Here is a 114,053-nt window from a genome sequence, read left to right as displayed (position 1 = left end):
GCCTCAAAGGGATCCGCCAAGTACCCACTCATGAGGGTGAACCGGTAACGTTTTTGCCTGGCACGGGTTTTGTGTACCCCCGAACCGATGGAATGGCTGGGCGTCAAGCCCAAACCAAACGGCGTAAAAAGCCCGTGCTTATGCGGTTTTTACATTGCTGTAACGCTTTTCACGAAAAAATGACATTCGGTTACCGGTTTGTGCACGCTTGTTGCATTCACCCACACATCGTCGGCAACGACACGCGCCAGGAGGCCGGTGTTTCGCGATAAAAAACAGTAGCGTTTCAATGCGTATCAAGGACGGAATCAAACTTCCAAAGGGTTTGAAAACAGCATTGAAGTTGTCAGTCCGGGAACATTCGGACTGTGAATTTGCGACATGGAGCTAGCAATTTACGACAGCCTCGTAAAGAAGCTGAAAGGATAGATGGGTAAGTATCGTCAATAGAGTCTGCGTGATATAACTTTGCGCCGACACAAAAAAGAAAGAGCCGCCCAGATAAAAATACAGGTGGGACGGCAGTACTCTTCCTAAAACCAAAGGAGCAAATCACGATGCGCGTGATGAAGTGGAGCATGATCGCCCTGGCTGTTTCAGCAGGCACCTCGCAGTTCGCAATGGCGTCCGCCCAGGACGATTCCAAGGGCTTTGTTGAAGACAGCACTTTCAGCATCAACACTCGCCTCCTGAACTTTGGTCGCGACTTCCGTAACAACGACACCGGCAAAAGCCGCGTCAACGAAACCGGCCTGGGCTTCAACGGCCTGTTCCAGTCGGGCTACACCCAAGGCACCATCGGTGTCGGTGTTGACGTCATCGGCCTGCTGGGCGTGAAACTGGACAGCGGCAAGGGTCGTTCGGGCACTGGCCTGTTCCCAACCGGTTCGGACGGTCGTGCACAAGACGATTACTCCAAAGGCGGCGGCGCTGTTAAGTTCCGCATCTCCGACACCGTGCTGAAAGTCGGCGACCAATACACCACCGCTCCTGTCTTCGCTTCCGATGACAGCCGTTTGCTGCCAGAGCTGCCACAAGGTATCTCGATCACCAGCAACGAAATCAAAGGCCTGAAACTCGAAGGCGGTCACTTCACTTCCAGCGTGGCACAAGCACAGACTTACCGTGACAGCCTGGGCCTGACCAAAACCGACTTCATCGGTGGTGTCTATGCCCTGACTCCAGAAGTCAGCGCCAGCCTGTACTACGCGAAGACTGAAGACTACTGGAAGAAAACCTACGCCAACCTGAACTGGACTCACGCGCTGAGCAACGACCAGTCCCTGGCCGTTGACTTCAACATCTACAGCACCAAGAGCGATGGCGCCGGCCTGCAACGCGCAGAAAAAGACGGCACCACCAAACTGGATAACCGTGCGTACAGCCTGCAAGGCGCGTACACCATCCAGGCTCACACTTTCACCCTGGCCTACCAGAAAGTCAGCGGCGACGGTGACTACGGCTACGGCGTAGACGGCGGCGGCACGATCTTCCTGGCCAACTCCATCGCCCGTTCCGACTTCAACGCTGAAGACGAGAAATCGTTCCAGGCTCGTTACGACCTGAACATGGCCACCTTCGGCGTGCCAGGCCTGAGCTTCATGACTCGTTACGTGAAAGGTACCGGCGCGAACACCGCCGACACCTCGAACGGCAAAGAGTGGGAACGCGACATCGAAGCCAAATACGTGATCCAGAGCGGCCCGGCAAAAGACCTGAGCCTGCGCGTACGTCAAGCGACCTATCGTTCGTCTGACGGCGTGTACTACGGTTCGGCGTCCATCGACGAACTGCGTCTGATCGCGCAATACCCGCTGAACATCTTGTAATAGCTCGTTTGATTACAACGATGGCTTAAGGCTTCGGCCTTAAATAAAAAGCCGCCCCCTTGCAAACAAGGGGGCGGCTTTTTTATTGCTGTTTTATTTCAATCGAAAAATAACTAGCAAGCTAACTAACGAGATTAACCCGTCGACCTCGAACCTGACCTTTTGGCCAAGTTCGATGCCCTTGCACTTAGTTACTTCGTAACACTTTCCTGCATCACTCGAATAACTCGCTGTGGAAATGGAATATCAATCCCGGCAGCCTTCAAGCGGTCACGTGCAAGTTCATTGAGCATGAACACTACATCCCAGTAATCCGCCGTTTTGGTCCAGCAACGCAGGGAAACCGTGATCGAGCTGTCCCCCAGGGTCGACACCACCGCCACCGCAGCCGGATCGGCCAATACCCGTGGGTCCTTGGCCAGTTCCAGCAGGACTTCACGCGCCTTCTGCAAGTCGGCTTCATAGTCCACGCCCACGTCGAATACCACTTTGCGCGTCGGCTGACGGTTGGTGTTGGTGATCAGGCCGTTGGACAGGCTGCCGTTGGGGATGATCACGGTCTTGTTGTCGCCGGTGCGCAACACGGTGTGGAAGATCTGGATGCTGTCGACCGTGCCCGACGTGCCCTGTGCTTCGATCCAGTCACCAATGCGGAACGGGCGGAACAGCAGGATCAGCACGCCGCCGGCAAAGTTCGCCAGGCTGCCTTGCAGCGCCAAGCCGATGGCCAGGGTGGCGGCACCGATCGCGGCAACGAACGAGGTGGTCGCCACGCCGATCATCGACGCCACGTTGACCACCAGCATGACCTTGAGCGCAATGTTCGCCAGGCTGGTGATGAAGTGTTGCAGCGCCAGGTCTGCGTTACGCAGGGCCAGCAAACGCCCCACTCGATGAGTCAATACGTTGATCAACCACCAGCCGATGGCCAGGGTGATCACTGCCAGCAAAAACCGGCTGCCGTATTCCATGATCATCGGGATCCACGATTCCGAGGTCTTGATCAGGTGATCCACTTCAGCGTTCAAATCCATCTACATTCTCCTGTCTAGCGGATGTTCGGTGTTTTCAGGTGCCCAAAAATGCAATTGAGCCCCGCAGGGCTCAATAGTAGGCAATGGCTCTGGGGCGTGGGACGCCAAAAACGCCCTCAGGTTCCCCAAAGTGCCATCAGTCGCGAAAGTTATTGAACTGCAGCGGCATGTCGAAGGTCTTGGCGCGCAGGGCCGCGATGGCCTCTTGCAGATCGTCACGCTTCTTGCCGGTAACGCGCACCTGCTCACCCTGGATGGCGGCCTGGACCTTGAGCTTGGCGTCCTTGATATGGGCCACGATCTTTTTCGCCAGCTCCTTGTCGATGCCTTCCTTGAGCGTCGCTTCCTGCTTCATCAGCTTGCCGGAAGCGTAGGCGTCCTTGACTTCAAGGCATTGCACGTCGATCTTGCGCTTGACCAGGGACAGCTTGAGGATTTCGATCATCGCTTCCAGCTGGAAATCGGCTTCAGCGGTCAGGTTGACAGTCAGTTCCTTTTCCTTGAACTCGAAGCTGCCCTTGCCTTTCAAGTCATAGCGACGGTCCAGTTCCTTGACGGCGTTCTCGACGGCGTTGGTGACTTCGTGTTTGTCCAGTTCGGATACCACGTCGAACGAAGGCATGTCATTTCTCCAATATAAGGGGCGGGCTCAGTAGAGATGGAGCGCGCCCGAGCTAAAATGCCGGGGCATTATAGCGGTTCTTTCGCCCCGTTCATCGTGGGCGCCCCAACGGAGCACAAACAGATGTCGGCCACCTGGCACATTCTCGGCGCGGGCAGCCTGGGCACTCTCTGGGCCACACGCCTGGCCCGTGCAGGCGTGCCCGTCCGGTTGATACTGCGCGATGAAGCGCGCTTGGCCAGCTACCAGGCGGCAGAAGGCCTGACCCTTGTAGAACAGGGTGTCTCGAATACCTACCCGGTAATCGGCGAAACGCCCGACAGCCCGGGGCCGATTCATCGCCTGCTGGTAGCGTGCAAAGCCTACGACGCCCAAAGCGCCGTCGCACAGTTGCAGCACCGGCTTGTACCGGACGCCGAACTGGTCCTGCTGCAAAACGGCCTCGGCAGCCAGGACGCGGTGGCGGCCCAGTTACCCCAGGCCCGCTGCATGTTCGCCTCCAGCACCGAAGGTGCGTTTCGCGACGGCGACTGGCGCGTGGTGTTTGCCGGTCATGGCTATACGTGGCTGGGGGACGCTGCCCATCCAATACCCCCGCTGCTGCTCGAAGACCTGAGCGCTGCCGGCATCCCCCACGAATGGAGCACCGACATCCTCACCCGCCTGTGGCGCAAGCTGGCCCTCAATTGCGCGATCAACCCGCTGACCGTGCTGTATCAATGCCGTAACGGCGGCTTGCAGGCCCATCAGTGCGAAGTGGCGACCCTGTGTGCGGAGCTGGCCGAACTGCTGGAGTGCTGCGGCCAACCCGCAGCCGCCCACGACCTGCACAGCGAAGTGGAACGGGTGATCCAGGCCACCGCTGCCAACTACTCCTCGATGTATCAGGACGTGGCCAACGCCCGACGCACCGAAATCAGCTACCTGCTCGGGTACGCTTGCCTCGCGGCGGCTCGCCATCAATTGACCCTGCCACACCTGCAACAAGTGCAAGCGCGCCTGGTCGAGCAGTTGCGCGCACGCGGATTGCCCAGCGACTGAACCACGCGCTACCCTGACTACTTGTCTATTGCCTGCGAAAAACCTGATGCCACTGCGCCAGCGTCTAGAAAACCTACCGGTCGGGCAGAAACTGCTGGCCGCCTTGCTGGTGCTGCTCACCACCGTGTTGCTGGTGGCCAACCTGACTTTTATCAGTGCGGCCTACTGGATCTCCCAGGAAAGCATGGCGCCCCAGGCCCTCCAGGCCATTGGTCGGCTGGTGTCCAACCCGGCGCTCGCCGCCGAAGCCCTCGAATCCCCCTCCAAGGCCGACGCGCTCCTTAACGAACTGACCAGCTATTCACCGCTGCGCGCGGCGGCGCTGTACGACGGCGAAGGCAACCGCCTGGCGCAGATGCAACACGGCGATCGCCTGCACTTGCCGGACAACTACCGGCACATCGAAGCCTGGCGCGTCACCGAGTTTCGCAGTAACCAGGTCATCACCCTGCCCCGGGCTGGCCAGCCTTCCGGGCACCTGCTGCTGGTGGCCAGCAGTGAGCTGCCGGTGGCCTTCTACACCGGCACATTGACCGCCAGCCTGGGCATCCTGATTTTCAGCGTGCTGTTGTGGCTGATCATCGCCCGTCAGATCAAGCGCCTGATCACCCGGCCGATCCACGAACTGGAAGAACTGTCGCGCCAGGTCACCCGCGAAGAGAACTACGCCCTGCGCGCCAGTCGCGGCAACCACGACGAAATCGGCAGCCTGGCCGAAGCCTTCAACACCATGCTGTCACGCATCGAAGCCCGTGAGCAGCAGCTCAAGCGCGCCCGTGACGACTCCCAGGCCGCCTACGACCAGGCCCAGGGCCTGGCCGAGGAAACCCGCCACACCAACCGCAAGCTGGAACTGGAAGTCCAGGTGCGCAGCAAGATCGAGAAAAAACTCACCGGTTTCCAGAACTACCTCAATAGCATCATCGACTCGATGCCCTCGGCGCTGATCGCCCTGGACGAACAGCTCTACGTGACCCAGTGGAACCAGGAAGCCAGCGCGCTTTCCGGCACGCGCCTGGATGAAGCGCTGAACCAGCCGATTTTCCTCGCCTTCCAGCCGCTCAAGCCCTACCTGCCCCAGATCAAGGCCACGGTCGAACAACACACGGTGGAACGCATCGAGCGGGTCACCTGGGTCAAGGACGATGAGCCCAAGCATTACGCCCTGACCTTCTACCCGCTGATGGGCGGTGCCGGGCGCGGCGTGGTGATCCGCATCGACGACATTACCCAGCGCCTGTCCCTGGAAGAAATGATGGTGCAGTCGGAAAAAATGCTCTCGGTGGGCGGCCTCGCCGCTGGCATGGCCCACGAGATCAACAACCCCCTGGGCGCGATCCTGCACAACGTACAGAACATCCGCCGGCGCTTGTCCCCCGACCTGCCCAAGAACCTGGAGCAGGCCGAACAGGCCGGCATCGAGCTGGACACCGTCAACCGCTACCTGCAAAGCCGCGAAGTGCCGCAACTGCTCGACGGCATCCAGCAAGCCGGTGCACGGGCGGCGAAGATCGTCACCCACATGCTCAGTTTCAGCCGGCGCAGCAACCGGCAGATGGCGCCTTGCGACCTGCCCGCGCTGATTGACCAGGCGGTGGAGATCGCCGGTAACGACTTCGACTTGACCATCGGCTTCGACTTCAAGGGCCAGGCGATCATCCGCCAGTTCGACCCGCAACTGGGCCCCGTGCCCGGCACCGCCAACGAACTGGAGCAGGTACTGCTCAACCTGTTGAAAAACGCCGCCCAGGCGATCCACCTGCGCGAAGACGACAGCGAGCCTGGGCGCATCATCCTGCGCACCCGGCTCAACCCGCCGTGGGCGGAAATCCAGGTGGAAGACAACGGCATCGGCATGAGCGAAAACGTGCGCAAGCGCACCTTCGAGCCCTTCTTCACCACCAAGGAAATCGGCCAGGGCACCGGGCTTGGGCTGTCGGTGTCGTACTTCATCATCACCAACAACCACAAAGGCCAGATGGAAGTGCACTCTACGCCGGGCCAAGGTACGTGCTTTACCTTGCGCCTGCCGCTGGCCGGCAGCCAACTGCCCCCCTACGAACTTACCCAACTGGAGCACTGACCATGGGCTTTCGCCTGTCGAAGATCTACACCCGTACCGGCGACACGGGCGAAACCGGCCTGGGCGATGGCCGCCGTGTGCCCAAGGACCACCCACGGGTGGAGGCCATTGGCGAAGTCGATACGCTGAACAGTCAGTTGGGGTTGCTGTTGGCCAACCTGGAAGAACAGAGTGGCAAGCACCCTGAACTCAAGGACGTGATCGAAGTGCTTACGCCTTGCCAGCATCGTTTGTTCGATCTGGGCGGCGAGCTGGCGATGCCGGTGTACAAGGCGTTGAATGCCGCTGAAGTGGACCGATTGGAAGCGGCGATTGACCGCTGGAACGAGGAAGTGGGGCCGCTGGAGAACTTCATCCTGCCCGGGGGTTCGGCGCTGATTGCCCAGGCCCATGTATGCCGCAGCCTGGCGCGCAGTGCAGAGCGGCGGTGTCAGCAGTTGAACGCGGTGGAACCGTTGGACGGCGTGGGGTTGGCGTATATCAATCGGCTGTCGGACTTGCTGTTTGTGGCAGCGCGGGTGATTGCCAGGCGCCAGGGTGTGGCGGAGGTGTTGTGGCAGGCGGCTGCCAAACCCCATTAGTTTTTCAGTGCCTGATCTGACGCCTTCGCGAGCAAGCCCGCTCCCACATTCGACCGCATTCCAAAGGTAGAACTCGGTCAAGTGTGGGAGCGGGCTTGCTCGCGAAGAGGCCCGTCAGAACACCATCAAACCTCAGGCCAGAACGCCCGGATGCCAGCAACACCCTGGGCACCGGCTTCCCAAGCCTGCTCCCGCTCAGCCGGCCCAACGCCACCCAGCAGAAACACCGGCTTGCTGAACCCACTGATCAAAAGCGCCGCCTGCTCCCACCCCAACGGCTGCGCGTCAGGATGAGTCTGGGTCGGTTGCACCGGCGACAGCGTGACAAAATCCACGTCCATCAACTCGGCCAGCGCCAGTTCCTCGGCATTGTGGCAAGAAGCCGCCAACCAGCGGTCCTTGGGCAGCGGCCGGCCTTTGCTCGCGTATTTGCGCAGTTGCGCCGAGGTCATGTGCCAGCCCGCCGAGGGGAAATCCCCCAACCACTCAAAGGGCCCCTTGAGCATCAGTTGCGCCTTGCCCGCACACAGGCCCACGGCGTCCACCGCCAAGTCCCGGTATTTAGGGTCGTAGCCGTTGGGCGCACGCAGTTGAACCAGCTTGATGCCACCGGCAATGGCTTTCTGGATACCGCGCAACAATGCGGGGGTTTCCAGCTCGCCAGGCGTGATCAAGTACTCGGCAGGCAAACGCGCTGCGGCAACGATGGGCGCATTGGCTGCCGGGAACTCGTAGTTGATCAGGTCCCGCTGGGCCACCCATTCCAACGGCTGCCCTTCGGCACCATGGGGTTCGCCGGTAAAGGCCGAGACTTCCCAGACATCCAGTAATACCTGTTTGTCCGGGTAGTCATGCTGCACCTTGATCAACGGGCGTGCCGCCGTGACCTGAATGCCCAGCTCTTCCTGCAGTTCGCGGGACAGGGCGGTTTCAACCGACTCATCGGCTTCCACCTTACCCCCGGGAAACTCCCAGAGGCCGCCCTGATGCTGGGTATCGGCGCGGCGCGCCAGCAGGATCCTGCCGTCGACACCGCGGATCACCGCTGCTGCTACATGCACTCGTTTCACCGCGCTTATCCTCTTAGGTACGGTATTCCGCGTTGATCTTCACGTACTCGTGGGACAGGTCAGTGGTCCAGATGGTTTCGCTGCACTCACCGCGGCCCAGCTCGATGCGGATGGTGATTTCTTCCTGCTGCATCACCGCCGAGCCCTGGGCTTCGGTGTAGGTCTCGGCACGTGCGCCACGGCTGGCGATGCACACGCCGCTCAGGAACACGTCGATCTTGCTCACGTCCAGGTCTGGCACGCCGGCACGGCCGACGGCAGCCAGGATACGGCCCCAGTTCGGGTCGGAGGCGAACAGCGCGGTCTTGATCAGTGGCGAATGCGCCACGGTGTAACCCACGTCCAGGCATTCCTGGTGGTTGCCGCCGCCATTGACTTCAACTGTGACGAATTTGGTGGCGCCTTCGCCGTCACGCACGATGGCCTGGGCCACGTCCATGCACACTTCGAACACCGCCTGCTTCAACGCCGCGAACAGCGGGCCGCTGGCTTCGGTGATTTCCGGCAGGTTGGCCTGGCCGGTGGCGATCAGCATGCAGCAGTCGTTGGTGGAGGTGTCGCCATCGATGGTGATGCGGTTGAACGACTTGTTGGCGCCGTCCAGGATCAGGCTGTGCAGCACGTCACGGGAGACTTTGGCGTCAGTGGCGATGTAACCGAGCATGGTGGCCATGTTCGGACGGATCATGCCTGCGCCCTTGCTGATGCCAGTTACAGTGACGGTGACGCCGTCGTGTACGAACTGGCGGCTCGCGCCTTTTGGCAGGGTGTCGGTGGTCATGATGCCGGTGGCGGCGGCAGCCCAGTTATCCACAGACAGGTCGTCCAGCGCGGCTTGCAGGGCACCTTCGATCTTCTCGACCGGCAGCGGCTCGCCGATCACGCCGGTGGAGTACGGCAACACTTGGCTGGCATCAACCCCAGCAAGCTGGGCCAGCTTGGCGCAGGTGCGCGCAGCGGCCACCAGGCCTGGCTCGCCGGTCCCGGCGTTGGCATTACCGGTGTTGGTCAGCAGGTAACGAATGTTACCGGCTACGCGCTGCTTGGCCAGGATCACCGGTGCTGCGCAGAACGCATTGAGGGTGAACACGCCAGCGACGGTTGAACCTTCGGCACAGCGCATCACCACCACATCCTTGCGCCCCGGGCGCTTGATGCCGGCCGAAGCGATACCGAGTTCAAAACCGGCGACCGGGTGCAAAGTGGGCAAAGGACCAAGACCAACAGCCATGAATGCGCTCCTTAAAAATGAGGTGATATCTGTGCCGTCGTAAGCGACGGTGAAATTAATGGCAAAACGCCGCGACGGCAAAGGCCGGTCGCGGCGCGGGGTGTTGCAGCGTCAGGCAAAAATCTTAGTTGATTTCGCCGTGGCAGTGTTTGAACTTCTTGCCCGAACCGCACCAGCACAGTTCGTTGCGGCCCAGCTTCTGGTCGTTGCGAACCGGCGTCTGGGCCAGGGCCACATCGACCTCTTCGCCCAAGACTTCAGGTTGCTCAAGACCCGGGGCTTCGTCGTGCTGGAACTGCATGCGCGCAGCCAGCGCCTCGGCTTCCTGACGCAGGCGTGCCTCTTCCTCGATCGGGTCTTCACGACGCACCTGAACGTGGGACAGCACGCGGATCGAATCGCGCTTGATCGAGTCCAGCAGCTCGGAGAACAGCGTGAACGACTCGCGCTTGTACTCCTGCTTCGGGTTCTTCTGGGCGTAGCCACGCAGGTGGATACCGTGACGCAGGTGATCCATGGTCGACAGGTGGTCTTTCCACAGGTCGTCCAGCACGCGCAGGACAATCTGCTTCTCGAAGGTGCGCAGTGCTTCGGCACTCGCCTGCTCTTCTTTCTCGTTGTATGCGGCCAGCAGCTCGGTCATGAGCTTCTCGCGCAGGGTCTCTTCGTACAGGTGGTCGTCTTCGTCCAGCCATTGCTGAACCGGCAAGTCCACACCGAAGTCGCTCTTGAGTGCCGCTTCCAGGCCGGCAACATCCCACTGCTCTGGCAGGGACTGTGGCGGAATGTGTGCGCTGACGGTGGCGCTGAGCACGTCCTGACGGAAGTCAGCGATGGTCTCGCCAATGTTGTCGGCAGCCAGCAACGTGTTACGCATGTGATAGATCACTTTACGCTGTTCGTTGTTGACGTCGTCGAACTCGAGCAGTTGCTTACGAATGTCGAAGTTGCGGCCTTCAACCTTGCGCTGCGCTTTCTCGATGGCGTTGGTCACCATGCGGTGCTCGATCGCTTCACCGGACTGCATGCCCAGAGCCTTCATGAAGTTCTTCACGCGGTCCGAGGCGAAGATGCGCATCAGGCTGTCTTCCAGCGACAGGTAGAAGCGGCTGGAACCGGCGTCACCCTGACGACCGGCACGACCACGCAGCTGGTTGTCGATACGGCGCGATTCGTGACGCTCGGAAGCGATCACCTGCAGGCCGCCGGATTCCAGCACGGCCTGGTGGCGTTTCTGCCAGTCGGCCTTGATCTGGGCGATCTGCTCGGGGCTCGGGTTTTCCAGGGCCGCGACTTCCACTTCCCAGTTGCCGCCCAACAGGATGTCGGTACCACGACCGGCCATGTTGGTGGCGATGGTCAGTGCGCCTGGGCGACCGGCCTGGGCGATGATCTCGGCTTCTTTTTCGTGGAACTTGGCGTTGAGGACCTTGTGCTCGATGCCTTCCTTGTTGAGCAGGTTGGACACGTGCTCGGAAGTCTCGATGGTGGCAGTACCGACCAGAATCGGGCGACCCTGGGCCATGCCGTCCTTGATGTCATTGATGATTGCCGCGTATTTCTCTTCAGCCGTCAGGAACACCAGGTCGTTGAAGTCTTTACGCGCCAACGGCTTGTTCGGCGGGATGACCATCACGGCCAGGTTGTAGATCTGGTGGAATTCGAACGCTTCGGTGTCGGCCGTACCGGTCATGCCGGACAGTTTGTTGTACAGACGGAAGTAGTTCTGGAAGGTGGTGGACGCCAACGTCTGGCTTTCGGCCTGGATGTTGAGGTTTTCCTTGGCTTCGATGGCCTGGTGCAGGCCTTCGGACAGACGACGCCCCGGCATGGTACGGCCGGTGTGTTCGTCGACCAGGACCACCTGGCCGTCCTGCACGATGTATTCGACGTTGCGGTGGAACAGCTTATGGGCGCGCAGGCCGGCGTAAACGTGGGTCAACAGGCCCAGGTTGTGCGCCGAGTAAAGGCTCTCGCCTTCAGCCAGCAGGCCGATCTGGGTCAGCATGTCTTCGACGAACTGGTGACCGGCTTCGTTGAGTTCGACCTGGCGGGTCTTCTCGTCGATGGTGAAGTGACCTTCTTTGGTCACCACGCCTTCAACTTCTTCAACGTGCTGGGTCAGGCGCGGAATCAACTTGTTGATTTCGGTGTACAGGCGCGAGCTGTCTTCGGCCTGGCCGGAGATGATCAGCGGGGTACGGGCTTCGTCGATGAGGATGGAGTCGACTTCGTCGATCACGGCAAAGTTGAGTTCGCGCTGGAATTTTTCTTCCATGCTGAACGCCATGTTGTCGCGCAGGTAGTCGAAACCGAATTCGTTGTTGGTGCCGTAGGTGATGTCGGCAGCGTAAGCGGCGCGTTTCTCTTCCGGCGGCTGGAACGGCGTTACCACGCCGACGGTCAGGCCGAGGAATTCATACAGCGGGCGCATCCAGTTGGCGTCCCGGCGAGCCAGGTAGTCGTTCACCGTCACAACGTGCACGCCCTTGCCGGACAGTGCGTTGAGGTAAACGCCCAGGGTTGCCACCAGGGTCTTGCCTTCACCGGTACGCATTTCGGCAATCATGCCTTCATGCAAGGTCATGCCGCCGATCAACTGGACGTCGAAGTGGCGCATGCCCATGACACGCTTGCCGGCTTCACGGGCGACCGCAAAGGCTTCGGGAAGCAGCTTGTCGAGGGTTTCACCTTTGGCTATGCGGGCCTTGAACTCTTGGGTCTTGGCGCGCAATTGGTCGTCCGACAGGGCAACCATCTGCTCTTCGAAAGCATTGACCAGTTGCACCGTCTTGAGCATGCGTTTGACTTCGCGCTCATTCTTGCTTCCAAAAAGTTTCTTTAACAAAGGCGCAAACATATCGGCAGGTTCTTCCACACATAGGGATGGAGGGCGCACCGTGAGTGGCCCGAGCAGCCCTCACGGCCGCATGCGAACGCGCATTCTACCCGGAATCGTGGGTGAGGAAAGTGGCGTTGTTCCCCGATGCTGGCATGGTGCTGTGAGAGGGCCTGTTTAAAATAAGGGCTTTTACCGGAACTTCAACCCATGGAGCGCAGAAGTTACCTATTGATTTGGCAAGCGTTGACCTGCAGTTGCATTGCCCGGGGGCCTGCGGGCGCTTTCTGTTAAGATGGCGGCTCTGTTACTTAAGGTGTCTAAACATGGCATTTCGCCCTCATACAGCTCGCATCCCCAGCGTGTTGCTCCGCGAAGCCAAGCCGTTGAAAGCCATCTTTGGCCACGCGCAACGCCTGGGCCATCTGCAACGCCTGCTCGAAAGCCAATTGCAACCGGCCGCACGTGAACATTGTCATGTGGCGTCCTGGCGTGAAGGCAATTTGCTGTTAATTGTCACCGACGGTCATTGGGCCACGCGTTTGCGTTACCAGCAAAAACGCCTGCAACGTCAATTGATGGCCTTCGATGAGTTCGCCAACTTGACGCGTATCCAGTTCAAGGTGCAGCCGCCTACCGTGCAACAAGGCGCAGTGGGCCACACGATGGACCTGTCGGTAAATGCCGCCGAAACCATCCAGGCGACGGCCGACGGCATCAGCGACCCCGGCCTGCGCGCCGCCCTGGAGCGGCTCGCCGCCCACGCCAAGCCCAAGGCCTGAACCGCTACTTGCGCTTGCTGCCACCCAGCAACGATCCCAACAACCCCCGCACCAACTGGCGTCCCATCTGATTGGCCGCCTGCTGCATCGCGGATTTCAGCGCCTTGCCCGCCGTAGTGCCCAGAAAGGCCCCCGCCTTGTCCGTGAAACTTGGCTCTTCGGTAGCCGGCTTGGCCTCTTCCGTCGTCCCCAGGTCTTTGCGTGCCATCAGCACTTCATAGGCCGACTCCCGGTCAATCGGTTTGTCATAGCGCCCCAGCAACGGTGAACTGGCAATCAGCGCCGCGCGTTCGGCCTCGCTGAGCGGCCCGATACGCGACTGCGGCGGCGCCACCAGTACGCGCTGGACGACTTCCGGCGTGCCTTTTTCCTGCAGCGTGCCCACCAACGCCTCACCTGTGCCCAGCTCGGTCAGCACCGCCAGGGTATCGAAGGTGGGGTTCGGCCGAAAACCGTCTGCCACTGCCCGCAGGGACTTCTGCTCCTTGGTGGTGAACGCCCGCAGGCCGTGCTGGATGCGCAGGCCCAATTGCGCCAAGACCGTGTCAGGCAAATCCCCCGGAGACTGTGTGACAAAGTAAACGCCGACACCTTTGGAGCGAATCAAGCGCACCACTTGCTCCAACCGCTCCTGCAACGCCTTGGGCGTATCGGCAAACAGCAAGTGGGCCTCATCAAAAAACAGCGCCAGCAACGGCTTGTCGGCATCGCCGCGTTCGGGCAATTGCTCGAACAACTCCGCCAACAGCCACAGCAGGAAGGTCGCGTACACCTTGGGCGCCTCATGCACCAGGCGGCTGGCGTCGAGCAGGTGGATACGCCCTCGCCCATCACTGGCGGGTTGCAGGATGTCTTCAAGCTGCAGGGCCGGCTCGCCAAACAAGGCCTCGGCGCCCTGTTGCTCCAGGACCGCCAGGCGCCGCAGCAGGGCCTGGCTGGAGCCGGTGGTCATCAGCGCCGCGTCCTCGCCCAGCAATTCCGGGTGGTAGCGCAGGTGGTTGAGCAGCGCCTTGAGGTCCTTGAGGTCCAGCAGCAGCAAACCTTCGCGGTCGGCCACCTTGAAGGTCGCGTAGAGCGCCGACTGTTGGCTGTCGGTGAGTTCCAGCAGTGCGCCGAGCAACAATGGGCCCATTTCGCTGATGGTGGTGCGCAATGGATGACCGGACTGCCCATGGATGTCCCACAACGTCACAGGGTAGGCCTTGGCGGTGTACCCCAGGAAAGGCATGCCGGCGATGCGCTCGGCCACCTTGCCCTGCGGGTTGGCTGCGGCCCCGAGGCCACACAGGTCGCCCTTGATATCAGCCGCGAACACCGCGACGCCCGCGTCGCTGAAGGCTTCCGTCAGGCGTTGCAAGGTGACGGTCTTGCCCGTGCCGGTCGCACCGGCAATCAGCCCATGGCGGTTGGCCAAGCGCATGGCCTGGGCGATGGGTTGGCCGTCCAGGCCCGCGCCGATAAGGAGTTGCGTGGTATCAGGCATTTCGTCACCTCTGGTTAATCTTTAGTGCCGCCAGGTCGATATAGAGAGGTGTGAGACCCACAAAGTCTAAAAATAGGTCGGATAGTTCCTACAGGGACCAACGGAGCTATCGCAAGAAATATCACACCTTTTTTGACGCTGCCATTTTGCGCATCCCATAAGGACGCGCTTCGGATAATAAGACCTTAGCGGACCCTACAAGCCATGAATAAAAATCTGCGCTTCAGCCACAAAATCCTGCTTGCAGCCTCCCTTATCGTCATCGCCGCATTTGCGCTGTTTACCCTCTACAACGACTACCTGCAACGCAACGCCATTCGCGACGACCTCAACAACTACTTGCATGAAATGGGTGATGTCACCGCCAGCAACATCCAAACCTGGCTCACCGGGCGCATTGCCCTGGTTGAAAACGCCGCACAGAACATCGCCATCAACCCGGAACCCTCCGCCGTTGCCAAGATGCTCGAACAGAAAGCCCTGACGTCATCCTTCATGGCGACCTACGTGGGTGACAGTAAAGGCGCGTTCACCATCCGCCCTGACACCAAGATGCCGGACGGCTTCGACCCGCGTGTTCGCCCCTGGTACAAAGGCGCCCAGGCCAGCAACGGCTCGACGCTCACCGAGCCCTACATCGATGCCGCGACCGGCAAACTGATCATTTCCATCGCCACGCCCAGCACCCAGGGCGCCCAGAGCATTGGCGTCGTGGGCGGCGACCTGAGCTTGCAAACCCTGGTGGATAACATTGGCGCGCTGAACTTCGGCGGCATGGGTTATGCCTTCCTGGTCAGCGCCGATGGCAAGGTCTTGGTACACCCGGACAAAAACCTGGTGATGAAGACGCTGGCCGACGTGTACCCAAAAAACACGCCGACCATCAGCACCGGCTTCAGCGAAGTCGAGGCCAACGGCAAGGACAACATCGTGACCTTTACACCGATCAAGGGTCTACCCTCGGTGAACTGGTACCTCGGCATTTCGGTGGATAAAGACAAATCCTTCGCCATGCTCAGCGAATTCCGCACCTCGGCGGTGATTGCCACGTTCATTGCTGTGGTGATCATCATCGCCCTGCTCGGCATGTTGATCCGCATCCTGCTGCAACCGCTGCACGTGATGACCCGCGCCATGCAAGACATCGCTGACGGTGAAGGTGACCTGACACGCCGCCTGGCCATTCAGAACCACGACGAATTCGGCACCCTAGGGAACGCGTTCAACCGCTTCGTGGAGCGCATTCATACGTCGATCCGCGAAGTGTCCTCAGCGACCGAGCAGGTCAATGAAGTGGCACTGCGGGTGGTGAGCGCTTCCAACTCATCGATGATCAATTCCGACGAGCAGGCCAACCGCACCAACAGCGTGGCGGCGGCCATCAATGAACTGGGCGCCGCTGCCCAGGAAATCGCGCGCAATGCGGCGCAAGCCTCGCACCAGGCCAGCGATGCGCGGCACCTGGCCGAAGATGGCCAGCAGGTGGTGGAGCGCAATATCAAGGCCATGAACCAGTTGTCCGAAATGATCAGTGCTTCGAGCAGCAATATCGAAGCGCTCAACAGCAAGACGGTCAATATCGGGCAGATTCTCGAGGTGATTACCAGCATCTCCCAGCAAACCAACTTGCTGGCACTCAACGCCGCCATCGAAGCGGCCCGTGCCGGGGAAGCGGGTCGCGGGTTCGCCGTGGTGGCCGATGAAGTGCGCAACCTGGCCCATCGCACCCAGGAATCGGCGCAACAGGTGCAGAAGATGATCGAAGAGTTGCAGGTCGGTGCCCGGGATTCGGTCAGCACCATGGGCGAAAGCCAGCGCCATAGCCAAGACAGCGTAGAGATCGCCAACCTGGCCGGTGAGCGCCTGAACAGCGTGACCCTGCGCATTGGCGAGATCGACGGCATGAACCAATCGGTGGCCACCGCCACTGAAGAACAGACCTCGGTGGTCGAGTCGATCAACATGGACATCACCGAGATCAACACCCTCAATCAGGAAGGCGTCGAAAACCTGCAATCCACCCTGCGGGCCTGTGCCGACCTGGAACAACAGGCGGCGCGCCTGAAACAACTGGTGGGCAGTTTCCGGATCTGACCCGCGCGGGGCGTTACTTACCCTCCGGTTCGGCCTTGCCCTTCTCTTGCTCCCACAGCTCGGCGGCACCCGGAAATTCGGTGCCGTCGTCGCTGCTCAGTTCTTCCGGGTCAAACCGGCTCAAACAGCCCTCTCCCAGGGTGGCCGGGGCCTTGGAAGTGGCCTTATCCAGTGGATCGCTCATGCTCTAAACCTCTGCGCCCAACAAAGAAAAAGGGCCTGGGACGATTTAACGCCCAGGCCCTTCATTCTTCAATCAAAACCCTTGGATCAGAACACGACGGTCTTGTTGCCGTGCACCAGCACGCGGTCTTCCAGGTGGTAACGCAAGCCACGGGCCAGGACCATCTTCTCGACGTCACGGCCGAAACGCACCATGTCTTCGATGCTGTCACTGTGGCTCACACGTACCACGTCCTGCTCGATGATCGGGCCGGCGTCCAGTTCCTCGGTGACGTAGTGGCACGTCGCGCCAATCAGCTTCACGCCACGCAGGGAGGCCTGATGGTAAGGCTTGGCACCAATGAACGACGGCAGGAAGCTGTGGTGAATGTTGATCACCTTGCCGGCGTATTCACGGCACAACTCCGGTGGCAGGATCTGCATGTAGCGCGCCAGCACCACCACATCCGCCTCATGCTGCTTGACCAGGCGGGAGACCTCGGCGAACGCCGGCTCCTTGTCCTGCGGGTTTACCGGGACGTGGTAGTACGGGATGCCGTGCCATTCGACCATGCTGCGCAGGTCGTCGTGGTTGGAGATCACACAGGCGATCTCACAGTCCAGCTCGTCGCTGTGCCAGCGGTGCAGCAGATCGGCCAGGCAGTGGGACTCACGACTGGCCATCAGCACCACGCGTTTTTTCTGCTCGGTGTCGGTGATCTGCCAGGTCATCGAGAACTCTTCGGCGATGGGCGCAAAGGCCTCGCGAAACGCTTCAAGACCAAACGGCAACGTATCGGCACGAATCTCGTGACGCATGAAGAACCAACCGCTGAGATTGTCCGAGTGATGGCTCGCCTCGGTGATCCAACCGTTGTGGGAAGCCAGAAAGTTACTGACCTTGGCAACGATGCCAACCCGGTCCGGGCAAGCAATCACCAGCCGAAAAGTGCGCATTAGGGGGAAACTCCAGAACTTCGCAAAGGCCGCCATTCTAGCGATTGCGCAGAAAATCTGCAGTATTCCTTGTGGCTTATTCTGATCCCCCGTGCCAGCCACACCCCTTAATAGCGTAAGGTTTTACCCTTGCTACATGGCGGTACAACGGCAAGATCAGGGAAATATCAAAAAACAACGGCGATTATCTTTAGGCCTACGACCTACTAATTAACTCGATTGCATAGCTTCGCCACAAACATTCAAAGTAATTCACATAAATGCCTTGTTAAATGTTTACTTGACGAAATTGCCTGACTATTATTGCCCCACTCCCCTTGTTCAACCCGCGCTCTACATAAGGTAGTCCCCATGTCTCTGATCAACGAATACCGTGCCACCGAAGAAGCTATCAAAGAGCTGCAAGCCCGTTTGAAGAACCTGTCCCAAGACGACAAGCTGCAAACCGAGCTGGAATTCGAAGGTAAACTGCGCGCCCTGATGGGTGAATACTCCAAATCCCTTCGCGACATCATCGCGCTGCTGGATCCAGAGTCAAAAGTTAAAGCGCCACGCGGTGCTGTGAAAACTACTGGCACCAAGCGCGCTCGCAAGGTCAAGCAATACAAGAACCCACACAACGGCGAAGTGATTGAAACCAAAGGCGGCAATCACAAGACCCTGAAAGAGTGGAAATCCAAGTGGGGCGGTGACGTGGTTGAAGGCTGGGCAACCCTGCTGGGCTAAGCCTCATCGCGTGTTAACCTGATACGCAACACATTAAAAACGCCAGCTTGCTGGCGTTTTTTATTGCCTGGGTATTTTGTTGTTACCCGATTACAGATTCAGGCGAGCCGCTAAAGAGTCGGCATACACCTGCCATTGGTCGAGTACCTGACGCTGAAACGGCGTAGCACTAACAACCAACTCCTCAGCGGCCTGTTTAAATGCCTCAAGGGTATTGGGCGCTCCCCATTCCGCGCTCGACAAACGCTGCTGACAAAAAAGTTTCCAGCGCTGTTGCTCCTCGCTGTTCAAGGTTTCAGGAAAGTTACGCGCACGGTAGCGAAACAATAATTCCGGCAAACGATGATCATCGAAAGGCCACTGCTCACGCGCGAGTTGCAGTGGTTCAGCTGCTCGCACTTGTTCACATAAACGACGATCACGATCACCGATAAATCCATCGTAGAGCTGCTGCTCCGGGTCCGCACTCGGTTCGAAATCTTCCTCGGCGTAAATGGCTGCCAACTTGTCCCGCCACACTTCCTGTGCGTCAGTTAGTCGCAGCGCCCTTGCCAGGCAAGTCTCCTTATCCAGCTCAAGCCGCTGGAGGTCCGGCCCACGCAGCACATTCAATGGGGCGACCACCGGGCAACGGTTGATATGCACCAACTTGAGCGGCACCGGCAATTCGCCGTCGGCCAATTCATCACGACGCGTGTAAAGGCGTCGGCGCAACGTATCGGCATCAAGGTCCAGCAAGCCTTGTGGATCCAGCCCCAGATCACACACGATCAGCGCATTGCGATTGCGTGGGTGCCAGGCCAGCGGCAGCACGATACCCAGGTAATGACGCTCGGCAGAAAATCTCCCCGAAATGTGCACCATCGGTTGCAGCAGGCGCACCTGATCCATCACCCGTTGCTTGCTGCGCAGTTGAAACAGCCACTCATACAACTTGGGCTGTTTCTCTCGGACCAGACGCGCCAGGGCGATGGTGGCACGCACATCGGACAGCGCATCGTGAGCCTGCCCATGGTCGATGCCGTTGGCCTCGGTCAGTCGCTCCAGTTTCAGGGTGACGCGCCCATCCTGTTCGGGCCAGACGATCCCTTCAGGTCGCAGCGCGTAGGCGGTGCGAACCACATCGATCAGGTCCCAACGGCTATTGCCACCCTGCCATTCACGGGCGTAAGGATCGAAAAAGTTGCGGTACAAGCTGTAGCGCGTCATCTCATCGTCAAACCGCAGGGTGTTATAGCCGGCACCGCAGGTTCCCGGAGCAGCCAGTTCGGCGTGCACCCGGGTCATGAAGTCGGCTTCCGCCAACCCCTTCTGCGCCAGGACGCCAGGCGTGATACCGGTGATCGCGCACGCGGCCGGGTGCGGCAGGATGTCATCGCTGAGCTGGCAATGAAGATTGACCGGTGGGCCGACCTCGTTGAGTTCGAGATCGGTACGAATCCCGGCAACCTGCAGCGGGCGATCGCTGCGCGGGTTGATGCCGGTGGTTTCGTAGTCGTACCAGAAAATGGTGGTCACGGGCTGTTCCTGTACTGAAGATCGGCAAAGTCTAGGCGCTGCAAGGCGTCAGAGGCCAGCGATAGATTACTGTACAAATACCCAGTAAAAACTTGAATGGTTGCTTCCACCGTCGACACTGCTAGCATCCGTGTCACTCAGCCGCTCTGCACTGCCAAGGATCGCAATGCCATCAGTTCCGTTGGATACCCGCTACCAGATCGAGACCCCGGAGGGTATCGATCTGCCCTTGCGCCCTGCCGGCCTGCTGCCACGTGCAGTGGCCTTTGCCTTTGACCTGGGGGTGCGCGGGCTGATCATGGGTATCCTGCTCATACCTCTGGCCCTCCTGGGCAACATCGGTATCGGCCTGGGCTCGTTGCTGCTGTTCCTGGTCAGTTGGTGGTACATGGTGCTGTTCGAGGTGCTGAACCAGGGCTGCTCCCCCGGCAAGCAGGTCATGGGCCTGCGGGTGGTGCAAGACGACGGTACGCCAGTGGGCTGGTCCGCGTCACTTATCCGTAACCTGCTGCGTTTTGTCGACATGCTGCCCTTCGGCTACTTCCTGGGCGCCATCAGTTGCCTGCAACACCCCCATTTCAAACGCCTTGGCGACCTGGCTGCGGGCACGCTGGTGGTCTACCGCGAACGGCCACTGGCTCGCCCTCAGGTGCCCCAGGCCCAAGCCTTGCGCCTGCCGTTCCCACTGGAGTTGAGCGAGCAGCGGGCGATCCTTGGCTTTGCCGAACGCCAGGGTGAGCTGTCTGCCGAACGAGTGCATGAACTGGCCTCCATCCTCGCCACGCCCCTGCAGGTGTCTCCGGCCCGTGCCGTCGAGCAACTCAATGGTGTGGCGCGCGGACTGTTGGGGCCAGCATGAAGCAGAGCCTGTTCGAAAGCCGTCACCAACCCCAATGGCAGGCCTTTGCCGAACAACTGAATCAGTTGGAGCAAGGCAAGGCCAAGGCGAGTGACATGGCCGAGTTCCCCCACCACTATCGAAGGCTGTGCCAGCATCTAGCACTCGCCCAGGAGCGAGGCTATAGCAGCTACCTGGTCGATCCACTGCAGCAACTCGCCCTGCGAGGCCATCAACAGCTGTATCGCCATCGTAGCCAACTGACCGCTAATGTCCTGGGTTTCATCCTGGCAGGCTTTCCGCGGCTGGTACGGGAGCAATGGCGTTTCGTATTGATCGCCAGCCTGCTGTTCTTTGCCAGCCTGGTGGGCATCGCCTTGCTGGTCTACCTGTTTCCCGACCTGATCTACAGCATCGTCAGCCCCCAGCAGGTCGCCGAGATGCAGGCCATGTACAACCCCAACGCCAGCCGCCTCGGCCGTGCCGCCGAGCGTGCATCCAGTGAAGACTGGATGATGTTCGGCTACTACGTGATGCACAACATCGGCATCGCCTTCCAGACGTTCGCGGCCGGCTTGCTGTTTGGCCTGGGCAGCGTGTTCTTCCTCATATTCAACGGCTTGATCATCGGCGCAATCTCCGGGCACCTGACCGATATCGGCTACGGCCAGACCTTCTGGTCGTTTGTCATCGGGCACGGCGCCTTCGAACTGACGGCCATTGCCCTCGCGGGCGCGGCGGGCTTGCAACTGGGCTGGGCACTGATTGCCCCGGGACGACTGACCCGAGGTGAATCCCTGCGCCTGGCAGCCCGCAAAAGCGTACAGATGCTCTGCGGCGTCATGATATTCCTGCTGATCGCAGCCTTCATCGAGGCCTACTGGTCTTCCACCACAACGATCGCGCCCTGGGTCAAGTACCTGGCAGGCGCCGCACTCTGGCTGCTGGTGGCAGCCTACCTGACGTTTGCCGGGCGGGTATCCCATGCGCCTGAGTGATGCCAGCGTAGTGATCCGCCCGCGCACCACCTGGGAAGCCATGGACCTTGGCGTGCTCATGGCGCGTCAGCACCGTGGGCTGTTGATGGGCAGTTGGGCGCTGATTACCTTGCCGGTATTTGCACTGCTTACCGTCTTGCTCTGGGACTTCCCCACCCTCGCCATGATCCTGTTCTGGTGGCTCAAGCCCGCCTTCGACCGCCTCCCCCTGTACATCCTGTCCACGGCATTGTTTGGTGACGCCCCAAGCCTGAGGCAAGCGGTGCGCCACTGGCCAAAGTTGCTCAAGGGCCAGTTGCTGGTCAGCCTGACCTGGCGTCGGTTCAGCCTCAGTCGCAGCTTCCTGTTGCCAGTCAGCCAACTCGAAGGACTGGACGGCCAGGCACGCCAGCGACGCCTAGGCGTGTTGCTGCAACACAACGCCGGGGCTGCACGCTGGCTCACCCTCCTTGGAATGCATCTGGAAATCGGCCTGTGGTTCGGCTGCATGGCCCTGTTCTACTTCTTCATTCCTCAAGAAGTCGAACTGGACTGGGACTGGCAACGGCTGGCACTTGCAACCGCCTCCGAAGGCCTGTGGCTGGAGCATCTGGGTAACGCGTTCTATGCGTTGGTGTTGATATTCTGGGAGCCCATCTACGTCGCCTGCGGCTTCAGCCTCTACCTCAACCGCCGCACCGTGCTGGAAGCCTGGGACTTGGAGCTGGTGTTTCGCCGTCTGCGCCAACGCCTGGGCAGCGTTGCGATGTTGATGTTGCTGGTGGTCGGGCTGCTGCTCGTACAGGCCAGCCCTCCGGCCTGGGCCGAGGAGCCCAATAGCCACACGCAACTGAGTACCCAAGCTGCGAGCCAGGCCATCAAGGCGCAAATGGAAAAGCCGCCCTTCAAGAACCCGGAAACCGTCACGCGGTATCGTTTCGGTGAGGAAAAAACCGCCGTCAAAAACCGCGCGCACGGTGAAGGTCAATTACCCGCCTGGCTGCAGGCCCTGCTGGACAGTTTCAACAGCAATACCTTCAAGCACGCTGCCCAGGGCTTGGAGGTCATCCTGTGGAGCGTGCTGATCGGCGGTCTGGCGCTGCTGGTCTGGCGCTATAGGGACTGGCTTCGCGCCTTCGTCAGCCGACGCCCCACACTCCCGCACAAAATGCCCAAGCCGGCCCCCGCCCAATTGTTCGGCCTCGACCTGGGCCTCGAAACCTTGCCCGAGGACATCGCAGGTACCGCCGAAGCACTCTGGGCCACGCGTCCCAGGGAAGCCCTTGGCTTGCTGTATCGCGGCTTGCTCAGTCGCCTGCTGCACGACTTCCACCTGCCACTCAAAGACGCCGACACCGAAGGCCAGGTCCTGGAACGCGTTCACCACCTGCAACAACCGCAGTTGCTGGCCTTCAGTGATGAACTGACGCGCCACTGGCAGAACCTCGCCTACGGTCACCGCCTGCCCCCGGTCACAACCCAGCAAAAACTGTGCAGCGACTGGCGCGCATTGTTCAGCTCGGGAGCCGTACGATGAATCGGTTTTTACTGTGGATCGGTCTGCTGCTGACATGCCTGCTGGGTGCCGGCGCGTTTTACGCCTGGCACAAGGCAATCCCCTATGAAGAAGTCGTCGACCGTGGACCATCGCCGGAGGCCCGGGCGAACCCTTATCTTGCAGCCGAGCACTTCCTGCGCCAGCAAGGCCTGACCGTAACCCATGCCAATAGCCTTGAACCGCTCGCCGCCCTGCCCCCCAAGGGCAACAGCCTTTTGCTACTGGGTGAACGCAGCAATATGACACCTGGCCAGGTGAGCCAACTGCTCGCCTGGGCAAAGTCCGGCGGCCATCTGCTGGTGGTCGCCGAAGCGTTGTGGGATGAAGAGGCAGGTAGCAGCGGTGACCTGCTGCTTGATCGCCTGAATATTCATCAGGCATTGAGCGAGGCATTCGACGAACCGGCCTCCCCGAGAAAGAAGAAAGCGCCGGACCTGACCAAGCTGTATGTCGACAATGAAACCGCGCCGGCCTATTTCAACTTCGACACCGACTTCAACCTCACCGACCCCAAGCACCTGGCGCAGTTTTCCGCCAACAGCGCCAAATCCAGCCACTTGATGCAACTGGATTTCGGGGACGGCCGCGTGACGGTGGTAACCGACAGCGACCTGTGGAAAAACCCGAGTATCGGCCAGTATGACAATGCCTGGCTGCTCTGGTATCTGAACCAGGGGACTGACGTGACGCTGCTGTTCCATACCGACGTGGACAGCCTGCTCACGCTGTTGATGCGTTACTTCCCCCAGGCGCTGGTGGCCCTTGTCGCGCTGATTGCCCTGGGGCTCTGGCAGGCCGGCGTGCATCAAGGCCCTATCACGGCGCCGGCGCCCAAGGCCCGTCGCCAGTTGCAGGAACACCTGCAGGCCAGTGCCGATTTCTTGCTGCGTCGCGGTGGCCAAGGCGCCTTGCTACGCGCTTTGCAACAAGACATTCAACGCGCCGCTCGCCGACGCCACCCAGGCTTCGAGCACCTTGAAACGGCAGAACAGTGGCAGGTGCTTGAACGCCTGACGCACCAACCCTCACACGTCATCAGCCAGGCCCTTGGTCCACTTGGCGAAAAACGGCTCAACAGCGCCGATTTCAGTCGTCAGGTGGCGTGCCTGCAAACTCTCAGGAATGCCTTATGAGCGATTTTCCAACGGCTATGACCTCCGAACACCTGCTACACGCCAGCCAGCAAGCACAGGCCCTGCGCATCGAATTGCGCAAGGCGGTGATCGGCCAGGACCCGGTGATTGACGATGTGCTGACCGCCTTGATCGCCGGTGGCCACGTGCTGCTCGAAGGCGTACCCGGCCTCGGCAAGACGTTGCTGGTGCGTGCGTTGGCGCGGTGTTTTGGTGGTGATTTCGCGCGTATTCAGTTCACCCCCGACCTGATGCCCAGCGACGTCACCGGCCATGCCGTGTACGACTTGCACAGCGAGCAGTTCAAGTTGCGCAAAGGCCCACTGTTCACTCACCTGTTGTTGGCCGACGAAATCAACCGTGCACCTGCCAAGACCCAGGCCGCGTTGCTTGAAGCGATGCAGGAGCGCCAGGTCACCCTTGAAGGTGAAGCACTGCCCATCGGGCAACCGTTCATGGTGCTGGCCACTCAGAACCCCATCGAACAGGAAGGCACCTACCCCTTGCCTGAGGCCGAGCTGGACCGGTTCATGCTCAAGGTGCGCATGGACTACCCCGATGCCAGCCAGGAACTGGACATGGTGCGCGAGGTCACCCGCTCCTCCAGGGCCGACATGCTCGACGTGCAGCCGCTGCGCACTGTGCTTCAGGCTCAAGACGTGCTGCGTCTTCAGGAGATCGCCAGTGAGCTGGCCCTGGACGAACAGGTGCTCGACTACGCCGTGCGCCTGGCCCGTGCCACGCGCAGTTGGCCAGGCTTGACCCTGGGCGCCGGCCCGCGGGCCTCCATTGCCCTGGTGCGCGGCGCCCGGGCCCGGGCCTTGTTGCGTGGCGGGGAATTCGTCACCCCGGATGACATCAAGGGCTGCGCATTGGCTGTACTGCGCCATCGGGTACGTATTGCACCGGAGCTGGACATCGATGGGCTGGAAGTAGACCAGGTGCTCAAACAGATGCTGGACCAGATTCCGGCACCTCGACAGTGACGCCCTCATGAAGCCGACCCGACTGTTGTTAAGCTGGCTGGGTGTGCTGCTAGGCCTGAACATCCTGCTCGGCGCGGCTGAAGCCTTGCAGCTCAAGGTACCCGGCACCCTGCACTCGATTGCCTGGGGCCTGTTGCTCGCGCTGTTATTGCTGTCACTTCTGGATGCTGTGCGGTTGCGTCGCAGGCCCCCCGTTCAGATCGAACGGCAGATGCCTGGCAGCCTGGCACTCGGACGTTGGGGTGAAGTACGCCTGAGCCTGGCACACGGCTTCTCACAGCCCCTGACGGTGCACGTGTTCGACCACACGCCCGATGGCCTGAGCGTGGAGAACCTGCCCCAATCCATAATAGTGCGCCCCGGCGAACGCAGCGAGCTGGGCTACCGCTTGCGCCCTCTGCGTCGTGGGCATTTCAGTTTCAGCCGCTGTGAGGTCCACCTGCCCAGCCCGCTTGGGCTATGGTCGGCACGACGGTTTGTCGAGGTGAATGACACCACCCGCGTCTACCCCGACTTTGCCCGTTTGTACGGTGCACAGCTGTTGGGTGTGGATAACTGGCTGAGCCAACTCGGCGTGCGACAACGCCAACGCAGGGGCCTGGGGCTGGAGTTTCATCAACTGCGCGAATTTCGTGAAGGCGACAGCCTGCGTCAGATCGATTGGAAAGCCACTGCCCGGCAACGCACCCCCATCGCACGCGAGTACCAGGATGAGCGTGACCAGCAAATCGTGTTCATGCTCGATTGCGGCAGACGCATGCGCAGCCAGGACGGCGAGTTATCGCATTTCGACCACGCGCTCAACGCCTGCCTGCTGCTCAGCTACGTAGCGTTACGCCAGGGTGATGCCGTGGGGTTGTGCACCTTTGCCAGCGATCCGCCACGCTACCTGGCCCCGGTCAAGGGAAGCAGCCAGTTGAACCTGCTGCTCAACGCGGTTTACGACCTGGACACCACCCGACGCACAGCCGACTACGAGGCTGCCGCCAGCCAATTGCTGGCTCGGCAAAAACGCAGGGCGCTAGTGATTGTCGTGACCAACTTGCGGGATGAGGATGATGAAGCCCTGATGGCTGCGGTCAAGCGCATCAGCCGACAACACCGGGTGCTGGTAGCCAGCCTGCGCGAGGAAGTCCTCGACCAACTGCGTCAGGCACCCGTGCAAACCTTGCCCGAAGCGCTCGCCTACAGCGGTACGATCGACTACCTCAACACTCGAAACGAGCTGCATGACCGCTTGGCCGCACAGGGTTTGTCGCTGCTGGACACCTTGCCTTCGGAACTGGGGGCCGCCTTGGTGACACGCTATCTGGGCTGGAAAAAAGCCGGAGCATTCTGAAACATGCGTCGACCGCAGCCTGGGCTGGCCCAAAACCGGGTCGACAGGGCTTGATGACTAGGCAGACGCCTGCAAAGGATCGAAGCTGAAATAGTCCTGCAAAGCGCCGATCACGCGCGCGTACTCATCGGACGCCTGCGTCACACTGAACCCCGAGTCGTAGTGCTGAGGGTTGATATCTTCATGACTCCACAGGCACGTCGCCGTGATGTCGACTGCGTGGAAGTCGCCCTCAGGCCCCGGGATCTTAAAGCGCAACTCGAAGTCAACGTCGACCATCATGGGCAATTGGCTGATCAACATCAGGCCGTCTTCGGAAACATTGCCCAAATAACCAATAGGTTTATCCGTACGGCGATTAAACACCTGCAGGAAATAAGGAAGTTGGTGTCGCTCGATCCGTCGCTCGGTAAACATGGTCGTCATCCAGTGGCCATGAGTCAGGCCATGTCAGTGATTCGGAACGGGCCAAGAGCCCACTCTCCCCCGGATCTCGGTGTGGCAACAGGTCTCCCTGTGTCACTGGACTGCTGCCGAATCAGGGCCCTGCATTCGCTCAAAAAAACTTGTACAAACGAACAATCGAAGGATAGCCCAAGACTGGCAACGGGCCAGCTATAGGATGACAAATATCATTACAAAGACGCCGGACGCGGTTGTGCAACGCTGGCCCCCGGGTAATGCCCCAACTGCTGCAAGGTGTCGAGCCGGGCACGGGCACGGTACGCGTACTCACTCGAGGGGTACTGGGTAATGATGAACTGGTAGGTCTGGACCGCATCGACGAACAGCTTCTGCCGTTCCAGGCATTGCCCGCGCAACATCGACACTTCCGGCTGCACATAACGACGGGTGCGGCTCTCGCGATCAACCTGGGACAACTCCAGGGTGACGCGCTCGCAATCACCCACCCCGTAGGCACGGTAGGCGTTGTTCAAATGGTGGTCCATCGACCAGCGGGTGCAGCCGACAACACTGACGGCCAGGGCAGCAACGAGCAAAATTCGCATGAGGGTTCTCCTGTCTTGTGCAGTGTATCGACCCCTCGTCGAAAATCTTCAAGGGTGTTCGTATTCACTCGCAGCAAAAACAAGTCAATCGTCGATAAGTAGTGCAAACGAACAATGACTACAACGAAAGAGCATAGTAGCCTTCCTCAGCGCTTGAACTCAGGAGTCTGTGCATGTCCGTCCGTCGTACCAAAATCGTCGCCACCCTTGGCCCGGCCAGCAACTCGCCGGAAGTCCTCGAACAGCTGATTCTGGCTGGTTTGGACGTTGCCCGTCTGAACTTCTCCCACGGCACCCCGGACGAGCACAAGGCTCGCGCCAAGCTGGTGCGTGACCTGGCTGCCAAGCATGGCCGCTTCGTGGCGCTGCTGGGTGACCTGCAAGGCCCGAAAATCCGTATCGCCAAATTCGCCAACAAGCGGATCGAGCTGAAGATCGGTGACAAATTCACCTTCTCCACCAGCCACCCGCTGACCGAAGGCAACCAGCAAGTCGTGGGTATCGACTACCCGGACCTGGTCAAGGACTGCGGCGTCGGCGACGAGCTGCTGCTCGATGACGGCCGTGTGGTAATGCGCGTCGACACCGCCACCCCGACCGAACTGCATTGCACCGTGATCATTGGTGGCCCGCTGTCCGACCACAAAGGCATCAACCGTCGTGGTGGCGGCCTGACCGCACCGGCCCTGACTGAAAAAGACAAGGCTGACATCATTCTCGCCGCCGAAATGGAAGTGGACTACCTCGCCGTGTCCTTCCCGCGCGACGCCGCCGACATGGAATACGCCCGTAAACTGCGCGACGAAGCCGGCGGCACTGCCTGGCTGGTGGCAAAGATCGAACGCGCCGAAGCCGTGGCAGACGATGAAACCCTCGACGGCCTGATCAACGCGTCCGACGCCGTGATGGTTGCCCGTGGTGACCTGGGCGTGGAAATCGGCGATGCCGAGCTGATCGGTATCCAGAAGAAAATCATCCTGCACGCTCGCCGCCACAACAAGGCGGTGATCGTGGCGACCCAGATGATGGAGTCGATGATCCAGAACCCGATGCCGACCCGCGCCGAAGTGTCCGACGTGGCCAACGCCGTGCTCGACTACACCGACGCCGTGATGCTCTCGGCTGAAAGTGCTGCCGGCCCCTACCCGCTGGAAGCGGTGCAAGCCATGGCGCGCATTTGCCTTGGCGCTGAAAAGCACCCGACCAGCAAGACCTCCAGCCACCGCATCGGCAAAGAGTTCGAAAGCTGTGACCAGAGTATTGCCCTGGCCGCCATGTACACCGCCAACCACTTCCCGGGTGTGAAGGCGATCATCGCCCTGACCGAAAGTGGCTACACGCCGTTGATCATGTCGCGTATCCGCTCTTCGGTACCGATCTACGCGTTCACCCCACACCGTGAAGCTCAGGCCCGCACGGCGATGTTCCGTGGTGTGTACACCGTTCCGTTCGACCCAGCTTCGCTGGCACCGAACGAAGTCAGCCAGAAGGCAATCGACGAGCTGGTCAAGCGCGGCGTTGTGGAGAAAGGCGACTGGGTCATCCTGACCAAGGGCGACAGCTACCACACCACCGGTGGCACCAACGGCATGAAGATCCTGCACGTGGGCGACCCGCAGGTTTGATGTGACACGCTGAAAAACAAAAGCCCCGCCATGTAGATGGCGGGGCTTTTTGCATTTCATGGGTTCGTGTCGAACTCGGTCAAATGTGGGAGCGGGCTTGCTCGCGAATGCAGTGTTTCAGTCGACGGATTCATTCGCTGATCCACCGCATTCGCGAGCAAGCCCGCTCCCACATTTTGATCAGCGCTTGGTAATAAACGCCGACAACGCCTCAATCGCCTCCGGCGACTTCAAGCGCTGGGTAAACAGGGCGCCCTCCTCCTCGATCACCTGCCGCAGCAGTTCGCGGTCGACGCTCTTCATCAGCTGTTTGGTCACTTGCACCGCTCCCGGTGCCAGGGTTTCAAACCGCTCGGCCATTTCCCGCGCCTTGACCAACGCCGCGTCACCGCTACCCAACGCCTCGGTGGCAATGCCCCACGCAGCCGCCTGTTCGCCTGTAAACCCCTCGCCCAACAGCAACAATTCAGCCGCCTTCGCGTGCCCCAACAAGCGCGGCAGGATCAGGCTCGAACCAAACTCCGGGCACAGGCCCAGGTTGACGAACGGCATGCGCAGGCGCGCATCGCGACTGATATAGACCAGGTCGCAATGCAGCAACAGCGTCGTGCCGATTCCCACCGCCACGCCTGCCACCGCAGCGATCACCGGCTTTCGGCAGTTGAGCAGGCTCTTCATGAAGTGAAACGGCGGGCTGTCGAGGTCGCTGGGCGGCTGCTCGAGGAAATCGCCGACGTCATTGCCGGCGGTAAAGCACTCACTGCTGCCCTGGATCAGCACGCAGCGGATGTCGGCATCCGCGTCAGCGCCTTCGAGGGCTTCGGCCAGTTGCGTGTACATGGCGCGGGTCAGGGCGTTTTTCTTGTCGGGGCGATTGAGCTGCAAGGTCAGCAGCCCGCGCTCGCGTTGTTGCAGGATGGCGTCGGTCATGGTGAGTCTCGCGACGGTGGAATTCAGCGCTCAACCACGGGGCAGGAACACGTCGGCCAGCAGTTGATTACGCGGCAGCCCCGCCAGGAACAGGCGCTTGGAGAACGCCTCGACATTGCCAGGGTGCCCGCAGAGTAAAGCCAGAGTTTGCCGCGAAACAAGCCGCAGTTGCGCCAATGCCTGGGTCGCCTCGGCCGCGGTCCACAGCTCCACTGTCAGGTTCGGGTGCTGCGCGGCCAGCTGCGCCAGGGCTTCGGCAAGGTAATGTCCGTTGACATCATGGGCCAGGTGAATCAGGCGAATCGCGCCCTGGTGATCCTGGCGCAACGCCTCACGCAACACGCCCCACAAAGGCCCCAGGCCGGTACCAGAAGCCAGCAGCCACAGCGGCCGCGTATGCCAGTCCGGGTCGTAGTGCAATGCACCGCCGCGCAGTTCGCCCAGGCGCAGAGGGTCTCCCACCTGCAGTTGACGGGCCAGGTCGCTGAATTCGCCGGGTTGGCGGCAATCCAGATGAAACTCCAGGAACGCCTCTTCCTGGGGCAGGCTCGCCAGAGAATATGGCCGCGCCACCTGCCCGGCCCACAACACCAAGTGCTGGCCGGCGCGATACCGCAGGCCGCGCTCCGGCTGCAGGCGCAGGCGCAGCACCGTCGGGTTCAGCCAGTCGGCACCCACCACGTGCGCGGGCAGGCCATCGCGCTGGGGGTCAAAGGTTTCGACGTGCACATCCCCCAGGACCTGGCACTGGCACGCCAGGCGCCAGTCGTCCTGGCGCTGCGTGGGGCTCAAGGCCTCGGGTTGCTTGTCCTCGACCTCGCCCCGGCAACGCACCAGGCAAGTGTGGCAACTGCCGGCGCGGCAACTGTAGGGCACGGCCACACCCGCCTGGTTCAGCGCATCCAGCAGGTTGCTGCCGGGGGCGACCGACCAGTGGCGTTCGCCGACGTGCAGTTCAGGCATATAAAGGTCTCAGACACAGGGGACGCGCACAGGGAATCATGCCTGCGACAGTTTGACCATAGTCGGGTGTATCGGCCACCGAGCCGGGTTATACTGCCGCGCCTTTTTAGCGTCGCGCCTGCATCATTTTGGCGTGCCTTGGAAAGGTGGCTTCAGCCGACCGATGCAACACTGAAGCCACCTTTATTGAATGTTCCCTTATAGAGGAGCGCGACTCATGACCGTGATCAAGCAAGACGACCTGATTCAGAGCGTTGCCGACGCCCTGCAATTCATTTCCTACTACCACCCCGTTGATTTCATCCAGGCCATGCACGAAGCCTACCTGCGCGAAGAATCGCCAGCGGCCCGTGACTCCATCGCCCAGATCCTGATCAACTCGCGCATGTGCGCCACCGGCCATCGCCCGATCTGCCAGGACACCGGTATCGTCACCGTGTTCGTGCGCGTGGGCATGGACGTGCGCTGGGACGGCGCCACCATGGGCCTGGACGACATGATCAACGAAGGCGTGCGTCGCGCCTACAATCTGCCGGAAAACGTCCTGCGTGCATCCATCCTGGCCGACCCGGCAGGCGCGCGTAAGAACACCAAGGACAACACCCCGGCGGTGATCCATTACTCCATCGTCCCGGGTAACACCGTGGAAGTGGACGTGGCAGCCAAGGGCGGCGGTTCCGAGAACAAGTCGAAAATGGCCATGCTCAACCCGTCCGACTCGATCGTCGACTGGGTATTGAAGACCGTTCCGACCATGGGCGCTGGCTGGTGCCCACCGGGCATGCTGGGCATCGGCATCGGCGGCACCGCCGAGAAAGCCGCGGTGATGGCCAAGGAAGTGTTGATGGAGTCCATCGACATCCACGAGCTGAAAGCCCGTGGCCCGCAGAACCGTATCGAAGAGATGCGCCTGGAGCTGTTCGAGAAGGTCAACCAACTGGGCATCGGCGCCCAGGGCCTGGGTGGCCTGACCACCGTGCTCGACGTGAAGATCATGGACTACCCGACCCACGCCGCCTCCCTGCCGGTGTGCATGATCCCCAACTGCGCCGCCACCCGTCACGCACACTTCGTGCTCGACGGTTCGGGCCCGGCGTCGCTGGAAGCACCACCGCTGGACGCCTACCCGGAAATCGTCTGGGAAGCCGGCCCATCGGCCCGCCGTGTCAACCTCGACACCCTGACCCCAGAAGAAGTGCAGAGCTGGCAGCCAGGTGAAACCGTATTGCTCAACGGCAAAATGCTCACCGGTCGCGACGCTGCGCACAAGCGCATGGTCGAGATGCTGAACAAGGGCGAAACCCTGCCGGTGGACCTCAAAGGTCGCTTCATCTACTACGTCGGCCCGGTTGATCCAGTGCGCGAAGAAGTGGTGGGCCCGGCGGGTCCGACCACCGCAACGCGGATGGACAAGTTCACCCGTCAGATCCTTGAGCAAACCGGCCTGCTGGGCATGATCGGCAAGTCCGAGCGCGGCCCCACCGCAATCGAAGCGATCAAGGACCACAAGGCCGTGTACCTGATGGCCGTGGGCGGCGCTGCTTACCTGGTGGCGCAAGCCATCAAGAAGTCGCGCGTTGTCGCCTTCGCCGAACTGGGTATGGAAGCGATCTACGAGTTCGACGTGAAAGACATGCCGGTGACCGTTGCAGTTGATAGCAAGGGTGAGTCGGTGCACATCACCGGTCCTGCGATCTGGCAGAAAAAGATCAGTGAAAGCCTGGCGGTAGAAGTGCAGTAAGCACCTGACCGTTTGAATGAAGGCGACTGCGGCTCCACGGCCCAGTCGCCTTTTTTATGGCTGACACTTTTGTCAGGCCGAGTGCGACCAACTGTGGGAGCGGGCTTGCTCGCGAATGCGGTGTGTCAGTCACTGAATGAGTCTGCTGATATACCGTTTTCGCGAGCAAGCCCGCTCCCACAACAGCCCGCTCACTACAGACCTCGTGGCGCATGGTATGGTGCTCACCCCTTACTGTGCCTGCCCCTCACCGTATGATCGTGATCCCTCGCCCGCTGCGCCTGACCTTCTATTCGCTGCTGATCATTGCCGGCGCGGTGCTGGCCGCTGCCCTGGCCACACGCCACGCCGAACGCCAGGCCCTGGTGGACGATGCCGCCCGCGCCAATCAGCAGCTGGCGCTGTACGCCAATTCCCTGCACACCCTGATCGAACGCTACCGCGCCCTGCCCGCCGTGCTGGCGCTGGACTCGGAAATGATCCGCGCCTTGAAAGGCCCGCTGGATGCCAGCACCCAGGACCTGCTCAACCGCAAACTGGAGCGCATCAACGGCGCCGCCCAATCCTCCACCCTGGAGTTGATGGACCGCACCGGCCTGGCCGTGGCCGCCAGCAACTGGAACCTGCCGAGCAGTTACGTCGGGCACAACTATGCGTTTCGGCCCTACTTCAGCCAGACACTGAGTCAGGGCACCGGGCGCTTTTATGCCGTGGGCGTGACCACGGGCATACCCGGCTATTTCCTCTCCAGTGCGGTGGTGGATGAGCACGAGCAGTTCCTCGGTGCGATGGTGGTGAAGCTGGAGTTTCCCGAGCTGGAACGCGAATGGGCACAAGGCAATGACCTGCTGCTGGTCAGCGACGCGCGGGGCATTGTGTTCATCGCCAACCAACCGGGCTGGCGCTACCGCAACCTGCGCCCGCTGTCGGAGCAGGACCTGGCGGAGCTCAAGGCCACCCGTCAGTACGATAAAAAACACCTGCAGCCGCTGGAAAGCCAGCCTCTGCAACGCTTCGACGACAACAGCCACCTGATGCGCGTCAACGGCCCCGACGGCAGCGCCAATTACATCTGGGAATCCCTGCCGTTGAAGGCCGAGGGCTGGACGTTGCACCTGCTGCGTAAACCGCAGTTTGCCTTTGAAGACCAGCGCAACGCCGGCCTCGCCGCCGCCGGTTCCTGGCTGGCCCTGGTGTTCCTCGTGCTGTTCCTTACCCAGCGCTGGCGCCTGGCCCGTTTGCGCCAGCGCAGCCGTGAAGAGCTGGAACGATTGGTGGAAGAGCGCACCCAAGCCTTGCGCACCGCCCAGGACGGCCTCGTGCAATCGGCCAAGCTGGCGGCACTGGGGCAGATGTCCGCCGCCCTTGCCCATGAAATCAATCAACCGCTGACGGCCCAGCGCATGCAGCTGGCCACCTTGCGTCTGTTGCTGGACCACGGCCGCGTGGACGACGCCTACACGGCGCTGACCCCACTGGATGAAATGCTCACCCGCATGGCCGCCCTCACCGGCCACCTCAAGACGTTTGCCCGTAAAAGCCCGAGCGGCCTGCGCGAACGACTGGATTTGGCGTTGGTGGTCGACCAGTCCCTGCATCTGCTCGATGCACGCCTGCGTGATGAAGGCATCGGCGTGGTGCTCGACCTGACCCGCCCAGCCTGGGTCCGTGGTGATGCAATCCGCCTGGAGCAGGTGCTGATCAACCTGTTGCGCAACGCCCTTGATGCGATGGCCGACAAACCGCGTAAGCGCCTGGAAATCCGCCTGCAGGCTGACCAGCAACTGTGGCAACTGACCGTCAGCGACAGCGGCGGCGGGATAGCCGAGGAACACCTCAACAGCGTGTTCGACCCCTTCTTCACCACCAAGCCGGTGGGCGACGGACTGGGCCTTGGGTTGGCCGTGTCGTACGCTATCGTGCATGAATTGGGTGGACGCCTGATCGCCGGCAACCGAGGGGATGGCGCCGTGTTCACCCTGACCTTGCCCATCGCGCTGGAGACCCCCGACCTATGTTGAACGCGGTGATTGTGGTCGATGACGAAGCCAGCATCCGCACGGCCGTCGAGCAATGGTTGAGCCTGTCCGGTTTTGAAGTGCAGTTGTTCAGCCGCGCCGAGGAGTGCCTGGCGCAACTGCCCAAGGACTTTGCCGGCGTGATCCTGAGCGACGTGCGCATGCCGGGTCTGAGCGGCCTGGAACTGCTGGCCGAAGTGCAGCGCCGCGACGCCGACCTGCCGGTGATCCTGCTCACCGGCCATGGCGACGTGCCAATGGCGGTCGAAGCCATGCGCGAGGGTGCCTATGACTTCCTGGAAAAGCCCTTCAGTCCGGACGCGTTGCTCAATAGCCTGCGCCGGGCATTGGACAAGCGCGGGCTGATCCTGGAAAACCGGCGCCTGCATCAGCAGGCCGATGCCAAGGCGCAACTGGAATCCAGCCTGCTCGGCGTGTCCCGTGGGTTGCAGAACCTGCGGCGCCAGGTGCTCGACCTGGCGAGTTTGCCGGTCAACGTGCTGATCCGTGGCGAGACCGGCAGCGGCAAGGAACTGGTCGCCCGTTGCCTGCATGATTTCGGGCCTCGGGCGAAGAAGCCGTTCGTGGCACTCAACTGCGCCGCGATCCCTGAGCAACTGTTTGAAGCCGAACTGTTCGGCCACGAAAGCGGCGCATTCACCGGCGCCCAGGGCAAGCGCATCGGCAAGCTGGAATATGCCCATGGCGGCACGCTGTTCCTGGACGAAATCGAAAGCATGCCCCTGGCCCAGCAGGTCAAGCTGCTGCGGGTGCTGCAGGAACAGAAGCTGGAACGGCTGGGCTCCAACCAGAGTATCCCTGTGGACCTGCGCATCATCGCCGCCACCAAGCCGGACCTGCTGGAAGAGGCCCGCGCCGGACGTTTCCGCGAAGACTTGGCCTACCGGCTGAACGTCGCGCAACTGCGTTTGCCGCCCTTGCGTGAGCGTCGTGAAGATATCCCGCTGTTGTTCGACCACTTCGCCCGAAGTGCTGCCGAGCGCCTGGGGCGCAGCGTTGAGCCGTTGAGCGGCGCACAGCTGGGACGCCTGCTCAGCCATGACTGGCCGGGTAATGTGCGTGAGCTGGCCAACGTCGCCGAGCGCCAGGTGCTGGGCCTGGGTGATCCGGAACCGGAGGGCATCGAGGCCGGGCAGTCCCTGGCGGCGCAGCAGGAGGCCTTTGAAGCACACTGCCTGAAGGCGGCGCTGATGCGACACAAAGGTGATATCAAGGCGGTGTTGGCGGAGCTGCAACTGCCGCGGCGGACCTTCAATGAGAAAATGCAGCGGCATGGGTTGGTGCGGGAGATGTTTCTCTAGCGATCTTCAGGCCGCCATCGCGGGCAAGCCCGCTCCCACAGTTTGATCTGTGAACACATTCCCATGTGGGAGCTGGCTTGCCTGCGATGAGGCCGGCAGCCATAAGCGGATTTCCGCTCATCACCCAAAATTTATCAGCGACTTTCCGCTCAAAAAATCCCGCCAACCCTTCTAGGCCGGGCCTTCATCTACCTGGCACAGCTCCTGCTATAGCCCGAACCAGGCTGTGCCCAGGCACGCTCCATAAAAACAACTAGATGAAGGATCCTTCAATGGATAACTCCAACGCCCTGCCTCTGGGGTCGGCGGCCGCGCCGACGAAAGAGCGCACTACCTCAAGCCGCATCAAATCGATCTTCAGTGGTTCCGTCGGCAACATGGTCGAGTGGTACGACTGGTACGTGTACGCCGCGTTCTCGCTGTACTTCGCCAAGACCTTCTTCCCCAAGGGCGACACCACCGCCCAACTGCTCAACACCGCCGCGATCTTCGCCGTCGGCTTCCTGATGCGCCCGATCGGTGGCTGGCTGATGGGCCTTTACGCTGACAAAGTCGGGCGTAAAAAAGCCTTGATGGCCTCGGTCTACCTGATGTGCTTCGGCTCGCTGCTGATCGCCCTGAGCCCGGGCTATGAAATCATCGGCATCGGTGCTCCGATCCTGCTGGTGTTTGCCCGTTTGCTGCAGGGCCTGTCGGTGGGTGGCGAATACGGCACCTCCGCCACTTACCTCAGCGAGATGGCGACCAAGGAACGCCGTGGTTTCTACTCCAGCTTCCAGTACGTGACCCTGATCTCCGGCCAGCTCATCGCGCTGGGCGTGCTGATCGTGCTGCAGCAGTTCCTCACCACCGAACAGCTGTACGCCTGGGGCTGGCGTATCCCGTTCGCCATCGGCGCCCTGTGCGCGGTAGTCGCGTTGTACCTGCGTCGCGGCATGGAAGAAACCGAGTCGTTCACCAAGAAGGAAAAAGCCAAGGAAAGCGCCATGCGCACCTTGATGCGTCACCCCAAGGAACTGATGACCGTGGTCGGCCTGACCATGGGCGGCACCCTGGCTTTCTACACCTACACCACCTACATGCAGAAATACCTGGTGAACACGGTCGGCATGAGCATCTCCGACTCCACCACCATCTCGGCCGCCACGCTGTTCCTGTTCATGTGCCTGCAACCGATCATCGGCGGGCTGTCGGACAAGGTTGGTCGTCGCCCGATCCTGATCGCCTTCGGCGTCCTCGGCACCCTGTTCACCGTGCCGATCCTCACCACCCTGCACACCATCCAGACCTGGTGGGGCGCGTTCTTCCTGATCATGGCGGCGCTGATCATCGTCAGCGGCTACACCTCGATCAACGCGGTGGTGAAGGCCGAGCTGTTCCCTACTGAAATCCGCGCCCTGGGCGTGGGCCTGCCGTATGCACTGACCGTGTCGATCTTCGGCGGTACGGCTGAATACATCGCGCTGTGGTTCAAGAGCATCGGCATGGAGACTGGGTACTACTGGTATGTCACGGCGTGTATTGCCATCTCGCTGGCGGTTTACGCGACCATGAAAGACACCCGTAAACACTCACGCATCACCACTGACTAAAGGTTTAACTCGGTAAAAAATGTGGGAGCTGGCTTGCCTGCGATAGCGGTGAGCCAGTCAACGAATTTAGAGACTGATCCACCGCAATCGCGGGCAAGCCCGCTCCCACATTTTAGTTTTGTGTCGCCTGGCTAATGCGGTCACGCCCATACCGCCGCTGCGCATACGACGCCCCCGCAATCATCACCACCAGCACCGCCGCCAACACCGCCGACGAACCAATCGTGCCGAAATCCAGCCCGCCCTTTTCATGGGGTTTGGTGAGGAAGTCACCCAAGGTCGCGCCAAACGGTCGGGTCAGTACAAACGCCACCCAGAACAACAGCACCGACGAGATCCGGGTGAAGTACTTGAGTGCCACCACCGCCGCAATGGCGGAACCAATCAGCAAGGCGCCACCGGCGAAACCAAGCCCCGAGTCGTCAGCCAGGAAGTCGCCCAATGCGGTACCCAGGGTGTTGGAAAACAGAATCGCCATCCAGTAGAACAGCTCCCCGCTAAAGCTCTGCACCTTGTTCACGTTCAGCGAGTCGCCGCTGACATGCCACAAGGCGAAGATGATCATCAGGATCACAATCAGGATCATCGAGCCCGTGGCATAGCCCAGGCCGAGGGTGCGGTCCATGAAGTCCGACATCGTGGTGCCCGCCGTGCTGGTGGACAAAATCACGACCCAGTACAGCACCGGGTTGTAGGCCTTGGACCAGAGTTGCGTCACCAGGGTGACCAGAAACACGCTGATCAAGATCATCGAACTGATGGCGTACCCCACATTCAGGGTCATCGACAGCAAGTCCCCGGCCGTTTCGCCGAGGGTGGTCGCGCAGATTTTCATGACCCAGAACGCCAGTGTGATCTGAGGAAGTTTGTTCATCGGGTAGAAGGCTCCAAAGCTCAGTCTTTCAATGGGCCGACTTATAGAGGGGGTGTCGACCTGGGCGCAGACTGAACGTGGCGCTGTGAAAAATAGGTGGCCGAGGAATGAAAATTCCATAGGGCCGGTGGAAATTCATCGCCACGGCTTGCAGTATGGCCACCTCACCGATCCCATTAGCAGGAACCCCGGCCATGCCTGACGATATCCACTTCTACGAACCTGCCAACGGCCATGGCCTGCCCCATGACCCGTTCAATGCCATCGTCGGCCCACGGCCCATTGGCTGGATTTCATCACAAGACAGCGAGGGCCGCCTGAACCTGGCGCCCTACAGTTTCTTCAATGCGTTCAACTACATTCCGCCGATCATCGGGTTTTCCAGTGTCGGGCGCAAAGACAGCCTGAACAACATCGAACAGACCGGCGAGTTTGTGTGGAACCTGGCCACGCGCCCGTTGGCCGAGCAGATGAACCAGAGTTGTGCGGCAGTTTCGCCAGAGGTGAACGAGTTCGAATTGTCCGGGCTGACGCCAGTCGCCTCGAAAATCATCAAGGTGCCACGGGTGGGCGAAAGCCCGGTGTCGTTCGAATGCAAGGTGACGCAGATCATCCAGCTGCAACGCGCGGACAAAGCGCCGGTGCCGAGCTGGCTGGTGCTGGGTGAAGTAGTTGCCGTGCACATTGCCAAGTGGTTGCTCAAGGACGGCATCTACGACACCGCCGCCGCCGAGCCGATCTTGCGCGGCGGCGGGCCGGCGGATTACTTCCAGTTGGGGCCGGAGGCCCTGTTCAAAATGCACCGCCCGCGCTGATTGATCACTTTCTAACAAACACAACTGAACAGTGTGGGGACGGCGGTGCGACGATTCGACTTGCCCGCGATGGCGGAGTGTCAGCCACCCGATGAGTCGGCTGACCTGCCCTCATCGCGGGCAAGCCCGGCTCCCACATTTGCTCTTTGTTGGGCAGTAAAAAGTGTTCGGCTTCAGTTAGTGGAAGTTGCCCAGGTCAACTGACCTTCTTCATCCACATCAACCAGCCGCTCAAGCTGCACCGTCGCCGCATCATCGGCATCGGAAGCGGTCTTGAACTTCTGTCCATCAAGGATCTTGTGAAACTGCGGTGCGCCCATGCCATCCAGTGCCTTGACGGCGACGGCGGCGCTGTAGCCACCTTCTCCCGGCACTACGGCGGAGACGGCTTCGTGATGGGCAAATTGTTTACGTGCCATGTTGCAGGTCCTGGCCAATGGAAAGTCGGCCATTCTAGACCTTCAGCCGGCGAGTTGCAGGTACTCGCCGTAGGCGTGTGCAGCGGATGCATCGGTGAAGGTCTGGAAGTCCATGCTGCGGACCACCATGTCGTTCAACAGCTCGGTAAAGATCATCAGGGCTGGCGAGTTGAAGTAGGCGCTCATGGCCTGCTCGCTGCTCCAGAACCCCGAGACCAGCCAGACATCGGGGTCGACCTGGGAATGCTGCAACGAAAATTGCAGGCAACCCTGAGCCTGACGGCCCGGTTCGATCAAACTGCTCAAGCGTGCACCGAGTTCGGTGCTGCACCCGGTACGGGCACGGATAAAGGCCATATGGCTCGCGGGAATGGGGGTGGACATGTTCGACTCTCCCGTTGAGAAGTGATGCTCGGCAAACACTGTGAGGGCGTGTTGCCACAGGATCAAAGATAACGGCGCGGGTGTCGGCGCAGTTAGTCAATTCCTGCAGGCTTATTGCACAATCCTGCGAGAAGCGTAGGGAGGACGTTTGCCACCCGGGGTTTATTCCAGGCCTATGTTCAGTGTTTCAAGGAGATGACAGGCCCTGTGCTTGCCTGATTCACGACCTGTCGCAGGATCAGGCAAGGATTGTGCAGAATCGACCTAACACTTTTTGAAAAGCCGCCGCTAAGCTGACCCCATCAAAGCAGCCTGTAGAGGACGCCCCATGTCGTCGCCGGAACATAAGCCCATGCCCCTCGATGCCGAGATGGAAAAACAGCGCGCCGAGCTGGCCGCCATCGTGCACCGGCACACCTGGGAAGATGGCTCCTACGGGACAGCGATCACCTCGCTGTACCTGAACCGCCACAACACACCGCGCGACTTCATGCCGGTGCTGGTGGAACCGGCCTTGTGCATCCTGGCCAGCGGCAGCAAGGAAGTGCGACTGGCCGACGAAATCTTTGCCTACGACCCACTCAACTACCTGGTGTTTTCTGTCGCGATGCCGGTGGCCGGGCGGATCATCGACGCCACACCGGAAGACCCCAATCTGTCGGTGCGTATCAACATCGACCCGGCGCAGCTCACCGCGCTGATTGCCGAAGCCGGGCCGATGGGCGTGCCTTCGCGCCCGACTTCCCGTGGCATGTACGTCGACCGCATCGATACCCAGTTGCTCGACGCCGTGTTGCGCCTGGCGCGACTGCTGGATACCCCCAAAGACATCGCCATGCTGGCGCCGCTGATCAACCGCGAAATCCTCTACCGTTTATTGCGGGGCCCGCAGGGCTATCGGCTGTATGAGATCGCCGTGACCAACAGCCAGAGCCATCGCGTCAGCCAGGCGATCACCTGGCTGAACGGCAACTACGAACAACCGCTGCGCATCGACGACCTGGCCAAGGAAGTGAACCTCAGCGTCTCGACCTTGCACCACCGCTTCAAGGCGATCACCGCCATGAGCCCGCTGCAATACCAGAAGCAACTGCGCTTGCAGGAGGCTCGGCGGTTGATGATTGCCGAAGGGCTAGAGGCGTCGGCAGCGGGGTATCGGGTAGGTTATGAAAGCCCGTCGCAGTTCAGCCGGGAGTACAGCCGGTTGTTCGGTGCGCCACCCTTGCGCGACCTGGCCCGGATGCGCCAAAGCGTCTGACACCCCACCAATCAAAATGTGGGAGCTGGCTTGCCTGCGATGGGGCCCTTGAGAACGCCATCGCCGGCAAGCCGGGCTCCTACAAGGGATGCGGTGTATTCAGTCGAGGGTACGGGGGAGCTGCAAGGTGACGCGCAATCCACCCTCACGCAAATTCTGCAAACTCACTTCCCCCCCGTGGCTATGGGCAATGTTGCGCGCAATCCCAAGGCCCAGGCCGTAGCCCTGCTGCTGGCCGGCGAGGCGGAAGTGCGGTTCGAAGACTTGCTCCAGGCGCTGCTCCGGCACACCCGGGCCTTCGTCATCGACGTGCAGGATAAATTCCGCACCATCGTCCTCGATGTGCAGGTGCGCGTTCTGCCCGTACTTCAAGGCGTTGTCGATCAGGTTGCCGATACAGCGTTTGAGCGCCAGCGGCTTGCCCGGGTACGGCGCCAGTGCGCGACCGTCCTGGGTGATCCGGCCGTTGCCGTTGGGGGCGAGGTAGGGTTCCACCAGGCAATCGAGGACGTGGTTGAGGTCCACGGGCTCGATGTTCTCGTGGATGTCGGTGTCTTTCACGCATTGCAGGGCGCCCTTCACCAGCAGCTCCAGCTCATCCAGGTCGCGACCGAACTTGGTTTGCAGGTTCTCGTCTTCCAGCAGTTCTACACGCAAGCGGAGGCGAGTAATCGGTGTGCGCAAGTCGTGGGAAATGGCGCTGAACAACTGGCTGCGCTCGGTGAGGTAACGGCTGATCCGCTCGCGCATGGCATTGAAAGCCCGCCCCACTTCCACCACTTCACTGCCGCCGCCTTCGGCCACCGGTTCTACATCGGCGCCCAGGGACATGTCCCGCGCGGCCCGCGCCAGACGCTTGAGGGGCCGGCTCTGCCAATGCACCAGCAGGCCGATGAACAGCAGCAGAAAACCGCTGGTGAGCACGATGAACCACACTTGCTGGGACGGCAGGCCTTGCTCTTCAAGGCTGGTGTAGGGCTCGGGCAGCAGCGAGGCGATATACAGCCATTCGCCAGGAGCGAGTTGGATCTGGGTGACCAGCACCGGCGGGTTGACCGGTTCGAGGGTCAGCGCGTAATGCGCCCACGAGCGTGGCAACTCATCGAGCTTCAAGCCGGCGTTGAAGATACGCAGGTCTTCGGCACTGACGAATTCCACCGAGATATGCACGTCGGCGCCCAGGGTCTGGCGCAGCACTTCATCCACCGTCTGCAGCACCGCTTGCTTGCGCGGGGTCTGGGGCAGGATGGCCATGTCCAGGGGGCGATCGTTGAGGGTCACCACAAAACGGGTGCCGCCCATGCTACGCAATTGGTCCAGGACCAACGGACGATAGGCCACCGGCAACGAACGGAAGTAACTTACGCTGGCCGTCATCGAATGCGCCAGGCTACGGGCGCTGGTGACCAGGCCTTCGAGCTGGGTAGCGCGCAATTGTGAGACCCAGATCACGCTCGACAGCGCTTGGGCAAACAACACCGCCAGCAACGTCAGCAGCAGCATCCGCCCCAGCAGCGAACGCGGCACCGGGAAGCGACGGCGGCGTTCGGTCAAATGTTCAGTGGGCATTGCCGGCAACCACGCTGGCTGCCAGTTGGTAACCGCTGCCGCGCACGGTACGGATCAGTCGCGGAGGTTTTTCGGTATCGCGCAGGCGCTGGCGCAAGCGGCTGACGGCCATGTCGACGATACGGTCCAGCGGCATCAGGTCGCGGCCCCGGGTGGCGTTGCCGATGGTGTCGCGGTCGAGAATCTGTTGGGGGTGGTCGAGAAACAATTTGAGCAGGGCAAAGTCGGCGCCCGAGAGAATCACCTCTTCGCCATCCACGTGGAACAGGCGATGGCTGATCATGTCCAGGCGCCATTCGTCAAAGACCAATACATCGCCCGCGCCACTACGCTCCTGGCCAAACTGGGCACGGCGCAGCAACGCCTTGATGCGTGCCTGCAATTCACGGGGGCTGAACGGCTTGCCGATGTAGTCGTCGGCGCCCAGCTCCAGGCCGATCACGCGGTCGGTTTCGTCGGAACTGGCGGTGAGCATGATGATCGGCACCTGCGCCTGGCGCGGGTGCTGGCGGATCCAGCGGCAAAGGCTGAAACCGTCTTCGTCCGGCAACATCACATCAAGGATGACCAGGTCGCAGGGCGCCTCGTTCATCGCCTGACGGAACCCCGCACCGTCCGGCACCCCACGCACCTGGAAACCGGCGCGACTGAGGTAGGTTTGCAGCAATTCGCGGATTTCCTGGTCGTCGTCGACGAGGAGAATCGATTTACTGATTACGCTCACGGGGTCCTCCTTGTTGTTATGGCCAAGCTTAAGTCATTTGTTGCCCTTGAGGCCCCCTTCGCGAGCAAGCCCGCTCCCACATTTGCCTGCATTCCCAAGTTGGAACGCGATCGAATGTGGGAGCGGGCTTGCTCGCGAAGAGGCCATAACCAACTATGCAAATGCCTGTTCGAGCGCCACGCCAGCCCCGGTCAACCCGGAATACGGCGCGGTCACCAACCACACCGGAATGCCTTTGAAGTAGTCACTCATGCAGCCCTTGTCGCCGAAACTCTTGGCAAAACCGCTGTTGATAAAGAAGTCGGCAAACCTGGGTATCACCCCGCCCACGATATACACACCACCGCGTCCACCGGTGGTCAGCACGTTGTTACCGGCCACCCGGCCCAGCCAGATGCTGAACTGGTTCAACACTTCCATCGCCACCGGGTCGCCCGCCAGGCCCGCTGCAGTAATGGCTTCAGGCGTATCGAGCACCGGCGTATGGCCGTCGACCGCGCAAATCGCACGGTACACACGCGGCAACCCGCCACCACTCAAGGCGGTCTCGGCGCTGACGTGGCCGATTTCAGTGTAGATGTGTTGCCACAGCTGGGTTTCACGCGGGCTGCTCAAGGGCAGGTCGACATGGCCGCCCTCCCCCGGCAACGCTGCCCAACGGCCGCCACCCAAATCCAGCAGGGTGCCGACGCCCAGGCCGGTGCCCGGGCCGATCACCACCGCTGGGCGCAACGGTTCCGGCGTGCCTTCGCAGACCACGCGGAATTCGTCCGGCTTGAGGCGGGTCATGCCCAGGGCCATGGCCGAGAAGTCGTTGACCAGCAGCAGCTCATCCACCTGCAGGGTTTTGCAAAACGCAGTCTTGCTCAGGCGCCAGTGATTGTTGGTGAATTTAAATTCATCCCCGCTCACCGGCCCGGCGACTGACAGGCACACCGCACCGATGTCCCCGATTTCCAGGCCTTCTTCCTTGAGGTAGACCTTGATGGCCTCCTCAGGGCTTTGGTGATCCGCCGTGGCATGCACGCGGATCGAATGCAGTTCCTGGTCCCGCCACAACGCAAAACGGGCGTTGGTGCCCCCGATATCACCGACCAGCGCAAGCTTCACTTAAGCGTCTCCAAGGCAGCGGTAAAGGCGCTGGCGCCCTGCTCTGCGGAGCTTGCGGCCAAGCGCATAAATGCAAACAGCTCGCGACCGGCCCCCACGTTATTGCCCAACAGGCCCGTGGCAGGCGTGCGCGCTGCAAATTCTTCGGCGTCCACCTTAAGCTCCAAGGTGCCGGTAACGCCATCGACGCGAATGATATCGCCATCTTGCACTCGCGCCAGCGGCCCGCCGCTCTGGGCTTCGGGATTGACGTGAATCGCGGCGGGGATCTTACCCGAGGCGCCGGACATACGCCCGTCAGTTACGAGGGCCACTTTGAAACCACGGTCCTGCAACACGCCGAGGAACGGGGTCATCTTGTGCAGTTCAGGCATGCCGTTGGAGCGCGGGCCCTGGAAGCGCATCACCGCGACGAAATCTTTTTCCAGCTGGCCAGCCTTGAACGCATCGGCCAGGTCCTGCTGGTCCTGGAACACTACCGCAGGCGCTTCGACGACTTGGTGTTCAAGGGCTACTGCCGAGACTTTCATCACGCCACGGCCGAGGTTGCCTTCCATCACACGCAAGCCGCCTTCTGGCGAGAACGCACGGGCCACGGGGCGCAGGATGGTTTCGTCGAGGCTTTCGATAGGGCCGTCGCGCCAGATCAGTTCGCCGTCCACCAGGAACGGCTCCTGGGTGTAGCGGCTCAAACCCTTGCCGGCCACGGTGTTGACGTCTTCGTGGAGCAGGCCGGCTTCGAGCAGTTCGCGGATCAGGAACGACATGCCGCCCGCTGCCTGGAAGTGGTTGATGTCGGCCTTGCCGTTTGGATACACGTGGGACAGGGTCGGCACCACCTCGGAGAGGTCGGCCATGTCCTGCCAGGTGAGGATGATGCCCGCCGACATGGCGATGGCCGGCATATGCAGGGTGTGGTTGGTGGAACCGCCGGTGGCGTTGAGGGCGACGATGGAGTTGACGATGGACTTCTCGTCGACGATCTCGCCGATCGGCGTGAAGTTGCCATTGGCCTTGGTCAGTCGCGTGACCTGGTGCGCGGCTTCACGGGTCAGCGCGTCACGCAGCGGCGTGTAGGGGTTGACGAACGAGGCGCCCGGCAAGTGCAGGCCCATCACTTCCATCAGCAACTGGTTGGTGTTGGCGGTGCCGTAGAAGGTGCAGGTGCCCGGGCTGTGGTAGGACTTCATCTCCGATTCCAGCAGTTCTTCGCGGGTGGCCTTGCCTTCGGCGTAGCGCTGGCGCACGTCGGCTTTCTGCTTGTTGGAGATACCCGACGGCATCGGGCCGCCCGGTACGAAGATCATCGGCAGGTGACCGTAACGCAGCGCGCCCATCATCAGGCCCGGCACGATCTTGTCGCAGATGCCCAGCATCAGCGCCGCGTCGAACATGTTGTGGGACAGCGCTACCGCCGTGGACATGGCGATGACCTCACGGCTGAGCAGGCTCAGCTCCATACCGGGCTCGCCCTGGGTCACGCCGTCGCACATGGCGGGGGTGCCGCCGGCGAACTGGCCGACCGAGCCGACTTCGCGCAGGGCTTTCTTGATCTGTTCAGGGAAATGTTCGTAGGGCTGGTGCGCCGAGAGCATGTCGTTATATGACGAAACAATTGCCACGTTGGCGGCATTCATCATGCGCAGGCTATTTTTATCTTCAGTGCCGCAACCGGCCACGCCGTGGGCAAAGTTGGCGCATTGCAGCTTACCGCGCATCGGACCGTCGCTGGCGGCGCCGCGAATGAGCGCAAGGTAGGCCTCGCGGGTGGCGCGGCTGCGGGCGATGAGCCGTTCGGTGACCTCAAGGACGCGGGGATGCATGTGTAGAACTCCAGGCTAACGGATGTGGCGACCTGAGTGTCTATGCTGGTCAAACGCCCGCCGTGAAGAGGTTGGCAGGGTGTTACTTGACCAATCGGACCAGTTGATTCAGGTCACTCGTTGTAGATTGAACAAAATATTGCCACTAAAAAGGCTTGTTTTCTATTTTTATGCGAATAATCTTGTAATTCTTACAACAAATCGACGACAGGCACTTTCCAATGACTCTTCGTATCGCAATCAATGGTTTTGGCCGTATCGGCCGTAATGTCCTGCGCGCACTGTATACCCAAGGCTACCGTCAGGATTTGCAGATCGTCGCCATCAATGATTTGGGTGACAGCGCAATCAATGCCCACCTGCTCAAGTACGACACCGTGCATGGCACTTTCGAAGCAGAGGTCGCCCACGATCAGGAAAGCCTGACCGTCAACGGTGACCGGATCGCCGTCAGCGCCATTCGTAACCCCGCCGAACTGCCCTGGGCGGCGCACAAGATCGACGTGGTGTTCGAATGCACCGGCCTGTTCACCGACCGTGACAAAGCTGCCGCCCATATTACCGCTGGTGCGCGCAAGGTGATCATCTCCGCACCTGCCAAGGGCGCTGATGCCACCGTGGTTTATGGGGTTAACCATGACATTCTGCGTCAATCCCACCAGATCATCTCCAACGCGTCGTGCACCACCAACTGCCTGGCGCCTGTGGCGCAGGTGCTGCACCGTGAGCTGGGCATCGAAAGCGGCCTGATGACCACCATTCACGCCTACACCAACGACCAGAACCTGACCGACGTCTACCACACCGACCCGTACCGTGCGCGTTCGGCCACCCAGAACATGATCCCGAGCAAGACCGGCGCCGCCGAAGCCGTGGGCCTGGTGCTGCCGGAACTGGCCGGCAAGCTGACCGGCATGGCCGTGCGTGTACCGGTGATCAACGTGTCGCTGGTGGACCTCACCGTCACCCTGAAAAAAGACGCCACGGCCGAAGAAGTCAACGCACTGCTCAAGGAAGCCAGCCAGCATTCGAAGATCCTCGGCTACAACACCCTGCCGCTGGTTTCGAGCGACTTCAACCACAACCCGCTGTCGTCGATTTTCGATGCCAATCACACCAAGGTCAGCGGTAAGTTGCTGAAAGTGCTCGCCTGGTACGACAACGAGTGGGGCTTCTCCAACCGCATGCTGGATAACTGCCTGGCGCTGTGCAACGCAGAATAATCCCGTAGGGCAGGCTTGTGTGGGAGCGGGCTTGCTCGCGAATACAGGCACCTCGGTTCGTCTGAATACCGAGGTGATGCATTCGCGAGCAAGCCCGCTCCCACCTTTGTCCTGCGCAAATCCGTTCAAAGTGCCACTTGCCATTTGAGTTGATGATAAGCATTATCATTCACTGCAAATCGGTCTGGTATCACTGTGAGCCAATCTCGCTTCAACCAAGTCTTTCTCACCCAACGGGTGATTCTGCTACGCACCTTGCAGCGGATGGTGAACAACCACAGCACCGCCGAGGACCTGTTGCAGGAAACCTACCTGCGCGTCACCCGGGCCCTGAGCGAGCGGCCCATCGATCACCTTGAACCTTTCGTCTATCAAACCGCGCGCAACCTGGCGCTGGATCACCTGCGTTCGCGCAGAATCCAGGCTCGCACCCTGCAGGAAGATGTGCCGCTGGACATCCTGCAAAGCGTCGCCGCCCCCACCAGCACCCCGGAAGACGCCACCCAGGCCGAGCAATTGCTTGAGCACCTGAGCGTCAGCCTCGGCCAGTTGAGCGCCCGCCAGCAGCAGATCTTTATCCTCAGTCGCCTGCACGGCTGCTGCTATCAGGAGATTGCCGATCAGCTCGACGTGTCCTTGAGCACGGTGCAAAAGGAACTGAAATTGATCATGGCCATCTGTGTAGGTGTGGCCGAACGGCTGGATCAGCCTTAAGCTTCACCCGACAGATAGGTCGATCCAGGCTGTAGGAAAGATGAATAAAACGTGGCGAAGACCCGAGGAACACCGTGACGGACCCGAATAAACTGCGCCCCCATGAGCTGGCTCATGAGGTGCTGCAAGACGTGGCTATGGACCAGGCCCTCGACTGGCTGATCGCCTTGCAATGCCCGCAACCCGGGCAACAGGCCGAGTTCGAGGCCTGGCTGGCCAAAGACCCTGCACACGTTCACGCTTTCGCCAAGGCCCAGGCCGCCTGGGGTGGCGCGCCGGTATACAGCGCCGCCGTGGCCCTGGCAGTACCGCGCAAGCCGTCGGCCTGGCGCCGGATCAAACCGCACTGGAAACCCCTGGCCACCGCCGCCGTGCTGCTGATCGGCCTGTTCAGCTTTAGCAACCTGCCCGTGCGCCTGCAGGCTGATCACCTCACCGTGGTGGGTGAGCGCCAGCGCCTGCAACTGGACGATGGCTCCAAAGTACTGCTGAACACCAACTCGGCCTTTTCCAGCAGCATCAAGGATCACCAGCGCATCGCGCGCCTGTATCAGGGCGAGGCGTTTTTCGAGGTGGTGCCCAACCGTGGCCTGCCGCTGGAAATCGACGCCGGCCCGGTGCGTGCGAGCGTGCGCGACACCTCCTTCGCCGTGCGCTACCTCAATGGCGAAGCCCAGGTGCAGGTACAGCGCGGCGATGTCGACCTGAGCAACACCTTCGACGATGCCCGTGTACGCCTGAGCGCTGGTGAAAGCATCCGTATCGGCCCCAAAGGCTTCGGCCAACCGGCCAAGCTCGACCTCAACAAAGACCTGGCCTGGGTGCAGGGCCGGCTGATTTTCGAAAACTGCCCGATGAGCGAAGTGCTCGCAGAACTGCGCCGCTACTACCCGGGCTGGATCGTCAATAACAACGACAAGCTCGCCAGTGTCGCGGTCACCGGCAACTACCGCCTCGACCAGCCGCTGGACGTGGTGCGCTCCTTGGCCCACATCACCTCGGCCAAGCTCTCGGAATACCCCGCGCTGGTCATCCTGAACTAAATGAGAATTATTTTTACTCGATAGCTGTCGGTGGTACGTCTCGTCTTAGCCAATGCAACTGATTCCTATTTGGTTCGGTTCGCAACTATAAGATTCGTACCCCGGAGCGCTCTCGATGTCCTCTTGTTTCAATCGCCGGTCTTCTTCGCCCGTCCTGTCCTTGCTGACCGCCGCCATCCTGCTGGCCGCAACGCCCGTGATGGCCGCCACGGCCACCGAACCGGCCGCGCGCAGCCACGGCAACTACAACTTCAGTATCGAACAACAGCCGCTGGTCTCGGCATTGAACGCATTCACCGCGGTGACCGGCTGGCAAGTCGGCCTGCCCGCCGAGCTGGGCCAGGGTGTGTCGTCCCCTGGCGTGCGCGGCCCGCTGTCGCCGGAAAAGGCCCTGGATCGCTTGTTGGTGGGGACCAACCTGAGCTATCGCAAACTGGGCAACAACAACATCGTGCTGGAAAAGCGTGCCGCCGGCAGCGCCCTCAACCTGCAGCAGGTGACCATCAGTGCCACCCGTACCGAGCAGGACGTGAGCAGCGTGCCCAGCACCGTCACCGTGCATGATCGCCAGGACCTGGACCGCGACAACGTGAACACCATTCGCGAACTGGTGCGCTACGAGCCCAACATCTCGGTCGGCGGTGCCGGTACCCGCGCCAGCAATGCGGGCTACAACATTCGCGGCATCGACGGCGACCGCATTCTCACCCAGGTCGACGGCGTCGAAGTACCGGACAACTTCTTCAACGGCCCCTACGCCAAGACCCGTCGCAACTATGTCGACCCGGAAATCGTCAAGCGCGTGGAAATCCTGCGCGGCCCGGCCTCGGCCCTGTACGGCAGCAGCGCCATCGGCGGCGCCGTCAGCTATTTCACCCTCGACCCGGATGACATCATCAAGCCCGGCCAGGACTACGGCGCCCGCCTGAAAACCGGCTACAGCTCGGCCGACGACAGCTGGCTGACCTCCGGCACCGTCGCCGGTCGCGTGCAGGACTTCGACGGCTTGCTGCACCTGAGCCAGCGCAACGGTCATGAAATGGAATCCTATGACGGCAACAACGCCACTGGCCTGGCCCGCACTGGCGCCAACCCGGAGGATGCGCGCACCACCAACGTGCTGGCCAAACTGGGTTGGAACTACGGGGACGACAACCGCCTGGGCCTGACCTACGAGAAGTTCAAGGATGACCGCGACGTCAACCTGAAAAACGCCGTGGGCGGTCCGTTCACCGGCGGTCGCGGCTTCAACTTCTATCGTGCGCGTTCAGGTAACGACACGATCACCCGCGAACGTTTCGCCATTGAAAACCGCTTTGCCCTCGACTCGCCGATTGCCGATCACATCAAGACCAGCCTCAACTACCAGATCGCCAAGACCGACCAGACCACCGCCGAGATCTACCAACCCTCGCGCCGCGTATTGCGCACCCGCGAAACCCTGTATGAAGAAAAACAGTGGGTGTTCGACGCGCAGTTGGACAAGGCCTTCAGCATTGGCGAAACCGATCACCAGGTGACCTACGGCACCACCCTGAAACAACAAAAAGTCACCGGTTCCCGCGAAGGCGGCGCGACCTGCCTGGCCGTCGGCGGCGGTTGCACGGCTATTGGCGCACCGAGCCCACAGGCCAGCGACAGCGTGAAAAAGGCCAGCGACTTCCCGGACCCGACCATCAACACCTATTCGCTGTTCGCCCAGGACCAGATCACCTGGAACAAATGGACCTTCCTGCCGGCCGTACGCTACGACTACACCCAGCTCAAGCCCAAGCTGACCGAAGAGTTCCTCAACACCGTTGACCCAACGCGGATCTACGACCACAGCGATGCCGACAAAACCTGGCACCGGGTCACACCCAAGTTCGGCCTGACCTACGCGCTGACCGACCATTACACCTGGTTCGGCCAATACGCCGAAGGGTTCCGCACACCCTCGGCGAAAGCGCTGTACGGCCGTTTCGAAAACCTGAACCAGGGCTACACCGTCGAGCCCAACCCGAACCTCAAGCCGGAAACCAGCAAAGGCATTGAAACCGGGATTCGCGGCAACTTCGACGAAGGTTCGTTCGACATCGCCGTGTTCTACAACAAATACCGCGACTTCATTGACGAAGACGCCTCGGTCGCCGGCGGTACCGTGCAGCAGTTCGAAGCCAACAACATCAAGCACGCCACCATCAAGGGCATCGAAGCCAAGGGCCGCCTGAACCTCGATGCGTTCGGCGCACCACAAGGCCTCTACACCCAGGGTTCGGTCGGCTACACCTATGGCCGCAACGACGACAACGGCGAGCCGCTCAACAGCGTCAACCCGCTCAAAGGCGTGTTTGGCCTGGGCTACGACCAGGACAACTACGGCGGTCTGCTGAGCTGGACCCTGGTGAAAAAGCAGAACCGTGTGGACAGCACTACCTTCCACGCCCCCGATGGCAGCACCAGCGCGCCCTTCAAGACTCCGGGCTTCGGCGTCCTCGACCTGACCGCCTTCTACAAAGTCACAGACGACGTGACCATCAACGGTGGCGTCTACAACCTGACCGACAAGAAGTACTGGAACTGGGATGACGTGCGCAGCTACGACAGTGTCGGTGAAGCTGGCGTGACCGCACCCGCCAACCTTGACCGCCTGACCCAGCCGGGCCGCAACTTCGCGATCAATCTGATCTGGGACATCTGATAACACCCGCCTCACCCCGCCGGAATTTCACCGGCGGGGTGAGGATTTTTTACTGTGCCGCGTCTTCTTGTTCGTCTAGTTGATAACAGCTCTCTTTAGAGCCACAAGGCGCTACCCTTCTCAAGGACTTTCCCAATGACCGCTTCCCCTACCGCAGAACGCCCAAGCCTGCGCTCCCAGCGCCTGAACCAGATCACCAACGAGCCACACACCAAGCTCGACGCCCTGGTCAAGGCTCACGCGCCATTTGAAACCCAGGCCAACTTCGCCCGCTTCGTGGTGGCGCAGTACCTGTTCCAATCGGAACTCGTAGCCCTGTACAACGATGCCGAACTGATAGAGATCGTCCCGGACTTGGCCGCACGCTGCCGCGCAGAAGCCGCCAAGCTGGACCTGGGCGATCTGGACACCGACGTACCGGCCCCTGTTGCCGGCGCGGTTAAAAACCCGAGCAAAGCCGAAGCCCTGGGCTGGTTGTTTGTGTCCGAAGGCTCCAAGCTGGGCGCTGCGTTCCTGATCAAGCGCGCCGTGGGTCTGGGCCTGAGCGAAACCTTCGGCGCCCGCCACCTTGGCGAACCGGCCGGTGGCCGTGCTGAAGGCTGGAAGCGCTTCACCCGCACCCTCGATGGCCTGGAGTTCAGTGCCGAAGAAGAAGCGGCCGTGGAAAAAGGTGCAATCGACGCCTTCGTGCGCTTCACCGTGCTGCTCGAACAGGCGTACGCTAGCGCCCCTGAACTCGCCTGATCTTTGGCTGAAATGCGATAACCCGGTGGGAGCGGGCTTGCTCGCGAATGCGGTGGATCAGACAAAAATGCATTGGCTGACACACCGCATTCGCGAGCAAGCCCGCTCCCACATTTAGATCTCATTTCAAATAGATTTTCTGTGATACCCCCACATATGACCGGCAAAACCCAATCCACCTCGAAAATCGCGCAGATCCTCTTCGGCCTGCTGGCCTACGTCAGCCTGGGCATCGGGTTGGTGGCGATTGTCATCCCGGGTTTGCCCACCACCGAATTCATCCTGCTCGCTGCCTGGGCCGCTACCAAAAGTTCGCCGCGCCTGAGCGCCTGGCTGGAAAACCACCGGCTGTTCGGGCCGATCCTGTTCAACTGGCGCAACGGCAAGATCATCGCGCGCCGCGCCAAGATCAGCGCCACCATCAGCATGTTGGTCTGCGCCGTCTTGATGCTGGTGATGCTCGAACACGGCTGGCCGGTGTACCTGGCCATTGCCGGGATGAGCCTGGGCAACCTGTGGATCTGGTCCCGTCCGGAACGGCTTGCAGCCCCCGTATAATGCTGCGTGTAGGGTTTCTCCTACCGCTCATCGCCTCTCTCTCATGAATTGAATCATGACGCCGATGTTTCAGACATAGCGCTGAATGGACTTGGCCTGCACTGCGTGCCTTCCAACAAGTCCATTCGTGAGTGAACCTATGTTCGACACCCTCTCCATTCGCTTGAAAATAGTGCTGCTGTCAGGCCTTTGCCTGTTGGGTGTGATCGCGCTGATCATCAGCATCAACCTCTACGAAACCGACCAGAACGATCACCTGATCAGCGACTCAAGCTCGCGAATGCTCACCAACAGCGTGCAGAGCCTGCTGCAATCCAAAGCCGCCGAACAGGCCATGCTGTTGCAGAAAACCTTTGGCGAAAACCTGCTGGTGGTGACCGCCCTCGCCGACCAGGTCAAGGATTTGCGCGCCCTGGCGGCCAAGCGTTCGCTGGAGCCTGGCGCTTTGCGAGAAGAACTCAACCAGAGCCTCAAGACCACATTTGAGCGCAATAGCAAAGTGCTGGGTATCTGGCTCTCATTCGAACCCAATGGACTGGATGGCAAGGACAGCGAATTCGTCGACGACAAGGCCCGCGTGTCCAACGAAAAAGGCCGTTTCTCCAGCTACTGGAGCCGCGCCGGCGGTGAAGGCCTGAACACCATCATGGTCGAAGAGGACCTGACCAAGACCACCCCCAACCTCAGCGGCACGCCCTACAACATCTGGTACACCTGCCCACGGGACACGCGCAAGGTTTGCTTGCTGGACCCCTACGCCGATGAAGTGGCCGGCAAGCAAATGCTGATGACCACCATTGCCTTACCGCTGATCGTGGACGGCAAAGTCATCGGCGTGGTCGGTATCGACATCGCCCTCAACACCCTGCAAGCAGTGACGGATGCGGCACAAAAAGAACTGTTTGATGGCGCGGCGCACCTGGAGATCCTGTCCAGCACCGGCCTGATCGCGGCGTATAGCGGCCAGCCGGACAAGGTCGGCAAAAACCTGATCGACACTATCGGCGCCGAAGGCAAGGAAATCGTGCAGTTGCTAGCCAGTGACAGCCACGTCAACCGTGAACAAGGCGATACAATTCGTGCGGTTTACTCAGTCAGGCCCATTGCCGATGCAAAAGCCTGGGGCGTAGTGATCAAACTGCCAAAACAGGTAATGTTGGCCGACTCCGTGAAACTCCAACACGTGCTTGATCAAGCCCAGGCCAGCGGTACCCTCAAAGCCTTGCTGGTGGGCGCTGCTGCCGGTCTGCTCGGCCTGCTGCTGATCTGGCTGACCGCAACCGGCGTCACCCGCCCGATCAACAACGTGGCGGCCATGCTCAAGAACATCGCCAGCGGCGAAGGCGACCTCACCCAGCGCCTGGCCTACGCCAAGAAGGATGAACTGGGCGAACTGGCCAACTGGTTCAACCGTTTCCTCGACAAGCTGCAACCGACCATCGCGCAGATCAAGCAAAGCATCACCGAGGCGCGCGGTACCGCCGACCAGTCTTCGGCCATCGCACGCCAGACCAGCGAAGGCATGCAGGTGCAGTTCCGCGAAATCGACCAAGTGGCCACCGCGTCCAACGAGATGAGCGCCACCGCCCACGACGTGGCCAACAGCGCATCCAATGCCGCCAGTGCGGCGCGAGGGGCTGACCAGTCGGCACGTGAAGGCATGTCGATCATTGAGCAGAGCACACGTGACATCACCACCCTGGCCGAAGAAGTCAGCAAGGCGGTGAGCGAAGTTGAAGCCCTGGCCGTGAACAGCGAGCAGATCGGTTCGGTGCTGGAAGTGATCCGCAGCATCGCCGAGCAGACCAACCTGTTGGCGCTGAATGCCGCCATCGAAGCCGCACGCGCCGGGGAAAGCGGCCGGGGGTTTGCAGTGGTGGCCGACGAAGTGCGCAACCTGGCCAAGCGTACCCAGGACTCCGTGGAGGAAATCCGCCTGGTGATCGAACGCATCCAGACCGGCACCCGAGGGGTGGTGGCAACCATGCACTCCAGCCAGAGCCAGGCGCAAAGTAATGCCGGGCAGATCCATCAAGCGGTGCAAGCCCTGGGCAAGATCAGCGATGCGGTGACGGTGATCAGCGACATGAACCTGCAGATCGCCAGCGCCGCCGAGCAACAGAGCGCCGTGGCCGAAGAGGTCAACCGCAACGTCTCGGCGATCCGCACCGTCACCGAAACCCTCACCGGCCAGGCCACCGAGTCGGCGGCCATCAGCAGCCAGCTCAATGCCCTGGCGACTCAGCAGATGGCGCTGATGGACCAGTTCAAGGTCTGACCGCTTACGCCAACCCCACGCTAAACCCTGTGGGAGCCGGGCTTGCCCGCGATGACGGTGGGTCAGCAATGACTCTATTGGCTGACACACCGCTATCGCCAGCAAGCCGGCTCCTACGGATTAACGCCCAGGCCAGGCCTGGACGAACGCTGCTACGTCTTCTTTGGCCGCCGTACGTGGCGGGTTCTGCGGCGTGCCCAGGTACAGGAAGCCAATCACTTCCTCATCCGCCGTCAGCCCCAAGCCTTTGGCGACGTGGGCCGAGTAGGACAATTCACCGGTGCGCCACACCGCACCGATGCCCTGGGCGTAGGCCGCCAGCAGGATGCCGTGGGCTGCACAGGCGGCGGCCAGCAGTTGCTCGGATTTGGGCACCTTGAAGTGCTCCTGCAACCGGGCAATCACCACCACTACCAGCGGCGCACGCAACGGGCCGTTCTGGGCCTTGTCGATCACCGCCTGCGGTGCGTCGGCGTCTTGCAGACGGGCGGCCTCGGCCAGCAACGTCCCCATCTGCTCGCGGGCGGCGCCTTCTACCGTAAGGAAACGCCAAGGGCGCAGTTGGCCGTGGTCAGGCGCGCGCATGGCGGCGGCGAACAGCACGTCGCGCTGCTCCTGGGTCGGCGCCGGCTCCAGCAAACGCGGCACGGAAACACGGTTGAGCAAAGCGTCGAGAGCCTGCATTGGCCACCTCCAGAGAAAAATGTGCGGCCATTCTAGCGGGATTGAATCGGATTGGACCAAACGATAATTGCTCTTATTCAATCCGCCCCGCCCTGTTAGACTTTGCGACCTTATTTTCAGCCGCCGTTCAGGAAACTCGATGTTCCGTTCGCTTTTTCGCCTGTCCGCAGCATTGATGGCCTTGAGCCTCACGGCCTGCGATGACGCCCCTCGCTTCACCAAGGCCGAGCCGGGTGAATCGCGCAGCGGTGGCGCCACGACGGTGAACAAGCGCGACCAGAACGCGTTTTCCCTGCCCTCGGCCAACCTGCCCCCTACCCGCCGCCTCGACTTCAGCGTCGGCAATAGCTTCTTTCGCAGCCCGTGGGTGATCGCGCCGTCCACCACCACTGCGCGGGACGGCCTGGGCCCGCTGTTCAACACCAATGCCTGCCAGAACTGCCATATCAAGGACGGCCGTGGCCATCCGCCGCTGCCCGACGCGCCCAACGCGGTGTCGATGCTGGTGCGCCTGTCGATCCCGGGCACGCCGGCCTATGCCAAGGTCATCGAACAGATCGGCGTGGTCCCCGAGCCGGTCTACGGCGGGCAACTGCAGGACATGGCCGTACCCGGCGTGGCACCGGAAGGCAAAGTGCGGGTGGACTACACACCGGTCAACGTCAGGTTCAAGGACGGTACGGTGGTCGAGTTGCGCAAGCCGAACCTGCAAATCACCGGGCTCGGCTACGGCCCGATGCATCCAGACACACTTTTTTCCGCGCGGATCGCGCCGCCCATGATCGGCCTGGGGCTGCTGGAAGCCATCAGCGACGCCGACATCCTGCGCAATACCGACCCGAAAACCGCCGACAAGGAAGCCCTCGTCGGCCGCGCCAACTGGGTGTGGGACGACGCCCAGCACACCACCGTCCTCGGGCGTTTTGGCTGGAAAGCCGGGCAGCCAAACCTCAATCAACAAAATGTTCACGCGTTCTCTGGTGATATGGGCCTCACCACGTCCCTGAGACCCTTTGATGACTGCACCGATGCACAAGTCGCCTGCAAACAGGCGCCCAACGGCAATGGCCCGGATGGCGAACCGGAAGTCAGCGACAACATCCTGCGCCTGGTGCTGTTCTACACGCGCAACCTCGCCGTACCCGCACGCCGAGGCGTCAACACGCCACAGGTGCTGGCCGGCAAGAACCTGTTTTACCAGGCAGGCTGCCAGGGTTGTCACACGCCGACATTCACCACGGCCGCGACTGCCGCCGAGCCCGAGCTGGCCAATCAGGTGATCCACCCCTACAGCGACCTGTTGTTGCACGACATGGGCGAAGGCCTGGCCGACAACCGCAGCGAATTCAAGGCCGGTGGCCGCGATTGGCGCACCGCGCCGCTGTGGGGCATTGGCCTGACGCAAACCGTGAGTGGCCACACCCAGTTTTTGCATGACGGTCGCGCGCGCAACCTGCTCGAAGCCGTGCTGTGGCATGGCGGTGAAGCCCACGCGGCACAGCAGCATGTGCTGACGTTTAATGCCGAGCAGCGCGCTGCGTTGCTGGCGTTCTTGAATTCCTTATAAGCGTTGCCCCAATTACAGAAGGGAGCTCTACATGTTCCGTCCCAAGTTGTTGTTCACCAGCCTGGCCGCCCTCGCACTGGGCGCCTGCTCGCCACAAGACCCGCAGGCCGTGACCTCGGCGGCCATCGCCAAGCAAGTGATCCTGCCGACCTACAGCCGCTGGGTCGAAGCCGACCGTCAACTGGCCGTCAGCGCCCTCGCCTACTGCCAGGGCAAGGAAAGCCTGGAAACCGCCCGTGCCGACTTCCTGCATGCACAAAAGGCCTGGGCCGAGCTGCAACCGCTGTTGATCGGCCCGCTGGCCGAAGGCAACCGTTCGTGGCAGGTGCAGTTCTGGCCGGACAAGAAAAACCTGGTCGGTCGCCAGGTTGAACAGCTGGTCACTGCCCAGCCACAGATCGATGGCGCTGCGCTGGCCAAATCCAGCGTCGTGGTACAAGGCCTGTCGGCCTACGAATACATCCTCTACGACGCCAAGACCGACGTCGCCGACGAAGCCCAGAAGGCCCGTTACTGCCCGCTGCTGGTGGCCATTGGCGAGCGCCAGAAAGCCCTGGCCGAGGAGATTTTGGCCAGCTGGAACAGCACCGACGGCATGCTGGCGCAGATGTCCAAGTTTCCGAACCAGCGCTACGCCGATTCCCACGAAGCCATTGCCGATCTGCTGCGTGTCCAGGTAACCGCGCTGGACACCCTGAAGAAAAAACTCGGCACGCCGATGGGCCGCCAGACCAAGGGCATCCCGCAGCCGTTCCAGGCCGATGCCTGGCGCAGCGAGTCGTCCCTGCAAAGCCTCGAAGCCAGCCTGGCCGCCGCCCAGACCGTGTGGGTCGGTGTCGACAACAAGGGCCTGCGTGGCCTGTTGCCGTCGGACCAGAAGCCGTTGGCCGACAAGATCGACGCCGCTTACGCCGCGTCCCTCAAGCTGTTCGCCAGCAACCAGCGCACCCTCAACGAATTGCTGGCCGACGATGCCGGGCGCCAGCAACTCAACGACCTCTACGACAGCCTCAACGTCGTCCACCGCCTGCACGAAGGCGAGCTGGCCAAGGCGCTGGGCATTCAACTGGGCTTTAACGCCAACGACGGTGACTGATGATGCTCAGGCGACAGGCTTTGGCCGTTGGCAGCGTGCTGCTCAGTGCAATCACATTGGGTGGCTGGACGCTGTTTAAAAGCAAAGACAAGGGCCCGCTGCTGTTGTCGGCGCGCGATGATGCGGACGGCAAGCACTATGCCGTGGGTTACCGCCTGGACGGCAAGCCAGTGTTTGCCACCCAGGTCGGCCAGCGCTGCCACGACATCATCAACCATCCGACGCTGCCGATTGCGCTGTTTGTCGCCCGTCGCCCGGGCACCGAGAGTTACTTGATCGACCTGCGTGATGGCACGCTGCTGCAAACCATCACCTCCAAGGCCAACCGCCACTTCTATGGCCACGCGGTCATCCACAAAAGCGGCGACTGGCTGTACGCCACTGAAAACGACACGTCCGACCCCGGCCGTGGCCTACTCGGTGTGTACAGGTTCGAAGGTGAGCGCCTGGTGCACACGGGTGAGCTCTCCACCCATGGCATAGGCCCGCACCAAGTGTCCTGGATGCCCGACGGCGAAACCCTGGTGGTAGCCAACGGCGGTATTCGCACCGAAGCCGAAAGCCGGGTGGAGATGAACCTCAACGCCATGGAGCCGAGCCTGGTGCTGACGCACCGCGACGGGACGCTGATCAGCAAGGAAACCCTCGGCCAGCAGATGAACAGCGTGCGGCATATGGGGATCGCCAGCGATGGCACCATCCTCACTGGGCAGCAGTTCATGGGGCCGTCCCAGGAGCGTTCCGAGCTGCTGGCGATCAAGCGTCCAGGGCAACCGTTCGTGGCGTTCCCGGTGGCTGATGAGCAATTGCAGGCCATGGGGCACTACACCGCAAGCGTCGCGGTACACAGTGAGCTGCGCCTGGTAGCGCTGACCGCACCGCGAGGCAATCGCTTCTTTATCTGGGACATGGACAGCGGCGAATTGCGTCTGGATGGGCCGCTGCCTGATTGTGCCGGCGTGGGTGCGGTGGCCGATGGGTTTGTCGTCACCTCAGGCCAGGGGCGCTGCCGTTTCTACGACTGCCGCCAGAAACAGCTGGTGGCCAAACCACTGGAGCTGCCGGCCGGGCTTTGGGACAACCACCTGCACCTGGTCTGACGCCCGGTTATTCAAGGCAAAAAAAAGGGCCTCGCATCGCAAGGCCCTTCTCCGGGGGTTTGAATGGTTTCAACTCTGCGGCCTCATACCTTGTGACATCCCGAACATGAACAGCAACAGCTCATGATCGGGCTTGACCGCCACACTGGCCTTGGCGACGCGTGGCAACAGGCATTGCCCGCCACCTTGCACCGCATGCAACACCTGTGTGCGAGGCTGCTCCCACGCCGCCAGGGCGAGGGCTGCAACGCCCAACGCCCCGACCAGGAACAAACCTCGTGCTATTTCTAGCTTCATCTGGTTAAACCCTTGATAGCGCTGCCAAACGCCGTCTCGTAAAAGTAGCTGAGTTTTTCCCAGTCGGTACTGCTCCACGACGAATGGCGGCGCAGTTGCAGCATGTCATGGGAAGCCGCCCGATAAGCGGTCAAGCGCTGGCGGCATTTCTCGAAGTCCAGCAGCGCCACTTCCACATTGGCCGAGTCACCCTCGCCCGTTACCCGCACAAAGATATGCTTGATGTAGAGGCAACCGTGCTGCCAACGGCCCTTGTGCATGCGCGCCAGGGTGCCCGCCAACTCCTTGAGCATCCGTTCATGCACCTGTTCGCCGTACTGTTCACGGCCACCGGCGGCATACCAGTTTTCGATTTCGTCGAAGCCGTCCAGGGACGCGGTCACCAACAGGGCCTTCCATTGATGCTCAGGGTCGCGACGCGCCTCACAGAACACCAGCTCCGGCACCCGCACATCCAGCAAACGCAGCCCCTTGAGGGCATCACGTTCGCGCAGGACGGTCGGGCGTCCAAACGGATGCAACAAGCTGCGGTAGATATGCCCGGTCTGGCGCTTGCTGTAGAGCAAGCGGCCATTGGGGCTGATCACCCGCTGTACACCACTTTCACCGCCGCGCCGACGGTTGGGCTCTTCAACCCACTCGCCTTGCTGGCGCCAGAAAAAATCGAATCGTTCTTCGGGAGCTACATGACTGCCTACTGCGCACTCAACTGCCATCCTGTTACCTCTTACGCAAGACATACACTCGCCACATGGCATAGAGCGGTATGAAGTCCAGAGACTCCTGAACACGGAAACCGGCTTGCTCAAACTCTGCCTCAACAGTAGCAGCCGGTAACACAAACCGATTTTGGTAACCTTCCTGCTCACCTTTCTTACGACGTTTGACTTCGGCGCGCTTGCGTTTCCAAGCCTTGAAGTTGCCATCCACCCACAGCGAAATGATCACGCTGTCGCGGGTGACCCGCTGAAACTCCCGCAGTATCGACAGCCGGTGCGCCGGATCACCAATGTGGTGCATCAAGCGCATGCAGAAAATGCTGTCGACCGAGTTATCGGGCAGATCGATATCAAAGGCAGATGTCTGCAAGGGCCGTACCCGTTTCACCACATCGGCGGGTTGGGCCGCGGTCGCCACCTTCAGCATCGACGCCGAATTGTCGGCCCCGATGATCACACGGTTGGGCTTCTCGGCCAGCAGCGGCCAGAAACGCCCCGCTCCGCACGGCAGGTCCAGCACCAGGCCGGGCTCACCGGCCATGGCCAGTGCACCGCGCGCCAATTGCTCGTCGCGTTTGTGGGACAACCGGCGAGCCAGATTGTCCTGATGCTTGAGCAAATATTTCTGGGCGTGCTGATCGTCGTACTTTTCAGAAAATTCAAGCTTGGTCGGGGTAGACATCAACGGATCTCCAGTTGCTGATGCCTACAACCTTAAGCAGCGAACTGTGATCAACAGGTCAACCCGTTGTGAAAAACTTGTCCTGTCCAATCCCATACATTTCAAGACTTTACAGATACAAGCAGTGGCATGGGGCCATCTTCGCCGAAAAGGAGGGGATCTGCCGCAGGATAGCGGCAGGGAGGGGGCTCAGGGTTTGACCTGGCTCAACTGGACGTGAAAGCGGCAGCCGTTGGGCTCCATGGTACTGAGGCTGACGCTCCAGCCCTGGTTCTCACAGATGCGTTGCACCAGGGAAAGCCCGAGGCCCAGGCCGTCACCGCGCTTCTCATTGCCCCGTACAAACGGCTCGAACATCGCTTCGCGCTTGTCTTCGGGGATGCCCACGCCAGAGTCTTCCACCACAAAACCACTGGGTTCCAGGGTCAAGCGGATAAACCCTTGTTCGGTGTAGTGCAAGGCATTGCGCAGCAGGTTGCCCATGACCGCATGCAGGAACGTCGTGTTATAGCGTGTATCCAGCGGCTGGCCAGGCTGGTAGATCAGCTCCAGGCCCTTGCGCTCGATGGGTTCACGCCAGATGCCAAGCAGGTCGTCGGCCACCTGGGAGAGGCTGACCTGAGGCGACATGGCGCCGTTATCGTGCTGGGCACGGGCGAGCATCAGGAAGGTCTGCACCAGTTCGCGCATTTCCTCACACGCCCGGGCAATCCGCTCGACCTGGTTGCGACCGCGCTGGTCGATGGCAGGGTTTTCCAGCAGCAATTCGCAGGAGCTGGCCAGCACCATCAAGGGCGTGCGCAACTCGTGGCTCACATCGCTGGTAAACATCTGCTCGCGGTTCAGCGCCTGGCGCAACCGGCCCAGGGTGGCGTCGAAGGCCACGGCCAACTCGCCCACTTCGTCAGCCGCATAGTCAGGCGCCAAGGGCGGTGCCAGGCCCAGCAGTTGGTCACGATGGCGAACCTGGCGGGCCAGGCGTACCACCGGCGCCATCACCTTGCGGGCCAGCACCCAGCCGAGGAACACCGCCAGTGCCAGGCTGAGCACAAAACCTACCAGCACCACGGCGAACAGCACGCGCTCACGTTCTTCAAAATCACTCTGATCCTGCAGCAGCACGTAGCGCCGGCCGTCGACCACTTCCACCATGGCGTGGTACGACAGCGCCTCGCGAAACACTTCGTGAAAACCCGGCTCCAGATGTCGCAGGTCCTTGGGCAACTCGAAATCACCGCGCCCACCGCTGAAGTAAAACAGTTGGTCCGGCTCGGGCCGGTGGCTCCAGTCTTCGACGCTGTCCATCAGCAGCAGGCGTTGCAAATCACCGCCCAAACCGGCTGAGATGAGTTTTTCTTCCACCAAGTGCACGGTGGCGACAATGCCCATGGCGAAGGCTCCCGCCACCAGTGCGCTCATCAACGCAAAGGCGATGATGATCCGCTGGGCAAGGCTTTGCTTAAACTCCATCACGACCCTCGGCCAGGCGATAACCCACGCCGTGCACCGTTTGCAGCAACGGCTTGGCGAACGGCTTATCGATCACTTGGCGCAATTGGTGAACGTGGCTGCGCAAGCTGTCGCTGTCCGGGCAGTCATCACCCCACAACGCTTCTTCGAGAATTTCCCGGCGCAGCACATGCGGGCTCTTTTGCATCAACACCGCCAGCAACTTCAGGCCGACCGGGTTGAGCTTGAGCAGGCGCCCTTCGCGGGTGACTTCCAACGTATCAAGGTCGTAGCTCAGGTCGCCGACTTGCAGGGCACGTCGCCCGCCACCCTGGGCACGGCGCAAGACGGCTTCGATGCGGGCGGCGAGCTCCGACAGGGCGAACGGTTTGAGCAGGTAGTCATCGGCGCCGGACTTGAAGCCCTGCAGCCGGTCATCCAGTTGGTCGCGAGCGGTGAGCATGATCACCGGGGTGTCGCGGCGTGCGTCTTCGCGCAGGCGTTTGCACAGGGTGTAGCCATCAATACCTGGCAACATGATGTCGAGCACGATCAAGTCGTAGTGTTCGGTGGCAGCCAGGTGCAAGCCCGACAAACCGTCCTGCGCGCAGTCCACGGTATAGCCTTTTAGCCCCAGGTAATCCGCCAGATTGGCCAGAATATCGCGGTTGTCTTCAACCAATAAAATTCGCATGGGCAGTGTCTCCGTACGCGGTAACGGCCGTGTTGGCTCGCGCAGCTTAAGGCCAAGTGTGGCTCAGGGATAGACCTGGAAGGCCCGTCGATTAAGGTTTTCAACCGATATTTCAGTTGAACGAGATTTTCACTATAGCTTCACAGTTTAACGACAGCGCTGAAGCGAAAATTTTGGATCGATGGAACATTTTTATCGACAGGCAGACCGCTTTCGCGGGCAAGCCCGCTCCCACCTGTGGAGGGTGGGCACCTTCAGAACCGTTTACGTACGCCCAATAAAAAGCCCCGCCTGCATCACTGCAGGCGGGGCTTTTTCAGTACGGGGGTAAGGCTGGCTTACATCATGCCGCCCATGCCACCCATGCCGCCCATGTCTGGCATGCCGCCGCCAGCTGCGCCTTCAGCCTTCGGCTTGTCAGCGATTGCAGCTTCGGTGGTCAGAACCAGGCCACCAATGGAGGATGCGGCTTGCAGCGCGGAACGAGTCACCTTGGTAGGGTCCAGGATGCCCATTTCGATCATGTCGCCGTAGACGCCAGTTGCAGCGTTGTAACCGTAGTTACCTTTGCCGTTCTTGACTTCGTTGACCACCACGCTTGGCTCGTCGCCGGAGTTGGCAGCGATCTGGCGCAGTGGAGCTTCAACGGCACGACGCAGAACAGCGATACCCACGTCCTGATCGGCGTTGTCGCCTTTCAGACCAGTCAGGGCTTCCAGAGCACGGATCAGCGCTACGCCACCGCCAGGTACCACGCCTTCTTCAACGGCAGCACGGGTTGCGTGCAGGGCGTCTTCAACGCGGGCTTTCTTCTCTTTCATTTCAACTTCGGAACCCGCGCCCACCTTGATCACTGCAACGCCGCCGGACAGCTTGGCCAGACGCTCTTGCAGTTTTTCACGGTCGTAGTCGGACGAAGTCTCGGCAACCTGGGCACGGATCTGAGTGATGCGAGCCTGGATGTCCTGCTCAACGCCAGCACCGTCAACGATGATGGTGTTTTCTTTGGAGATGGTCACGCGCTTGGCGCTGCCCAGGTTTTCCAGGGTGGCGCTTTCCAGGCTCAGGCCGATCTCTTCGGAGATAACGGTACCGCCGGTCAGAACGGCGATGTCCTGCAGCATGGCCTTGCGACGGTCGCCGAAGCCTGGAGCCTTGACGGCTGCGACTTTAACGATGCCACGCATGTTGTTCACAACCAGGGTCGCCAGGGCTTCGCCTTCAACGTCTTCGGAAACGATCAGCAGCGGACGGCCGGCTTTGGCAACGGCTTCCAGCACTGGCAGCATTTCGCGGATGTTGGAGATCTTTTTGTCGACCAGCAGGATCAGCGGGCTGTCCAGCTCGGCAACCATGGTGTCTGGCTTGTTGACGAAGTACGGGGACAGGTAGCCACGGTCGAACTGCATGCCTTCTACAACCGACAGTTCGTTTTCCAGGCCAGTGCCTTCTTCAACAGTGATCACGCCTTCTTTGCCGACTTTTTCCATGGCTTCGGCAATGATGTCGCCGATGGAGCCGTCGGAGTTGGCGGAGATGGTGCCTACCTGAGCGATAGCCTTGGTGTCAGCGCATGGCTTGGACAGGTTTTTCAGCTCGGCAACAATGGCGATGGTCGCCTTGTCGATGCCGCGCTTCAGGTCCATCGGGTTCATGCCGGCAGCGACGGCTTTGTAGCCTTCGTTAACGATAGCCTGAGCCAGAACGGTAGCGGTGGTAGTACCGTCACCAGCGTCATCGTTGGCACGGGAGGCAACGTCTTTGACCAGCTGCGCGCCCATGTTTTCGAAACGGTCTTCCAGTTCGATTTCTTTGGCTACGGAAACGCCGTCCTTGGTGATGGTCGGAGCGCCGAAGCTCTTCTCGATGATCACGTTACGGCCTTTCGGGCCCAGGGTCGCTTTTACAGCGTCAGCCAGGACGTTGACACCAACGAGCATTTTCTTGCGGGCGGAATCGCCGAATTTAACTTCTTTAGCAGCCATGATCGATAATCCTTAAATTCTTTGGAGTAACGGGAAAGTGAGCGGAAAAATCACGCTTCCAGAACGGCGAGAATCTCGTTCTCGGCCATGACCAGCAGGTCTTCGCCGTCGACTTTCACAGTGTTGCTGCCGGAGTAAGGGCCGAATACAACCTTGTCACCGACTTTAACGGCCAGAGCACGCACTTCACCGTTTTCCAGGGTTTTGCCTGGACCAGCAGCGACGATCACACCGTGGTTGGCTTTTTCAGCAGCCGAACCTGGCAGAACGATACCGCCAGCGGTTTTCTTTTCTTCTTCGCTGCGACGGATTACGACGCGGTCGTGCAGAGGACGAAGCTTGCTCATTGTCGATCTCTCCTAATTGTGTTTTTCATCGGCCGGTGTCAGTACCGGCGGGTTGTAATCCGGCTGTGCCGGTCGCGGTTCGCCAAGCGAAACGCGGAAGTCTGTCTGGCGTTGCCACCAGAAACCTTGCGGTGACCGATACATAAGGGCGCATAAGCTTATTACAAGGGGCCTCGGCGGATTTTTTTTGCACTCGCCGGGCGGTAAAAGCAACACGGCACCCGAAGGTGCCGTGCTGGTTAAGCGGTTACTTGGTGTCGCGGTGTTCGAATTCGCCCTCAATCACGTCGCCTTCACGCTCCAAAGGCTGGCGCGGGGCTGGGCCGCCACGGGATTGCAGGTCGTCGGCGAACGCTCGCTGACGGATCGCAGCCTCTTCGGCACGCTGGCGCATCTTGCCCGCCAGCAGCTTGCGGGTGAACGGCAGCAACATGACCAGGCCGACCACATCGCTGATAAAGCCCGGCAGGATCAGCAAGCCACCGGCCAGGGCCATCATCAGGCCTTCAAGCATGGTCTGGGCGGGCAGTTCGCCACGGTTCAGGCTTTCACGGGCACGAAGAGCCGTGGCCAGGCCGGCGACGCGCAGCACCAGAACGCCGAGCATCGAGCCGAGAATGATCAGCAACAGGGCGGGGAAAAACCCGATCGCGCTGCTGACTTGAACGAAGACGAACAGCTCCAACACCGGGAACAGCAGAAAGAGCAACAAAAAAGGGCGCATCAAATGGTTCCTCAACGCAAGAATGCCTTGCCAGTCCACCTTAGATGACGTCGCCGTTTCGTGAATTCAAGCACTGGCCGCTGCTTTTTTCGGCCAGACCTCGGCGTGAGCCAAGGAAACCAAGGCTTCGCGCACTTGTGTCGGGGTGTTGCAAGACTCCGCAAAGGGCAACCAATATAAGGATTGGCCTATACGCAGGTGCATGCCTTCACTGTCGATGCCCGCCAATTGAGCTGGCTCGGAGGTCGGCAAACCGGTGAGGTCGACGTAATGGGCGATGGCCTTGGTGTGATCGCTGTTCATGTGCTCGATCATGCTGCGCTCGGCCTTGCCGGCGAACGGGTTGGCGAGCGTCAGTTCATCGACCCAGTGAATCGCGCCAAACCCGCCGATATAACGGTGACGCACCGGCTTGAGCACCCAGAAGTCGAAGTCATGGGCCTTGTGGTAATTGGCGGAATCGGGGAAGTAGCGGTAATAACGCTCGGCTGCCGCCTCGATGGCTGCGGCGTCTTCCAGCTTCTCGGCTTCGGCCAGGTAGGTCAGGCGCCCTACCGCTTGCACATCATCGGCCTCGCGCTCACCCACCAGCAACGAGCACTTGGGGTCTTTCTGCAGGTTATGGGTGTGCTGGGCGATGCGGCTGATCAGGATCAGCGGGCGGCCTTGATCGTCGAGGCAATACGGCACTACCGAGCCGAAGGGAAAGCCAGGCATGGCTTTGGACAGTGTGGCGAGCGCCCCACGGTATTCCTTGAGCAACAGCTCTCGGGCGTTCTTGGCAACCTGTGTGCTCAACGTATGACTCCTCGGGGTATTCAGCCGCCCATGGCATATGGGAATGGATCTCAACCACAAGGTAATCAATATCGGCAAAGGTTGCCAAGCAGGTTTTGTAAGGCTGTTTACCAGGCCACGCCGAACCCTGCGGTGTAGCGCGTCTTGCTCAGGCTGCTGTCCGAATCGCCGCTGATGATGTCGCGCTCGGCCTTGAGGTTGAGCGAGGCCCACTCGGTGACTTTGTAGCGCAGGCCCATTTCCGCATCCAGGGAGTAATCCACCGGTCCGTCGATCGGCCGGCCCAATTCACCGTTGGTAAAGAACTCGACCGTCTTGCCCACCAGGTAGCGGTTGTAGTTCCACTTCATGGCCACGGAGTAGAAGTTGTCCTTACCGCCGTCGGAATATTCGTAATCGGTGCGGTTGACCAGCGAACCCAACGAGAACGCGCCCAGCTCATCGTCCCAGAACTGGTAGCCCGGGCCGGTGCCGACGGTGCGCTGGCGGGACAGGTCTTCCACCTTGTCACGCTTGTAGGTCAGGCGGCCCTGCCAGAACCAGTGCTCAGTCAGGAAGCGGTCCAGGTCGTACTCCAGGGCCCAGTTGTCGGTGGTGGTGACGTCGTCCTGGAACTCGCGGTTGTACTCGCCCTGCCCGGTGTGGCGCCATTGGCCGTGGCGGGCGGTGGTCTTGAAGTCGATGTCGTAGTCGTTGGTGTCTTTTTCTGCGCGCTTGTAGTCCAGCGCCAGGTCGACGTTGCCTTTCCACACCAGGTCTTCGATCACAGGCTTGGGCTTGATGATCTGCTGGATGCTTGCCAATTCGACGGTCTTGGGCGCTTCGCCATTGGCCAAGACTACTTTACCGTCGTCCGCGGCTTTGAGCGACTTGGCCTTCTCGCCCGTGTAGGCATCCTGCTTGACCAGCAATTCCTGATCGCTCTCCAGGGTTTTCACCTGCTTCCAATCCACCGGGATAGCCCCTGCGTAATCGGTCTGGATCAGCAGCTTGCCACCGTCGAAGACCTTGATCTTGCCGGTCAGGCGGTCACCGTTCTTCAACCAGACGGTGTCGGCCAACAAAGGCGTGGAGGCGCTGAAAACAGCGAGGCACAGCAGGGTTCTGGACAACATAAGCAGGTTCGGGGCTCAAGTTTGACAAAAAAGGCGGCATTATCGTGTTAGATAACGCCTTAGCAAGGACTGACTCAGGGATTTGGGTTGAGTTCATTGTTCATCGCGATATTTACAGACGTTTCTGACAAAGATGCCGACGATCTCAACGGATATGCCCACAGTGAATGAACCTGCCGAAACCCCGCAAAGCCCCGCCGAGATGCGCCGCACGGCGCTGTACCTGACCCTGGCGCAGGTCCCGCCAGGCTGCGTGGTGAGCTACGGCGAGTTGGCCCAACTGGCGGGCCTTGGGCGTGCGGCGCGCTGGGTCGGGCGTACCTTGAGCCAGCTTCCGGAAGACACCCGGCTGCCCTGGCACCGGGTGCTGGGTGCCGGCGGTCGGATAAGCCTTCCCGTGGGCAGTGCCTCAGGTGACGAGCAACGCGCGCGATTGCGCAGCGAAGGCGTCACGATCCGCAACAATCGCGTGGATATTCAGCGCCATGGCTGGCGCCCGGTAGAGCACAGCGGTTAGAGTGCGCGCTTTGTTTCCGCAAATCTGAGGCAGACTCCAGCCCATGCCCCGTAAAACCTGGCGCGCCGCGCTCGCCGCCTATGCCAGCCCCTCGACGTTAGTGCTGTTGTTGCTCGGCTTCGCCGCCGGCTTGCCTTACATGTTGGTGTTCTCGACGCTTTCCGTGTGGTTGCGCGAGGCCGGTGTGGCCCGCGAGACCATCGGCTATGCGAGCCTGATCGGTCTGGCCTACGCCTTTAAATGGGTCTGGTCACCGCTGCTCGACCAATGGCGCCTGCCGCTGCTGGGTAAACTCGGGCGTCGTCGTTCCTGGCTGGTGCTTGCCCAGTCACTGGTGATCCTCGGATTAATCGGCATGGGCTTCTGCGATCCGCAGAAACATCTGTCCTGGCTGATCGCCATCGCTGTCATCGTCGCCTTCGCGTCGGCCACCCAAGATATTGCGGTGGACGCCTATCGCCTGGAAATCGCCGACGACAGCCGCCAAGCCGCCCTGGCGGCCAGCTACATGTCTGGCTACCGCATTGCCGCCCTACTGGCGACGGCCGGCGCGCTGTTCTTCGCCGAAGGCTTCGGCTCGACCGGCTTCAACTATAAGCACTCGGCCTGGACCGGTACCTACGTGTTGTTCGGCGTGCTGATGATCCCGGCGTTGCTGACCACCCTGTTCATGCGCGAGCCGAACGTACCGCTGCGCACCCAGTTGCAGGCCGGTCGCTACAGCTTCGTGCACCAGTTGGTGTCGGTGTTCGTCCTGATTGTGCTACTGGTCTCGGTGCCGGCGATGTTCACCCAGCTGTACAACACGGATTTCGCCAGCGTGCTGTTCCATGGCGTCAGCCTGTGGGAACTGCTGATGGAAGACCGCGCCTTCCTGCGCGCCATTCTCTACATCACCCTCACCTGCCTGTGCCTTTCGGCGATGGGTCGCCGTGGCCTGGCGCCGGTGCTGACGCCGGTCAACGACTTCATCGTGCGCTACCGCTGGCAGGCACTGCTGCTGCTCGGGCTGATTGCGACCTACCGCATGTCCGACACCGTGATGGGCGTGATGGCGAACGTGTTCTACATCGACCAGGGCTTTACCAAGGATCAGATCGCCGGCGTCAGCAAGATCTTCGGCCTGATCATGACCCTGCTCGGCGCGGGCATGGGCGGCCTGTTGATTGTGCGGTTCGGCATCCTGCCGATCCTGTTCATCGGCGGCGTGGCTTCGGCAGGGACCAACCTGCTGTTCGTGATGCTCGCCGACATGGGCCCGGACCTGCAGATGCTGATTTTCACGATTTCCCTGGATAACTTCAGCTCCGGCCTGGCCACCTCGGCCTTCGTGGCCTACCTGTCGAGCCTGACCAACCTCAAGTTCTCCGCGACCCAATATGCGCTGCTGAGCTCGATCATGCTGTTGCTGCCGCGCCTGATCGGCGGCTATTCAGGGGTGATGGTGGAGAAGTTCGGTTATCACAACTTCTTCCTGATCACCTGCCTGCTGGGCGTGCCGACGCTGTTCCTGATTGCCTTGCATTGGTTCCAGGAGAATCGGCGGGCTCGGTTGAATCCGCCAGCTGACGAAGTATCCCCCCTGTAGGAGCCGGCTTGCCGGCGATGAGGCCCGCAAGCCTCGCGTCAATCTCAAAGACGCCATCGCCGGCAAGCCGGCTCCTACATACCCCTCTGTATTCTGATGCCTGTACTCCGGCAGTTTGCGCCCGTACAATCCAGAGTCATTTCAAGTCCAAGCAACCGACAACGGCCTACCATGCGTACCAGTCAATATTTGCTCGCCACACAGAAAGAAACGCCTTCCGACGCGGTTGTGATCAGCCATCAGCTGATGCTGCGCGCCGGCATGATCCGCAAACTGGCCTCCGGCCTGTACACCTGGCTGCCCATGGGTTTGAAGGTGATGCGCAAGGTCGAAGCCATCGTTCGTGAAGAAATGAACGCCGCCGGCTCTCTGGAAGTGTTGATGCCGAGCACTCAACCGGCTGAACTGTGGCAGGAATCCGGGCGCTGGGAAGAGTACGGCCCTGAGTTGCTGCGCTTCAAGGACCGTCATGGCCGCGATTTCTGCGCCGGCCCGACCCACGAAGAAGTGATCACCGACCTGATGCGCAACGAGCTGAGCAGCTACAAGCAGCTGCCGCTGAACCTGTATCAGATCCAGACCAAGTTCCGTGACGAAATCCGCCCACGCTTCGGCTTGATGCGCGGCCGCGAATTCATCATGAAGGATGCGTATTCGTTCCACGCCGACCAGGCGTCCCTGCAGGTCACCTACGACCGCATGCACACCGCCTACTGCAACGTGTTCACGCGCCTGGGCCTGAAATTCCGTCCGGTTGAAGCGGACAACGGCTCCATCGGTGGTGCCGGTTCCCACGAATTCCACGTACTGGCCGAGTCCGGCGAAGACGATATCGTGTTCAGCAACGGTTCCGACTACGCGGCGAACATCGAGAAAGCCGAAGCCGTACCACGGGAAACCTCCCGCCCAGCACCGGCTGAAGAGCTGCGTCTGGTGGACACCCCAGAGACCAAGACCATCGCGGCCCTGGTGGAAAAATTCAATCTGCCGATTGAAAAGACCATCAAGACCCTGATCGTGCGCGCTGAAGAAGAAGGCAAGCTGATCGCCCTGGTCATCCGTGGCGACCACGAGCTCAACGAAATCAAGGCGGCCCAGCAACCTGGCGTGGCCAGCCCGCTGGTCATGGCCACCGATGCCGAACTGCGCGACGCCATTGGCGCCGGTGCGGGTTCCCTCGGCCCGCTGAACCTGCCGCTGCCGATCATCATCGACCGCTCGGTCGAGCTGATGAGCGACTTCGGTATCGGCGCGAACATCGACGACAAGCACTACTTCGGCGTGAACTGGGAGCGTGACCTGCCGGTGCCGACCGTGGCCGACCTGCGTAACGTGGTGGCCGGCGACCCAAGCCCGGACGGCAAGGGCACCCTGGAGATCAAGCGCGGCATCGAAGTCGGGCACATCTTCCAGCTGGGCAACAAGTACAGCAAGGCGATGAAGTGCGAAGTGCTGGGCGAGAACGGCAAGCCGATCACCCTGGAAATGGGTTGCTACGGCATTGGCGTGTCCCGCGTGGTGGCGGCTGCCATCGAGCAGAACAACGACGAGAAAGGCATCATCTGGAGCGACGCCCTGGCCCCGTTCCAAATCGCCCTGGTACCGCTGCGCTACGACAACGAGCAAGTACGCGAAGCCACCGACAACCTGTATGCCGAACTGACGGCTGCCGGTTTTGAAGTGTTGCTCGATGACCGGGACAAGAAAACCAGCCCGGGCATCAAGTTCGCCGACATGGAACTGATTGGCATCCCGCACCGTATCGTGGTCAGTGACCGCGGCCTGGCCGATGGCAATCTGGAATACAAGAGCCGGACCGAAGCCGAAGCCCAACCGTTGCCGGTGGCTGACGTGCTGTCTTTCCTTCAGGCGCGTATTCGTCGCTGAAAACCAGATCAAGAGAAGTCATGTTCAAGCGAAACACCAGAGCCTTGGGGGGCGCCGCCTTGTGCGGCGCCCTGCTGGTCAGCGGCTGCGCCAACCAGATGTCGCAACGCAGTGAGCACGAGGAACGGGTCGAGCGTAAGTTGCTCGACCACAGCCTGCAGATCGATGTAGGCGAGCCCAAAGTGCTGGAGCTGCCGCAACGCCGGGTTCGGATTCACGAGCAAAAGACCTTTGAGGTCACCGAGTTCGAAGTCACCCGTCGTTACGATCGCTACACCCCCTACCAACCCTGGCGCAAACTCTACGAGATGCCTCTGGGTGCGGTGGCCCTGGTGGCTGGCGCGGGTGCCAACGTGGCGAACATCTTCGCCCTCGGCAACCTGCCCACCAGCATGACCCGCGACTGGCTGAGCTACGGCGTGGACGGCATCAACCCGTTCATGAACGTGCAATCCCATGGCCGTGCGCAACAGAACCTGGCGGGTATCGACGAAGTCCAGCGCGACAAGCGCGTGGAGTATTCGAGCCTGCCCTGGAGCGAACGCCCGGTGCAGGTCACTGCCGGCAAGCAGACCCATGAGCTGACCACCGACCGCAATGGCGTCCTGCGCCTGAACCTGTTGGACAGCCCATTTGCCGAACAGGATCTGAACCGCGTCAGCACCTTGAAGATCAGCGTGGAAGATGGCCAGGACGATGTGCATTCGGACTCGACCCTGGCGATCAGCAGCACCCTGCGCAGCAAGTTGCTGGAGGCCCACGGCCTGATCTACGACGACCTGGAAGACGACGAGGTCAACCAGTGGGTGCATCGCGTCAAGCGCCTGTCGGAGTTGGGCCTGGAAGAAGAAGCCAGTGAACTGGAACAAAGCCTGATCGAACTGACCCGCAATGATCCGGAGTTGCAGCAGGAATTCCTGCAGGCATTGACCAAGGATGCGGGGCGTTTGGTGGCAGACCCTGGCGCACGCTAATATTTTTTGACCGCTGAAAATCTAAATGTGGGAGCGGGCTTGCTCGCGAAGGCGGAGTGTCAGTCAATGCTGCTGTAACTGATTCACCGCTGTCGCGAGCAAGCCCGCTCCCACATTTGGTTTCCGGTTTCTACCAAGAGAACTCCAGTTGTTCGTTACCACCACTCAAATCCAATAACCGCACGCCAATCCCCAGCAACCGCACCGGCTTGCCACCGCGATTAAACGCCTGCGTCAGCAGCTGTTGATAACTCTCAAGATCCCGCCCTGCCCCCGCCTGCTCCAAGGTGGTCTGGGTAAAGTCATGAAACTTCACTTTCACGAACGGCTTACCCGCGCGGTAACTGCTGTCGATGCGCGCCATGCGCCCGGCCAGTGTTTCCATTAATTCAGGCAGTTTCGCCAGGCAGCTTGAAAGGTCCGGCAGGTCGACATCGTAGGTGTTTTCCACACTGATCGATTGGCGGCGGCTGTCGTTCTGCACGGCGCGATCATCAATCCCACGAGCCAGACTCCACAGTCTTTCACCGAAACTGCCGAACTCACGCACCAGCGCCAATTTGTTCCACTCGCGCAATTGCAGGCAGTCTTCGATACCCAGGCGTGCCAGCTTGTCCGCCGTGACCTTGCCCACCCCGTGCAACTTGCTGACGCGCAGCTGGGACACAAAATCCTCGACCTGATCCGGCGTGATCACATACAGCCCGTTGGGCTTCTTCCAGTCGCTGGCGATCTTGGCCAAAAACTTGTTCGGCGCGACCCCGGCAGACACCGTGATATGCAGCTGGTTGGAGACCCGACGGCGGATGTCCTGGGCGATACGCGTGGCGCTGCCGCCAAAGTGCGAGCTGTCGGAGACGTCCAGGTAGGCTTCATCCAGGGATAAGGGCTCGATCAAGTCGGTGTAATCGCGAAAGATCGTCTGGATTTCCTTGGACGCTTCTTTATAGGCGTCCATGCGCGGCTTGACGATGGTCAGGTCCGGGCACAGCTTCAGGGCGTGGCGTGAAGACATGGCCGAGCGCACGCCGTAGGCCCGCGCCTCGTAGTTGCAGGTGGCGATCACCCCACGCCGGTCCGCCGAGCCGCCCACGGCCAGGGGCTTTTGCGCCAGGCTCGGGTCATCGCGCATCTCGATGGCGGCGTAGAAGCAATCACAGTCGACGTGGATGATTTTGCGCTGCGTCATATAAAGGGGTGTGGTCCAACGGGTGGCCAGTATCGCATTCACCCCTGTATATAGCACCAGTAGTTTGATTCTTCCGCCCGAGCGGTAGGAAATTTCGCCAATGAATTTATTTTCTCAATCGAATTCGACAATCCGATAGAGCTGAAAGCCACGGCCTGACTGGCCCCAAGCCCTTTCGTCAACCCACTACGAAGCGCTAACCGATTGAAGCAGAAGCGCTTTTCCTGGAATCTGCGGTTGACACACCGAAGTTCCTCTGTAGAATGCCGACACACAGACGCGGGATGGAGCAGTCTGGTAGCTCGTCGGGCTCATAACCCGAAGGTCGTCGGTTCAAATCCGGCTCCCGCAACCAAACATCAAAAAAGGCTACTCGAAAGAGTGGCCTTTTTTGTGCGCGCTCGTTTTGTAGTGAGCGGGCTTGCCCCGCGCCGGCGGTATACCTGACACACCGCAGCGCGGGGCAAGCCCGCTCACTACAAAAGTGTTTTCAATCACGAACTTAAGCTGCCTGATGGGTTAATTCACACTTATTTGACTCATATGGCCATTAACGGTTGACACCCCGCCGTTGGACTGTAGAATGCCGCCCACAGACGCGGGATGGAGCAGTCTGGTAGCTCGTCGGGCTCATAACCCGAAGGTCGTCGGTTCAAATCCGGCTCCCGCAACCAAACATCAAAAAAGGCTACTCGAAAGAGTGGCCTTTTTTGTATCCGGTGAAAAAGCTCTTCTGAAACAATGACATGGCATATTTCATGAAACCCTATACGGTTTGTTGAGTCCATGTCTTTGCAAGCTATGCTCAATGCTCAAGCGCTACCCTCTACGACCAATGGCCGCTGTCGCCGCCCCCGGCGATACGCGTTAATATTTGTAATTATTTTGTCCATAGGGATTGGTAACTTGGCTGGATACCTCCATCCTGTCGCGCACAATCCACGAGGTGATTGATGCGCGCCAACTCGTCTGAACCACAAGACACTGTTACAGCAGAACAACCGATCACTCCCACTCGTTTGCGTTGGCTGGATCTGTTGAGCAAATACCGTCAGCCCATCGGGTTGGCCGTTACCCTGTTGCTGTTCGCAATCGCCCTGATCGCCTGCCGACACCTGCTGCTGGAACTGGATCTCTACGCCCTCCACGATTCGATCCTGGAAGTGCCCAAGCCCGCCCTGCTCGGTGCATTTGCCGCCGCCGTGGCCGGTTTCATCATTTTGTTGGGCTATGAATTTTCCGGTGCGCGTTATGCCGGCGTGAAGTTGCCGGCCAAGACCCTGGCCCTCGGCGGCTTTACCGCCTTCGCCATCGGCAATGCCATTGGCTTGTCGATGCTCTCGGGCGGTTCGGTGCGCTACCGTTTATATGCACGTCATGGCATCGGCGCTTCGGAAGTGGCCCACATGACCGTGTTTGCCAGCCTGGCCCTCGGCACCGCCCTGCCGCCGCTGGCCGCCCTGGCGACCTTGAGCAACCTGCCCGCTGCCGCAACCTACTTGCATCTGCCGCAGATGGTGCTCGGCGGCATTGCCGGCGCGGTGCTGCTGCTGTCGACCGTGCTGTGCATCGGCATTTATCGTCGCCGTCTGCCCGAACAACCCTACCCTGACAACCTGCTGGTCAAGGCTGGCCGTCGTACCCTGCGCCTGCCGGGCCGCCGCCTGACGTTCCTGCAACTGATCATCACCGCACTGGACGTCGCCGCCGCTGCGACCGTCCTTTATATGCTGCTGCCGGAAGCGCCACCGTTCGGCCCGTTCCTGCTGGTGTACCTGCTGGCCCTGGCGGCCGGTGTACTCAGCCACGTACCGGGCGGCGTGGGTGTATTTGAAGCCATCCTGCTGGCCGCCTTTGCCGACAAGCTTGGCGCCGCGCCGCTGGCCGCAGCCCTGTTGCTGTACCGGATGATCTACGTGGTACTGCCGCTGTTGATCGCCTGTGTGTTCCTGCTGGTCAACGAAGCCCAGCGCCTGTTCCAGACCCAGCAGAGCCTGCGGGTCGCTTCTGGGCTGGCGGCGCCGGTACTGGCCGTACTGGTTTTTTTGTCAGGCGTGGTCCTGCTGTTTTCCGGCGCCACGCCGGAAATCGACTCACGCCTGGAAAACATCGGCTTCCTGATTCCCCACCGCCTGATTGACGCCTCCCACTTTGGTGCCAGCCTGATCGGTGTGCTCTGCCTGCTGCTCGCCCAGGGCCTGCGCCGACGCTTGTCGGCAGCCTGGATGCTGACGATGGTGCTGCTGCTGACCGGCGCCCTGCTCTCGCTGCTCAAGGGTTTCGACTGGGAAGAAGCCAGCCTGATGATCATGACCGCGGTGCTGCTGGCGATCTTCCGTCGCTCGTTCTACCGCGCCAGCCGCCTGACTGAACTGCCGTTCTCACCGCTGTACCTGGTGGCCAGTGTCTGCGTGCTGGGCGCCTCGATCTGGCTACTGCTGTTTGCCTATCAGGATGTCCCGTACAGCCATCAACTGTGGTGGCAGTTCACCCTCGACGCCAACGCTCCCCGTGGCTTGCGTTCGCTGCTGGGTGCCGCCGTGCTGCTGGTGATCGTGTCGCTGACCTGGCTGCTGCGCACCGCACGCCCGGTCATCCACCTGCCGACTCCGGATGAGCTGGAGCGCGCCACCAAGATCCTGATGGCCTCGTCCCAGCCTGACGGTGGCCTCGCGCTGACCGGCGACAAGGCGCTGCTGTTCCACCCCAACGATGAAGCCTTCTTGATGTACGCCCGTCGCGGGCGCAGCCTGGTGGCCTTGTATGACCCGATCGGCCCGACCCAACCCCGGGCCGAAATGATCTGGCAGTTCCGTGACCTGTGTGACATCCACCACGCCCGCCCGGTGTTCTATCAGGTGCGCGCCGAGAACCTGCCGTACTACATGGACATCGGCCTCACCGCGATCAAACTGGGTGAAGAAGCCCGCGTCGACCTGAAACGCTTTGACCTGGAAGCCAAGGGCAAAGAGATGAAGGATTTGCGCTACACCTGGAACCGTGGCACCCGGGACGGCCTGTCCCTGGAGATCTTCGATCCGGGCCATGCACCGATGGATGAACTCAAGGTCATCTCCGATGCCTGGCTGACCGGCAAGAACGTGCGGGAAAAGGGCTTTTCCCTGGGACGCTTCAGCGACGACTACCTCAAGCACTTTCGCATCGCGATCATTCGCTTCGAAGGGCGCCCGGTGGCCTTCGCCAACCTGCTCGAGACTTACAACCACGACCTGGCCAGCCTCGACCTGATGCGCGCCCACCCGGACGCGCCCAAGCTGACCATGGAGTTCATGATGGTCGGCCTGATCCAACATTATAAGAACCATGACTACGCCCGCTTCAGCCTCGGCATGGTGCCGTTGTCGGGCCTGCAACCGCGTCGTGGTGCCCCGCTGACCCAACGCCTGGGTTCGATGGTGTTCCGCCGTGGCGAGCAGCTGTATAACTTCCAAGGTTTGCGCCGCTTCAAAGACAAGTTCCAGCCTGACTGGGAACCCCGTTACATGGCCGTGCCCGCAGGACTTGATCCGCTGGTGGCACTGGCCGATACCGCCGCCCTGATCGCGGGCGGCTTGACTGGATTGGTGAAACGCTGATGATTCGACGCTCCTGGCGGTATGTATTGGCCTTTGTAGTGCTGCTCGCCCTGATCCTGGGTGGCGGCTATTGGTACTGGAACCGCCCTGCCCCGCAACCGACCCTGGAGCAACTGCCCCAGGCCGACGGTTCTGTCATGACCCGCGTCACCCCGGCCGGCACGGCCAAAGCCCGCGTCGCCGTGGCGGTGCTGGCCGCTGACACCCTGAGCGACAGCCAGTTGATTGCCCTGAGCCAAGGCGGCAAGGCACAGATTGTCCAAGTGATCCTGCCAAAGGATGACTGCACGCTGCAGGAACAAGCCCTGCAAGGCGCCCTGAGCCAACTCAAGGGCCCGGCAACCCTCGCCAGCGGCATCGGCCCTGGCGCAGCGCTGGCATGGCGCTGGCTGGCGGCACAGAGCGACGACAAGGCCAACGCCATCTCTGTCGGCTTCGCCATGACGCAGGAAGGCTGCAAGGACCCATTGCCAAAAACCTCTGCCCACGGCAGCTGGCTGGTGGCCTGGAACGATAACCCTGACGACGATGCCGCCAGTTTCGTACGCGATACGCCGCGCGCCACCACCAGCATCAGCGACTACGACATTCACTACCCGCAAGTGCTGAACAACGAACTGCGCAAGCAATTGGTCGGTTCGGACAACGGCGGCCTGGCCATTCCCGTGGTGGAAGTGCCCGCCGGCCAAGCCAAGGACACCGTGACCCTGTTCCTCTCCGGTGACGGCGGCTGGCGTGACCTGGACCGCGACGTGGCCGGCGAAATGGCCAAGATCGGCTACCCAGTGGTCGGCATCGACACCCTGCGCTACTACTGGCAGCACAAGACCCCGGAACAAAGCGCCAAGGACCTCACCGAGCTGATGCAGCACTATCGGCAGAAATGGGGCACCAAGCGCTTCGTGCTGACCGGCTATTCGTTCGGCGCCGACGTACTGCCGGCCATCTACAACCGCCTGCCGGAAAACGAGCAACAGCGCGTGGATGCGATCATCCTGCTGGCGTTCGCCCGCACCGGCAGCTTCGAGATTGAAGTGGAAGGCTGGCTGGGCAACGCCGGCAAAGAAGCCGCCACCGGCCCGGAAATGGCCAAGCTGCCAGCGGACAAAGTGGTGTGCATCTACGGTGCCGAAGAAGTCGACGAGAGTGGCTGCACCGACAAGACTGCCGTGGGCGAAGCCGTGAAGCTGCCGGGTGGGCATCACTTCGATGAGAACTACCCGGCGCTGGCACAGCGCTTGGTCGACATCATCGTGAAGCACCAGGCCAAGGACAAAGCCGAGTAAGTCCCGGCTGTACACAAACCAAAATGTGGGAGCTGGCTTGCCAGCTCCCACATTTGTTTTGTGGTGTTGCTGAGATCTAGCGCGGTTCGATGTGGGCAATCATCAACTGCACGGTTTCATTCCCGCGAAACTCGTTCACATCCAGCTTATAGGCCAACTCTACCCACTTCACCGTCGGGTTCGGCCAGACCTCCCGGTCCACCCCAAACGCAATCCCGTCCAGCTTCACCGACCCGCACTCGGTCTTGAGCACCACTTTGAGGTGCCGCTCTCCCACCACACGTTGCTCCACCAACTGGAACACCCCGTGAAACACCGGCTCGGGAAAGTGCTGGCCCCATGGGCCGGCGTGGCGCAGTGCACGGGCCAGTTCCAGGTGAAACTCTTCCACGGCCAGGGTGCCGTCAGACAGCAGGCGCCCAGTCAGGTCTTCTTCACGCAGTTGCCGACGCACTTCCGCATCAAAGGCCTCGGCAAACAGTGGGAAGTTTTCCTCAGCCAGCGTCAGCCCCGCCGCCATGGCGTGGCCGCCGTATTTGGCGATCAGGTTGGGATGCTGGCTCGCCACCACCGCCAGCGCATCACGGATGTGAAAACCCTGCACCGAGCGCCCAGAGCCCTTGAGCAGGCCGTCACCGGCGTCGGCGAAGGCGATGGTCGGGCGGAAGTAACGCTCTTTCATGCGCGACGCCAAAATCCCGATCACGCCCTGGTGCCATTCCGGATCGAACAGGCATAAGCCGTAAGGCATCGACTCCACCGGCAAGTCCTTGAGCTGGGCCAGGGCCTCGCGTTGCATGCCTTGCTCGATGGATTTGCGGTCCTGGTTCATGCCATCCAGTTGCGCGGCCATTTCCCGTGCAGCGGCAAAGTCCGTGGTGAGCAGGCATTCAATGCCCAGGCTCATATCATCCAGGCGCCCGGCAGCGTTCAGGCGCGGCCCGAGGATAAAACCCAGGTCAGTGGAGGTGATGCGCGCCGCATCGCGCTTGGCCACTTCCAGGATCGCCTTGATCCCCGGCCGAGCGCGCCCGGCGCGAATGCGCTCCAGGCCCTGGTGCACGAGGATGCGGTTGTTCGCGTCCAGAGGTACAACGTCGGCCACGCTGCCCAAGGCGACCAGATCGAGCAGTTCGCCAATGTTGGGCTGCGGCTTGTTTTCGTACCAACCGAGGCTGCGCAGGCGCGCACGCAGGGCCATCAGCACGTAGAAAATCACGCCCACGCCGGCCAGGGCCTTGCTGGGGAACTCACAGCCGGGCTGGTTCGGGTTGACGATAGCGTCGGCCAGCGGCAGTTCGTCGCCGGGCAAGTGGTGGTCTGTCACCAAAACTTTCAGCCCCGCCGCTTTCGCCGCCGCCACGCCTTCGACGCTGGAGATGCCGTTGTCCACGGTGATCAGCAACTGCGGCTTGCGCTGCAGGGCCACGGCGACGATTTCCGGAGTGAGGCCGTAGCCGTATTCGAAGCGGTTCGGCACCAGGTAATCGACATGCGCCGCGCCGAGCAGACGCAAGCCCAGGGTGCCCACGGTGCTGGCCGTGGCGCCGTCGGCATCGAAGTCTCCGACGATCAGGATGCGCTGGCGCTGCTCCAAGGCTGTCACCAGCAGGTCCACGGCGGCATCGATGCCCTTGAGTTGCTGGTAGGGAATCAACCGCGCCAGGCTTTTATCCAGCTCGGCTTCCGACTGCACCCCGCGTGCGGCATAGAGACGGGTCAACAGCGGCGGCAATTCACCGAGAAACGGCAGGACAGCAGGCAACGGGCGGGGATCGATACGCATGGGGTGACAGGTGCTTCTCTTCTAATACAGCGGTTAAACAGCAATTCTGAATACAACACAAATCAACTGTGGGAGCTGGCTTGCCTGCTCCCACACAAAAGAGTTCCTGCCCGTTCAGCCGCGTTCGCCGGCCAGCCATTGCAATTGCACTTCATGCTGGCCACGGTCGTCGGTGACGAAGATCGTGCCTTCACTGATCATCACGTCCCACTTGATCACGCGGGGCATGTCCTTGGCCAACGTCTCCAGGACTTCCTGCGGTACCGCGGCGATGTGTACATTTTTCAGGTTGTTCGCCACCGGCACGACCTTGCCTTCCCACACGCGCAGGCTGCCGTAGGCCAGCAGGCTGGTGCGCTCGGTGCGGCGCGAGCACCAGGTCAGGCGGTCGGCGTCGGGCTGGCCGACTTCGATCCAGTGCAGGACCCGGTCATCCAGGCTTTTTTCCCACAGGGCAGGTTCGTCTACATCCGACAGGCCACGCCCGAACGACAGCTGCTCGTTGTACCAGAGGGCGTAGGCCAGCAGGCGCACGGTCATGCGTTCTTCGGTTTCCGAAGGATGGCGGGCGATGGTCTGTTTGACACTCTCGTACACCGAGCGATCGAGGTCGGTGAGGTTGAGTTCGAATTTATAGGTCGTGGACGGCTGGGCCATGAACGGGCTTCTAGAGACAGGGAAAGGCGGCCAGTCTAACCGATGGCGAGGTCATTCAACGAATACTGAGCTGCATCATCCTTATCACTGGGCCCCTCGCCTATGTTAAAAGGCATTCCACCACCGCCCTGCACAGACAAGGATCCTCATGTCGTTTAACGCCAAACCGCTTGCCGGCCTGAAAGTCATCGAACTGGGCACCCTGATTGCCGGCCCGTTCGCCTCGCGTATCTGCGCCGAATTCGGTGCCGAGGTGATCAAGGTCGAATCACCGGATGGCGGCGACCCGCTGCGCAAATGGCGCAAGCTGTATGAAGGCACTTCGCTGTGGTGGTTTGTGCAGGCCCGTAATAAAAAATCGCTGACGCTGAACCTCAAGCACCCGGACGGCCTGGCGATTCTCAAGCAACTGCTGGCAGACGCCGACATCCTGATCGAGAACTTCCGCCCCGGCGTGTTGGAAAAACTCGGCCTGAGCTGGGAAACCCTGCATGCACTGAACTCGAAATTGGTGATGGTGCGCCTGTCGGGCTTTGGCCAGACCGGGCCGATGAAGGACCAGCCTGGTTTCGGTGCCGTGGGCGAGTCCATGGGTGGGCTGCGCTACATCACCGGGTTCGAGGATCGCCCGCCCGTGCGCACCGGCATCTCCATCGGCGACTCGATTGCGGCCTTGTGGGCTGTGATCGGCGCACTGATGGCCTTGCGTCACCGCGAGGTGAACGGCGGGCTCGGCCAGGTGGTGGATGTGGCGCTGTACGAAGCGATTTTCGCCATGATGGAAAGCATGATTCCGGAGTTCGACGTGTTCGGCTTCATTCGCGAGCGCACCGGCAACATCATGCCCGGCATCACGCCCTCCTCGATCCACACCAGTGCCGACGGCAAGCACGTGCAGATCGGCGCCAATGGCGATGCGATCTTCAAACGGTTCATGAGCGCCATCGGCCGTGACGACCTGGCCAATGACCCGGCGCTGTCCAGCAATGACGGGCGTGACAGCCGCCGTGACGAGCTGTACGGCGTGATCGATCGCTGGGTCAATTCGCTGCCACTGGCGCAGGTGGTCGACCAACTCAACAAGGCCGAAGTGCCCGCCAGCCGTATCTACAGCGCCGAGGACATGCTGGGTGACCCGCAGTTTCTCGCCCGGGAAATGTTCCTCAAGGCGCAGTTGCCGGGAGGCAAGGACTTCAAGATGCCGGGCATCGTGCCCAAGCTTTCGGACACGCCAGGTAGCTGTGAATGGGTGGGTCCGCAATTGGGTGAACACAACAGCGTGGTGCTCAATGAGCTGGGCTACGACGCCTTGGCCATCACCCGCTTGCGTGAGGCTGGCGCGATCTGATGGCTCGCCGCGCCAGGCGCTTGTCCAGGCAACTCTGTCTCGCCATGATGATGGTCAGCTGTGGCTGGCCACTTTTGGCCAACGCCGAGGACACCTTGATCTGGCTGCTGCGCGACTTGCCGCCACTGACCATTTTCGAAGGACCACAGAAAGGCCAGGGCGCGCTGGACGAGTTGTTGCCGATGCTCAAGGAGCGGCTGCCGGAATATCGGCACCAGATCCTGCACGTCAATCGCGCCCGTGGCACGCAAATGCTGCGCGAGCCCTCGTTCACCTGCGACCCGTCTCTGCTGTGGACGCCTGAGCGGGCCAGCTACGTGGTGTTTTCGGCCCAGGCCTTTGTGGTGGTCAGCAACGGGGTGATGATCCGTCGCAGCAAAGAGGCCGCGATGGCGGCCTATATCGTCGACGGCCAGTTCGACTTGCAGGCCTTTCTCGAAGCGCACAATGCACGCCTGGGGGCCATTGCCGAGCGCAGCTATGGCCCGGCCATCGACGAGCGGCTCAAGCACGCCGCGCCTCATCGGCTGGCGCTGCATTACGGTAACGACGCCCTCGGTAGCCTGTTGCAGATGCAGCGTCTTGGCCGTCTGGAAGCGGTACTGGGCTATTGGACGGAAATCCGCTATCACGCACAGCAGCAAGGTATCGACCCACAAGACCTGGTGTTTTTCCCGATCAAAGGCTCCGCGCCTTACCAGCGCACCTACATCGGTTGTTCGGACACAGCCCAAGGAAGGCAGGCCATCGAACGCATCAACGCGGTACTGCGAGACATCCCACAAGGGCAAGTACAGCAGTCCTACGCCTCGTGGCTGGACCCTGTCATGCGCGAGCGCTACCTGTCGGACAACCCGAGTTTTTTCCAGGAAGCCCCTGCGCCCTGACAAATCCCGGGCAAAAAGAAACCCCGAAGAGTGGGGAGACACTTCGGGGTTAAACGTGGCCTACAAAGACCAGTACGACAAGCCACAAACACCGGAGCACAATGCTTGCTCTTGCCGTTATAAAGTCTGACCGGCCATGCTGTAGGAAGTTTCCTCAGATAAACTTTTCTTCATGCCACGGCAGCGTTGCGTGTCTGGGCAGCGTTTCTCAGGGCAGCGATGACGGAAGGTTCCAGGCGACCTTCGGCGATTTTCAGGTCTCGCAACAAACAGTCCACCACATCCACCAGCACACGCTTGTCCATCAATTGCGCTCGGTCGACTTCACGCTCGACGACAATAGCGCCAGCAGGGTTCTTCACGGTCACCAGGCACTCGGCCTGCACACCAGAGGTGGTCAGCGTAACCTGATAAGGGCTCAGTGCTTCTTCGAGCAATAGGCTGATACTTTCCATCTCGATCACCACTCAATAGTTCGGGAACAATCGGTTCAACGGGAGCTGCATCTATCCTAAGTGACTGTTTGTGACGTAGGAAAGTTCGCTTTATCGTCTTTATGGGGTCGTCAGGGGTGACGGATTCCAGCATGCGCTTGCAACATGACAACGAAAAAACGGCGCACATACCTGCTTACGCAATGGGCAGCTGTTTTAGGGTTTGCCGAGGGCTGCTGTCCGAGGTGAATCCTAAACTCGGTGAGCGCTGAACAGGCTGTTATGCCGTTAAAAGCGCATGTCAAAAGGCCCTTATTGCGAAGGATGAAGACAATGCTGGAACACGACAAACAGCAAGCGGCGTTAGAGAAGATTCACGCCGACATATCACGCATCTATGCGGAGCAACGCAAACTCACGGCTGAAACACACAAGATAACCCGTGAAAATTTCTGGTACCCCCTGGGGGTTGTAATGGCCATGTTTACGGCGTTCAGCACCGTATCGGCCATCGCGCAGAAACTTCTAACGTAATCGCTCACGCCAAGCCGGGCCTGCCAGAAACAAAAAAACGCCGCTGTCCCAAGGAAGGGACAGCGGCGTTCTTGTCTACGCGGCTTGCCTTACAGCGGCTTGCCCCGGTTGCCATGCTGGCTCACAAATGCCTGCACCGCCTTCAGGTCATTGGCCAGCACTGTGCAGCGCTCTTCGCGCTCGAACAGGTCAGCCAGGTGCACCGGCAATTCCAGTGCCTTGCCAACGCCGGCTTTCTCCACGGCCTCCGGGAATTTCACCGGGTGCGCAGTGCCCAGGATCACCATCGGGATATCCAGGCTGCGACGGCATTCGCGCGCGGCCTTCACACCGATGGCGGTGTGCGGGTCGAGCAGCTCGCCGGTCTGGGCATAGACTTCTGCGATGGTTTCGCAGGTCTGTGCATCGTCGACGGCCAGGGAGTCGAACAGCTTGCGGGTTTCGGTCCAGCGTTCTTCGTCCACGCTGAAGCCGCCGCCGCTCTTGAAGGTGTCCATCAAGCCGGCAATGGCCGCACCGTTGCGACCGTGCATGTCGAACAGCAGGCGTTCGAAGTTCGACGAGACCATGATGTCCATGGACGGCGACAGCGTGGCGTGCAGGGTTTCCTTGACGTACTGGTTGCCGCTCATGAAGCGGTGCAGGATGTCATTGCGGTTGGTGGCGACGATCAACTGGTTGATCGGCAGGCCCATGTTGCGCGCCAGGTAGCCGGCGAAGATGTCACCGAAGTTGCCGGTTGGCACCGAGAACGACACCGAACGCGCCGGGCCGCCCAACTGCAGGGAGGCGTGGAAGTAGTAGACAATCTGGGCCATGATCCGCGCCCAGTTGATCGAGTTCACCGCTACCAGTCGCGTGCCCTTCAGGAAGCTCTGGTCAGCGAAGCTGTTCTTGACCATTTCCTGGCAGTCATCGAAGTTGCCTTCGATGGCGATGTTGTGGATGTTCTCACCAAAGATGGTGGTCATCTGGCGACGCTGTACTTCCGACACGCGCTGGTGCGGGTGCAGGATGAAGATGTCGACGTTTTCGCAGTGCTTACAGCCTTCGATGGCGGCCGAGCCGGTATCACCGGAGGTAGCACCGATGATCACCACGCGCTCGCCACGTTTTTGCAGCACGTAGTCCAGCAGGCGACCCAGCAGTTGCAGGGCGAAGTCCTTGAACGCCAGGGTCGGGCCGTGGAACAGTTCCAGCACCCACTCGTTGCCGTTCAGCTGGCGCAGAGGCGCGATGGCGTTGTGGGAGAACACGCCGTAGGTCTCTTCCAGGATCTTCTTGAAGTCTGCATCCGGAATGCTGCCGGTGACGAACGGGCGCATCACCCGGAACGCCAGCTCGTGGTACGGCAGGCCGGCCCAGGAGGCGATTTCTTCCTGGGTGAAGCGTGGCAGGTTTTCCGGCACGTACAGGCCGCCATCAGTGGCAAGACCTGCCAGCAGGACGTCTTCGAAATTCAGGGCCGGTGCCTGGCCGCGGGTGCTGATATAACGCATGACTGGCTCCTCTAGAGCATTCTTGAACAAGGGCCGCCGAACCTGCGGGGCCCTTGCAGCAAAACCATTAGTTCAGGTGTTCGACGCGGATCCGCACCACCGGGCCGACCACGCCTTGAAGGGCTTCCAGGGCGGCGATGGCATCGTTGATGTGCTGCTCGAGCACGCGGTGGGTCAGCAGGATCATCGGCACCTGGCCGTTTTGCTCCTCGACTTCCTTCTGCATGATCGATTCGATGTTGATACCACGCTCCGACAGAATGCTGGCCACCTGGGCCAACACGCCCGGGTGATCCTGGGCCTGGATGCGCAGGTAGTAGGCGCTCTCGCAAGCTTCGATCGGCAGGATCGGATGGGCCGACAGCGAGTCCGGCTGGAAGGCCAGGTGCGGCACGCGGTTTTCCGGGTCGCTGGTCATGGCGCGGACCACGTCCACCAGGTCAGCGATGACCGAGGAAGCCGTTGGCTCCATGCCGGCGCCGGCGCCGTAGAACAGGGTCGAACCTGCCGCATCACCGTTGACCATCACCGCGTTCATCACGCCATTGACGTTGGCGATCAGGCGGTCGGCCGGGATCAGCGTCGGGTGCACACGCAGTTCGATACCCGCCGGTGTGCTGCGCGCCACGCCCAGGTGCTTGATCCGGTAGCCCAGCGCTTCGGCGTAGTTCACATCGGCAGTGGTCAGTTTGGTGATGCCTTCGGTGTAGGCCTTGTCGAACTGCAGCGGAATACCAAAGGCGATGGAGGCCAGGATGGTCAGCTTGTGCGCAGCGTCGATGCCTTCCACGTCGAAGGTCGGGTCGGCTTCGGCGTAACCCAGGGCCTGGGCTTCGGCCAGCACGTCTTCGAAGGTACGGCCCTTCTCGCGCATTTCGGTGAGGATGAAGTTGCCGGTGCCGTTGATGATCCCGGCCACCCAGTTGATACGGTTGGCGGACAGGCCTTCACGGATCGCCTTGATCACCGGGATGCCACCGGCCACGGCGGCTTCGAACGCCACGATCACGCCCTTCTCGCGGGCCTTGGCGAAGATCTCGTTGCCGTGCACGGCGATCAGCGCCTTGTTGGCGGTGACCACGTGCTTGCCGTTCTCGATGGCCTTGAGCACCAACTCACGGGCCACGGTATAACCGCCGACCAGTTCGATGACGATATCGATCTCAGGGTTGGTGGCAACGGCGAACACATCGTTGGTAATCGCAATACCGGTCGTTTCGAACTGAGGTTTTGGCGAACGTGTGGCAATTTGTGCCACTTCAATCCCGCGACCTGCACGGCGGGAAATTTCCTCAGCGTTACGCTGAAGTACGTTAAAGGTGCCGCCACCGACGGTCCCCAACCCACAGATGCCTACTTTGACCGGTTTCACTGAAGAACTCCCCATGAAACGGCCGACGCTAGGTCGGCCGTGGAAAACAGCCGCACGACTGCGGCTTTCAATTAGTGGCCCGCCGACTCATCAGCGGGCCATGATCGTCAAAGGTTCGACGATGCTGGTTTATTTGGCACTCAGCGCCAGTTTGGCAACTTGTGGTGCCGGCTGGTAGCCCGGAATCACCTGGCCGTCCGCCAAAACGATGGCCGGTGTACCGTTCACACCAATGGACTGGCCCAGGGCGAACTGCTTGGAAACCGGGTTGGCGCATTTGGCTGCCTTGATTTCCTTGCCATCGACCATCTTGTCCATGGCGGCCTTTTTGTCGGCCGAGCACCACACGGCTTGCAGCTGCTCATCACCCGGCGAGCCCAGGCCCTGGCGCGGGAATGCTACGTAGCGCACTTCCACGCCCAGCTTGTTCAGCGCAGGCACTTCGGCGTGCAGCTTGTGGCAGTACGGGCAGGTGGTGTCGGTGAACACGGTGATGTGGGTCTTGGTCTCGCCAATGGCCGGGTAAACCACGGTTTCAGCCACCGGAATGCCGTTGATCAGCTTGGACACGCCCAGGCGCTCGGCTTTCTCGGTCAGGTTGACCGGCTTGCCGTCCTTCAACTGGAACAGGTAGCCCTGGACGATGTACTGGCCGTCGGCACTGGCGTACAGCACACGGCTGCCCTTGAGCTTGACTTCATACAGGCCGGCCATGGGGCTGGCGCTGATGCTTTCGATCGGGGTGTCGAGCTGCAGGTTGGCCAGGCTCTTGCGAATGGTCTGCTCGGCGGCGTCATCGGCGAACGCAAAGGTGGAAACCAACGCAATGGCTGCGGCGGCAATAATCTGGGTCAAGCGCATGGGAACTCCTGAAGGCAGATGCAGGGACGGAAGCAGTCGCGCCGATGTGGAAACCCGGGCATGGGCCGTCCCCTTTGCTAACCGGCAAAGCCTACCACAGTTGGGCCGCAGGGCAGCCCGTGACGGGATAAATTGGCGGTTTTCAGCCTCGCGGGTGATGTTTGGCGTGCATATCCTGCAAACGTGCACGCGCCACGTGGGTATAGATCTGGGTTGTGGATAAATCGCTGTGGCCCAGCAGCATCTGGACTACACGTAAATCCGCACCGTGGTTGAGCAAATGCGTGGCAAAGGCATGGCGCAACGTGTGGGGCGACAGTGCCTTGCCGATCCCGGCGACCTTGGCCTGGTGCTTGATGCGGTGCCAGAAGGTCTGGCGCGTCATCTGCTCGCCGCGCAGGCTTGGAAACAGTACATCACTGGGGCGTCCTCCCAGCAGTTCGCTACGTGCCTCCCGCATATAGCGCTCCACCCACACAATCGCCTCCTCGCCCATCGGCACCAAACGCTCCTTGCTGCCCTTGCCCATCACCCGCAATACGCCCTGGCGCAAGTTGACTTGCTCCAGAGTCAGGCTGATCAGCTCGGTGACGCGCAGGCCGCAGGCGTAGAGCACTTCGAGCATGGCGCGATCACGTTGGCCGATGGCTTCGCTCAGGTCGGGGGCAGCGAGCAAAGCGTCCACATCGGCTTCCGACAGGGATTTGGGCAGCGGCCTGCCGAGCTGCGGCATATCGACTTGCAGGGTGGGGTCGAGGGCGATCAGCTTTTCTCGCAACAAATAGCGAAAGAAGCCACGCACACCAGAGAGGAATCGCGCAGTGGAGCGGGGTTTGTAGTTCTGCTCCAGGCGCCAGGCCAGGTGATCGAGGATCAGCTCGCGGCCTGCGTTGACCAGTTCGAGGTTCTTTTCCTGCAGCCAGCCGTTGAACAAGGCCAGGTCGCTGCGGTAGGCCTGGCGGGTGTTGTCGGACAGGCCTTTTTCCAGCCAGAGGGCGTCTAGGAAGCGGTCGATCAAAGGGTGGTCAATGGCGGGCATGGGAGCTCAGGCAGTTTTCTGTAGTGTCTGTTAGATCCTATCGCAGGCAAGCCAGCTCCCACAGGGGTTTTGTGTCAGGGCGCTGATATGTGCCCGACACCGATCAAATGTGGGAGCTGGCTTGCCTGCGATGGCCGCGGCTCGGTCCAGGATCAGTCTACAAACCCAGGCAGCACCGGCACCGGCCGCTTGTCGGCATCGATGGCCACAAAGCTGAACACCCCCTGGATCGCCTTCTCGCGACCGTCGGCACTCATACTCTCAACAAACACTTCCACTTCAACCTTGAGGCTGGTGTTGCCGACCTTGATCACCCGGCCGATCAGCTCAACGATGGAGCCGGCAGGGATCGCGTGGTTGAAGTCGATACGGTCGGTAGACACCGTCACCAACGGCAACCGGCAAAAACGCGTGGCGGTAATGAACGACACTTCGTCCATCCAGGCCAGGGCGGTGCCGCCGAACAGGGTGTTGTGGTGGTTGGTGGTCGGCGGGAACACGGCCTTGGTCACATGGGTGACGGACAGGTCGGTGCGGCGCTGGATTTCTTCAAGGCGGGTGGTCATAAACAGATACCGGGAATGGACAAATTTCAGGCACAAAAAAGCAGCCCGTAGGCTGCTTTTTTCTGCATCGGGAAGCTGGACTTAAGCCAGTTTTTCCTTGATGCGAGCTGCTTTACCGGACAGGTCACGCAGGTAGTACAGCTTGGCTTTACGTACGTCACCGCGACGCTTGACGGCCATGCTGTCGATTTGCGGGCTGTAGGTCTGGAAAGTACGCTCTACGCCAACACCGTTGGAGATTTTACGAACAGTGAAAGCACTGTTCACACCACGGTTACGCTTGGCGATTACCACGCCTTCGAACGCTTGCAGACGCGAACGGTCGCCTTCCTTCACTTTCACCTGAACGACAATGGTGTCGCCCGGGGCAAAGGTAGGGATCTCTTTGGTCATCTGCTCTGCTTCGAGTGCAAGGATGATTTTGTTAGTCATGCTGTGCTCCTAAGGTAAGTCAATGGACCTACCATCGATACGTTGTTAACTATCGTCCCGCGCGAGGATGTATTCCTCGAGCAGCTTCTTCTCTTCTCCAGAAAGCGAGCGGCTTTCCAGAAGATCGGCGCGTCGTTCATAGGTCCGACCAAGGGACTGCTGTAAACGCCAACGCCGGATGTGTGCGTGATTGCCACTTAGCAATACGTCGGGAACACGCTGATCCGCATACACCTCCGGTCGGGTGTAGTGCGGGCAATCCAGCAAACCATCCGTGAAGGAATCTTCCTCCGCGGAGTCCGCATGCCCTAAAGCTCCAGGCAGCAGTCGTGTAACCGCATCTATCAGGACCATCGCCGGCAGCTCGCCGCCAGACAGGACATAGTCCCCAATCGACCACTCTTCATCGACATGAGCTTCAATAAACCGCTCGTCAATGCCTTCATAGCGACCGGCAATCAGGATCAGTGCTTCCTCATTCGCCAGTTCGCGTACCGCCGCCTGTTTCAGCTGACGGCCTTGAGGGGACAGGTAAATTACCTTCGCCTTCTCCCCGGCAGCAGCCTTGGCCTGAACCAACGCGTCTTCCAGGGGCTTGATCTTCATCACCATGCCCGGGCCACCGCCAAATGGGCGATCGTCCACAGTGTGATGTCGATCCGTCGTGTAGTCTCGCGGGTTCCAACAGGTGAGCTGCAAGAGCCCCTGTTTCACCGCCCGACTGGTGATGCCGTACTCGCTGATGGCGGAAAACATCTCGGGAAACAAACTGATCACTTCAATGCGCAAATTAGCCACGCTTAGAAGTCCGCGTCCCATTCCACCTTCATCTCGCCCGCGGCCAGGTCGACGGCCAACACGCATTGCTCGGTATACGGCAACAGGCGTTCGCGATCATCCAGGCTGCCAGCGCAAGGCTTGACCACCATTACATCATTGGCGCCGGTTTCCAGAAGATGATCGATTTTCCCGAGCAATTGCCCCAGTTGATCGATAACCTTCAGACCTTCCAGCTGGTACCAGTAGTACTCGCCGTCGGTCAATTCAGGGAACAGGTTGCGTGGCACGCAGATCTCATAACCAGCCAGAAGACGAGCTTCTTCACGATCATCAAGACCCTTGAGCTTTGCGACCAGGAACTTGTCGCTCCCGCGTCCACTGACCAGCTCGACCTGTTTCACACTACCTTCGCGCTTGAGCGTCCAGGTCTTGTACTGCAACAGGTTTTCAGTCGGATCAGTAAAGGAATACACCTTCACTTCGCCGCGAACGCCATGAACAGAATAAATCTTGCCGATAACGATCAAATCATCAGCAACAGCTGGCGTCGCGTTCATATCGCTCAGGCCGCAGCCTTAGAAGCGTCCTTCAGCAACTGAGCAACGCGCTCAGAAGGTTGTGCACCAACGCTCAGCCAGTAGGCTACGCGCTCTTGGTTCACGGACAGACGAACTTCTTGACCACGAGCGATCGGGTTGAAGAAGCCAACTTGTTCCTTGTGAGAGCCGTCACGTGGGTTGCGGCTGTCAGTTACGGTCAAGTGGTAAAACGGGCGCTTTTTGGAGCCGCCAAGGGCAAGACGGATTGTTAGCATGTGAACATCGTTCCTGTAGTCGGTGCTGCAAATCTAAATGCACAGCGGGCATAGGTGCCCGAAAGGCCGCATATTCTAAGGAATATCCGGACTTTTGCAAATGTCTTTTTCTGGCGCCTATCGGCGTGCCATTCAGATCTGCTATAGAGCCGTCGGTTAAAACGGCGAGTCAGCGCCCGCCAACGGCGGGTTTGCTGGAGATCCCACATCCCTGTGGGTCGGAGCACAAGCGGGCTTGCGCTCGAATTCTTTACATCTTGGGCATGCCGCCGCCGGGCAACATACCGCCCATGCCGCGCATCATCTTGGCCATGCCGCCTTTGGCAGAGAATTTCTTCATCATCTTCTGCATCTGCTTGTGCTGCTTGATCAAGCGGCCGATGTCCTGCACCTGGGTGCCGGAGCCCATGGCGATCCGACGTTTGCGCGAACCGCTGATCAGCTCAGGGTCGCGGCGCTCGGCCGGGGTCATGGAGTTGATGATGGCTTCCATCTGCTTGAACTGCTTCTCTGCCGCGCCTTGGGCATTGCCCATCTGCGCCAGATTCACACCGCCGATGTTCGGCAGCTTGTCCATCAGGCCGCCGAGGCCGCCCATGTTCTTCATTTGTTGCAGCTGGTCGCGGAAGTCTTCGAGGTCGAAGCCCTTGCCCTTCTTCAGCTTCTTGGCCAGCTTGTCGGCCTTGTCTTTGTCAAGCGTGGCTTCGGCCTGCTCGATCAGGCTGAGCACGTCGCCCATGCCGAGGATGCGCGAAGCAATACGCTCAGGGTGGAACGGCTCGAGCGCTTCGCTCTTCTCGCCCATACCGATGAACTTGATTGGCTTGCCGGTGATGGCTCGTACCGACAGCGCGGCACCGCCACGGGCGTCGCCGTCGACCTTGGTCAGGATCACACCGGTGAGCGGCAGCGCATCACCAAACGCCTTGGCGGTGTTGGCCGCATCCTGGCCGGTCATGGCGTCGACCACGAACAGCGTCTCGACCGGGTTGATCGCGGCATGCAGCGCCTTGATCTCGCCCATCATCTCTTCGTCGATGTGCAGGCGACCGGCGGTATCGACGATGACCACGTCGATGAACTTGAGCTTGGCTTCTTTAATAGCAGCGTTGGCGATGTCGACCGGCTTCTGGCTCAGGTCGGACGGGAAGAAGGTCACACCCACTTCGCCTGCCAGCATTTCCAGCTGCTTGATCGCGGCCGGACGGTAGACGTCAGCCGACACCACCATCACGGACTTCTTCTTGCGCTCTTTAAGGAAGCGCGCCAGCTTGCCGGCGGTGGTGGTCTTACCCGCACCTTGCAGACCGGCCATCAATACGACGGCCGGTGGCACGGCGCTGAGGTTCAGGTCTTCGTTCGCTGCGCCCATCAGGCTTTCGAGTTCGGCCTGGACGATCTTCACAAAGGCCTGGCCCGGGGTCAGGCTACGGGACACTTCGGTGCCCACCGCGCGCTCTTTGACCGAGTTGACGAAGTCCTTGACCACAGGCAAGGCCACGTCGGCTTCCAGCAACGCCATGCGCACTTCGCGCAGGGTGTCTTTAATATTGTCCTCGGTCAGCTTGGCCTTGCCGGTGACATGGCGCAGCGTCTGCGAGAGACGGTCAGTCAGATTTTCAAACATGCGCGATCCTTTCAGGCCCTATCATAGACCGAGGTAATGGCGGCCCAGGCTGTGGTAAATCGCTATTAAAAACAGCGCTCGGCGAGCCTGCGGCGTGGGCAGGTCGCGGATTATAGCGAAGACTGCGTCGGTGCACACCCGCTGTCTGTCCCGGGAGTCTTTCGTGGAACGCAGGGGTATGCCAAACTCAGCGCCTTTCGGGCTTGTCTATCAGGATTTATGGTCCCCTTGTCACCCAGTTTGCTACCCAGCCTCGCCGCCGCCATTCTGTACGCCGCTGCGACCCTCTATCAGGGCACTCGTCTGGCCCAAGGCACCAAAGCGGACAAACGTCTGCTGGTGGGCCTTGGCGTCCTCGCCCTGCTGGCCCATGCCACGAGCCTGTTCACCCACCTGATGACACCGGTCGGCCTGGGCCTGGACTTTTTCAGCGCCGCCAGCCTGATCGCTGCCGCCGTCATCGCGCTGACCCTGCTGGCCTGCTACCGCATTCCCGTCGAGAACCTGCTGGTGCTGCTATTCCCACTGGGCATGCTGACGGTACTGCTGGCGCACTTCACCCCGACCGGCACCGTGCAGGTCATCGATGAAGAGCCCGGCATCCTCGCCCACATCCTGCTGTCGATCCTCGCCTACGGCATGTTCACCATCGCGGTGTTCCAGGCGCTGCTCCTGCTGCTGCAGGACCACCAGCTCAAAAACAAACACCCGTCCGGGCTGATCAAGAATTTCCCACCGCTGCAAACCATGGAAAGCCTGCTGTTCGGTTTCCTGTGGGCCGGCTGGACGCTGCTGTCGCTGTCGTTGATCTCCGGCTGGCTGTTCGTCGAAAACCTGTTCGCCCAGCACCTGGTGCACAAGACCCTGCTGGCGTGCCTGGCCTGGGTGGTGTTCAGCGTGCTGCTGTGGGGCCGCAACCGTCTCGGCTGGCGTGGGCACAAGGCGATCCGCTGGACCCTGGCCGGTTTCTGCCTGCTGATGCTGGCCTATTTCGGCAGCAAGCTGGTTCGCGAATACATCCTGCATATCTGACGGGCAGCGATCATGGACAACTTGCCCCTTGGGCCGATGCTCGCCGTAATTGCCTTGCTGGTGTTATGGGCTGCGCTGTTTACTGCCATCGAAGCCGCACAGCAGCACCTGCTGGCCCTGCGCCCCGGTACACGCCAGGGCGACAAGGCCGCCGCCCGCCTGAGCTTTCCGCGCAACAGCCTGATCTTGTGCAACAGCCTGTGCCGCGCCGCCGTGGTGATTCTCTGCACCCTGCTGGCTATCTACGCCTGGGCCCAGAACGGCCCGTGGCTCGGTTGGCTGATCTCCTGCGCGATCCTGCTGATCCTCGCCGACTACCTGCCGCGCACCCTGGCCACCCGCCACCCGCAAGCGGTGCTGGGTTTCGGCAATACACTGCTGGGCGTACCGCTGAAAATCCTTTATCCCTTGGCCTGGCTGCTCAATGGCATCAGCCTATTGTTGCTACGCCCGTTCACGCGCACCTCCGGCGTGGTGAAAAAGAGCGACGAGCCGCTGCCCGAGCATGACGACGAGCCGGAACCCGAAGCCGATGCGGGCCGCACTCCCGGCATGCCCGGTATCCATGCCCTGGACAACATCACCGTCAATGACATCCTGGTGCCGCGCAGCGAAGTGGACGGCATCAACCTGGACGACTCGGTCGAGGACATCATCGAACAACTGCGCACCTCCCAGCGCACGCGCCTGCCGGTGTTCCACAGCGACATCAACCAGGTCGAAGCGGTGCTCAACACCCGGCAGATCCAGCACTTGCTGCCGGATGCCAGCCTGACCAAAGAGGCGTTGCTCGCGGCGTGCCACGAACCCTACTTCGTGCCGGAAAGCACCCCGCTGCAACTGCAATTGCTCAACTTCCACAAGCAGCAACGACGCCTGGGCATGGTGGTGGACGAATACGGCGAAGTGCTGGGCATCGTCACCCTGGAAGACATCCTCGAAGAAATCGTCGGCGAATTCGAAAGCGAGCAGAGTGCAGACAACCCGCACATCGAAGCGCAACCCGACGGCCGCTACATCATCGACGGCGCCGCCTCGATCCGTGAACTGAACAAAAGCCTGGGCTGGCACCTGCCCAGCGATGGCCCCAAGACCCTCAACGGGCTGGTCACCGAAGCACTGGAGACCATCCCCGACTGCGCGGTGTGCCTGAAGATCGGCCGCTACCGCCTGGAAATCCTCGAGACCGAGGACAACCGGGTGAGCAAGGTGCTGATCTGGCACACCAGCCGGATGCCCGTCGCCGCATAAGCTGCTGCCTAAACACATTATCCATGTGAGAGCGGGCTTGCTCGCGAAAGCGGTGGATCAGTTGAAAATGAGCTGACTGACCCAATGCTTTCGCGAGCAAGCCCGCTCCCACATTTTGCCTTGCGGCGTGTCAGCCCACTTGTTGTATGTTCAAACCCCTTCCTATAATCGCTGCGGCTTACCAGAGCCCCGCCCGACCGCGTGCTACCCGCACCCAGCGTGTCCAGGCACTGCCTTACCGTGTCTGACCGGTGTTTGCTCCCATCCCGAGCCGCTCCGCGCACAACCCTGATCCATGGGTGTTCGACCAATAAAAATCCGCGTCCAAACGCGCACTGACCATCAGGGATACCCGCATGAGCACCACCTACAAAGAGGCTGCTACCGCCGCCCCGAGCAACTCGACCGCACGGGTCGCCACGGCGAGCATCGTCGGCACCGCCATCGAGTTCTACGACTTCTACATCTACGCCACCGCCGCCGCGCTGGTGATCGGCCCGGTGTTCTTCCCGCAGACATCCGGCACGGCGCAGATGCTCGCGTCTTTCCTGACCTTCGGCATCGCCTTCATCGCCCGCCCCCTGGGTTCGGCGCTGTTCGGGCACTTCGGCGACCGCATCGGGCGTAAATCCACGCTGGTGGCTTCCTTGCTGCTGATGGGCGTGTGTACAACGCTGATCGGCTTGCTGCCCGGCTATGACAGCATCGGGGCCTGGGCGCCGATCCTGTTGTGCGTGCTGCGCTTCGGCCAGGGCCTGGGCCTGGGTGGCGAATGGGGCGGCGCGGCGCTGCTGGCCACCGAGAATGCCCCCAAGGGCAAACGCGCCTGGTTCGGCATGTTCCCGCAACTGGGCCCATCGATTGGGTTTCTGGCGGCCAACGGCCTGTTCCTGATCCTGGCCATGAGCCTGAGCGATGAGCAGTTTCGCAGCTGGGGCTGGCGCATTCCGTTCATCCTCAGCGCCGCACTGGTGATGGTCGGCCTGTATGCACGCCTGAAGCTGCATGAGACCCCGGTGTTCGCCAATGCCGTCGCCAACGAAGCCCCGGTGAAGGTGCCGCTGGTGGAACTGTTCAGCCAGCATTGGCTGCCGGTCTTGCTGGGCGCGGCATCGATGGTGGTGTGTTATGCGCTGTTCTACATCACCACCGCATTTTCCCTGAGCTACGGCGTGTCGACACTGGGCTACAGCCGCGAGACCTTCCTCGGCCTGCTGTGCTTTGCCGTGTTGTTCATGGGCCTGGCGACACCGCTCGCCGCCTTGGCCAGTGATCGCTATGGGCGCAAGCCGGTGCTGATCGTCGGGGCGGTCCTGGCGATTCTGTCGGGCTTTACCATGGAGCCGCTGCTGACCCATGGCACCACCTGGGCAGTTGCCCTGTTCCTGGCGCTGGAGCTGTTCCTGATGGGCGTGACCTTCGCGCCGATGGGCGCCCTGCTGCCGGAACTGTTCCCGACCCGCGTGCGTTATACCGGCGCTTCGGCGGCGTATAACCTGGGTGGGATCGTGGGAGCCTCGGCGGCACCGTTCTTCGCGACCAAGCTGGTGGCGATGGGTGGGCTGAGTTATGTCGGTGGGTATGTGTCGGCGGCCGCGTTGCTCAGCTTGATAGCTGTGTTGTGCCTGAAAGAAACGCGTAACAACGATTTGAACAAGGTGGCCTGATAGACCGCCTTCGCGAGCAAGCCCGCTCCCACATTCGACCGCATTCCTATTGGATAAATGCGGTCAACTGTGGGAGCGGGCTTGCTCGCGAAGGGCGCGACGCGGTTACAGCTCTACAACAACAGCCTTCGAAGCACGGGTCGCTTTAGCCCGAGCCGCTTCAATCGACTCATCCCGCGCCAACGCCACACCCATGCGGCGCTGACCATTGACTTCCGGTTTGCCAAACAGGCGCAACGCCGTGTCCGGCTCGCTCAAGGCTGCCCCCAGGTTGGCGAACGCGGTCTGGGTCGACTGACCTTCCACCAGGATCACCGCCGAGGCCGAAGGCCCGAACTGACGGATCAATGGGATCGGCAAGCCGAGGATGGCACGTGCATGCAGGGCGAACTGCGACAGGTCCTGGGAAATCAGGGTCACCAAGCCAGTGTCATGCGGGCGCGGCGACACTTCGCTGAACCACACCTGGTCACCCTTGATGAACAGCTCCACGCCAAACAGGCCACGGCCACCCAAAGCTTCAGTCACCGCCTTGGCAACGCGCTCGGACTCAGCCAGGGCAATCGGGCTCATGGCCTGAGGCTGCCAGGATTCCTGGTAGTCGCCCTTCTCCTGACGGTGGCCAACCGGCGCGCAGAAAGTGGTGCCGCCGATGTGGCGCACGGTCAGCAGGGTGATTTCGTAGTCGAAGTCGATAAAGCCTTCGATGATCACCCGGCCTTTACCGGCACGGCCGCCTTCCTGGGCGTAGTCCCAGGCTTTTTGCACATCGTCGACACTGCGCAGCAGGCTCTGGCCCTTGCCCGACGAACTCATCACCGGTTTGACCACACACGGGAAGCCCAGGTCTTTCACGGCCTTGCTGTAGTCTTCGAAGGTGTCGGCGAAGTGGTACGGCGACGTCGGCAGGTCCAGCTCTTCGGCGGCCAGGCGGCGGATGCCTTCGCGGTTCATGGTCAGCGAAGTGGCGCGGGCGGTCGGGATCACGGTGAAGCCTTCGGCTTCCAGTTCCACCAGGGTGGCGGTGGCGATGGCTTCGATTTCCGGCACGATGAAGTGCGGCTTCTCGGCTTCGATCACGGCACGCAGGGCGGCGCCGTCGAGCATGTTGATCACGTGGCTACGGTGCGCCACCTGCATGGCCGGCGCGTTGGCGTAGCGATCCACGGCAATCACTTCAACACCCAGGCGTTGCAGTTCGATTACCACTTCCTTGCCCAGCTCACCGCAGCCACACAGCAAAACGCGGGTCGCGGTTGGCGACAATGGAGTTCCGATTCGGGTCATCTCAGGTCCTCAGGGGAGCGGATCATTGGGAGAAAGGCCGGCATTTTACATGAACTGTAGGAATTGGCCTCAGTTGGCGAGGGCCCGCTTGCGGATACGCCAGGCCATGACCAGCCACACCACCGTGACCCCGGCGAATTTGGACACCAATGCAGTACCGGCCACCGCAGGCGTCAGCGCGCCGATCAGGCCGAAGAAGATAAAGGTGTCGAGGGGAATGCTCAGCGCAGAACTTATCCACAGGCGGTCGTGGAGCGGGCGCTTGGTGATGCTGAACACCAGCCAGTCGATGCACTCGGACACGGCGAAGGCCGTGGCGCTGGCCAGGGCAATGGCCGGGTCGGACGTGACATACGACAGCACCAGCGCCGCCAGCATCGCGACGATTGCGCCGTGGCCGAAGCGGGTTTGCACCATGTCCCGCAGGATGAAGACCAGGCCACCCCAGGCGGACCAGATGACGTCCAGGTGCGGAGCGGTGGAGAAGGCGAAGTTGATCAGCACGACGCTGCTGATGTAGGCGATCAGGAAGAGCATGGGAGTGTGGGCCTGTGGGTGATGCCGCACAGGGTACTTCACAATTAGAAATATGTCGTCCGGGCGGGCCTCATCGCAGGCAAGCCAGCTCCCACATTTGAACCGCATTCCAACAGGATAAACGCGGTCAACTGTGGGAGCGGGCTTGCTCGCGAAAGCGAACTATCAGGCGCCCGATTTCCCAGGAATCATCCACACCAACCCACTCGCCTTCGCCCGCTCATGGCACAACCCCAACACCACCCGGCGCTCGGCGTTGTCCATGCGGCTCCAGCGCGTGATCTCATCCACCGTGCGCTGGCAGCCGGTGCAGATGTCGTCGTCATCCAAGGCGCAAATGCTCACGCACGGCGAGGCGACGGGGCGTTCAATCGGGTTCATTCTTGCTGCTCAGCCAGGTCACGCGCATAGCGCTGCGAGTTGTGCACATAGTGCGCGGCACTCGCTTCCAACATGCGTTTTTGCGCATCGGTCAGCTCACGCACCACTTTGCCCGGCGAGCCCATCACCAGCGAACCGTCAGGGATTTCCTTGCCTTCGCCGATCAGCGAATTGGCGCCGATGATGCAGTGCTTACCGATCTTGGCGCCGTTGAGGATCACCGCGTTGATGCCGATCAGGCTGTAGTCGTCGACAGTGCAACCGTGCAGCATGGCGTTATGGCCGATGGTCACGCCGGTGCCCAGGGTCAGCGGGTAGCCCATGTCGGTGTGCATTACGCTGCCATCCTGCACGTTGCTGTTTTTGCCGATCAGGATCAGTTCATTGTCGCCACGCAATACCGCGTTGAACCAGACATTGGCGCCCTCCTCCAGCTTGACCTTGCCCACCAGCGTGGCATTCGGTGCCACCCAGCTCTGTGGATGAGTCTCGACGCGGGCGTCGCCCAGGCGGTATTTCATGGTTTTTCCTCACGGCTGGCCATTCAAGCGATGGCTTAGATATTGATGAAGCTCTTGGGCGGCTGGTGCAGGCTGATCTTGGCATCGTCATAGAGCAGGTTGATCAGCTCGACGATCATGATTGCCGTCAGGCCCCAGATCTTATATTCGCCGAACCGATAACTGGGCACGTACCAACTGCGGCCCTGGTAATCGATGCGATGGGTATGTTCGCGCGGGTCCTGCCGGAAAAAGTCCAAGGGCACGCTGAAAACGGCCGCGATTTCGGCATCATTGGCCAGGTATTCGACGTAATCGGGGATCACGCCCACATACGGCGTCACGCGGATACCGTGCAGGGAAATCAGAGGACTCAAGGGGCCGATCACCTCGACCAGCCCGGGCGGCAGGCCGATTTCTTCTTCGGCTTCGCGCAGCGCGGTGAAGATCAGGTCCGGGTCTTCGGGGTCACGCCGCCCGCCAGGGAACGCCACTTCGCCACCATGGGTCGACAGGCCACTGGCGCGCAGGGTCAGGATCAGCTCAGGTTCGTCACTGCGGGTAATCGGCACCAGCACGGCGGCCTCGGGGAAACGCCCGTCAGTCTCCAGTGTATGGGGGGTGTGATTGCTTACCCGGCGAAGTAGCTCGTCCAGCATGAGTCATCTCGGTCTGTTGGCTACCTTGCATCATGCACCAAAGCGTGCGGGTGCCCAACCCCAAAACCTTGGCCGTGTCGCGAAACGACAACTTGCAGGGCCCTGCCCGCCAAGCCAAGATAGGCCCACTCTCCAGGAACCCCAGCATGAACTTCTGCAGCCAGTGCGGTAAACCGGTTACCCAGCGCATTCCCGAAGGCGACGGCCGCCTGCGCTACGTGTGTGATCACTGCTCGACCATTCACTACCAGAACCCCAACATCGTCGCCGGCACCGTGCCGGTATGGGGCGACAAAGTGCTGCTGTGCCGCCGCGCCATCGAACCGCGCCTGGGTTACTGGACCCTGCCTGCAGGCTTCATGGAAAACGGCGAGACCGTGGAACAGGCCGCCGCACGCGAAACCCTGGAAGAAGCCTGCGCCCGCGTGCGCAACCTGAGCATCTACACCTTGATCGACGTACCGCACATCAGCCAGGTGCATATCTTCTACCGCGCCGAACTGGTCGACCTCGACTTTGCCGCAGGCCCCGAAAGCCTGGAAGTGAAGCTTTTCGACGAAGCCGACATCCCTTGGTCAGAGCTGGCTTTTCGCACGGTCGGGCGTACCTTAGAATACTTTTTCGCCGACCGTCGGCAGCAGGCGTACCCCGTACGCAGCGAAGCCGTCCCGCCCATGGGCAAGCCCACCCAATAAGAACCCGGCACACAGGGATACCGTTTTAATGCGTCTGTTGCTTGCTCTTATCTGTTTGTCGTTCGCTACCCTGTCTTGCGCCTCCACGGTGGAAATCATCGGCGGCAAGCCCGTCGAGAAAATCCTGGTGCTCAAGTCCGCCCGTCAGTTGCAACTGATCAACGACGGCAAGCCCCTCAAGACCTATCGCATCTCCCTGGGCAAGAACCCCAAGGGCGCCAAGCTGATCGAAGGCGACCGCCGCACGCCAGAAGGCTTCTACTGGATCGACTGGCGCAAGACCAGCGAGCGCTTCAACCTGGCCATGCACATCTCCTACCCCAATATCAGCGACGCCGCCCGCGCCCGCCGCGAAGGCGTGAAGCCGGGCAGCATGATCATGATCCATGGCACCCCCGACACCGAAGACTACCCCGAGCAGTGGTTCCACACCCTGGACTGGACCGACGGTTGTATCGGCATGCGCAACGTCGACATGCGCGAAGTCTGGAACCTGGTCAAGGACGGCACCCTGATCGAGATTCGTCCGTAATCCTCGACCGTTCGTAAAATAATCCAAAAAAAATGCCTGCCTTGTGCGGCGCCTGCCGGTGAATACCAGTTCACCGCGCCGGGCTGCGCTGTTCTGCGCGCAATAAAGACCTCTCTAATACCACTTGATACCAGGCCCCATTACAGCGCCCTGAAACGGCGATTTGCACCGTTTTGGCTGCATTGACATGGTATTTAAGTGGTATTAATTTCCGGCCCATACCGGGCGACAACACTCCAATAACCGCATCGGAACCCTGAACGATGAACCCGATACTGGCCTTACGCCCTGACGACAAACAATCCACGCCGCTGTACCTGCAATTGGCGCGCAAGCTGGAAGCGGCTATCCATGCCGGCCAGTGGACGTCCGAACAGGCGCTACCGTCGGAGCGCGTGCTCAGCGAGCAGTTGAGCATTTCTCGGGTCACCGCCCGCAAGGCACTGGAAGTGCTGTTCGACCAAGGCTTGATCCGCCGCAGCCAAGGCTCGGGCACCTTTATCACGCCACGCCTGGAACAACCCTTGTCGCGTCTGTCGGGCTTCAGCGAGATGTTGCGCCTCAAGGGCTTCGTGCCCAGCTCCCAATGGCTTGAACGCGACATCACCCCGCCGACCCACGAAGAACTGATCCGCCTGTGCCTGTCCACCAGCGACAAAGTGGCCCGGCTCAAACGCCTGCGCAAAGCCGATGACACGGTGATGGCCATTGAAATGACCGTGGTCCCCGCCTCGGTGCTGCCGCAACCCCAGGCCCTGGGCAGTTCGCTGTACGAATACTTTGAAAGCATCGGCAAGCCCATCGTCCGCGCCCTGCAGCATGTGCAGGCGATCAACGCTTCGGACGAGTTCGCGCGCCTGGTGGGCATCGCCCCCGGCACCGCGATGCTGCTGATGACGCGGGTCGGCTATACCGCCGACAACACGCCGATTGAAATCACCGACACCTACTGCCGCAACGACTACTACGACTTCGTCGCAGAGCTGCGCCGCCACGACTATTCCGCTGAACTGCGAATTTAGAGAACTGCCCATGTCCGAAGACAACATCCTCACGCCCAGCGGCTGGATTCGCGGCCACCTGGTGCACGCGCACGGCAAGGTCGTCGCCATCGAAGGCACACCGTGCGACCCGGCTGAAAACGACTTGCCCTATCTGCTGCCAGGCTTCATCGACCTGCACGTGCACGGCGGTGGCGGTGCGGACATCATGGAAGGCGCGATAGCCTTCGAGACCATCACCCGCACCCACGTGCGTTTTGGTACCACCTCCCTGCTGGCCACCACCATGACCGCGCCGGTGGAGGAAATCTCCCGCGTGCTCGGCCAACTCGGCAGCTTCTGCGAACAGCGCCCTGCCGGCAGCGCTCGCGTACTCGGCGTGCACCTGGAAGGCCCTTACATCAATCCAGGCAAGCTCGGCGCCCAACCCAACTTCGCCCACACCGCGCTGATGGCAGAAGTGGAAGCCTACCTGCGCCTGGCGCCGATCCGCGTCATTACCATCGCGCCGGAAATCGCCGGCCATGACGCCCTGATCCGCGCCCTCAGCGAACGCGGCGTGCGCATGCAGATCGGCCATACCCTGGGCAGCTATGAAGAAGGTGTCGCCGCGATGGCCGCCGGGGCCACCAGCTTCACCCATTTATACAACGCCATGAGCCCGCTGCATCACCGCGAACCCGGCATCGTCGGCGCGGCGTTGGCCCATGCCAAATACGCGGAATTGATCCCCGACTTGCTGCACGTGCACCCCGGTGCGATGCGCGTGGCCCTGCGCTCGATCCCGTGCCTGTATTGCGTCACCGATTCCACCGCCGCCGCCGGCATGCCCGACGGTGAATACAAGCTGGGCAGCCACACCGTGACCAAATGCCTGGGCGGCGTACGACTGGCCGACGGCACCCTGGCCGGCAGCACGCTGACCATGGACCAGGCGCTGCGCAACCTGGTGAAGATCGGCCTGCCCATCAGCGAAGCCTCACAACGCCTGTCGCAATTTCCTGCGGACTACCTGGGCCTGGAAGAACGCGGCCGCCTGCAACCGGGCAGTTTTGCCGACTGCGTGCGCCTGGACCGCTCCCTGACACTCACCGACGTAATGGTCGAAGGAGAAACCATTGACTTCAAAAATGCTTGAAGAGGCCCTGGCCTCCTGTGACGCCGTCGCGGCCCAACTGCAACGCCTGGACCCGCTGCTGGAAGAAATCGCCGGCCGCCTGCGCCGCCAGCCGCCGCAAGTGGCGATGACCATCGCCCGTGGCAGCTCTGACCATGCCGCCAGCTACTTCGCCTACCTGACCATGCAGCATGTGGGTGTGCCAGTGGCGTCATTGCCGATGTCGGTGGTGACCTTGCTGCAAGCGCCGTTGAAGGTCAGTGGGCAGGTAGCGTTTGGTTTCTCTCAATCGGGGCAAAGCCCGGACCTGGTCAACAGTCTGCGCCTGCTGCGCAAACGCGGCGTGCTGAGCATTTCCATGGTCAACGCCGAAGACTCGCCGCTGGAAGCCGCCTGCGAATTCCATGTGCCGCTGTGCGCCGGGCCGGAACACAGCGTCGCGGCCACCAAGAGCTTTATCGCCACCCTCAGCGCCAGCGCGCAGTTGATCGGCCACTGGAACCAGGAAGCCGAGTTGCTGCAAGCCTGCCGCGCCCTGCCCGATGACCTGCGCGCCGCGGCCAAGCAGGATTGGAGCCGTGCCATCGAAGCCTTGCGCGGTTGCCAGCAACTGATGGTGATCGGCCGTGGCGCCGGGTTTGCCATCGCCCAGGAAGCCGCGCTCAAGCTCAAGGAAACCTCGGCGATCCAGGCCGAAGCCTTCAGCAGCGCCGAAGTGCGTCATGGCCCCATGGCCTTGATCGACAAGAACTACCCACTGCTGGTGTTCGCCCCACGCGGCGCCGAGCAAGCCGGTCTGTTGAGCCTGGCGGCCGACATGCGCCAACGCGGTGCCCGCGTCTTGCTGGCCGCACCCGACGATATCGCCGAACGCGACCTGACCTTGAGCCGCGCCGAACACCCGAGCCTGGACCCGATCCTGGCGATCCAGAGCTTCTACGTGATGGCCGCCGGTTTGGCGCACGCCCGGGGCATGGACCCGGACCAACCGCGCCACCTGAGCAAAGTCACCCGCACTCACTGAGTCGATTGCCGTGTTTTCCTGATGAGTACCGTGCCCATGTCCAACAACAATAATGCATTGACCCTCAGCGCCCCGTTAAGCGGGCCGCTGCTGACCCTGGGCAACGTTCCCGATGAAGTGTTCGCCAGTGGCGCCATGGGCGACGGCATTGCCATCGACCCGCTGAACGATTGCCTGCACGCGCCCTGCGACGGTGTGATCATCCACGTCGCACGTACCGGCCATGCACTGACGATCCGCGCCGAGAACGGTGCCGAAGTGCTCATGCACGTGGGCATCGACACGGTTGAACTCAATGGCGAAGGCTTCGCCTTGCTGGTCAAGGACGGCGCCCGGGTGAGCAAGGGCCAGGCCCTGGTGCAGTTTGACCTGGACCGCATTGCGCGCCAGTGCAAGAGCCTGGTCAGCCTGATCATCCTGACCAACGGCGAGCGATTTGAGCTGCGGCCGGTTGCCGGGAACAGCGTCAAGGTCGGCGAGCCGTTGTTGCAGATCGTGACGCGCTCGACGGCGCAGGCCCAGGCGACTGTGGATAACTCGGTCGCTGAAGCCAGCGCCCGTGTGCGCATCACTCACCGTGGTGGCTTGCATGCACGCCCAGCCGCCTTGGTGCGCAAGACCGCCCAGGATTTTAGCAGCCAGGCGTGGTTGCACTACGGCGATAAATCCGCCTCGTGCGACAGCTTGATCGGCTTGATGGGCCTGGGCATTGGCGAAGGCGATGAGGTGCGCGTGACCTGTCGCGGCAAAGACGCCGACGGCGCCGTGCAAGCATTGGTCGCCGCCTTGTCCGCCGCTATCAAAGAAGAACACCACGCCCCCGTCGCCGCCGTTGCGCCACGCAAGGCCAGTACCGAAGCCGGCGTGTTGCAAGGCGTATGCGCCGCACCGGGATTGGTCTGCGGGCCGCTGTTCCGCCTGACCGGCATTGAACTGCCCGCCGACACCGGCAACCACGCCGCCGATGAACAACTGCAACGCCTGGACACCGCGCTGGAGCAAGTGCGCAGCGAGATCCGCAAGACCCTGGACCACGCCCGCCAGCGCAAGAATGTCGAGGAAGAGGACATCTTCGCCGCCCACCTTGCCCTGCTGGAAGACCCCAACCTGCTGGAAGCCGCGACCGGTTCAATCGAACAAGGCAGCGCAGCGACGCACGCCTGGCGCGATGCCATCCAGGCACAGTGCGCGGTATTGCTGGCCCTGGGCAAACCGCTGTTTGCCGAGCGCGCCAATGACCTGCGCGACCTGCAACAACGGGTACTGCGCGCACTGCTCGGGGAAGCCTGGCATTTCGAGTTGCCAGCCGGTGCAATCGTCAGCGCCCATGAACTGACCCCGTCCGACCTGTTGCAACTGAGTGCGCAACAAGCCGTCGGCATCTGCATGGCCGAAGGAGGCGCCACGTCCCACGTGGCGATCCTGGCCCGTGGTAAAGGCCTGCCGTGTGTGGTCGCGTTGGGCGCCGAAGTGCTCGATGTGCCCCAGGGCCAACGCGTAGTGCTCGACGCTGCCAACGGCCGCCTGGAACTGGCACCCAGCGAGGCGCGCCACGCCGAGGTGCACCAGATTCGTGATGCACAGAAACTGCGCCGCCAACAGCAACACGCCCAGGCTAAGCAACCGGCACGCACCACCGACGGCGTGACCGTCGAAATCGCCGCGAATGTCGCCTCCAGCGCCGAAGCTCAGGTGGCCTTTGAAAACGGCGCTGATGGCGTTGGCCTGCTGCGCACCGAATTCCTGTTTGTCGACCGCCGCACCGCGCCGGATGAACAGGAACAACGCCAGGCCTATCAAGCCGTGTTGGATGCGATGGGTGACAAGTCGGTGATCATCCGCACCATCGACGTGGGCGGCGACAAACAGCTGGATTACCTGCCGCTGCCCGTCGAGGCCAACCCAGTACTCGGCTTGCGCGGCATTCGCATGGCCCAGGTGCGCCCCGAACTGCTCGATCAGCAACTGCGTGCGCTGCTGCAAGTCAGCCCGCTGGAGCGCTGCCGCATCCTGCTGCCGATGGTCAGTGAAGTGGATGAGTTGCTGCAGATTCGCCAGCGCCTGGATGAACTGTGCGCCGAGCTGGAGCTGACCCAGCGCCCCGAACTGGGCGTGATGATCGAAGTGCCCGCCGCCGCGCTGATGGCCGAACAGTTGGCCAAGCATGCGGACTTCCTGTCCATCGGCACCAATGACCTGTCCCAGTACACCCTGGCCATGGACCGCGACCACGCCGGCCTCGCTGCCCGCGTCGATGCGCTGCACCCGGCGCTGCTACGGCTGATCGCCCAGACCTGTGCCGGTGCAGCCAAGCACGGGCGCTGGGTCGGCGTGTGTGGCGCCCTCGCCTCCGACCCGCTGGCCACGCCGGTGCTGGTGGGCCTGGGCGTCAGCGAGCTGTCGGTGAGCCCGCCGCAGATCGGAGAAATCAAGGACCGCGTCCGCCACTTGGACGCGGCGCAATGCCGGCAACTGAGCCAAGGCCTGCTCGACCTGAGCAGCGCCAAGGCCGTTCGCCAAGCCTGTCAACACCACTGGCCGCTGAGCTGACAACAACAAGAAAAGGGAGACTCGCCATGTACCAACATTTCATCGAAGGCCTGCAACGCCTGGGCCGTGCACTGATGCTGCCGATCGCGATCCTGCCGATCGCCGGCCTCCTATTGCGCCTGGGTGACACTGATCTCTTGAACATCGCGGTGATGCACGACGCGGGGCAAGCGATCTTCGCCAACCTGGCGCTGATCTTCGCCATTGGTATTGCCGTGGGTTTTGCCCGCGACAACAACGGCACCGCGGGCCTGGCCGGGGCAATTGGTTACCTGGTGATGATCTCTACCCTCAAGGTGATGGACAGCACCATCAACATGGGCATGCTCGCCGGTATCGCCAGCGGCCTGATGGCGGGCGGGCTGTACAACCGCTTCAAGGACATCAAGCTGCCGGAGTACCTGGCCTTCTTCGGCGGGCGGCGGTTTGTGCCGATTGTCACCGGTTTCTCGGCGGTTGCACTGGGCGTGATCTTTGGCCTCATCTGGCCGCCGATCCAGCACGGCATCAACAGTTTCGGCGTGCTGCTGATGGAAAGCGGCAGCTTCGGCGCCTTCGTGTTTGGCGTGTTCAACCGCCTGCTGATCGTCACCGGCCTGCACCACATCCTCAACAACATGGCCTGGTTTGTGTTCGGCAGCTTCACCGACCCGGTGACCGGCGCGGTGGTGACGGGTGACCTGACTCGCTACTTCGCTGGCGACCCGAAAGGTGGCCAGTTCATGACGGGCATGTTCCCGGTGATGCTCTTCGGCCTGCCGGCGGCCTGTTTGGCGATGTACCGCAATGCCTTGCCGGAGCGCCGTAAAGTGATGGGCGGGATTTTCCTGTCGATGGCGTTGACCTCGTTTTTGACCGGGGTGACCGAGCCGATTGAATTCGCGTTCATGTTCCTCGCGCCGTTTTTGTATCTGATCCACGCGGTGCTGACCGGCCTGTCGATGGCGGTCACCAATATGCTGAATATCCACCTCGGGTTTACCTTTTCCGGTGGGTTTATCGACATGGTGCTGGGCTGGGGCAAGTCCACCAATGGCTGGCTGGTGTTCCCGGTGGGCTTGGTCTATGCGGTGGTCTACTACAGCGTGTTCAACTACTGCATTCGCCGCTTTAACCTGAAGACACCGGGGCGGGAAGATATCCAGGTGGTGCAGGCTGAGGCGATGAGTAATAACCAGCGCGCCACGGCGTACATCCAGGCCTTGGGCGGTGCAGAGAATCTGCTGAGCGTCGGTGCCTGCACCACGCGCCTGCGGTTGGACATGGTGGATCGCAACAAGGCGGTGGATGCGGAGTTGAAAGCACTCGGCGCCATGGCCGTGGTTCGGCCGGGGAATGGCGGGAGCTTGCAGGTGGTGGTCGGACCGATGGCCGACAGCATTGCCGATGAGATTCGTTTGGCCATGCCGTCGTTTGTGGCCAGCGCGCCTGTTGCGGTTGCGCCTGTGGATAAGCCGGTGGCGGTGAATGTGCAGGAAGCCGAGAAATGGTTGAACGCACTGGGCGGTCGAGGAAATGTGCGCCAGCTCGAAGCCGTGGCGATGACGCGGCTTCGGGTGGAATTGGGGGATGATTCGGTGCTGTCAGAAACCGATCTGACCGCGCTGGGCTGCCAAGGGGTCAGCCAGATGGAAAGCGGCGTTTGGCACCTGTTGATCGGTGACAAGGCCTCGGGATTGAGCGAGGCGTTGGAGCGGTTGGTCAGTGGCCGCCAGATTGGGGCTGGGGCTTAATTGATCCTTGCCTGAACTGGCCACATCGCGGGCAAGCCCGGCTCCCACATTTTTGATCTGTGGATACATTCAAAATGTGGGAGCTGGCTTGCCTGCGATTAGCCTTAACTGGCGACTGGAGTGTTGAGACTAGAAATGTCATTCAAATCCAACACCCTATCCACCATCAACTGGATACCTTCAAGCATACGGTGAACTGCCAGCGCGATCTCTCGTTGGACGCCATCGATCTCAAAGGCCAGGTGCCCCGTCAGAGCCTGTGCCGACGCAATATCCTGGGCGGCATTGGCGAGTAAGGTTTCGCTATCGAGACTGAGCCGTACGGTGAAGAGTTGGTCGGTGGGGTGAGCGTCAGACGGGGGATTTGGGCTGTAGACCCGAAGGTCTCCCGCACACAGCCACCATAAATGGCGACCATGAAAAAGCGCCGCAACTATAAAGGCGCTTGTGACTAACGGGTGAGGTTTCGGCGGGCTTGCTCGCGAATAGGCTCGTAAAGCCAACAAAAAACCCGCTGACCAAACTGGCCCAGCGGGTTTCTTGTTTTTGCAGCGTGCGAATCAGAAATCCGCCAACTGCCACACCTCATACGCCGGTGTCTCGTACGGGTGGCTCAGTTTGAGCGCAGCCACGACAGCCACGATCAACTCATCCGCCACCACCAGCTCAACCTTCCATTCCTCAACCACTTCAACCTGGCCAATCTGCCCGATAAACGGCTGGCTGCCGTCCATCGCGCGGAATTGGCCCTGGCCCAGCACTTGCCAGGCACAGCTGTCGTAGTTGCCGATGCGCCCGCCGCCGGCAGCGAAGACGGCGGTTTTCACCGTCTCCACGTGGCTTGCGGGTACGAAGAAGGCGAGCTTGTACACCGCCTTAGTTCACCCACACGCGGGCGTTGCGGAACATGCGCATCCAGGCGCCGTCTTCGTTCCACTCTTCCGGGCGCCACGAGTTCTGCACGGCGCGGAACACGCGCTCCGGGTGCGGCATCATGATGGTCACGCGGCCGTCGCGGCTGGTAAGGCCGGTGATCCCGCGCGGCGAACCGTTCGGGTTGGCCGGGTAGGTCTCGGTGACCTTGCCGTGGTTGTCGACGAAACGCATGGCCACGCAACCGGACAGGTCGGCTTCCAGCAACGCTTCTTCGCTGGCGAACTCGGCATGGCCTTCACCGTGGGCGATGGCGATCGGCATGCGCGAACCGGCCATGCCTTGCAGGAAGATCGAGTTGGACTCCTGCACCTGTACCATGGCGACACGGGCTTCGAACTGCTCGGAACGGTTGCGCACAAAGTGCGGCCAGAACTCGCTGCCCGGGATCAGTTCGCTGAGGTTGGACATCATCTGGCAACCGTTGCACACACCCAGGGTGAAGCTGTCGTTGCGCTCAAAGAAACCTTGGAACGCGTCGCGGGCACGGCTGTTGAACAGGGCCGATTTGGCCCAGCCTTCACCGGCACCCAGCACGTCGCCGTAGGAGAAACCGCCGCAGGCCACCAGACCTTTGAACTCATTGAGGTCAACGCGACCGGCGAGGATGTCGCTCATGTGCACGTCGATCGCATTGAAGCCGGCGCGGTCGAACGCGGCCGCCATTTCCACCTGGCCGTTGACGCCCTGCTCACGCAGTACGGCAACTTGTGGGCGGATGCCTTTCTTGATGTAGGGCGCGGCAATGTCCTGGTTGACGTCGAAGCTGAGCTTGGTGCTCAGGCCCGGGTTGTCTTCTTCCAGGATCACGTCGAATTCCTGCTCGGCGCAGTCGGCGTTATCACGCAGGCGTTGGATCTGGTAACTGGTTTCAGCCCACTGGCGTTGCAGCAAGCGGCGCTGGCCGGCAAACACGGTATCGCCATTGAACGAGATGTTGATCTCGCCGTTGTTGATCGGCTGGCCGATCACAGCCACGCAATCGTCCAGGCCAGCGGCGCTGAACTGTGCGAGTACGTCTGGCGTTGCGTCCTGGCGAACCTGGATCACCGCACCCAGTTCTTCGTTGAACAGGATGCCGTTGATTTCAGACGCATCCTCGGCAACGCTGTCGAGCACGATGTTCAAGCCGCAGTGACCGGCGAAGGCCATTTCCACGACGCTGGTCAGCAAGCCACCATCGGAACGGTCGTGGTAAGCCAGCAGGTGGCCGTCAGCGTTGAGGCCCTGGATCACCGCGAAGAAGGCTTTTAGGTCTTCGGCGTCATCGACGTCCGGTGCCTGCTTGCCCAACTTGCCATGGGTCTGCGCGAGGATCGAGGCGCCCATGCGGTTCTGGCCACGGCCCAGGTCGATCAGGATCAGGTCGGTGGTGCCCTTGTCCATGCGCAGTTGCGGGGTCAGGGTCTGGCGGATGTCGGTGACCGGCGCAAAACCGGTGACGATCAGCGACAACGGCGAGGTGACGCTCTTGTCCGAACCGTCTTCGTTCCAGCGCGTGGCCATGGACATGGAGTCCTTGCCCACCGGAATGGTCAGGCCCAGCTCAGGGCACAGTTCCATGCCGACCGCTTTAACGGTGTCGTACAGGCGCGCGTCTTCACCCGGGTGACCGGCAGCGGACATCCAGTTGGCCGACAACTTGATGTCGGACAGCTTGCCGATGCGCGACGCCGCGATGTTGGTGAGGGTTTCACCAATGGCCATGCGGCCCGACGCCGGGGCGTCCAGCAGGGCCAGCGGGGTACGCTCGCCCATGGCCATGGCTTCACCGGTGTAGACGTCAAAGCTGGTGGCGGTGACGGCAACGTCAGCCACTGGAACCTGCCATGGGCCAACCATTTGGTCACGGGCAACCAGGCCAGTGATGGTGCGGTCGCCGATGGTGATCAGGAAGCTTTTGCTTGCCACAGCCGGATGGTGC

At 61.1% G+C, this 114,053-nt stretch carries 102 protein-coding genes, 2 tRNA genes and 2 pseudogenes (1 of these 106 only partly in view); 53 read left to right on the top strand and 53 right to left on the bottom strand.

Annotation, left to right across the window (positions count from 1 at the left end):
- Window positions 1-557: 557 nt before the first annotated feature.
- Window positions 558-1,829, top strand: a complete 1,272-nt coding sequence (locus tag HX803_RS15490; RefSeq protein WP_178921789.1) for an OprD family porin — start codon at window positions 558-560, stop codon at window positions 1,827-1,829.
- A 191-nt stretch (window positions 1,830-2,020) separates the two neighbouring features.
- Here the strand turns inward: HX803_RS15490 and HX803_RS15485 are convergent, their stop codons facing one another.
- Both HX803_RS15485 and HX803_RS15480 read right to left on the bottom strand, forming a co-directional pair.
- The gene (locus HX803_RS15485) at window positions 2,021-2,863 is read right to left on the bottom strand and encodes a mechanosensitive ion channel family protein (protein ID WP_178921788.1); all 843 of its coding nucleotides are present in this window, start codon (window positions 2,861-2,863) and stop codon (window positions 2,021-2,023) included.
- Between the two features lie 136 nt (window positions 2,864-2,999).
- Window positions 3,000-3,485, bottom strand: a complete 486-nt coding sequence (locus HX803_RS15480; protein WP_178921787.1) for a YajQ family cyclic di-GMP-binding protein — start codon at window positions 3,483-3,485, stop codon at window positions 3,000-3,002.
- A gap of 123 nt (window positions 3,486-3,608) precedes the next feature.
- Here HX803_RS15480 and HX803_RS15475 point away from each other — a divergent pair, with 123 nt between their 5' ends.
- Genes HX803_RS15475 through HX803_RS15465 form a run of 3 tightly spaced genes read left to right on the top strand, consistent with a single transcriptional unit; the run spans window position 3,609 to window position 7,190 of the window.
- Entirely contained in the window at window positions 3,609-4,526 is a 918-nt protein-coding gene (locus HX803_RS15475) for a putative 2-dehydropantoate 2-reductase (RefSeq protein WP_178921786.1), read from the top strand.
- 46 nt (window positions 4,527-4,572) lie between these two features.
- The gene (locus HX803_RS15470) at window positions 4,573-6,609 is read left to right on the top strand and encodes a HAMP domain-containing sensor histidine kinase (RefSeq protein ID WP_178921784.1); all 2,037 of its coding nucleotides are present in this window, start codon (window positions 4,573-4,575) and stop codon (window positions 6,607-6,609) included.
- A gap of 2 nt (window positions 6,610-6,611) precedes the next feature.
- Complete coding sequence (locus HX803_RS15465) at window positions 6,612-7,190, top strand: cob(I)yrinic acid a,c-diamide adenosyltransferase (RefSeq protein ID WP_178921782.1); 579 nt, start codon at window positions 6,612-6,614, stop codon at window positions 7,188-7,190.
- A gap of 125 nt (window positions 7,191-7,315) precedes the next feature.
- Here the strand turns inward: HX803_RS15465 and HX803_RS15460 are convergent, their stop codons facing one another.
- From HX803_RS15460 to secA, 3 genes are all read right to left on the bottom strand, one after another.
- Window positions 7,316-8,260: a Nudix family hydrolase gene (locus tag HX803_RS15460; RefSeq protein WP_178921779.1), complete on the bottom strand. Its 945-nt coding sequence runs from the start codon at window positions 8,258-8,260 to the stop codon at window positions 7,316-7,318.
- Window positions 8,261-8,273: 13 nt separating this feature from the next.
- Window positions 8,274-9,491 carry a bifunctional glutamate N-acetyltransferase/amino-acid acetyltransferase ArgJ gene (gene argJ / locus HX803_RS15455; protein ID WP_178921777.1) on the bottom strand — a complete coding sequence of 406 codons (1,218 nt, stop codon included), beginning with the start codon at window positions 9,489-9,491 and terminating at the stop codon, window positions 8,274-8,276.
- A gap of 124 nt (window positions 9,492-9,615) precedes the next feature.
- On the bottom strand, window positions 9,616-12,351 hold the full coding sequence (secA, locus tag HX803_RS15450) for a preprotein translocase subunit SecA (protein ID WP_178921775.1): 2,736 nt from the start codon (window positions 12,349-12,351) through the stop codon (window positions 9,616-9,618).
- A gap of 305 nt (window positions 12,352-12,656) precedes the next feature.
- Between secA and HX803_RS15445 the strand changes: the two genes are divergently transcribed.
- The gene (locus HX803_RS15445; protein ID WP_178921774.1) at window positions 12,657-13,112 is read left to right on the top strand and encodes a DUF721 domain-containing protein; all 456 of its coding nucleotides are present in this window, start codon (window positions 12,657-12,659) and stop codon (window positions 13,110-13,112) included.
- A gap of 4 nt (window positions 13,113-13,116) precedes the next feature.
- Here HX803_RS15445 and HX803_RS15440 read toward each other — a convergent pair whose 3' ends face one another.
- Entirely contained in the window at window positions 13,117-14,595 is a 1,479-nt protein-coding gene (locus HX803_RS15440) for a helicase HerA-like domain-containing protein (protein WP_178921772.1), read from the bottom strand.
- Between the two features lie 204 nt (window positions 14,596-14,799).
- Here HX803_RS15440 and HX803_RS33125 point away from each other — a divergent pair.
- A pseudogene (locus tag HX803_RS33125) lies at window positions 14,800-15,831 on the top strand (cache and HAMP domain-containing protein); the annotation flags it as partial.
- Between the two features lie 93 nt (window positions 15,832-15,924).
- Entirely contained in the window at window positions 15,925-16,689 is a 765-nt protein-coding gene (locus HX803_RS33120) for a methyl-accepting chemotaxis protein (RefSeq protein ID WP_372339916.1), read from the top strand.
- A 13-nt stretch (window positions 16,690-16,702) separates the two neighbouring features.
- Here the strand turns inward: HX803_RS33120 and HX803_RS15430 are convergent, their stop codons facing one another.
- Complete coding sequence (locus HX803_RS15430; protein ID WP_178921768.1) at window positions 16,703-16,873, bottom strand: hypothetical protein; 171 nt, start codon at window positions 16,871-16,873, stop codon at window positions 16,703-16,705.
- A gap of 86 nt (window positions 16,874-16,959) precedes the next feature.
- On the bottom strand, window positions 16,960-17,808 hold the full coding sequence (purU, locus tag HX803_RS15425) for a formyltetrahydrofolate deformylase (RefSeq protein WP_176994328.1): 849 nt from the start codon (window positions 17,806-17,808) through the stop codon (window positions 16,960-16,962).
- A gap of 351 nt (window positions 17,809-18,159) precedes the next feature.
- Here purU and mvaT point away from each other — a divergent pair, with 351 nt between their 5' ends.
- Window positions 18,160-18,534 carry a histone-like nucleoid-structuring protein MvaT gene (mvaT, locus tag HX803_RS15420; RefSeq protein ID WP_178921766.1) on the top strand — a complete coding sequence of 125 codons (375 nt, stop codon included), beginning with the start codon at window positions 18,160-18,162 and terminating at the stop codon, window positions 18,532-18,534.
- Between the two features lie 90 nt (window positions 18,535-18,624).
- Here mvaT and sbcB read toward each other — a convergent pair whose 3' ends face one another.
- Window positions 18,625-20,052: an exodeoxyribonuclease I gene (gene sbcB, locus HX803_RS15415; RefSeq protein WP_178921764.1), complete on the bottom strand. Its 1,428-nt coding sequence runs from the start codon at window positions 20,050-20,052 to the stop codon at window positions 18,625-18,627.
- Between the two features lie 166 nt (window positions 20,053-20,218).
- Between sbcB and HX803_RS15410 the strand changes: the two genes are divergently transcribed.
- Genes HX803_RS15410 through HX803_RS15385 form a run of 6 tightly spaced genes read left to right on the top strand, consistent with a single transcriptional unit; the run spans window position 20,219 to window position 26,883 of the window.
- Window positions 20,219-20,911, top strand: a complete 693-nt coding sequence (locus HX803_RS15410) for an RDD family protein (protein WP_178921762.1) — start codon at window positions 20,219-20,221, stop codon at window positions 20,909-20,911.
- Window positions 20,908-21,888 (top strand): stage II sporulation protein M, encoded by a 981-nt coding sequence (locus HX803_RS15405; protein ID WP_178921760.1) that lies wholly within the window; start codon window positions 20,908-20,910, stop codon window positions 21,886-21,888. Before HX803_RS15410 ends, HX803_RS15405 begins: the two co-directional genes overlap by 4 nt.
- Window positions 21,875-23,404, top strand: a complete 1,530-nt coding sequence (locus HX803_RS15400) for a DUF4129 domain-containing protein (RefSeq protein ID WP_178921758.1) — start codon at window positions 21,875-21,877, stop codon at window positions 23,402-23,404. Before HX803_RS15405 ends, HX803_RS15400 begins: the two co-directional genes overlap by 14 nt.
- A complete protein-coding gene (locus HX803_RS15395) occupies window positions 23,401-24,558 on the top strand; it encodes a DUF4350 domain-containing protein (protein WP_178921756.1) in 1,158 nt (385 codons plus the stop codon). Before HX803_RS15400 ends, HX803_RS15395 begins: the two co-directional genes overlap by 4 nt.
- Window positions 24,555-25,544 (top strand): MoxR family ATPase, encoded by a 990-nt coding sequence (locus tag HX803_RS15390; protein ID WP_178921754.1) that lies wholly within the window; start codon window positions 24,555-24,557, stop codon window positions 25,542-25,544. The genes HX803_RS15395 and HX803_RS15390 overlap by 4 nt, the downstream gene beginning before the upstream one ends.
- 7 nt (window positions 25,545-25,551) lie before the next feature.
- A complete protein-coding gene (locus HX803_RS15385; RefSeq protein ID WP_178921752.1) occupies window positions 25,552-26,883 on the top strand; it encodes a DUF58 domain-containing protein in 1,332 nt (443 codons plus the stop codon).
- 57 nt (window positions 26,884-26,940) lie between these two features.
- Here HX803_RS15385 and HX803_RS15380 read toward each other — a convergent pair whose 3' ends face one another.
- Both HX803_RS15380 and HX803_RS15375 read right to left on the bottom strand, forming a co-directional pair.
- Window positions 26,941-27,300: a PilZ domain-containing protein gene (locus HX803_RS15380; protein WP_178921749.1), complete on the bottom strand. Its 360-nt coding sequence runs from the start codon at window positions 27,298-27,300 to the stop codon at window positions 26,941-26,943.
- A gap of 218 nt (window positions 27,301-27,518) precedes the next feature.
- Window positions 27,519-27,893: a tol-pal system YbgF family protein gene (locus tag HX803_RS15375; protein ID WP_176994337.1), complete on the bottom strand. Its 375-nt coding sequence runs from the start codon at window positions 27,891-27,893 to the stop codon at window positions 27,519-27,521.
- Between the two features lie 173 nt (window positions 27,894-28,066).
- Between HX803_RS15375 and pyk the strand changes: the two genes are divergently transcribed.
- Window positions 28,067-29,518 carry a pyruvate kinase gene (gene pyk, locus HX803_RS15370; RefSeq protein WP_178921747.1) on the top strand — a complete coding sequence of 484 codons (1,452 nt, stop codon included), beginning with the start codon at window positions 28,067-28,069 and terminating at the stop codon, window positions 29,516-29,518.
- 180 nt (window positions 29,519-29,698) lie between these two features.
- On the opposite strand, the gene HX803_RS15365 is transcribed toward pyk, so the two are convergent.
- Together HX803_RS15365 and HX803_RS15360 are read right to left on the bottom strand one after the other, a co-directional pair.
- Window positions 29,699-30,448 (bottom strand): enoyl-CoA hydratase-related protein, encoded by a 750-nt coding sequence (locus HX803_RS15365; RefSeq protein WP_178921745.1) that lies wholly within the window; start codon window positions 30,446-30,448, stop codon window positions 29,699-29,701.
- 30 nt (window positions 30,449-30,478) lie between these two features.
- A complete protein-coding gene (locus HX803_RS15360; protein ID WP_178921743.1) occupies window positions 30,479-31,411 on the bottom strand; it encodes an iron-sulfur-binding ferredoxin reductase in 933 nt (310 codons plus the stop codon).
- Between the two features lie 217 nt (window positions 31,412-31,628).
- On the opposite strand from HX803_RS15360, the gene HX803_RS15355 reads away from it, so the two are divergent.
- From HX803_RS15355 to HX803_RS15340, 4 genes are all read left to right on the top strand, one after another.
- On the top strand, window positions 31,629-33,152 hold the full coding sequence (locus HX803_RS15355; RefSeq protein WP_176994341.1) for a fumarate hydratase: 1,524 nt from the start codon (window positions 31,629-31,631) through the stop codon (window positions 33,150-33,152).
- A 254-nt stretch (window positions 33,153-33,406) separates the two neighbouring features.
- Window positions 33,407-35,173, top strand: a complete 1,767-nt coding sequence (locus HX803_RS15350; protein WP_178921741.1) for an ATP-binding protein — start codon at window positions 33,407-33,409, stop codon at window positions 35,171-35,173.
- Window positions 35,167-36,492 (top strand): sigma-54 dependent transcriptional regulator, encoded by a 1,326-nt coding sequence (locus tag HX803_RS15345; protein ID WP_178921739.1) that lies wholly within the window; start codon window positions 35,167-35,169, stop codon window positions 36,490-36,492. The genes HX803_RS15350 and HX803_RS15345 overlap by 7 nt, the downstream gene beginning before the upstream one ends.
- A gap of 272 nt (window positions 36,493-36,764) precedes the next feature.
- Complete coding sequence (locus tag HX803_RS15340) at window positions 36,765-38,084, top strand: MFS transporter (protein WP_178921737.1); 1,320 nt, start codon at window positions 36,765-36,767, stop codon at window positions 38,082-38,084.
- A gap of 112 nt (window positions 38,085-38,196) precedes the next feature.
- On the opposite strand, the gene HX803_RS15335 is transcribed toward HX803_RS15340, so the two are convergent.
- On the bottom strand, window positions 38,197-38,958 hold the full coding sequence (locus HX803_RS15335; RefSeq protein ID WP_178921734.1) for a hypothetical protein: 762 nt from the start codon (window positions 38,956-38,958) through the stop codon (window positions 38,197-38,199).
- Between the two features lie 194 nt (window positions 38,959-39,152).
- Between HX803_RS15335 and HX803_RS15330 the strand changes: the two genes are divergently transcribed.
- Window positions 39,153-39,773, top strand: a complete 621-nt coding sequence (locus HX803_RS15330; RefSeq protein ID WP_178921732.1) for a flavin reductase family protein — start codon at window positions 39,153-39,155, stop codon at window positions 39,771-39,773.
- 173 nt (window positions 39,774-39,946) lie between these two features.
- Here the strand turns inward: HX803_RS15330 and HX803_RS15325 are convergent, their stop codons facing one another.
- Both HX803_RS15325 and HX803_RS15320 read right to left on the bottom strand, forming a co-directional pair.
- Window positions 39,947-40,225, bottom strand: a complete 279-nt coding sequence (locus tag HX803_RS15325) for a hypothetical protein (protein ID WP_178921730.1) — start codon at window positions 40,223-40,225, stop codon at window positions 39,947-39,949.
- Between the two features lie 9 nt (window positions 40,226-40,234).
- Window positions 40,235-40,576, bottom strand: coding sequence for an antibiotic biosynthesis monooxygenase family protein (locus tag HX803_RS15320; RefSeq protein ID WP_016975490.1), 342 nt, complete (start codon window positions 40,574-40,576; stop codon window positions 40,235-40,237).
- A 328-nt stretch (window positions 40,577-40,904) separates the two neighbouring features.
- Here HX803_RS15320 and HX803_RS15315 point away from each other — a divergent pair, with 328 nt between their 5' ends.
- Window positions 40,905-41,834, top strand: coding sequence for an AraC family transcriptional regulator (locus HX803_RS15315; protein WP_178921728.1), 930 nt, complete (start codon window positions 40,905-40,907; stop codon window positions 41,832-41,834).
- A gap of 99 nt (window positions 41,835-41,933) precedes the next feature.
- Here HX803_RS15315 and HX803_RS15310 read toward each other — a convergent pair whose 3' ends face one another.
- From HX803_RS15310 to edd, 4 genes are all read right to left on the bottom strand, one after another.
- The gene (locus HX803_RS15310) at window positions 41,934-43,361 is read right to left on the bottom strand and encodes an ATP-binding protein (protein ID WP_372339915.1); all 1,428 of its coding nucleotides are present in this window, start codon (window positions 43,359-43,361) and stop codon (window positions 41,934-41,936) included.
- 31 nt (window positions 43,362-43,392) lie between these two features.
- A complete protein-coding gene (locus HX803_RS15305; protein WP_176994349.1) occupies window positions 43,393-44,127 on the bottom strand; it encodes a response regulator in 735 nt (244 codons plus the stop codon).
- Window positions 44,128-44,280: 153 nt separating this feature from the next.
- Entirely contained in the window at window positions 44,281-45,237 is a 957-nt protein-coding gene (locus HX803_RS15300) for a glucokinase (protein WP_178921724.1), read from the bottom strand.
- On the bottom strand, window positions 45,234-47,060 hold the full coding sequence (gene edd / locus HX803_RS15295) for a phosphogluconate dehydratase (protein WP_178921722.1): 1,827 nt from the start codon (window positions 47,058-47,060) through the stop codon (window positions 45,234-45,236). The genes HX803_RS15300 and edd overlap by 4 nt, the downstream gene beginning before the upstream one ends.
- Before the next feature lie 221 nt (window positions 47,061-47,281).
- Here edd and gap point away from each other — a divergent pair, with 221 nt between their 5' ends.
- The 8 genes and pseudogenes from gap to HX803_RS33110 all read left to right on the top strand — a co-directional run bounded on the left by gap (window position 47,282) and on the right by HX803_RS33110 (window position 56,300).
- Window positions 47,282-48,283 carry a type I glyceraldehyde-3-phosphate dehydrogenase gene (gene gap / locus HX803_RS15290; RefSeq protein WP_176994352.1) on the top strand — a complete coding sequence of 334 codons (1,002 nt, stop codon included), beginning with the start codon at window positions 47,282-47,284 and terminating at the stop codon, window positions 48,281-48,283.
- Window positions 48,284-48,478: 195 nt separating this feature from the next.
- Window positions 48,479-48,997, top strand: a complete 519-nt coding sequence (locus HX803_RS15285; RefSeq protein WP_178921721.1) for an RNA polymerase sigma factor — start codon at window positions 48,479-48,481, stop codon at window positions 48,995-48,997.
- Between the two features lie 74 nt (window positions 48,998-49,071).
- On the top strand, window positions 49,072-50,040 hold the full coding sequence (locus HX803_RS15280) for a FecR domain-containing protein (RefSeq protein ID WP_178921718.1): 969 nt from the start codon (window positions 49,072-49,074) through the stop codon (window positions 50,038-50,040).
- A 115-nt stretch (window positions 50,041-50,155) separates the two neighbouring features.
- The gene (locus HX803_RS15275; RefSeq protein ID WP_178921717.1) at window positions 50,156-52,720 is read left to right on the top strand and encodes a TonB-dependent receptor; all 2,565 of its coding nucleotides are present in this window, start codon (window positions 50,156-50,158) and stop codon (window positions 52,718-52,720) included.
- A gap of 135 nt (window positions 52,721-52,855) precedes the next feature.
- On the top strand, window positions 52,856-53,464 hold the full coding sequence (locus HX803_RS15270; protein ID WP_178921715.1) for a biliverdin-producing heme oxygenase: 609 nt from the start codon (window positions 52,856-52,858) through the stop codon (window positions 53,462-53,464).
- 156 nt (window positions 53,465-53,620) lie between these two features.
- Window positions 53,621-54,022 carry a YbaN family protein gene (locus tag HX803_RS15265; RefSeq protein WP_176994357.1) on the top strand — a complete coding sequence of 134 codons (402 nt, stop codon included), beginning with the start codon at window positions 53,621-53,623 and terminating at the stop codon, window positions 54,020-54,022.
- An 85-nt stretch (window positions 54,023-54,107) separates the two neighbouring features.
- Window positions 54,108-55,442: pseudogene (locus HX803_RS33115) on the top strand (HAMP domain-containing protein); the annotation flags it as partial.
- Window positions 55,443-55,544: 102 nt separating this feature from the next.
- Window positions 55,545-56,300 (top strand): methyl-accepting chemotaxis protein, encoded by a 756-nt coding sequence (locus HX803_RS33110; RefSeq protein ID WP_372339914.1) that lies wholly within the window; start codon window positions 55,545-55,547, stop codon window positions 56,298-56,300.
- A 120-nt stretch (window positions 56,301-56,420) separates the two neighbouring features.
- On the opposite strand, the gene HX803_RS15255 is transcribed toward HX803_RS33110, so the two are convergent.
- Complete coding sequence (locus tag HX803_RS15255) at window positions 56,421-56,984, bottom strand: NAD(P)H nitroreductase (RefSeq protein ID WP_178921711.1); 564 nt, start codon at window positions 56,982-56,984, stop codon at window positions 56,421-56,423.
- Between the two features lie 139 nt (window positions 56,985-57,123).
- On the opposite strand from HX803_RS15255, the gene HX803_RS15250 reads away from it, so the two are divergent.
- From HX803_RS15250 to HX803_RS15240, 3 genes are read left to right on the top strand one after another with little or no spacing between them, the layout of a single operon-like run.
- Window positions 57,124-58,551 carry a di-heme oxidoredictase family protein gene (locus HX803_RS15250; protein ID WP_178921710.1) on the top strand — a complete coding sequence of 476 codons (1,428 nt, stop codon included), beginning with the start codon at window positions 57,124-57,126 and terminating at the stop codon, window positions 58,549-58,551.
- Window positions 58,552-58,582: 31 nt separating this feature from the next.
- Window positions 58,583-59,647, top strand: a complete 1,065-nt coding sequence (locus HX803_RS15245; RefSeq protein WP_178921708.1) for an imelysin family protein — start codon at window positions 58,583-58,585, stop codon at window positions 59,645-59,647.
- A gap of 2 nt (window positions 59,648-59,649) precedes the next feature.
- The gene (locus HX803_RS15240; RefSeq protein ID WP_178921845.1) at window positions 59,650-60,747 is read left to right on the top strand and encodes a DUF1513 domain-containing protein; all 1,098 of its coding nucleotides are present in this window, start codon (window positions 59,650-59,652) and stop codon (window positions 60,745-60,747) included.
- A gap of 69 nt (window positions 60,748-60,816) precedes the next feature.
- Here HX803_RS15240 and HX803_RS15235 read toward each other — a convergent pair whose 3' ends face one another.
- The 10 genes from HX803_RS15235 to HX803_RS15190 form a co-directional block, all read right to left on the bottom strand.
- Window positions 60,817-61,044, bottom strand: a complete 228-nt coding sequence (locus HX803_RS15235; RefSeq protein WP_178921707.1) for a hypothetical protein — start codon at window positions 61,042-61,044, stop codon at window positions 60,817-60,819.
- Window positions 61,041-61,760 (bottom strand): lipopolysaccharide kinase InaA family protein, encoded by a 720-nt coding sequence (locus tag HX803_RS15230; RefSeq protein ID WP_178921706.1) that lies wholly within the window; start codon window positions 61,758-61,760, stop codon window positions 61,041-61,043. Before HX803_RS15230 ends, HX803_RS15235 begins: the two co-directional genes overlap by 4 nt.
- Window positions 61,761-61,764: 4 nt before the next feature.
- Entirely contained in the window at window positions 61,765-62,445 is a 681-nt protein-coding gene (locus tag HX803_RS15225) for a class I SAM-dependent methyltransferase (protein WP_178921705.1), read from the bottom strand.
- A 189-nt stretch (window positions 62,446-62,634) separates the two neighbouring features.
- The gene (locus HX803_RS15220) at window positions 62,635-63,915 is read right to left on the bottom strand and encodes a HAMP domain-containing sensor histidine kinase (RefSeq protein WP_178921704.1); all 1,281 of its coding nucleotides are present in this window, start codon (window positions 63,913-63,915) and stop codon (window positions 62,635-62,637) included.
- A complete protein-coding gene (gene colR, locus HX803_RS15215; RefSeq protein WP_003175870.1) occupies window positions 63,905-64,588 on the bottom strand; it encodes a two-component system response regulator ColR in 684 nt (227 codons plus the stop codon). The genes HX803_RS15220 and colR overlap by 11 nt, the downstream gene beginning before the upstream one ends.
- A gap of 338 nt (window positions 64,589-64,926) precedes the next feature.
- Window positions 64,927-66,573: a chaperonin GroEL gene (groL, locus tag HX803_RS15210; protein WP_178921703.1), complete on the bottom strand. Its 1,647-nt coding sequence runs from the start codon at window positions 66,571-66,573 to the stop codon at window positions 64,927-64,929.
- Between the two features lie 50 nt (window positions 66,574-66,623).
- Complete coding sequence (gene groES / locus HX803_RS15205; RefSeq protein ID WP_016975516.1) at window positions 66,624-66,920, bottom strand: co-chaperone GroES; 297 nt, start codon at window positions 66,918-66,920, stop codon at window positions 66,624-66,626.
- 247 nt (window positions 66,921-67,167) lie between these two features.
- Complete coding sequence (locus HX803_RS15200; protein ID WP_178921702.1) at window positions 67,168-67,644, bottom strand: FxsA family protein; 477 nt, start codon at window positions 67,642-67,644, stop codon at window positions 67,168-67,170.
- 66 nt (window positions 67,645-67,710) lie between these two features.
- Window positions 67,711-68,442, bottom strand: a complete 732-nt coding sequence (locus HX803_RS15195; protein ID WP_176994369.1) for a HugZ family protein — start codon at window positions 68,440-68,442, stop codon at window positions 67,711-67,713.
- A gap of 107 nt (window positions 68,443-68,549) precedes the next feature.
- Window positions 68,550-69,557, bottom strand: coding sequence for a DUF481 domain-containing protein (locus tag HX803_RS15190; RefSeq protein WP_176994370.1), 1,008 nt, complete (start codon window positions 69,555-69,557; stop codon window positions 68,550-68,552).
- Between the two features lie 154 nt (window positions 69,558-69,711).
- Here HX803_RS15190 and HX803_RS15185 point away from each other — a divergent pair, with 154 nt between their 5' ends.
- The 4 genes from HX803_RS15185 (at window position 69,712) to HX803_RS15170 (ending at window position 74,523) form a co-directional block, all read left to right on the top strand.
- Window positions 69,712-70,074 (top strand): MGMT family protein, encoded by a 363-nt coding sequence (locus HX803_RS15185; protein WP_256732863.1) that lies wholly within the window; start codon window positions 69,712-69,714, stop codon window positions 70,072-70,074.
- A gap of 43 nt (window positions 70,075-70,117) precedes the next feature.
- Window positions 70,118-71,662, top strand: coding sequence for an AmpG family muropeptide MFS transporter (locus tag HX803_RS15180; RefSeq protein WP_178921699.1), 1,545 nt, complete (start codon window positions 70,118-70,120; stop codon window positions 71,660-71,662).
- Between the two features lie 171 nt (window positions 71,663-71,833).
- On the top strand, window positions 71,834-73,549 hold the full coding sequence (locus HX803_RS15175) for a proline--tRNA ligase (protein ID WP_178921697.1): 1,716 nt from the start codon (window positions 71,834-71,836) through the stop codon (window positions 73,547-73,549).
- Between the two features lie 20 nt (window positions 73,550-73,569).
- Entirely contained in the window at window positions 73,570-74,523 is a 954-nt protein-coding gene (locus HX803_RS15170; RefSeq protein ID WP_176994374.1) for a hypothetical protein, read from the top strand.
- 130 nt (window positions 74,524-74,653) lie between these two features.
- On the opposite strand, the gene dinB is transcribed toward HX803_RS15170, so the two are convergent.
- Window positions 74,654-75,712: a DNA polymerase IV gene (dinB, locus tag HX803_RS15165; protein WP_178921695.1), complete on the bottom strand. Its 1,059-nt coding sequence runs from the start codon at window positions 75,710-75,712 to the stop codon at window positions 74,654-74,656.
- A 278-nt stretch (window positions 75,713-75,990) separates the two neighbouring features.
- Here dinB and HX803_RS15160 point away from each other — a divergent pair.
- The 4 genes from HX803_RS15160 to HX803_RS15145 all read left to right on the top strand — a co-directional run bounded on the left by HX803_RS15160 (window position 75,991) and on the right by HX803_RS15145 (window position 80,594).
- A tRNA-Met gene (locus HX803_RS15160) sits at window positions 75,991-76,067 on the top strand.
- Window positions 76,068-76,309: 242 nt separating this feature from the next.
- Window positions 76,310-76,386: transfer RNA gene (locus HX803_RS15155), tRNA-Met, on the top strand.
- Window positions 76,387-76,665: 279 nt separating this feature from the next.
- Window positions 76,666-79,308, top strand: a complete 2,643-nt coding sequence (mprF, locus tag HX803_RS15150; RefSeq protein ID WP_176994376.1) for a bifunctional lysylphosphatidylglycerol flippase/synthetase MprF — start codon at window positions 76,666-76,668, stop codon at window positions 79,306-79,308.
- A complete protein-coding gene (locus HX803_RS15145; protein WP_178921693.1) occupies window positions 79,308-80,594 on the top strand; it encodes a virulence factor family protein in 1,287 nt (428 codons plus the stop codon). Before mprF ends, HX803_RS15145 begins: the two co-directional genes overlap by 1 nt.
- Window positions 80,595-80,670: 76 nt before the next feature.
- Here the strand turns inward: HX803_RS15145 and recJ are convergent, their stop codons facing one another.
- Together recJ and HX803_RS15135 are read right to left on the bottom strand one after the other, a co-directional pair.
- Window positions 80,671-82,380: a single-stranded-DNA-specific exonuclease RecJ gene (gene recJ, locus HX803_RS15140; RefSeq protein ID WP_178921691.1), complete on the bottom strand. Its 1,710-nt coding sequence runs from the start codon at window positions 82,378-82,380 to the stop codon at window positions 80,671-80,673.
- 114 nt (window positions 82,381-82,494) lie between these two features.
- A complete protein-coding gene (locus tag HX803_RS15135; protein ID WP_178921689.1) occupies window positions 82,495-83,037 on the bottom strand; it encodes a YaeQ family protein in 543 nt (180 codons plus the stop codon).
- 148 nt (window positions 83,038-83,185) lie between these two features.
- Here HX803_RS15135 and HX803_RS15130 point away from each other — a divergent pair, with 148 nt between their 5' ends.
- Window positions 83,186-84,385: a CaiB/BaiF CoA-transferase family protein gene (locus HX803_RS15130; protein WP_178921687.1), complete on the top strand. Its 1,200-nt coding sequence runs from the start codon at window positions 83,186-83,188 to the stop codon at window positions 84,383-84,385.
- Window positions 84,385-85,272, top strand: coding sequence for a TIGR02285 family protein (locus HX803_RS15125; RefSeq protein ID WP_178921685.1), 888 nt, complete (start codon window positions 84,385-84,387; stop codon window positions 85,270-85,272). The genes HX803_RS15130 and HX803_RS15125 overlap by 1 nt, the downstream gene beginning before the upstream one ends.
- Window positions 85,273-85,442: 170 nt before the next feature.
- Here the strand turns inward: HX803_RS15125 and HX803_RS15120 are convergent, their stop codons facing one another.
- Window positions 85,443-85,727, bottom strand: a complete 285-nt coding sequence (locus HX803_RS15120) for a DUF3509 domain-containing protein (protein ID WP_178921683.1) — start codon at window positions 85,725-85,727, stop codon at window positions 85,443-85,445.
- 312 nt (window positions 85,728-86,039) lie between these two features.
- On the opposite strand from HX803_RS15120, the gene HX803_RS15115 reads away from it, so the two are divergent.
- Window positions 86,040-86,240, top strand: coding sequence for a hypothetical protein (locus tag HX803_RS15115; protein ID WP_178921681.1), 201 nt, complete (start codon window positions 86,040-86,042; stop codon window positions 86,238-86,240).
- An 89-nt stretch (window positions 86,241-86,329) separates the two neighbouring features.
- Here HX803_RS15115 and thrC read toward each other — a convergent pair whose 3' ends face one another.
- From thrC to ffh, 10 genes are all read right to left on the bottom strand, one after another.
- On the bottom strand, window positions 86,330-87,739 hold the full coding sequence (gene thrC, locus HX803_RS15110; RefSeq protein WP_177004719.1) for a threonine synthase: 1,410 nt from the start codon (window positions 87,737-87,739) through the stop codon (window positions 86,330-86,332).
- A gap of 67 nt (window positions 87,740-87,806) precedes the next feature.
- A complete protein-coding gene (locus tag HX803_RS15105; RefSeq protein ID WP_010207988.1) occupies window positions 87,807-89,111 on the bottom strand; it encodes a homoserine dehydrogenase in 1,305 nt (434 codons plus the stop codon).
- A gap of 129 nt (window positions 89,112-89,240) precedes the next feature.
- Entirely contained in the window at window positions 89,241-89,972 is a 732-nt protein-coding gene (locus HX803_RS15100) for a thioredoxin fold domain-containing protein (RefSeq protein ID WP_010207987.1), read from the bottom strand.
- Window positions 89,973-90,114: 142 nt separating this feature from the next.
- A complete protein-coding gene (gene xerD, locus HX803_RS15095; RefSeq protein ID WP_178921679.1) occupies window positions 90,115-91,011 on the bottom strand; it encodes a site-specific tyrosine recombinase XerD in 897 nt (298 codons plus the stop codon).
- Window positions 91,012-91,163: 152 nt separating this feature from the next.
- Entirely contained in the window at window positions 91,164-91,577 is a 414-nt protein-coding gene (locus HX803_RS15090; protein ID WP_003193963.1) for an acyl-CoA thioesterase, read from the bottom strand.
- Between the two features lie 81 nt (window positions 91,578-91,658).
- Window positions 91,659-92,009: a 50S ribosomal protein L19 gene (gene rplS / locus HX803_RS15085; RefSeq protein ID WP_003175895.1), complete on the bottom strand. Its 351-nt coding sequence runs from the start codon at window positions 92,007-92,009 to the stop codon at window positions 91,659-91,661.
- A 45-nt stretch (window positions 92,010-92,054) separates the two neighbouring features.
- Window positions 92,055-92,828, bottom strand: a complete 774-nt coding sequence (trmD, locus tag HX803_RS15080) for a tRNA (guanosine(37)-N1)-methyltransferase TrmD (RefSeq protein WP_024077235.1) — start codon at window positions 92,826-92,828, stop codon at window positions 92,055-92,057.
- Window positions 92,810-93,346: a ribosome maturation factor RimM gene (gene rimM / locus HX803_RS15075; protein WP_003175898.1), complete on the bottom strand. Its 537-nt coding sequence runs from the start codon at window positions 93,344-93,346 to the stop codon at window positions 92,810-92,812. Before rimM ends, trmD begins: the two co-directional genes overlap by 19 nt.
- A 5-nt stretch (window positions 93,347-93,351) precedes the next feature.
- Window positions 93,352-93,603, bottom strand: coding sequence for a 30S ribosomal protein S16 (gene rpsP, locus HX803_RS15070; RefSeq protein ID WP_003209587.1), 252 nt, complete (start codon window positions 93,601-93,603; stop codon window positions 93,352-93,354).
- A 250-nt stretch (window positions 93,604-93,853) separates the two neighbouring features.
- Window positions 93,854-95,230 carry a signal recognition particle protein gene (gene ffh, locus HX803_RS15065; protein ID WP_003193965.1) on the bottom strand — a complete coding sequence of 459 codons (1,377 nt, stop codon included), beginning with the start codon at window positions 95,228-95,230 and terminating at the stop codon, window positions 93,854-93,856.
- Between the two features lie 219 nt (window positions 95,231-95,449).
- On the opposite strand from ffh, the gene HX803_RS15060 reads away from it, so the two are divergent.
- From HX803_RS15060 to HX803_RS15050, 3 genes are all read left to right on the top strand, one after another.
- Entirely contained in the window at window positions 95,450-96,262 is an 813-nt protein-coding gene (locus tag HX803_RS15060; RefSeq protein ID WP_372339912.1) for an inner membrane protein YpjD, read from the top strand.
- Between the two features lie 12 nt (window positions 96,263-96,274).
- On the top strand, window positions 96,275-97,513 hold the full coding sequence (locus HX803_RS15055; RefSeq protein WP_178921675.1) for a transporter associated domain-containing protein: 1,239 nt from the start codon (window positions 96,275-96,277) through the stop codon (window positions 97,511-97,513).
- A gap of 356 nt (window positions 97,514-97,869) precedes the next feature.
- Window positions 97,870-99,180, top strand: a complete 1,311-nt coding sequence (locus HX803_RS15050; protein ID WP_178921673.1) for an MFS transporter — start codon at window positions 97,870-97,872, stop codon at window positions 99,178-99,180.
- 105 nt (window positions 99,181-99,285) lie between these two features.
- On the opposite strand, the gene purT is transcribed toward HX803_RS15050, so the two are convergent.
- From purT to HX803_RS15025, 5 genes are all read right to left on the bottom strand, one after another.
- Entirely contained in the window at window positions 99,286-100,467 is a 1,182-nt protein-coding gene (gene purT / locus HX803_RS15045) for a formate-dependent phosphoribosylglycinamide formyltransferase (RefSeq protein ID WP_178921671.1), read from the bottom strand.
- A 69-nt stretch (window positions 100,468-100,536) separates the two neighbouring features.
- A complete protein-coding gene (locus tag HX803_RS15040; RefSeq protein ID WP_178921670.1) occupies window positions 100,537-101,004 on the bottom strand; it encodes a VUT family protein in 468 nt (155 codons plus the stop codon).
- 165 nt (window positions 101,005-101,169) lie between these two features.
- Window positions 101,170-101,385 (bottom strand): DUF1289 domain-containing protein, encoded by a 216-nt coding sequence (locus tag HX803_RS15035; RefSeq protein ID WP_178921668.1) that lies wholly within the window; start codon window positions 101,383-101,385, stop codon window positions 101,170-101,172.
- Complete coding sequence (locus HX803_RS15030) at window positions 101,382-101,906, bottom strand: gamma carbonic anhydrase family protein (protein WP_178921665.1); 525 nt, start codon at window positions 101,904-101,906, stop codon at window positions 101,382-101,384. Before HX803_RS15030 ends, HX803_RS15035 begins: the two co-directional genes overlap by 4 nt.
- 35 nt (window positions 101,907-101,941) lie before the next feature.
- Window positions 101,942-102,544, bottom strand: a complete 603-nt coding sequence (locus HX803_RS15025) for a CoA pyrophosphatase (protein WP_016971944.1) — start codon at window positions 102,542-102,544, stop codon at window positions 101,942-101,944.
- 146 nt (window positions 102,545-102,690) lie between these two features.
- Between HX803_RS15025 and HX803_RS15020 the strand changes: the two genes are divergently transcribed.
- From HX803_RS15020 to nagE, 7 genes are all read left to right on the top strand, one after another.
- The gene (locus HX803_RS15020) at window positions 102,691-103,239 is read left to right on the top strand and encodes an NUDIX hydrolase (RefSeq protein ID WP_176994392.1); all 549 of its coding nucleotides are present in this window, start codon (window positions 102,691-102,693) and stop codon (window positions 103,237-103,239) included.
- Between the two features lie 28 nt (window positions 103,240-103,267).
- Entirely contained in the window at window positions 103,268-103,771 is a 504-nt protein-coding gene (locus HX803_RS15015; RefSeq protein WP_178921663.1) for a murein L,D-transpeptidase family protein, read from the top strand.
- A gap of 263 nt (window positions 103,772-104,034) precedes the next feature.
- Window positions 104,035-104,793, top strand: a complete 759-nt coding sequence (locus HX803_RS15010; protein WP_178921661.1) for a GntR family transcriptional regulator — start codon at window positions 104,035-104,037, stop codon at window positions 104,791-104,793.
- 10 nt (window positions 104,794-104,803) lie between these two features.
- Complete coding sequence (gene nagA / locus HX803_RS15005) at window positions 104,804-105,910, top strand: N-acetylglucosamine-6-phosphate deacetylase (protein WP_178921659.1); 1,107 nt, start codon at window positions 104,804-104,806, stop codon at window positions 105,908-105,910.
- Window positions 105,903-106,913 (top strand): SIS domain-containing protein, encoded by a 1,011-nt coding sequence (locus tag HX803_RS15000; protein WP_178921842.1) that lies wholly within the window; start codon window positions 105,903-105,905, stop codon window positions 106,911-106,913. Before nagA ends, HX803_RS15000 begins: the two co-directional genes overlap by 8 nt.
- Before the next feature lie 36 nt (window positions 106,914-106,949).
- Window positions 106,950-109,463 (top strand): phosphoenolpyruvate--protein phosphotransferase, encoded by a 2,514-nt coding sequence (ptsP, locus tag HX803_RS14995; RefSeq protein WP_178921657.1) that lies wholly within the window; start codon window positions 106,950-106,952, stop codon window positions 109,461-109,463.
- 26 nt (window positions 109,464-109,489) lie between these two features.
- Window positions 109,490-111,196 (top strand): N-acetylglucosamine-specific PTS transporter subunit IIBC, encoded by a 1,707-nt coding sequence (gene nagE / locus HX803_RS14990; protein ID WP_178921655.1) that lies wholly within the window; start codon window positions 109,490-109,492, stop codon window positions 111,194-111,196.
- Window positions 111,197-111,300: 104 nt separating this feature from the next.
- Here the strand turns inward: nagE and HX803_RS32745 are convergent, their stop codons facing one another.
- The 3 genes from HX803_RS32745 to purL form a co-directional block, all read right to left on the bottom strand.
- Entirely contained in the window at window positions 111,301-111,594 is a 294-nt protein-coding gene (locus HX803_RS32745) for a DUF6124 family protein (RefSeq protein ID WP_256732867.1), read from the bottom strand.
- 162 nt (window positions 111,595-111,756) lie between these two features.
- The gene (locus HX803_RS14985) at window positions 111,757-112,068 is read right to left on the bottom strand and encodes an NIF3 1 (protein WP_016971954.1); all 312 of its coding nucleotides are present in this window, start codon (window positions 112,066-112,068) and stop codon (window positions 111,757-111,759) included.
- Window positions 112,069-112,072: 4 nt separating this feature from the next.
- Window positions 112,073-114,053 carry the 3' portion of a phosphoribosylformylglycinamidine synthase gene (purL, locus tag HX803_RS14980; protein WP_178921840.1) on the bottom strand. 1,916 nt of this gene lie beyond the right edge of the window, so only the last 1,981 of its 3,897 coding nucleotides appear in the window; the start codon falls outside the window, past its right edge; it ends in the stop codon at window positions 112,073-112,075.

This window comes from Pseudomonas sp. P7548, from assembly GCF_013386585.1.
GTDB lineage: Bacteria > Pseudomonadota > Gammaproteobacteria > Pseudomonadales > Pseudomonadaceae > Aquipseudomonas.
Note: the sequence above shows the minus strand (reverse complement) of the source record. Positions and strands in the feature narration are given on the sequence as shown.

What these genes read in the sequence shown, in the direction of transcription:
- HX803_RS15490 (WP_178921789.1), top strand. Translation starts at nt 558, where the DNA reads ATGCGCGTGATGAAGTGGAGCATGATCGCCCTGGCTGTTTCAGCAGGC.
- HX803_RS15485 (WP_178921788.1), bottom strand. Translation starts at nt 2,863, where the DNA reads ATGGATTTGAACGCTGAAGTGGATCACCTGATCAAGACCTCGGAATCG.
- HX803_RS15480 (WP_178921787.1), bottom strand. Translation starts at nt 3,485, where the DNA reads ATGCCTTCGTTCGACGTGGTATCCGAACTGGACAAACACGAAGTCACC.
- HX803_RS15475 (WP_178921786.1), top strand. Translation starts at nt 3,609, where the DNA reads ATGTCGGCCACCTGGCACATTCTCGGCGCGGGCAGCCTGGGCACTCTC.
- HX803_RS15470 (WP_178921784.1), top strand. Translation starts at nt 4,573, where the DNA reads ATGCCACTGCGCCAGCGTCTAGAAAACCTACCGGTCGGGCAGAAACTG.
- HX803_RS15465 (WP_178921782.1), top strand. Translation starts at nt 6,612, where the DNA reads ATGGGCTTTCGCCTGTCGAAGATCTACACCCGTACCGGCGACACGGGC.
- argJ (WP_178921777.1), bottom strand. Translation starts at nt 9,491, where the DNA reads ATGGCTGTTGGTCTTGGTCCTTTGCCCACTTTGCACCCGGTCGCCGGT.
- secA (WP_178921775.1), bottom strand. Translation starts at nt 12,351, where the DNA reads ATGTTTGCGCCTTTGTTAAAGAAACTTTTTGGAAGCAAGAATGAGCGC.
- HX803_RS15445 (WP_178921774.1), top strand. Translation starts at nt 12,657, where the DNA reads ATGGCATTTCGCCCTCATACAGCTCGCATCCCCAGCGTGTTGCTCCGC.
- HX803_RS15440 (WP_178921772.1), bottom strand. Translation starts at nt 14,595, where the DNA reads ATGCCTGATACCACGCAACTCCTTATCGGCGCGGGCCTGGACGGCCAA.
- HX803_RS33120 (WP_372339916.1), top strand. Translation starts at nt 15,925, where the DNA reads ATGATCAATTCCGACGAGCAGGCCAACCGCACCAACAGCGTGGCGGCG.
- HX803_RS15430 (WP_178921768.1), bottom strand. Translation starts at nt 16,873, where the DNA reads ATGAGCGATCCACTGGATAAGGCCACTTCCAAGGCCCCGGCCACCCTG.
- purU (WP_176994328.1), bottom strand. Translation starts at nt 17,808, where the DNA reads ATGCGCACTTTTCGGCTGGTGATTGCTTGCCCGGACCGGGTTGGCATC.
- mvaT (WP_178921766.1), top strand. Translation starts at nt 18,160, where the DNA reads ATGTCTCTGATCAACGAATACCGTGCCACCGAAGAAGCTATCAAAGAG.
- HX803_RS15410 (WP_178921762.1), top strand. Translation starts at nt 20,219, where the DNA reads ATGCCATCAGTTCCGTTGGATACCCGCTACCAGATCGAGACCCCGGAG.
- HX803_RS15405 (WP_178921760.1), top strand. Translation starts at nt 20,908, where the DNA reads ATGAAGCAGAGCCTGTTCGAAAGCCGTCACCAACCCCAATGGCAGGCC.
- HX803_RS15400 (WP_178921758.1), top strand. Translation starts at nt 21,875, where the DNA reads ATGCGCCTGAGTGATGCCAGCGTAGTGATCCGCCCGCGCACCACCTGG.
- HX803_RS15395 (WP_178921756.1), top strand. Translation starts at nt 23,401, where the DNA reads ATGAATCGGTTTTTACTGTGGATCGGTCTGCTGCTGACATGCCTGCTG.
- HX803_RS15390 (WP_178921754.1), top strand. Translation starts at nt 24,555, where the DNA reads ATGAGCGATTTTCCAACGGCTATGACCTCCGAACACCTGCTACACGCC.
- HX803_RS15385 (WP_178921752.1), top strand. Translation starts at nt 25,552, where the DNA reads ATGAAGCCGACCCGACTGTTGTTAAGCTGGCTGGGTGTGCTGCTAGGC.
- HX803_RS15380 (WP_178921749.1), bottom strand. Translation starts at nt 27,300, where the DNA reads ATGTTTACCGAGCGACGGATCGAGCGACACCAACTTCCTTATTTCCTG.
- HX803_RS15375 (WP_176994337.1), bottom strand. Translation starts at nt 27,893, where the DNA reads ATGCGAATTTTGCTCGTTGCTGCCCTGGCCGTCAGTGTTGTCGGCTGC.
- pyk (WP_178921747.1), top strand. Translation starts at nt 28,067, where the DNA reads ATGTCCGTCCGTCGTACCAAAATCGTCGCCACCCTTGGCCCGGCCAGC.
- HX803_RS15365 (WP_178921745.1), bottom strand. Translation starts at nt 30,448, where the DNA reads ATGACCGACGCCATCCTGCAACAACGCGAGCGCGGGCTGCTGACCTTG.
- HX803_RS15360 (WP_178921743.1), bottom strand. Translation starts at nt 31,411, where the DNA reads ATGCCTGAACTGCACGTCGGCGAACGCCACTGGTCGGTCGCCCCCGGC.
- HX803_RS15355 (WP_176994341.1), top strand. Translation starts at nt 31,629, where the DNA reads ATGACCGTGATCAAGCAAGACGACCTGATTCAGAGCGTTGCCGACGCC.
- HX803_RS15350 (WP_178921741.1), top strand. Translation starts at nt 33,407, where the DNA reads ATGATCGTGATCCCTCGCCCGCTGCGCCTGACCTTCTATTCGCTGCTG.
- HX803_RS15345 (WP_178921739.1), top strand. Translation starts at nt 35,167, where the DNA reads ATGTTGAACGCGGTGATTGTGGTCGATGACGAAGCCAGCATCCGCACG.
- HX803_RS15340 (WP_178921737.1), top strand. Translation starts at nt 36,765, where the DNA reads ATGGATAACTCCAACGCCCTGCCTCTGGGGTCGGCGGCCGCGCCGACG.
- HX803_RS15335 (WP_178921734.1), bottom strand. Translation starts at nt 38,958, where the DNA reads ATGAACAAACTTCCTCAGATCACACTGGCGTTCTGGGTCATGAAAATC.
- HX803_RS15330 (WP_178921732.1), top strand. Translation starts at nt 39,153, where the DNA reads ATGCCTGACGATATCCACTTCTACGAACCTGCCAACGGCCATGGCCTG.
- HX803_RS15325 (WP_178921730.1), bottom strand. Translation starts at nt 40,225, where the DNA reads ATGGCCGACTTTCCATTGGCCAGGACCTGCAACATGGCACGTAAACAA.
- HX803_RS15320 (WP_016975490.1), bottom strand. Translation starts at nt 40,576, where the DNA reads ATGTCCACCCCCATTCCCGCGAGCCATATGGCCTTTATCCGTGCCCGT.
- HX803_RS15315 (WP_178921728.1), top strand. Translation starts at nt 40,905, where the DNA reads ATGTCGTCGCCGGAACATAAGCCCATGCCCCTCGATGCCGAGATGGAA.
- edd (WP_178921722.1), bottom strand. Translation starts at nt 47,060, where the DNA reads ATGCATCCCCGCGTCCTTGAGGTCACCGAACGGCTCATCGCCCGCAGC.
- gap (WP_176994352.1), top strand. Translation starts at nt 47,282, where the DNA reads ATGACTCTTCGTATCGCAATCAATGGTTTTGGCCGTATCGGCCGTAAT.
- HX803_RS15275 (WP_178921717.1), top strand. Translation starts at nt 50,156, where the DNA reads ATGTCCTCTTGTTTCAATCGCCGGTCTTCTTCGCCCGTCCTGTCCTTG.
- HX803_RS15270 (WP_178921715.1), top strand. Translation starts at nt 52,856, where the DNA reads ATGACCGCTTCCCCTACCGCAGAACGCCCAAGCCTGCGCTCCCAGCGC.
- HX803_RS15265 (WP_176994357.1), top strand. Translation starts at nt 53,621, where the DNA reads ATGACCGGCAAAACCCAATCCACCTCGAAAATCGCGCAGATCCTCTTC.
- HX803_RS33110 (WP_372339914.1), top strand. Translation starts at nt 55,545, where the DNA reads ATGCAGGTGCAGTTCCGCGAAATCGACCAAGTGGCCACCGCGTCCAAC.
- HX803_RS15255 (WP_178921711.1), bottom strand. Translation starts at nt 56,984, where the DNA reads ATGCAGGCTCTCGACGCTTTGCTCAACCGTGTTTCCGTGCCGCGTTTG.
- HX803_RS15250 (WP_178921710.1), top strand. Translation starts at nt 57,124, where the DNA reads ATGTTCCGTTCGCTTTTTCGCCTGTCCGCAGCATTGATGGCCTTGAGC.
- HX803_RS15245 (WP_178921708.1), top strand. Translation starts at nt 58,583, where the DNA reads ATGTTCCGTCCCAAGTTGTTGTTCACCAGCCTGGCCGCCCTCGCACTG.
- HX803_RS15240 (WP_178921845.1), top strand. Translation starts at nt 59,650, where the DNA reads ATGCTCAGGCGACAGGCTTTGGCCGTTGGCAGCGTGCTGCTCAGTGCA.
- HX803_RS15235 (WP_178921707.1), bottom strand. Translation starts at nt 61,044, where the DNA reads ATGAAGCTAGAAATAGCACGAGGTTTGTTCCTGGTCGGGGCGTTGGGC.
- HX803_RS15230 (WP_178921706.1), bottom strand. Translation starts at nt 61,760, where the DNA reads ATGGCAGTTGAGTGCGCAGTAGGCAGTCATGTAGCTCCCGAAGAACGA.
- HX803_RS15225 (WP_178921705.1), bottom strand. Translation starts at nt 62,445, where the DNA reads ATGTCTACCCCGACCAAGCTTGAATTTTCTGAAAAGTACGACGATCAG.
- HX803_RS15220 (WP_178921704.1), bottom strand. Translation starts at nt 63,915, where the DNA reads ATGGAGTTTAAGCAAAGCCTTGCCCAGCGGATCATCATCGCCTTTGCG.
- colR (WP_003175870.1), bottom strand. Translation starts at nt 64,588, where the DNA reads ATGCGAATTTTATTGGTTGAAGACAACCGCGATATTCTGGCCAATCTG.
- groL (WP_178921703.1), bottom strand. Translation starts at nt 66,573, where the DNA reads ATGGCTGCTAAAGAAGTTAAATTCGGCGATTCCGCCCGCAAGAAAATG.
- groES (WP_016975516.1), bottom strand. Translation starts at nt 66,920, where the DNA reads ATGAGCAAGCTTCGTCCTCTGCACGACCGCGTCGTAATCCGTCGCAGC.
- HX803_RS15200 (WP_178921702.1), bottom strand. Translation starts at nt 67,644, where the DNA reads ATGCGCCCTTTTTTGTTGCTCTTTCTGCTGTTCCCGGTGTTGGAGCTG.
- HX803_RS15190 (WP_176994370.1), bottom strand. Translation starts at nt 69,557, where the DNA reads ATGTTGTCCAGAACCCTGCTGTGCCTCGCTGTTTTCAGCGCCTCCACG.
- HX803_RS15185 (WP_256732863.1), top strand. Translation starts at nt 69,712, where the DNA reads ATGCCCACAGTGAATGAACCTGCCGAAACCCCGCAAAGCCCCGCCGAG.
- HX803_RS15180 (WP_178921699.1), top strand. Translation starts at nt 70,118, where the DNA reads ATGCCCCGTAAAACCTGGCGCGCCGCGCTCGCCGCCTATGCCAGCCCC.
- HX803_RS15175 (WP_178921697.1), top strand. Translation starts at nt 71,834, where the DNA reads ATGCGTACCAGTCAATATTTGCTCGCCACACAGAAAGAAACGCCTTCC.
- HX803_RS15170 (WP_176994374.1), top strand. Translation starts at nt 73,570, where the DNA reads ATGTTCAAGCGAAACACCAGAGCCTTGGGGGGCGCCGCCTTGTGCGGC.
- dinB (WP_178921695.1), bottom strand. Translation starts at nt 75,712, where the DNA reads ATGACGCAGCGCAAAATCATCCACGTCGACTGTGATTGCTTCTACGCC.
- mprF (WP_176994376.1), top strand. Translation starts at nt 76,666, where the DNA reads ATGCGCGCCAACTCGTCTGAACCACAAGACACTGTTACAGCAGAACAA.
- HX803_RS15145 (WP_178921693.1), top strand. Translation starts at nt 79,308, where the DNA reads ATGATTCGACGCTCCTGGCGGTATGTATTGGCCTTTGTAGTGCTGCTC.
- recJ (WP_178921691.1), bottom strand. Translation starts at nt 82,380, where the DNA reads ATGCGTATCGATCCCCGCCCGTTGCCTGCTGTCCTGCCGTTTCTCGGT.
- HX803_RS15135 (WP_178921689.1), bottom strand. Translation starts at nt 83,037, where the DNA reads ATGGCCCAGCCGTCCACGACCTATAAATTCGAACTCAACCTCACCGAC.
- HX803_RS15130 (WP_178921687.1), top strand. Translation starts at nt 83,186, where the DNA reads ATGTCGTTTAACGCCAAACCGCTTGCCGGCCTGAAAGTCATCGAACTG.
- HX803_RS15125 (WP_178921685.1), top strand. Translation starts at nt 84,385, where the DNA reads ATGGCTCGCCGCGCCAGGCGCTTGTCCAGGCAACTCTGTCTCGCCATG.
- HX803_RS15120 (WP_178921683.1), bottom strand. Translation starts at nt 85,727, where the DNA reads ATGGAAAGTATCAGCCTATTGCTCGAAGAAGCACTGAGCCCTTATCAG.
- HX803_RS15115 (WP_178921681.1), top strand. Translation starts at nt 86,040, where the DNA reads ATGCTGGAACACGACAAACAGCAAGCGGCGTTAGAGAAGATTCACGCC.
- thrC (WP_177004719.1), bottom strand. Translation starts at nt 87,739, where the DNA reads ATGCGTTATATCAGCACCCGCGGCCAGGCACCGGCCCTGAATTTCGAA.
- HX803_RS15100 (WP_010207987.1), bottom strand. Translation starts at nt 89,972, where the DNA reads ATGCGCTTGACCCAGATTATTGCCGCCGCAGCCATTGCGTTGGTTTCC.
- xerD (WP_178921679.1), bottom strand. Translation starts at nt 91,011, where the DNA reads ATGCCCGCCATTGACCACCCTTTGATCGACCGCTTCCTAGACGCCCTC.
- HX803_RS15090 (WP_003193963.1), bottom strand. Translation starts at nt 91,577, where the DNA reads ATGACCACCCGCCTTGAAGAAATCCAGCGCCGCACCGACCTGTCCGTC.
- rplS (WP_003175895.1), bottom strand. Translation starts at nt 92,009, where the DNA reads ATGACTAACAAAATCATCCTTGCACTCGAAGCAGAGCAGATGACCAAA.
- trmD (WP_024077235.1), bottom strand. Translation starts at nt 92,828, where the DNA reads ATGGGACGCGGACTTCTAAGCGTGGCTAATTTGCGCATTGAAGTGATC.
- rimM (WP_003175898.1), bottom strand. Translation starts at nt 93,346, where the DNA reads ATGAACGCGACGCCAGCTGTTGCTGATGATTTGATCGTTATCGGCAAG.
- rpsP (WP_003209587.1), bottom strand. Translation starts at nt 93,603, where the DNA reads ATGCTAACAATCCGTCTTGCCCTTGGCGGCTCCAAAAAGCGCCCGTTT.
- ffh (WP_003193965.1), bottom strand. Translation starts at nt 95,230, where the DNA reads ATGTTTGAAAATCTGACTGACCGTCTCTCGCAGACGCTGCGCCATGTC.
- HX803_RS15060 (WP_372339912.1), top strand. Translation starts at nt 95,450, where the DNA reads ATGGTCCCCTTGTCACCCAGTTTGCTACCCAGCCTCGCCGCCGCCATT.
- HX803_RS15055 (WP_178921675.1), top strand. Translation starts at nt 96,275, where the DNA reads ATGGACAACTTGCCCCTTGGGCCGATGCTCGCCGTAATTGCCTTGCTG.
- HX803_RS15050 (WP_178921673.1), top strand. Translation starts at nt 97,870, where the DNA reads ATGAGCACCACCTACAAAGAGGCTGCTACCGCCGCCCCGAGCAACTCG.
- purT (WP_178921671.1), bottom strand. Translation starts at nt 100,467, where the DNA reads ATGACCCGAATCGGAACTCCATTGTCGCCAACCGCGACCCGCGTTTTG.
- HX803_RS15040 (WP_178921670.1), bottom strand. Translation starts at nt 101,004, where the DNA reads ATGCTCTTCCTGATCGCCTACATCAGCAGCGTCGTGCTGATCAACTTC.
- HX803_RS15035 (WP_178921668.1), bottom strand. Translation starts at nt 101,385, where the DNA reads ATGAACCCGATTGAACGCCCCGTCGCCTCGCCGTGCGTGAGCATTTGC.
- HX803_RS15030 (WP_178921665.1), bottom strand. Translation starts at nt 101,906, where the DNA reads ATGAAATACCGCCTGGGCGACGCCCGCGTCGAGACTCATCCACAGAGC.
- HX803_RS15025 (WP_016971944.1), bottom strand. Translation starts at nt 102,544, where the DNA reads ATGCTGGACGAGCTACTTCGCCGGGTAAGCAATCACACCCCCCATACA.
- HX803_RS15020 (WP_176994392.1), top strand. Translation starts at nt 102,691, where the DNA reads ATGAACTTCTGCAGCCAGTGCGGTAAACCGGTTACCCAGCGCATTCCC.
- HX803_RS15015 (WP_178921663.1), top strand. Translation starts at nt 103,268, where the DNA reads ATGCGTCTGTTGCTTGCTCTTATCTGTTTGTCGTTCGCTACCCTGTCT.
- HX803_RS15010 (WP_178921661.1), top strand. Translation starts at nt 104,035, where the DNA reads ATGAACCCGATACTGGCCTTACGCCCTGACGACAAACAATCCACGCCG.
- nagA (WP_178921659.1), top strand. Translation starts at nt 104,804, where the DNA reads ATGTCCGAAGACAACATCCTCACGCCCAGCGGCTGGATTCGCGGCCAC.
- HX803_RS15000 (WP_178921842.1), top strand. Translation starts at nt 105,903, where the DNA reads ATGCTTGAAGAGGCCCTGGCCTCCTGTGACGCCGTCGCGGCCCAACTG.
- ptsP (WP_178921657.1), top strand. Translation starts at nt 106,950, where the DNA reads ATGTCCAACAACAATAATGCATTGACCCTCAGCGCCCCGTTAAGCGGG.
- nagE (WP_178921655.1), top strand. Translation starts at nt 109,490, where the DNA reads ATGTACCAACATTTCATCGAAGGCCTGCAACGCCTGGGCCGTGCACTG.